Genomic DNA, 101,642 nt, shown 5'->3' on the forward strand with positions numbered 1-101,642 from the left:
ACCAGCACCCGGCAGCCCGAGGCGCCGATCGGGTGGCCGAGGGCGATGGCGCCGCCGTTGACGTTGACCTTGCTCGCGTCCCACCCCAGTTCCTTGCCCACCGACAGCGACTGGGCGGCGAAGGCTTCGTTGGCTTCGATCAGGTCCAGCTGCTCCAGGGACCAGCCGGCCTTGTCCAGGCAGCGGCGGGTGGCCGATACCGGGCCGATGCCCATGAACGCCGGGTCGACCCCGGCGTTGGCGTAGGCGGCGATCTTCGCCAGCACCGGCAGGCCCAGGGCCTTGGCTTTGGCGGCGCTCATCAGAATCACCGCGGCGGCGCCGTCGTTCAGCGACGAGGCGTTGCCGGCGGTGACCGTGCCGTCTTTCTTGAAGGCCGGCTTGAGCTTGCTCAGGGATTCGGCGGTGGTGCCGGCGCGCGGCTGCTCGTCGGTGGCGAAGGCCACTGGCTCGCCCTTGCGCTGGGGAATCAGGATCGGGGTGATCTCATCGACAAAACGCCCGCCCTCGATGGCGGCCATTGCCTTCTGCTGCGAAGCGGCGGCAAAGGCGTCCTGGGCTTCGCGGCTGATGCCGTATTTGTCCACCAGGTTCTCGGCGGTGATGCCCATGTGGTAGTCGTTGAAGGCGTCCCACAGGCCATCGCTGATCATGCTGTCGATCATCTGGCTATGGCCCATGCGCAGGCCGGTGCGGGCGCCGGGCAGCACGTAGTTGGCCAGGCTCATGTTCTCCTGGCCGCCGGCGATGATCACCTCGGCGTCGCCGCAGCGGATCGCCTGGGCGCCCAGGTGGAGGGCCTTGAGGCCGGAGCCGCAGACCTTGTTCAGGGTCAGCGCCGGCACGGCGTGGGGCAGGCCGGCCTTGATCGCGGCCTGGCGCGCCGGGTTCTGCCCGGCGCCGGCGGTGAGCACCTGGCCCATGATCACTTCATCGACCTGGGCGCCCTCCAGGCCAGTCTGGGCCAGCAGCTGGCGGATCACCGCGGCGCCGAGATCGACCGCGGAAATGTTCGCCAGCGAACCCTGGAAACTGCCGACCGCGGTGCGGGTGGCAGCAACGATTACGACGTCTTGCATGGTCTGGTTGCTCCTCAGGCGAACTGCATTTCAGGCACGTGGGCCGGCACGATCAGCTTGCCGGCGGTCTTGCTGACGATTTCCTCGACGCTCACGCCCGGGGCGCGCTCCTTGAGGATGAACGCGCCGTTCTCGATCTCCAGGTAAGCCAGGTCGGTCAGCACGCGCTTGATGCAATTGGCGCCGGTCAGCGGCAGGCTACAGCGCGACAGCAGTTTCGACTCGCCGTCCTTCGAGGCGTGGGTCATGGTGACGATGATGTTGTCCGCGCCGGCCACCAGGTCCATGGCGCCGCCCATGCCCTTGACCAGCTTGCCGGGGATCATCCACGAGGCGATGTTGCCTTGCACGTCGACCTCGAAGGCGCCGAGCACGGTGAGGTCGATATGGCCGCCACGGATCATCGCGAAGGATTCGGCGGAAGAGAAAATCGACGCGCCGATGCGCGCGGTGACGGTCTGCTTGCCGGCGTTGATCATGTCCGCATCGACTTCGTCGTCGGTGGGGAAGGCGCCCATGCCGAGCAGGCCGTTTTCCGATTGCAGCATCACTTCCATGCCGTCGGGGATGTAGTTGGCCACCAGGGTCGGGATGCCGATGCCGAGGTTCACGTAGAAGCCGTCTTGCAGTTCGCGGGCGACGCGTTGAGCCATTTGTTCGCGGGTAAGAGCCATTTTTTATTCTCCGTCAGTCGTTGGGCGGGCGATTACTTGCGCACGGTGCGCTGTTCGATGCGTTTTTCGAACGTGCCGCAAATGATCCGGTCGACGTAGATGCCCGGGGTGTGGATCTGCGTCGGGTCCAGCTCGCCCGGTTCGACGATCTCTTCGACCTCGACCACGGTGATCTTGCCGGCGGTGGCCGCCAGCGGGTTGAAGTTCTGCGCGGTGTGGCGGTAGACCACGTTGCCGAAGTGGTCGGCCTTCCAGCCTTTGACGATGGCGAAGTCGCCGGTGATGGACTCTTCCATCAGGTAGGCGCGGCCGTTGAATTCACGGGTTTCCTTGCCGTCGGCGACCGGGGTGCCGACGCCGGTGGCGGTGAAGAAGGCCGGGATACCGGCGCCGCCGGCGCGCATTTTTTCGGCCAGGGTGCCTTGGGGGGTCAGCACCACTTCGATTTCGCCGCTCAGCAGTTGCTTCTCGAACAGGGCGTTTTCACCGACGTAGGAGGCGACTACCTTGCTGATCTGCCGGTCCTCCAGCAGCACGCCGAGGCCGAAGCCGTCGACGCCGCAGTTGTTGGAGACCACGGTCAGGTCGCGGGTGCCGCGACGCTTGATCTCGGCGATCAGGTTTTCCGGAATGCCGCACAGGCCGAAGCCGCCGGAGATCACCGTCATGCCGTCCTTGAGGCCTTCGAGGGCTTCCTCGTAGGACGCCACGCGCTTGTCGAAACCTGCCATCTGCACATCCTCTTGTTATTGGTATTTGCGTTGCCAGCCGGCTGGCTGGCCGTATGAAGAGAGTGAGCCGCAGTGTTGCGCCAGGGGATTGATTTGTTAAGTTGATTTTTAAGGTTGATTAATTTAGAAAACATAATAATTGGCCGCAAGCCGCAAGCCGCAAGCCGCAAGCCGCAAGCCGCAAGCCGCAAGCCGCAAGCCGCAAGCCGCATCTGGCTTGCAGCTTGTAGCTGCCTCTCTCTTGGAGCTTCCAATGACCGTCAAACAGATCCGCGCCTTCCTGGCCGTGGCCCAGAGCCTGAGTTTCGCCGTGGCCTGCGAGCGCCTGCACCTGTCGCAGTCGGCCCTGAGCCTGACCATCAAGGCCCTGGAGGACGGCCTGGGTGGGCGGCTGTTCAGCCGCAACACGCGCAACGTCGCCCTGACCCCGGAAGGCGAGGCCCTGGTGCCCCTGGCGCGGCGCCTGATCGCCGACTGGGACAACGCCGAGGACGAACTGCGCCAGCGCTTCACCCTGCAACGCGGGCGGGTGACCCTGGCGGCCATGCCGTCCTTTGCCGGCAACCTGCTGCCGCCGATTCTCAAGACCTTTCGCGCGCGGTACCCGCAGGTCAATGTCACGGTCAACGACGTGATCAACGAGCAGGTGCTGGAGATGGTCCGCGACCGCCAGGTGGAACTGGGGGTGGCTTTCGAGCCGCAGCAAAGCGCGTCGCTGCAATTCACCCCGCTGTACATCGACCGCTTCGTCGCCGTGGTGCCCAGCGATTCACCCCTGGCCGACCTGAAGGACATCGACTGGCAGTCGCTGCTGGAACAGCCCTTCATCACCCTGCAACGACCGTCCACGGTGCGGGTGATGCTCGAAGAGCACCTGCGGGCGCGGGACATGAAGCTGCCGGTGGAGTTCGAGAGCCATCAACTGGCGACGGTGGGGCGCATGGTTGCCAGCGGCCTCGGCGTGAGCGCGGTGCCGGCCCTGTGCGCCGGACAGATGCGCGAGCTGGGCGCCCGCTGCATCACCCTGCGCGACCCGGTGGTGGAACGCGCCATCGGCGTGCTGACCAACCCCGGGCATGAACTGTCGAGTGCCGCCCAGGCGCTGTTCGACATTCTGCGCGGGGCCGGTCTGGCCGAGCGCCTGTCGGTGGCCTCCNAGGAGCTCAGGCGCTCGGCCAGCAGCGGCAACAGCTGCTCGCAGGAGGCGGCGATCTTCAGGTCCAGCAGCTCGTCGGCGCGGGTCTTGCCGAAGTTGATGGCGATCAGCGGCTTGCCCTGGTCGGCCATGACCTTGCACAGGCGAAAGGCCGAATAAGCCATCAGGGACGAACCCACCACCAGCAGGCCGGCGGCCTGTTCGACGCTGTGCAGGGCCTTGGCCGCGGTGGCCTGGGCCATGTTCTCGCCGAAGAACACCACATCCGGTTTCAGCCGCTCGCCATCGCAATGGGGGCAGCGGGGCACCTGGAAGCGTTCTTCGAAGGACGGATCGAGCAGGGTATCGCCGTCGGGCGCCTGCACCGCGTCGACGCCAGCCAGGTAGGGGTTGTGCAGTTCCAGCAACTGCTGGATCGCCTGCCGATCGCTGCGTTGCGTGCAGTCCAGGCAGACCACCCGGTGCAGGTTGCCGTGCAGCTCGATCACGTCGCGGCTGCCGGCCTGGTCGTGCAGGGTATCGACGTTCTGGGTGATCACCCCGGCGATTTTCTGCCGCGCCTGCAAATGCGCCAGGGCCTCGTGGGCCGCGTTCGGCCGGGCCTGTCGGATCCGCGGCCAGCCGAGCATGGCCCGCGCCCAATAGCGGCGCCGGGCCTTGGGCTCGGCCAGGAATTCCTGGTACATCATCGGTTGGCTGCCGCGACGCACGCCGTCGTTGTCGCGGTAGTCGGGAATGCCCGAAGGGGTGCTGATGCCGGCGCCGGTGAGGACCAGGAAGGGGCGCTCGGCCATCAGTTGCTGCAACTGCTCCAGAGGGGTGTCCAGGCTGTCGGTCATCTGCGCTCTCCTGCTCTGGCGGTGGCGCTGCGTAATGCAGCGAGGCCATACCTTGTGCCTGACCAGGAGTTTAGACAAGGGCGCGGGAGCTGGACGGTGGTGCCGCCGTCCAGCTTCCTGGGGAGGTGATTCAGGAGGACTGCGCGCTGTCGTCCTGGGGTTCTTCGCTGGTTTCTTCTTGCCCCGGCAGTTCGGTGATCACGCTGAAGTCACTGACTTCCACCGCGCCCAGGCCGTAGCCCAGCAGGTGGAAGGAGAAGGCCTTGCGCGATTCCGGGTTGGCGAAGCTGAAGTCCATTTCCAGCGGCTGGTCGGGGGTGACCAGCATCTCTTCCGGCAGGCCCAGGGCCACGTCCTGTTCGCGCTCCTTGCCCTTGAGCAGGATGTAGGCGTTCTGCTGAGGGTCGGCCGAGCGCACGGTGAAGCGCACACGGGTCAGCGAGCCCTTGGGCATTTCCAGGTACTGCGCGCCGATCAGGTTGTCGGCCCAGTCGTCCTTGATCTGCGCTTGCAGCGGGATGATCGCCGGGCTGCCGAACTGGTAGTGCAGGTTCAGCGGCGATTGCAGCAGGGTGCGGTCCAGGCCCTCGGCGCGGGCGCTGATCTGGCGCGCCCGCAGGCCGCCGTACTGGCCCTTGAAGGTGGCGCTGTCGGCGATGAAGCCGGCGCTGGCGTAGTAGCGGCAGCGCTGCTGGAAATCGCATTCGGTCAGGGTGCCCTGGCCATCGTGATAACGCAGCTTGCCGTTGGTGTAGGACATGATTTCCCGGCCCAGAGCGTAGTCGCGGAACAGTGAGCGACCGCTGAGGCTGTCCGGCACCTGGAAGCCGAAGTAGTCGAGCACCGAGGCGCTCAGATCGACATGGCCGTAGGTCCCGGACTTGAGTTTGGGAAGCTGCGCCTGCTCTGGGGCGAGCATCAGGTTGAAGCCCCAGGACGACGCCAGGCGCACGCCATCGATGCCGTGGGACTCGTCCGAGGTGATCACCACCAGGGTGTCCTTCAGCACGCCCTGGCGCTCCAGCTGGTCCATGAACTGGCCGATGGCATCGTCCAGGTAGGCCACGGCGGCCTGCTTGGGCGTGTCGAAGCGGTTGAGGTATTCCTCCGGCGCGGAGTAGGGCTGGTGGGTGCCGACGGTCAGCAGGGTGAGCATCCACGGCTGCTTTTGCTTTTTCAGCTGGCCGACATAGTCCAGCGCGCCTTCGAAGAAGGCCTTGTCGTCCTTGCCCCAGGGGAAGTCCAGGTAGTTGGCGTTGCTGAACCACTCCAGGCCGTGGGTCGAGTCGAAGCCGATGTGCGGCATGATCTTGTCTTTGGCCATGAAGCGCAGGCCGGCGCCTTGCAGGTAATGGGTATTGAAACCCTGCTTGCGCAACTGAGCCGGCAGGCAGGCCTGGTTGCGCTGGCTCTGGGTCAGCAGCTCGATGCCCTTGGGCGTACCGTTGTCGAGCTTGTCGTAGTCGCCGCAGAGCATGGCGTACAGGCCGCGGATGGTCTGGTGGCTGTGCAGCACATAGTCCGGGGTGTTCATGCCGCGTTCGGCCCAGGCGCTGAGCCTGGGCATCAGGTTGTCCTGGTAGCGGCTGTGCAGGGCCTCGCGGTTGGTCTTGATATAGGCCCCGGGAATGCCTTCCAGGGCGATCACCAGCACGTTGCGCGCCTGGCCCGGGGCGGCCAGCAGCGGCTCGCCGTCGAGGTCGAGCTGGGTCAGGCCGGCCATCTGCACCGGCAGTTCGGGCACGTCGCCTTCCAGCCATTGTTCCAGCTGCACCTGGCCCTGGCCGGCCGCGGCCGCGAGCAACTGGTGCGGCAGGTTGAACAGGCGCCATTGATCGGCTTCGCTGGGGTTCAGGTATTGCACGCCGCCATGGGCCAGCCACAGCAGCGCCGGGGCGGTCCAGGCATGGCGCGGCAAGCGCGGGGCGTGGGTGCCACGGTTGGCCCATTGCACGCCCAGCCACAACGCCAACCCGGACAGCAGCGCCGCCGCCAGCCAGGGATGGGTCAGGCCGCCGCCGGTGGAGTTGCCGACGAACTGCGGGTCGAACAGGTAATGCAGGTCAGAGGCATTGGGCAGGCGGCCCACGGCGCTGACCAGCTCGGCGCTGGCGATGCTCAGCAGGCTCCACACCAACAGCACTGGCAAGGCCAGCCACCAGGGGCGGCGGTACAGCAGCAGGGTCAACAGACCCGCGGTGCCCAGGTCCGAGAGATAGCCCAGGGGATCGGACCAGCCGAGCAGCGCACGCGCCACCAGGGGCACGAGCAGCACCAGGCTCAGCAGTGCGCCGAGGGGGGCCAGGGGATGATGGAAAACACGCCGGATGAAATTCACAAAAAACCTGCCAGTCATTAAATCGTCACGCAAATGTGCGCCATGGTAACAACAGCTAGCGGCAAGACGTTTCTTATTCGAGAAGGAAATAAGCTCCCGGGTCGCTGGCGAAACGGCCCGGGGCGCTGTAGGGAGGTGGCTTGAAGCCCGTATTCAGGCACTTGGCAGCGAGGCCTGGGAAGGAGGGGATGGCGCTCGGATTTACTATTTCAGAGTGTTTAAAGACGCGCGACTCCAGGGTTCAGCTGGCCCACTTGATGATCAGCCGGGCGAAAAAAGCCCCGCTGACGATCACCGCGAACAGCCGCAGGGTCTGCATGGCCAGCACCAGGCCGACGTCGGCGTGGGTATCCACCGCGATGATCGTCATGGCGTCCAGGCCGCCGGGGCTGGTGGCGAGGTAGACCGAGAGGAAATCCTTGTCCAGCCAGTGCGCCAGCAGCCAGGCCGACAGCGCGCAGAGGGCGATCAGCAGCACCGCGCCGAAGATCATCGCCGGCAGGCGGGTCCAGACGTAACGCAGGGTCGGCCGGTCGAAGCGCAGGCCGATGTAGCAGCCGATGGCGCCGTAGGCCAGGGCCAGCAGCCAGCCGGGCAGGGTGATGTGCAGCAGCCCGGAGATCTGCAGTGCGCCGCCGATCAGCAGCGGCACCAGCAGGGCCCCGGCCGGCACTCGCGAACCGAGCAGCACGCCCAGCACTATGGTGCCCAGGGTCAGGCCGAGGTTGAGCAGGGTGAAGGTCTGCAGGACCACCTCGGTGCTGTGGGCCTGGCTGCCGCCGGCCGGGACGCCGATCCAGTGGCTGGCCAGGGCGCCGATCATCACCACGCACACCACCCGCACATACTGCATGGTGGCCACCACCCGCGAGTCGGCGCCGAAGTCGTCGGCCATCGCCACCATGGCCGAGGCCGCCCCCGGCGCAGTACCCCAGGCCGCGGTGCTGGGTGCCAGGCCGCCGAGACGCACCAGCGCCAGGCCGACCAGGGCGCTGAGGCAGACGGTGAGCAGGGTGGCGAACAGCATCACATGCCAGGACTGGGCCATCGAGGCCAGCACGGCCATGGTCATGGAGTGGGCGGCCAGGACCCCGACCGAACCCTGGCCGAGGCGGAAGGCCTGGCGCGGCACGCGGATGCTGGCGCCGCTGACGCCGAAACCTATGGCCACCAGCATCGGCCCGAGGAACTGTCCGGCGGGAACTTCGAAATGTTTCAGCAACTGCCCGGCGCTGCCGGCGAGGATCAGCAGTGCCAGCCATTGCAGGGCAAGGGGCCAGGCGGACAGGGACAAAGGCGAGGGACGAGGCAAGGGCATTCTCCAGCGCGCTGGCCGTTCCTGTTGCGGGACCGTTGCTACCAGCGCTTCGGAGCAAATTATTGATAGCGCAATTGATCAAGTCCAGTTTCTAATTGTGATCAACCAATAACTCTGGTTTATCGATCATGGACCTGCGCGACCTGACCTATTTCGAAACCATCGCCGAGCTGGGCCACCTCGGGCGCGCGGCGCAGAAACTCAACCGCAGCCAGCCAGCGCTGACCAAAAGCATCCAGCGCCTGGAGGAGTCCTTCGGCACCAAGCTGTTCGAGCGCGACGGGCGGCGGATCAAGCTGACGGCGGTGGGCCTGTTGCTGCAGCAGCGCGCCCGGCAGTTGCAGCAGAACATCGCCGAGACCCATCGCGAGGTGCGCGATTTTGCCAGTGGCGTGCTCGGCAATATCCGCCTGGGCTGCGCCGCCAGCATGGCCGAACACCTGCTGCCGCAGATGACCGCGACCTTGCTGGAGCGCGCCCCGGACATCACCCTGAACCTGGTGATCGGCCAGGACGACGTGCTCCGCGAATCCCTGCGCTCGGGGCGCCTGGACATGGTGATCTGCCCGCTGTTCGAGGGCGACCCGCACCTGAGCCACCACACCCTGTTTGAAGACCAAGCCGTGGTGGTGGCCAGCCGCGACCATCCGGTGTTCGACACGCCGATGCGCCTGCGCGACCTGTGCGACTACCGCTGGGTGCTGCCGGGGACCGGGGTCTCGGCCCGCCGCTGGATCGACAACGTGTTCCAGAGTCACAAGCTGCCGTTGCCTTCGGTGCAGATCGAGACCAACACCATCTCCCTGCTGCCGCGGCTGATCGCCAAGACCGGGCTGCTGAGCTTCCTGGCCCGGGAAACCCTGGACGACTTCAAGGGCATCGCCCACCTGCGGGAAGTGCCGCTGGCGCAAACCCGCATGCATCGCAGCATCGTGGTGCTGGTACGGACCGAAGGCTACCTGTCGCCGGCGGCCCAGCTGCTGCTGGATCTGCTCAAGCGCGATGGCCGGCAGTTCTTCACCGCGGGTTAAACACCGCCTGGTAACTGACTACACACTGTGTGCTTCTGTAGGAGCGAAGCTTGCTCGCGATAGCCGGCAAGCCGGCGCTATGGCAGCCAATGCGCGACATCAGGCAAACCGCATGCATAGGTTTTGCGACCGCTACGCGGTCGATCGCGAGCTGTGTGCTCAGGCAGGGCGGTTTGCTTGCTGGTCGATCAGTGTGCGGGGCTTTCCGTCAGCGAAGCGGGAATGTCCCGCATGGCGTGCAGGACACGCCACACGTCAATGTGGTCGTCGTGCCGAGCGTAGAACACCAGATAGGGATAGCGACTCAGTGGCCAGTAGAGAAGCCCTGGCAAGTCGAGCTCATGGGTATAGCGGGAAAGACCTGAGGCAGGATGCCGGGCGATATGGGCATAGGCGGCTTGCAGGTCGTCGATGAAGCCCAAGGCCGCCAGCTCGGCCTGTTGCGCCAGGTAGTAATCGATAGCGTCCTCTACATCCTGATTGGCCAGAGCCCTTGGAATGACCCGCTGTGCCTTCATTCCTTGCGGACCCTGGCGCGTAGAGCGTCGAAGTAATGACCGTCCACCGGAGTGCCAGGAGCCGACTCAGCCCCTGCCAGTAGCAGGCCGCGCAGGTGCTGTCGATCCTGATCCTTGCGGATCAGCTCCCGCACATACTCGCTGCTGGTGCTGTAGCCCCGCTGGCTGACCTGATCGTCGACGAAGGCCTTGAGGGCCTCTGGCAGGGAAATGTTCATGGTGCTCATGGTTTTGTCCGCGTTTGACAAAATTTGCCAAAGTATACGCCGCTAACCTGGCCTTGCCACAGTCGACAGAGGGGGGATTCTACTGTGCCCGATTGCGGCGAACCGGGGCGGCGGGAGCTTGGGTCAGGAGCTGGCTTGCGGGCTTCTTTGCCGGCAAGCCGGCTCCTGTGGGGTGAGGGCGGGCTTACTCGCCGCGAATGTACTGTTCCAGCTGGCGGATCAGGTCGGCCTGTTCGGCGATGGCTTCCTTGACCAGGTCGCCGATCGACAGCAGGCCCAGCAGCTGGCCGTCTTCCACCACCGGCAGGTGCCGCAGGTGGCTGTCGGTCATGATGCCCATGCAGGTTTCCACGCTCTGGTGCGAGTCCACGGTGATCACCGGCGAACTCATGATCGCGCTGACCGGCGTGCCCACCGAGGAGCGTCCGTGCAGCACCAGTTTGCGCGCGTAGTCGCGTTCGCTGATCACCCCGACCACTTCGCCGTTCTGCATCACGGGCAGGGCGCCGACGTTCTTCTCGGCCATCAGCATCAGTGCCTCGAGCACCATCTGATGGGGCGCGATGGTGTGTACTTGCTGGTTGTGCTTGGCCTTCAACTTCAGTACTTCAGCGACGCTCTTCATGGGGCGCTCCTGTTGTTTTGCCTGGGACGGCCTGGCGCCGCCCTGCGGGGGTCTCTACAGAATCGTAGAGACTGAACGAAGGGGCAAGGTTGAAAGCGGCGCCCACAGAAGGAAAAACGTCACTGAATCGATTCTTCCCGGAAAACGCCCCATCCAGGGGCGTCCAGGCGCCGCTCAATGGCCGAAGCGCGCCAGGGAAAACGCGCTCAAATCGATCTCGCTGCGCCCGTCCACCAGCCGCTGGGCCAGGGCTTCGCCAATCGCCGCCGAGTGCTTGAAACCGTGGCCCGAGCAGGCACTGACCACGGTGACATTGGCCAGGCGCGGATGCTCGTCGATGATGAAATGCGAGTCCGGAGTTACGGTGTAGGCGCAGACGGCAGACTTCACCAGTTGCGGTGTGACCCCGGCGATATTGGCCAACACCAGGTCGCGATACATCGCCTCGCTCTGCACCGCGCTGACCTGGCGGTCCAGGCTGTCCGGCGTCGAGGTCTCGCTGTACTGCTCGGTGGCGATCTTCATGCTGCCTTCGCCGGGTATCGGCGGGAAGCCGTAGCAGGTCTGCTCGTCGCTGGCGCCGTGGACAATAAAGCTCGGCGACCGCTCGGGGAAGATCAGCGGTTCCGCCAACTGGTACCAGTACAAGGTCTGCCGGCAGACCCGCAGCAGCTTGTCGAATGGCGCGCCCAGCAATTGGCTGGACCACATGCCGGCACAGACCACGACTTTGGCCGCGGTGAGGCGTCGATTCTGGCTGGTGATCCGCACCAGATCCTGCTCGCTGTCGATACCCAGCACCGTCTCGCCGGTGATCAGGGTCGCGCCCAACTGGCGGGCCAGGGTCAACTGCGCGTCGATGCAACGTTCCGGCCGCACATAACCGCCGCCGGGTTCGAAGTAACCCAGGGCGCTGTCGTGGATCGGCGCGAACTGCGGGAAGCGCTGGCGGATCTGCGCGGCGTCCAGCGCCTCATGCTCGATGCCGAACTGGCGGGCCAGGGCCAGGGTGTTTTCGGTGAAGTCCGGGGCGCCGTCCTGGCCGGTCGGGGTGGCGCTGGAGGTCATCACCAGCACGCCGCACTGCTCGAACAGTCGCTCATCTTGCTCGGCTTCCAGCTCGCGCCAGATCTGCTGCGCGCGGATCGCCAGCGGCACGTAGGCGACGCCTTCACCCACCGCCTGGCGGGTGATGCGGGTGTCGCCATGGCTCGAACCCTGGTCGTGGGGCGGGGCGAAACGGTCGATGCCGGCCACCTTCAGCCCACGCTTGGCCAACTGGTACAAGGTCGCGGCGCCCATGGCGCCCAGGCCTACTACAACAACGTCGAACTCGGGTGTCTGCATGGCAGTGTCCTTGAAAGTGGCGGCTCAGCGGCGATTGATGTTGGCCAGGGTCATGGGCGCGATGAGTCGGTGGAACGGCGCCACCGGCAGCATGTACAAGCGCCCCAACAGGTTGTGCGGATGGACCAGGGTGGACAGCACCACCGGGCGTTGGCCCTCGGCGGTCAGGCGGGCGATGCTGGATGGGCTGGGCAACGGGTAAGGCTGGGCGGCGGTCGGCATCGATACGGTTCCCTGTAAAAGTGCTGATCCCAGGTACGGCGGCACGGCAAGCGGCAAAAAATAGCACTGTTTGCGGTCGGAGTGCTGAAGCCCGTCCCCGGCCCTGTAGCCGCTGCCGAGCCCGCGAGGCTGCGATAAGGCCCGAAGGGCCTTCAGTGGCCGTGAGATCGCCGCGCCCCTGCGGGTCGATCGCAGCCTGCGGCAGCGGCTACACCAAGCCTGGCGCGACCCCTGTAGCCGCTGCCGAGCCCGCGAGGCTGCGACAAGGCCCGCAGGGCCTTCGGCGGTCTTGAGATTGTTGCGCCCCTTCGGGGCGTACGCAGCCTGCGGCAGCGGCTACAGGGTTTTGTGTGGCCTGAAAGGAAAAAAGGCGCCCGAGGAGGGCGCCAAGGAGTCACCTGAACCGAGGGAGCCAGGCGAGCCCGTTCGCAGGAGTGTCGTGGTGGTAAGGCGCGACTGAACGGAAGAGGGCAGCGGCGCCCGCCGCGCTGGCCGGGCGCGCGCGGGGTGTCATTTGCCGAGCTTGATCCGCGTCCAGCCGCGGTTCATCACGCGCTGGATGGCGATCGGCTGGTCCGGCACCGCGTACAGGGTGGCGAGCACCGCTTGCGGCGGGTACGAGGCCGGATCGTTGCGGATGGCTTCGTCCACCAGCGGCGTGGCGGCGGCGTTGGCGTTGCTGTAGCCGAGGCTGTTGGTGACCTCGGCGATGATGTCCGGGCGCATCAGGAAGTTCATGAACAGGTAGGCGTTGTCGACGTTGGCCGCGTCCTTGGGCATGGCCATCATGTCGTAGAAGCTGCCGGCGCCTTCCTTGGGAATGCTGAAGGCGACCTTTTCCTTGTTGCCGGCCTCTTCGGCGCGCGAACGGGCCTGCAGCACGTCGCCGGAGTAACCCACGGCCACGCAGATGTTGCCGTTGGCCAGGTCGGAGATGTACTTGGAGGAGTGGAAGTAGGTCACCGAAGGACGGATCTTCATGAACAGCGCTTCGGCCTCGAGGATCTGCGCCTTGTCCTTGCTGGTCACCGGGTAGCCCAGGTAGTGCAGGGCGGCAGGGAGCATTTCCGTCGGCGAGTCGAGGAAGCTGATGCCGCAGGCCTTGAGCTTCTCAGCGTTCTCCGGCTTGAACAGCAGGTCCCAGGAGTTGGTCGGCGCGTCCGCACCCAATACCGCCTTGACCTTGTCCGGGTTGTAGCCGATGCCGATCGAGCCCCACATGTAAGGGAAGGCGTGGGCGTTGCCCGGGTCGCTGGCGGCGGCGTTCTGCAGCAGCACCGGGTTGAGGTTCTTCCAGTTCGGCAGCCGCGACTTGTCCAGTTCCTGGTAGACCCCGGCCTTGATCTGCTTGGCCAGGAAGCTGTTGGAAGGCACCACGATGTCATAGCCGGACTTGCCGGTGAGCAGGCGCGCTTCCAGGGTTTCGTTGCTGTCGAAGACATCGTAGGTGACGTGGATGCCGGTCTCGGCCTCGAACTTTTTCAGGGTGTCCGGGGCGATATAGTCCGACCAGTTGTAGACACGCAGCTCCTTGTCGCTGGCCTGAGCGCCGGTCACCATCGCGCCCATCAAGGACAGTGTCAGCATGGTTTTGGCGAACAGTATCCTGCCAAGCATTTTCATCGGTACAACTCCATTTCTTATTGTGCAGATTGCTGCATGTGGAACGCGGGGTGTCAGGTTGCACGTCTTCGCGAGCAAGCTTGCTCCNCGATCCAGGCGCCGCTGTATGTCGTGAGCGCGACGGCCTAGGCCGTCGTCGCTTGCATGCGCTGTTGCGCAGCGGGTTGGAACGCTTCGTTGGCGGTGTATTCCATGGCTTCCTGGATCGCCCGCTTGCGGGCCGCTTCGGCGCGACGGCCGAAGTACCAGACCAGGAAAGTCACCAGCGACACCGCCAGCAGGATCAGGCTGGCCACCGCGTTGATCTCCGGTTTCACCCCGAGGCGCACCGCCGAGAACACTTCCATCGGCAGGGTGGTGGAGCCCGGGCCGGACACGAAGCTCGCCAGCACCAGGTCGTCCAGGGACAGGGCGAAGGACATCATGCCGCCGGCCGCCAGCGAGGGCGCGATCATCGGGATGGTGATCAGGAAGAACACCTTCCACGGCCGCGCCCCCAGGTCCATGGCCGCCTCTTCGATGGACAGGTCCAGTTCCCGCAAGCGCGCGGAGACTACCACGGCCACATAGGCGGCGCAGAAGGTGGTGTGGGCAATCCAGATGGTGACGATGCCACGCTCCTGGGGCCAGCCGATCATCTGCGCCATGGCCACGAACAGCAGCAACAGCGACAGGCCGGTGATCACTTCCGGCATCACCAGTGGCGCGGTGACCAGGCCACCGAACAGGGTGCGACCCTTGAAGCGGGTGACCCGGGTCAGCACGAAGGCCGCCAGGGTGCCCAGGGCCACCGCGGCGATCGCGGTGTAGCAGGCGATCTCCAGGGAGCGCACCACCGAGCCCATCAACTGCTGGTTATCCAGCAGGCCGACATACCACTTCACCGACCAGCCGCCCCAGACCGTCACCAGCTTGGAAGCGTTGAACGAGTAGATCACCAGAATCAGCATCGGCAGGTAAATGAACCCCAGGCCGAGTACCAGCATCAGGCTGGAAAATCCGAAACGTTTCATGCCCGTCCCTCCATCTCTTTGGCCTGGCTGCGGTTGAACAGCAGGATCGGAATAATCAGGATCGCCAGCATCACCACCGCCAGGGCGGAGGCCACCGGCCAGTCACGGTTGTTGAAGAACTCCTGCCACAGCACCCGGCCGATCATCAGGGTCTCGGGGCCGCCCAGCAGCTCGGGAATCACGAACTCGCCGACCACCGGAATGAACACCAGCATGCAACCGGCGATGATGCCGTTCTTGGCCAGGGGCACGGTGATTTTCCAGAAGTTGTTGAAGTTGCTCGAACCCAGGTCAGACGCGGCTTCCAGCAGGCTCTGGTCGTGCTTGACCAGGTTGGCGTACAGCGGCAGCACCATGAACGGCAGGTAGGCGTACACCACGCCGATATAGACCGCGGTGTTGGTGTTGAGGATTTCGATCGGCGCCGAAGTCAGGCCGCTCCACATCAGGAAGCCGTTGAGCAAACCGTTGTTGCTGAGGATGCCCATCCAGGCGTAGACGCGGATCAGGATCGCGGTCCAGGTCGGCATCATGATCAGCAGCAACAAGACGTTCTGCGCTTCCTTGCTGGCCTTGGTGATCGCGTAGGCCATGGGGAAGCCGATCACCAGACACATCAGGGTGCTGAGCAGGGCGACTTTCAGCGAGCCGAGGTAGGCCGAGATATACAGCTCGTCACCCACCAGCAACGCGTAGTTGCCGACGTTGAGCAGCAGCTGGAATTTCTGTTCGGCGAAGCTGTAGATCTCCGAGTAGGGGGGGATGGCCAGGGCCGCTTCCGAGAAGCTGATCTTCATCACCAGGAAAAACGGCAGCATGAAGAACAGGAACAGCCAGAGGAAGGGAATGCCGATCACCAGCTTGCGACCGCTGGGCAGCACACGGAGCAGTTTCTGATTGAGGGTCATGGCTGAGGTACTCATGTGCGCAGTACCACGCCGCTGTCGTCTTCCCACCACACGTACACCTGGTCGTCCCAGGTCGGACGCGCGCCACGGCGTTCGGCGTTGGCCATGAACGACTGGACGATCTTGCCGCCAGGCAGTTCGACGTAAAACACCGAATGCCCGCCGAGGTAGGCGATGTCATGCACCTTGCCCTGGGACCAGTTGTAGCGGTGCTCGGGCCGGGTGGTGCTGACCAGCATCTTTTCCGGGCGGATGGCGTAGGTCACCGACTTGTCCTGCACCGAGGTGCTGACGCCGTGGCCGACGTAGATCTTCTGTTCCAGCTCCGGGCAGTGGATCACCGCGTGGCCTTCCAGGTCTTCGATGACGGTGCCGTCGAAGGCGTTCACGTTGCCGATGAACTCGCAGACCATGCGGCTGACCGGAGCTTCGTAGATGTCCACCGGGCTGCCGATCTGGGCGATCCAGCCCAGGTGCATGATGGCGATGCGCTGGGCCATGGTCATGGCCTCTTCCTGGTCGTGGGTCACCATCACGCAGGTCACGCCGACGCGCTCGATGATCTCCACCAGCTCCAGCTGCATCTGCGAGCGCAGCTTTTTATCCAGGGCGCCCATGGGTTCGTCGAGCAGCAGCAGCTTCGGCCGCTTGGCCAGGGAGCGGGCCAGGGCCACGCGCTGGCGCTGGCCGCCGGACAGCTGGTGCGGCTTGCGCTTGGCGTACTGGGTCATGTGCACCAGCTTGAGCATCTCGGCCACGCGGGCATCGATCTCGGCCTTGGGGATTTTGTCCTGCTGCAGGCCGAAGGCAATGTTCTGGGCCACGGTCATATGCGGGAACAGTGCGTAGGACTGGAACATCATGTTGATCGGCCGCTCATAGGGCGGCATGTCGGTGATGTCCACGCCGTCCAGGTAGATACGCCCTTCCGTCGGCCGCTCGAAGCCCGCCAGCATGCGCAGCAGGGTGGACTTGCCGGAACCCGAGCCACCGAGCAGGGCGAAGATCTCGCCCTGGTGAATGTCCAGGGACACATCGTCCACGGCCAGGGTTTCATCGAACTTCTTGGTCACGCGGTCGACTCTCACCAGCACCTTCTGCGGTTGCGGGTGACCTTCCAGAGCCTTTCTGTACGTGCTGGAGGCGTTTGCCATGTGGAACTCCCAACAGATGTCAGTCGTCGGGCCAAAACGGCCCGGCTTAATAGATGGATGACAAACCCGCGGTGGCGGGTTTATTCGGCGCTGCCGTCCTGGCGGCCTGACGCTGGTTCTTGTTTTTCATGTTGCTGGGTGTGGCTTGAACCGCCCCAGAGGCCAAGGCGGGCGCGCAAGGGCGCACCGCCGCCGGCCGGGGGCGTGGCAGTCAATTTCGCGGGTGAAGCTTTTAGTCAGTGGCCGTTGCGCTGCGCCGCCCGTTGCCGGCAGGCATCGCCGAAGGCCTGGAAGATCCGCAGGTAGACCGGGTTCGACAGCACCTGCCATTCCGGATGCCACTGCACGCCCAGGGCAAAGGCCGTGCTGTGTTCCACCGACACCGCTTCGATCAGGCCGTCCGGCGCCAGGGCCTCGGCGCGCAGGCCGGGGGCCAGGCGGTCGATGCCCTGGCTGTGGATCGAGTTGACCTGGAACTCCTGGGGCAGATCCAAGGCCTGGAACACGCCACCCGGCTGCAGCCTGACGGCATGGGCGGGGGCGTATTGCACGGCCAGGTCCGGGTGGTCGGCTTCGCGGTGGTCGAGATAGCCCGGCAACTCATGCACCTTCTGGTGCAGGCTGCCGCCGAAGGCCACGTTCATTTCCTGGAAGCCACGGCAGATGCCCAGCACCGGCACACCGGCGGCAATCGCCGCGCGCAGCAGGGGCAGGGTGGTGGCATCGCGCTGGGGATCGTGGGCGGTGCCCGGTTCGCTGGCCGGGCCCTGATAGTGGAAGGGCTCCACATTCGATGGCGAGCCGGTGAACAGCAGGCCGTCCAGGTTCTGCAGCAGAGCCTCGGTATCGATGAGGTCCGCCAGGGAAGGAATGATCAGGGGCAGGCCCTCGGCCGCGCTGCTGACAGCACGCAAGTACTTGTCGCCGCTGACGTGGTAGGGGTGCAGCCCGATCTCTTTGACGCACGCAGTAACGCCGATCAATGGCTTGAATGCCATTTTTATCACCTCGAAATTCACGCTGGAACGAGTTTTTCGAGAGCTTAGCCTCGTTGATTTTAATTAACAACTTCCGTGTAAAAAATTCTAAACGTTTTTCGTCTGGAACCTACGAGTGGCACGGGTTACAGGGTTGGAAAAGATCTTAAGGCGCAAAATAATTGACGATTGGCGGCCATTTCTGGCGCTTGACTTCACTTTTCCTTTCGGATTGACTGCTGCCACGAAACCGCTTTGAACATAATAATTAACACATAGGTGCATCATGTCGGTCCCACTGCGTGCCGTTCAGCTCAACGAAGCCAACGCCTTCCTGAAGAACCATCCCGAGATCCTCTACGTCGACCTGCTGATTGCGGACATGAACGGCGTGGTGCGCGGCAAGCGCATCGAGCGCACCGCCCTGCACAAGGTGTACGAGAAGGGCATCAACCTGCCGGCCTCGCTGTTCGCCCTGGACATCAACGGCTCCACCGTGGAAAGCACCGGCCTGGGCCTGGACATCGGCGACGCCGACCGCATCTGCTACCCGATCCCCGGCACCCTGAGCGTCGAGCCTTGGCAGAAGCGCCCGACCGCGCAACTGCTGATGACCATGCACGAGATCGAAGGCGAGCCGTTCTTCGCCGACCCACGGGAAGTGCTGCGGCAAGTCGTTGCCAAGTTTGATGAATTGGGCCTGACCATCTGCGCGGCCTTCGAGCTGGAGTTCTACCTGATCGACCAGGACAACGTGAACGGTCGTCCGCAGTCGCCGCGTTCGCCGATTTCCGGCAAGCGTCCGCAGTCGACCCAGGTCTACCTGATCGACGACCTGGACGAATACGTCGACTGCCTGCAAGACATCCTCGAAGGCGCGAAAGAGCAGGGCATCCCCGCCGACGCCATCGTCAAGGAAAGCGCCCCGGCGCAGTTCGAGGTCAACCTGCACCACGTCTCCGACCCGATCAAGGCCTGCGACTACGCGGTACTGCTCAAGCGCCTGGTGAAGAACATCGCCTACGACCATGAGATGGACACCACCTTCATGGCCAAGCCGTACCCGGGCCAGGCCGGTAATGGCCTGCATGTGCATATCTCGATTCTCGACAAGCAAGGCAACAACATCTTCGCCAGCGACGACCCGGAAACCAACGACGCCCTGCGCCACGCCATCGGTGGCGTGCTGGAAACCCTGCCGGCGCAGATGGCCTTCCTTTGCCCGAACGTCAACTCCTACCGCCGCTTCGGCGCGCAGTTCTACGTGCCGAACTCGCCGAGCTGGGGCATCGACAACCGCACCGTGGCCGTGCGCGTGCCGACCGGTTCGGCGGATGCGGTGCGCATCGAACACCGCGTGGCCGGCGCCGACGCCAACCCTTACTTGCTGATGGCTTCGGTACTGGCCGGTATTCACCACGGCCTGACCAACAAGATCGAGCCCGGCGCGCCGGTGGAAGGCAACTCCTACGAGCAGAACGAACAGAGCCTGCCGAGCAACCTGCGCGACGCCCTGCGGGTGCTGGACGACAGCGAGGTGATGGCCAAGTACATCGACCCGATGTACATCGACGTGTTCGTCGCCTGTAAGGAGAGCGAGCTGGCCGAGTTCGAAAACTCGATCTCCGACCTTGAATACAACTGGTACCTGCACACGGTCTGACGGCCGTGCCTCTTCCTGCGTTGAGTATTTGCCATGACTAAATCCCGCAGCGACTGGGAGCAGCGCTTCCAGTCCTTGACCCTCGAAGGTCGCGCCTTTATCGACGGCCAGTATTGCCATGCCGCCAGCGCGGCCACCTTCGAATGCATCAGCCCGGTGGACGGACGCTTTCTGGCTAACGTCGCCAGCACCGATGAGGCCGACGCCAACCTGGCGGTCCAGGTGGCGCACCAGGCGTTCGAGTCCGGTGTCTGGTCGCGCAAGGCCCCGGCCGAGCGCAAGCGCGTGCTGATCCGCTTCGCCGATTTGATCCTCGAGCACCAGGAAGAACTGGCGCTCCTGGAAACCCTGGACATGGGCAAGCCCATCAGCGACTCCCTGAGCATCGACGTGCCGGCCACCGCCAACGCGATCCGCTGGAGCGCCGAGGCCATCGACAAAATCTACGACGAAGTGGCGGCCACGCCCCACGACCAGCTGGGCCTGGTGACTCGCGAGGCTTCCGGCGTGGTGGCCGCCATCGTGCCGTGGAACTTCCCGCTGATCATGGCCAGCTGGAAATTCGCCCCGGCCCTGGCGGCGGGTAACTCCTTCATCCTCAAGCCGTCGGAAAAGTCGCCGCTGACCGCGATCCGCATCGCCCAGCTGGCGCTGGATGCCGGCATCCCCAAAGGCGTGTTCAACGTGCTGCCGGGCTACGGCCACACCGTGGGCAAGGCCCTGGCCCTGCATATGGACGTGGACGTGCTGGCCTTCACCGGCTCCACCGCGGTGGGCAAGCAACTGCTGGTGTATTCCGGGCAGAGCAACATGAAGCGCGTCTGGCTGGAGGCGGGCGGCAAGAGCCCCAACGTGGTGTTCGCCGATGCGCCGGACCTGCGCGCGGCGGCGGAGGCGGCGGCCAGCGCCATCGCCTTCAACCAGGGCGAAGTCTGCACCGCCGGCTCGCGCCTGCTGGTGGAACGCTCGATCCGCGAGCAGTTCATTCCGCTGCTGGTGGAAGCCATCAAGGCCTGGAAGCCCGGGCATGCCCTCGACCCACAGACTCGGGTTGGCGCGCTGGTGGATCAGCGTCAGCTGGACAACGTGCTGCGCTACATCGACATCGGCAAGGAGCAGGGCGGCCAGCTGCTGGCCGGCGGCGCGCGGACCCTGGAAAGCACCGGCGGCCTGTATGTCGAGCCGACCATTTTTGATGGCGTGACCAATGCCATGACCATCGCCCGCGAAGAGATCTTCGGCCCGGTGCTGTCGGTGATCAGCTTCGACACCGAGGAAGAAGCGCTGACGATCGCCAACGACAGCATCTTCGGCCTCGCCGCCGGGGTCTGGACCAGCAACCTCAGCCGCGCCCACCGCTTCGCCCGTGGCCTGCGCGCCGGCAGCGTGTGGGTCAACCAGTACGACGGCGGCGACATGACCGCGCCGTTCGGCGGCTTCAAACAGTCGGGCAATGGTCGCGACAAGTCGCTGCATGCCTTCGACAAGTACACCGAGCTGAAAGCGACCTGGATCAAGCTCTAATACCTATAACAACAGCGGGGCGGGCTACGACCCGCACCTGCTGGGGAACTTCATGATGCAAACCTACGTAAACAGCTACTACGCCGCGACCCGCAACCAGACCGCCGACTTTCCGGTGCTTGAGGAGCTGGTGGAATGCGACGTCTGCGTGATCGGCGCCGGCTACACCGGCCTGTCCTCGGCACTGTTCCTCGCCGAGGCGGGCTACAGCGTCACCGTGCTCGAAGCGGCCAAGGTCGGCTTCGGCGCCAGCGGGCGCAACGGCGGGCAACTGGTCAACTCCTACAGCCGTGATGTCGATGTGATCGAGTCGCGCTACGGCGAGAAAAGCGCCGAAGTGTTGGGCAGCATGATCTTCGAAGGCGCCGACATCATTCGCCAGCGCATCCAGCACTACGACATCCAGTGCGACTACCGCCCGGGCGGCATCTTCGCCGCCATGAACAAGAAGCAGCTCAAGGGCCTGGCCGAACAGAAGGCCAGCTGGGAGCGCTACGGCAACCACAACCTGAAGCTGCTGGACCAGGCGCAGATCGCCCAGGAAGTCGGCTCCGACGCCTACGTCGGCGGCCTGTTGGACATGCAGGGCGGGCACATCCACCCGCTGAACTTGGCCCTGGGCGAAGCCAGCGCCATCATCGGCCTGGGCGGCAAGATCTTCGAGCAGTCGGCGGCGGTGGAAATCACCTACGGCGAACCGAACATCGTGCGCACCGCCAAGGGCGTGGTCCGCGCCAAGTACCTGCTGATCGCCGGCAACGCCTACCTGCAGCAGGACCTCGACCCCCGGGTGACGCGCAAGAGCATGCCGTGCGGCTCGCAGATCGTGGTCACCGAACCGCTGTCGGAAAAACTGGCCCGCAGCCTGATCCGCAACAACTACTGCGTCGAAGACTGCAACTACCTGCTGGACTACTACCGCCTCACCGCCGACAACCGCCTGCTCTACGGTGGCGGTGTGGTCTACGGCGCCCGTGAGCCGAACGACATCGAGCAACTGATCCGGCCGAAGATCCTCAAGACCTTCCCCCAGCTCAAGGACGTGAAGATCGACTACCGCTGGACCGGCAACTTCCTGCTGACCATGTCGCGCATGCCGCAATTCGGCCGCATCGAAAAGAACGCCTACTACATGCAGGGCTACAGTGGCCACGGCGTCACCTGCTCGCACCTGGCCGGCAAACTGATCGCCGAAATGATCCGCGGCGACGCCGAACGCTTCGACGCCTTCGCCTCGCTACCGCACATGCCGATGTTCGGCGGCCGCACCTTCCAGGCCCCGCTGACCGCCATGGGCGCGGCGTACTACGCACTGCGCGACCGCTTCGGTATCTGAGTCAATGGCGCCCTCCACAGCAAAGAAGAGGGCGCCCGTCTTGAAAGAGCTACACCCGCCTCTGTAGGAGCGCAGCTTGCGCGCGATGAACGATAACGCGGTATGCCTGCCACCCTGCGTAGCCAGGCCTGGCGCCCGCTTCGCGGTCGATCGCAGCCTCGCCAAAGCTCGACAGCGGCTACACCGAGCAACACATCATCCCTGTAGCCGCTGCCGAGCCCCAGCGAGGCTGCGAAGAGGTCCGCAGGACCTCCAGGGGCCCCCACCAACACCCCCCAAAATCCCCCGCCAACCCCTCATCGCCAGTCTTTACAGCACAACCGTCAAACATGTTTAAATAGCCGCCTTTCAGGCTCCAGAGGCACCCAAATCGCGACAATCGCGACCCAAGCGCCGAAATACCCTCAAGTACACCTCACACAAGGCTGCTATGGACACGGGCACTCGACTCAAACTCGTTCGCGAAAGCTACAAACTGTCCCAGCGCGAGCTGGCCCGACGCAGCGGCGTGACCAACGCCACCATCTCCCTGATCGAACAGAACCGCGTCAGCCCCTCGGTCAGCTCCCTGAAAAAACTCCTCGAAGGCATCCCCATGTCCCTGGCGGACTTCTTCACCTTCGACCAGCCCCCGCGCGAACACCAATACGTCTTCCGCGCCAACGAACAACCCGACCTCGGCCGCGACGGCGCCCGCCTGCTGCTGATCGGCGCTGCGCTGCCAACCCGCCAGATGCGCTTTCTGCGCGAACAATACGCCCCCGGCGCCAGCTCCGGCGACGAACCGATCGTGCATGCGGAAGGGGAGGAGTGCGGCCTCGTCACCCGTGGCACCGTGGAATTGACGGTGGACGGGCAGGTGAGCGTGCTGAATCCGGGGGATGGGTATTATTTTCCGACTACGTTGCCGCATAAGTTTCGCAATATTGGGCAGGATGAGGCGGAGATTATTAGTGCCAACACGCCGGCGAACTTCTGAGTCGGGCAACTCCTGAAACGCTCTCTTGATCCAGAGCGGCTATCGATAGCCGCTTAGCGCTTATCACGGCTGTGATTTTATGGGGCGCTTCTGAGTTGTCTCTCGGTTCTTGAATTCTTACGAGTAATGCAGACACCTGCTTGGTTGAGGAGCGTCTGCTTTCGGCTGTGGATTCAACCGGTCGACATCAGTGCAGATAGCGCCTGCTTCTGAGTATTAACAGAGACGCAGCCACACCCCGCTATACCGGATGGAAGCATCTCGATCTCGGCAGCTCCCATTTCGGTGGGATGACGATCATGTGGGAGCTGGATAAAACGCTTGAACCACCGATAATAGACACGTTCCGTTCGAATCGATTAGTGTTTCAGTCGAAGTAGCAATAGTCGCCTACTGCGTTCGCTGGACAGTCAAACGCTGTGCTTTTGCTTGCCCGTAACTCAATCGTAACGTGAATAGAATCATGAACGAGCCAGACATCAATGAAGTAGTCGCTGAGGCAGAACAATTTAGGCTCAAACTGGAGCTTGCCAAAAAAGCAAATATTCTATTAGTCACAGAAGATTTTCCAGTCATGAACTGCAAACTATCTTCCTTGCTATTCGCTTACCATGCACTTCAAAAGTGGCCATCCATAGTGATCTATGGTGTTAGTGGAAGCGCCGAAAACCATGACGGGGATGATGGAATCTCCCATTACTGGCTTGAGTATCAAGAAACAGCTATAGACTTGACAGCGGATCAATACAACATAATTGAAGAAAATCAGCTTAATAGAGAAATACTTGAAAGCAGACCATTCAAGCCAGTATCTACGGGACGCATTAATAGCATGCAAAATTACAAGCTATTCAACATTTCCTACCGAGACACCTATATCGTGGGCCTACCCGAATTGGCTGAGGATTTTCTTCATGACCTTCATGCTAGCTATGAAGCCCTCGGTGATTTGACACCATACACATAACAACTGGTTCAAATCGTACTCTTCGCTTACTGGGACAAGCTAAGACTCCGGCTTGGCAGACACTCAATACTCACTTCTGGCTCGTTCTTGGCCTTTGGTGACTGACAGCCGTAAGCAGTCCTTCACAAGCTGCTCACGGCATATTTTTGAAACGAAAAACCGAACAACCTTCCACCTAAAAGTTGTCCTCAAGCGAATACCGATTCTATAGTTCAGCTTGTCATTGCTGGCTGATGACTGGTCATCGCGGGCCAAAAACTATGTGCATAGAGCCTCATTCATCAACCGATTCTCTATTCGGTTGGATGACGGAGGTAGGGCTTGAATACTCATGGAGCTTCACCAATGACCCGCACAGAAGTTTGCAACCTCGTTCCACTTACCCGCAACGACACCGACCACCCCGTCCTCTACCTGGACGCCAACGCCTCGCTATCCGATCTCTACACCTGCGCTCAACAACGCATCGGCGCTGCCCGCAATCTGTTGGAAATCCTCGACTGTGCTTGCGGCGTTCAAGATGTTGCTCAAATCCGTTTTGCCATCGGCCTGCTGCTCAGCGATGGCTGTGATCTGCTGCGTACCCTGGGCGATAGAACCCTGGCGCTGAACGCTCGACACTGATCGTCAACCACGACCGGGCGGTGCCAGCCTGGTCGTTTATCCAGGCGGCGAAAACCAGCAGAGCCCGGCCGGCGCGCAGGGCTCTTTCTCGGCTTATCGGCAGGCGATGCGCACTGTCCGGTTCAGGCAATCAACTCGACTTTACCGGTGGCAAGGCGGTAGATGCCGCCCACGATTTTCAACCTGCCTTTGTCGAGCGCATCGGTGAGCAGTGGTGTGGCCTGTTTAAGGCTGGCGACCGAGTCCTTGACGTTCTGCACCGTGGCATTTTCCATAAGAGCCCCGGGTTGCTTGAGCACTTTCTCGATAGAGGGCTTGAGTGCATCGGTCAGTTTCTGGATATGCCCAGGAAAAACGGCGTGGTCTTTTACTGCTTTGATGCCGGCCTCGATGGCGCCGCAGCTCTCATGCCCCAGTACCAGAATAAGCGGGGCACCGAGTACCGCGACGGCGTATTCGAGGCTGGCCAGGCCTTCGCCGGTGACGAAGTTGCCCGCAACGCGTATGGCGAAAAGATCGCCTCGGGCTGTGTCGAAAGCGTATTCGGGAGCGATCCGCGAGTCGGAGCAACTGAGCACCGCCACGAACGGGTTCTGCCCGGAAACCAGGGCTTCGCGCTCGTCCTTGAAGTCGTGGGTCTTTGAGTTTCCGCTGACATAACGCTCATTACCTTCGATCAGCCTTTGCAGTGCCTGGTCGGGGCTGATGGCGTTCTGTGGTTTGGGCGGCGCGGCGGTTTTTTCGGCGGCATGGACCAGCCTGTCTGGCAGTACGCCGGCTATCAGCAGGGCGCCTGCCCCCAGTCCGGCGAAGCGAAGAAAACGACGACGATCGTGGGTGTTTGCGGCGGAGTTTGCATCACATGATTCACACATGATTTTGTGTACTCGGGTCGACTCGGTGGGAATGACTGCCGTTGGGGGCCAGGAACCTTCGGCCCTGGAATACTGGAGTCTAGACGGTCTGTAACACGATGTTTTCCGCGGCCTCGAAGGGTTGCAAAGAGTGACCTTCGGACGCTGCGTGACTCACTGAACGCTTTTGCAAGCACCCATGAAGCGGAGGAGAGAAGAGCGGAATTGTTTTGAGGGCAACGGGTTCAGTCATCAGCCTCTGGCGTCGCCGGGGCGTCTTGAGGCTGGGCCCGGTAGGTTTTGTAGATCTGCTGGACTTGCGGGTTATCCAGGCTCTCGTAGGTGATGTTTTCTTTGTCGAGTCCATCAAGGCCGCGAATGCCACCAATCATCTGCGGCCACTCGTCACGGCTTGTTATGGCCGTCACAAAAGGTTTCAGGTAGTGGTCGAGGTGCCCCCGGAAAGGCTCCCGAATTTCGTCGCTCAGTGCTTGCAGGTAGTCATCTTTGTTCGTTCTGGACCAATTGATGGCGAATCCGGCCCGGTAGCAGAGTTCCATGAAAACCAGTAGGAGGGTGCGTCCGTTGCCGTCGAGGAAGGGGTGTGCGAATGCCAGCTGGCCCATGACTTCCCCAGGTTTTTCCCGGAACTTGTTCTTGTCTGCCGCCAGCTCAAGCGCATAGTCGATGGACCTTTTGATGAAGTCAGGGCGTTCGAAGGCGGTACTGCGTGGATCGTCGAATGGGCCTTTGAATACGGCGAGATGCGGGACTAGCTCATTTCGATCTTTGCCAGCCCAAGGATAAAACCCGCCAAACAGGATCTTGTGAACCTTAAGGATGGCTTTGTAGTCAGGTCGCCGCTTTCGGGCCAAGTGTGAAAGCGCCTCTTCGATACTCAGTTCGAAGACAAAGTGCTCAGATTCTTTGACTTCGACAGGGTCTTTGAGGCGTTGATGATTTCGAAGATAGCCGGCCGTTTCGAAATCACCGAAAGGGTCGAAGCTCATGCGCTAAGTTTCTTTTTGGCCTGTCTCTTTTCCTGGAGATAGCGTTCCTGAAATGCAAGGGTTTGCGTCTTGCTCAGCACACCTTTCTTTTTCAGATTGACCAGTAATCGCTCAATGCTATCCAACTCGACCGAGTCGCCTGCCAGGCGGGTGATGGTGACAGCCATGCAACTCATGCTGTCTGGCTCAGTGGTGACCTTGTGAGCCTTGGCAAGCTTGCGAACTTCACTGGCAACGCCAGCAGCGGCGGTTTTGCTCATCGAATAACCCTCCATTAGCCGTCAAATCATAGCATCAACGCCTGCTTGTTTACGCCTGCGCCGAGCTTCCGGCCGCCTCGATTTGTTACGCGGTTAAGAGGCGTTAGGGAGGGGGAGCCGAGCGGGCTTACCTCGAAGTCCTGGCGGCGTGGCCGGTGGGGTTGTCGCTGAGTAGTCGGACCTGAGATCAGGCTATATGACCCCCGGCAATCTACCGACCGATCAAAACAAAAGCCCCGACAAGTCGGGGCCTTTTGCTTTAAGCCGCTTCCGCCAGCTCAGTTCGTGCAAGTAAGCCGTGAATATTTCGGCGGATCGAGCAGAATCCCCGGGGTCATGAAGGTCGAGCAGTTGAAGACGCGGCCCTTGGCGGTGGTGGCTTTGAAGGTCAGTTCCGAGCCGCCGAGAAAGTCTTCCTTGCCTTTGGTGACAGGCCCCATGGTGAGCTCGTCGGTGGAGGCCAGGCCGATCGTTTCCGCGGTGACCTTGTGTATTTGCAAGACATTGGGATTGGTCGAGCAACCGGCCAAGGTACCCGCCAGCAGCAGTAACACGGGGGCAAAGATGTAGTTTTTGTTCATGGCATATTTTCCTTAATAGTGTTTCGCCCTTGGTTATCAGCGATCCTCGACAGGGGGCAGGTCGGAAGACGTAAATCAGGGGATTTTGGCCAATCGCCCCCTTTTGAATCTGACTCAACGGAGTGATTCATTTCAGCATGGTGCTTGGGGGGCGCCTATAGGGCATGTGTGCTATGCGGTGCTCACCTCAGGACCCTTCCCAAACCCACGTCACTCCCCAGCGCTGTACAACTCCCATCTGCAAACAATAAAATGAGAAGCATTATCATTAATGCGGATCTGACATGCACGACGACAGCTTTGCCTCGCCCGTCGCCCGGTTGTATGCGAACCATCACGGCTGGCTTCGGGGCTGGTTGCATCGGCGGTTGGGGCACAGTGCCGATGCCGAGGACCTGGCTCACGACACCTTTGTCCGGGTGATGCGCTCACAGGAGGATGTGCGCGAGTTGCGCCAGCCCATGGCGTTTCTCGCGACCATTGCCAATGGCTTGCTGATCAATCGCTGGCGGCGCCAGGCGATCGAGCGGGCTTATCTGGAGGCTCTGGCGGCGCGGCCGGTGGCCGAGGAGCCTTCGCCGGAAGAGCGGCATTTGATGATCGAAACCCTGTTGCAGCTGGATTCGCTGCTGGTGGGGTTGTCTGCGCGGGTGCGGCAGATTTTCTTTTTGTCCCAGCTCGACGGTTTGACCTACCCGCAGATCGCCGCGCGGTTGAGCCTGAGCGTGGCCCAGGTGCAGCGGGCCATGGGCAAGGCGTTCAGTGTCTGTTACGCGAGCCGTTTTGAATGAGTGGCGTGGCTGTCGATCCGCGGGTGCGGGATAGCGCCATCGACTGGATGGTCCGGGCGCAGTCCGGGCTGATGAGTGCCGACGAGCAGCAGGCCTTGCAGCAGTGGCGGCAGGCGAGCGCCGAGCATGAGTACGCCTGGCAGCGGGTCAGCAGTTTGCCGCTGATGTTGCAGCCTGGAGCCAATCTGTTGGCCGATGCCACGGCGCGTCGGGCACTGGAGTCGGCGGGGGCCGATCCACGGCAGCGTCGGCAAGTGCTCAAGTGCCTGCTCGCCCTGGGGCTGCTCGGCGGGATTTCCTGGCAGGGCGCGGATTCCACTCTGGTGCGTTCGGCCCTGGCGACTTACCGCACCAGTATCGGCGAGCGTCGGCGCTGGGCCCTGGCGGGCGGCGGCTCGCTGTGGCTGAACACCGCCAGCGCGGCGAACCTGGAGCTGACCCAACAACAGGGCAGGGTGCAGTTGATCGAGGGCGAAATGGCGCTGGATGCGCGGGCCGAATCGCCGGCCATGCAACTGCTGACCCCGGACGCGGTGCTATACAGCCGTGGCGCCAATCTGCTGGTACGCCATGATCGGCAGGGCACCCAGGTGACGGTGCTGCGCGGCCTGGTGCAGGTCAGTGCGCGGCGCCATTTAGTGCCGGTACCACTGGAGGCCGGTTGGCAAACCCGGGTCGACAGCCAGGGCGTAGGGGCGCCGAGCCGCGTCGATCCGTTTATGGCCCAGGCCTGGCTGCGGGGCATCTTGCCGGCCGAACGCATGCGCCTGGACAAGTTGTTGGCTGAACTCTCGCGCTATCGCTCGGGCTTTTTGCGTTGCAGCGAAGAGGTGGCGGCGTTGCGCGTCACCGGCAGTTTCCAGCTGGACGACACCGATGCTGCGTTGGCGCTGGTGGCCAATACGCTGCCGGTGCGCATCGAGCGACGAACCCGTTATTGGGTGACTGTGGTGCCGGCCTGAAACTTTTTTTTCCCCGAGGCGATAGTTTTTTCGATCTGGCTTGGCCTTTAGGTATGACCCACCGGGACAGGTGGGTGCCAACCCCTAGGAGCCTTGCATGATTTCCCCCGCCCGAGCCTTGTGCGCCCGCACCTTTGGCCTGCTTTTCCTCAGCTTGCAGCCGCTTTGCGGCGCGGCCGTGTTCGCGGCTGACGAGCGCCAGCACTACAGCATCGACGCCGGCCCGCTGGACCAGGCGCTGTCCCGCTTCGGCGTGCAGGCGGGCATCAATATGGCGGGCAGCGCCACGCTGACGGAAGGCAAGCGCAGCCAGGGCCTGCAAGGCGATTTCAGCACCGAGGCGGGCCTGGCGCGGTTGCTGGCGGGAACCGGTTTGAGCTATCAGCGCCAGGTGGACGGCAGCTTCGAGTTGTATCGGGCGGGTGGGGACATGGTGTTGCCGTCGCAGAAAGTCGTTGGCGAAGACCTCGAGCTGAAAGAGGTGTACTCGGCGCCACGATCGTCGGTGCATATCTCCGGCGAGGACATGCAGCGTTTTGGCGTGATCTCGGTCGGCGATGTGCTCAAGGGCCAGCCTGGGGTGCAGGTCGGCGACAGCCGCAACGGCGGCGGCCTGGATGTGAATATCCGCGGCATCCAGGGCCAGAGCCGGGTGGCGGTGATTGTCGACGGCTCGCAACAGGCGCTGGATGTCTATCGCGGTTATGCCGGCACCCAGCAACGCAGCTACATCGACCCGGACCTGATCAGCGACATCGCCATCGACAAGGGCCCGAGCCTGACCTCCAGCGCCATCGGCGGCACGGTGAAGATGCGCACCCTCGGCGTCGAGGACATCCTGCGGGACGGCGAGAATGTCGGCCTGCGCTTGAAGGGCGACCTGTGGAACAACGGCGTCGCTCCCGCCTCGCGCGACGGCCACTCCTTGACCGAGGAACTGTACTCGGAACCGCACCAGAGCCGTGGCGGTTTGTTTGGTTCGAAGGCCGAGTCCGGCAGTGCCGCGTTCGCCTATAGCCATGAATTCTTTGATGTGGTGGCGGCCTATGCCCACCGTAACCAGGGCAACTATTTCGCCGGCAAGAAGGGCCAGGACCGCTATCGCACCTACGACCGTTATGGTCGTGAAGAGATGACGGTGGCCACCACCTATAACGCCGGCGAGGAAGTACTGAACTCCTCTTCGGAGACCGAATCCTTCCTGCTCAAGACCACCCTGCGCCCGGCGGACGGCCACAGCTTCGACCTGGGCTACCGCCGCTACGACGGGAGCATCGGCGAAATCATGCCGTCGGACATTTTCCGTTTCGGCACCGGCGGCATCTACCAGTATCCCCTGGGCCATACCAAGATCGACACCTACACCGCGCGCTACCACTACCTGCCCGACGGCAATCCGCTGGTGGACCTGACGGCCAGCCTGTGGATGACCGACGCGCAGACCAGCCAGCTGACTTCGGTGGCGGCGCCGGCTTCGCAAGCCTATCGCTCGGACCGCAAATGGAGCCGCCAGGCCGACCGCCGGATTGGCGGCGACCTGGCCAATACCTCGCACATGCAGAGCGACTATGGCGATTTCAAGCTGGACCTGGGCGGCTCGTTCCAGGTCGAGGACCTGCGCCCGCAAAAAAGCGTGGTCACCACCCAGCACGACATCAATGCCAACCGCATGCTGCGCGAAGGGGAGCGGCAGGAGTTCAGCCTGAACGGCAAGCTGGAGTACAAACCGATCGACAGCCTGACCCTGTGGGGAGGCGGGCGTTACACCTACTACCGCACCCAGGATAAGGTCGCCCATGCGACGGCGCGTCGGGAGGAGCGCGACTTGCGTTACCTGAGCGTTTCCAACGAGCAAAGCTACGGCAACATGATGTGGTTCCCGGACTCGAACGGGCAGTACACCGACGCCACCGACCCGCGGTTGAACAACGGGATAGTGTTCAAGAACACCAACTATCCCTTCGAGGGCATCCGCTACAACGACTTCGGCGCGACCGACTCGAGGGTCTATCCGTCCGAGGTCGGCGAGGTGGTCAGCGGTTATGACTATTCCGGCAAGCAGAGCGACAGCGGCGGCGCCTTCGCCCCGGCCTTCGGCATCAATCTCGAAGTGGCGCCGGACACCTTCGTCTATGCCTCCTACACCCAGGGCCTGCGCATGCCCTCGCTGTTCGAAACCAGCCAGGGCGTGTTGCAGACCATGCCGGGCAAAGGCCTGAAACCCGAGCGCTCCAGCAGCTGGGAAATCGGCGCCAGCACGATGCACAAAGGCCTGCTGCTGGACAACGACTCGGCCGCGATCAAGCTTGCCTACTTCAACAACAGCATCAAGAACTACATCACCCGCTACTACGACCCGAGCCCGGGCCTGATGGGCCTGATGCGCTTCAGCAACACCGACAGCTTCAAGACCAGCGGCCTGGAGCTGCAGTCGCACTACGACGCGGGCCGGGTGTTCGCCGACTTTTCGTCCACCTACTACCTGAAGACCGAAACCTGCGACTCGGCCTTCGCCGCGCGGCTGCGGGCCAGCAGCAATCGCTATCGGGACTTGAGCAACACGCCGGACTGTACGCCAGGCAGCTTCATGGGCTCCTACTCCAACACCCAGAACCCGCCACGCTTCTCGGCGAACCTGACCTCGGGCCTGCGCTTTTTTGACCAGTCCCTGACCCTTGGCGGGCGCGCCACCTACAGCTCCGGCCCGACCGTCAGGGCCGACGAGAACTGGCAGACCGGCGCCACCACGCCGCAGCTGGTCTACCGCGAGGTGGCGCTGTTCGATCTGTTCCTCAACTACAAGTTGAAGGAACACACCCAGCTGAATGTGTCGCTGCAAAACCTGACCGACCGCTACTACCTGGACCCGCTGGCCCAGAGCTTCATGCCGGCGCCGGGCCGGACGTTGCGGGTGGGGGTGTTGACGAAGTTCTAAGGGCAGGGGCTATCGGTCAGCGGCAGGTGCTGACCGATAGCCGTTTGTCACGGGGGAGGAGGAGCGCTCATCGGTCGCCATCATCCATCGGCATCAGCCCCGCGACCAGTGCCTCCAGCAGGACCCTGACCTTGGGCAGCGCTTCACGGCTTTTGACCCAGGCCAGGTTGATCGGCATCCCTTCGGTTGCCCGCTGGGCAAGCACCTCCACCAAGGTGCCTTCGTCCAGTTGCTGCTGGACGAGCCATGATGGCAACTGCGCGATTCCGCAGCCCGCCATCACCGCCATCAGGATGCCTTCGCCATTGCCCACGACGAGCTGGGCGGCGACTTGTCGGCGCGTCGTTGTGCCCTGGTTGTCGGCGAAGTTCCAGGGATTGACTCTTCCATCCACCCAGCCATAGGCGATGCACTGGTGCTGCTGCAGATCGTGCTCGGTCAGGGGGATGCCTTGCCTGGCCAGATAGGCGGGGGAGGCACAAAAGAGGTGTCGCTCACGGGCCAGGCAACGCTGTCCCACCGTATCGGGCCAGGCGTCCGCGCTGCCGATACGCACAACGATGTCCGCGCCTTCCTTGAACGGGTCGACGAAACCGTCGGAGAAGGAAATGTGCGGAGTCAGGGCCGGATGATCCTGAGCAAGGCGCAGCAGAATCGGCAGTATCTGGGCACGACCAAAGGCCCCTGGCAGGTCTATGCGAACGCTGCCCCGGACCTCGCTGGCTTCGGCCTTGAGGGAAAGCTCGGCCTCTTCCAGGTTGGCCAGCACGCCGGTGCAGGTGCGATAGAAGGTCATACCCGCGTCGGTCAGCGACAGCCGTCGCGTCGTCCGCTGGAACAGACGGGTACCCAGCCGGCCCTCCAGGCGCGCGATACTTTTACTGATGGCAGAGCCTGTCAGGTGCATTTTCTCGGCGGCGGCGGTGAAGCTGCCGGACTCGGCCACGCAGACAAATACATCGATGCCCTTCAAGCGTTCGGAGGAGAACATAAACATCCTTTATTCATGAATCTGGCTCCATGCTCCCGGTAAAAACCATCGGCAATGAGAACTGGGTTCAGCAGTATGCTTGATCCGCGCCGGCTATCGAGCGATTGCCAAAGCGCGAACCCGACAAAAAATGATGGCTATAACGATGAGGCAAGGATGCTCGCCACGCTAAGAAACTATCCGACGACGGTAAACCTGCTGCTTTCAGCTTCCCTGGTCCTGACTCTCGCCCGCGCGATCACCCTGCCTTATCTGGTCATCTATTTATCGGGCAACTTCCATTTGAGCATCGCCGATATCGGCCTGGTCATCGGCAGCACGCTGATCATCGGGTCGTTGTTGAGCCTGTATGGCGGTTTCCTGGTGGACCGGATGTCCAGCTACCGGCTGATCCTGGTCTGCACTGGCGTGTTCACCGCGGGTTTCCTTGGGACCTTTGCCGCGCGCGATCTCTGGCTGTTCTACCTGTGCCTGGTGTTGATCAACCTGGCCTACGCGGTCATCGATATCGCCGTGAAATCAGGCTTTGGCAGCCTGCTCCCCGTGGCTGGGCGCGGCGAAGTGTTTTCGATCAAATACACCCTGACCAATATCGGCTATGCCGTCGGCCCCTTTCTCGGCGCGGGACTGGCCGGGCTGGATATCAGCTTGCCCTTTCTGTTGTCCGCGGGGCTGGGCGCAGGGTTCTTTTTTATCTATTTCGTGTGGGGCGACAGGGGCTTGGCTGGAGGGGAGGCAAGCCAGCCCTCCGCGCCGTTCCTGGCCGTGGGCAGACTGTTGCTGCGCGATCGCCGGCTGGTGTGCTTTACCCTGGGCGGGCTGCTCAGCGCCGTGGTCTTCGGCCAGTTCACCGCCTATCTGTCGCAGTACCTGGTGGTGACCACCACCGCCGAAACCACCTACCGGATTATCAGCAGCATCGTGGCGACCAATGCCCTGACGGTGATCAGCCTGCAATACCTCATCGGCAGAAGAATCTCCCAGCAACACTTGAACCTGTGGCTCGCCGGTGGGCTGGCGATGTTTGTCCTGGGGCTGGCGGGCTTCGCCCTGTCGACCACCCTGGTGTTCTGGGTGATCGCCATGGCCATTTTCACGCTCGGCGAGATTGTCGTGTTCCCCGCCGAATACATGTTCATCGACAACATCGCCCCCAGCCATCTGCGGGGCATGTACTACGGGGCGCAGAACCTGAACAACCTGGGGGCGGCATTGGGGCCGGTGCTGTGCGGGGCGGTATTGGCGGCGCAGCCTGCCCACTACATCTTCTACATGCTGATGCTGTTCATCATTGCGGGCGGGATGCTGTACTTCCTGGGGGCTGCTCTTCCGGGCACTGCAGCGGCAGGGAAGGGGGACTGAAGGTGTCGCTGGCGGTCAGCGGGCTCAGGCCAGCAGCTCGCTGATCCAGCGGATCTGCCGGGTGATGTCCTGGATCTTTTCCTCGGGCAGGGCCTGCGGCGCCCGGGCGAAGTGGTTCAGGATCTTTTGCTTCTGGCGCAGCCTGCGCTGCCATTTGCCCAGGAAGGCCGGGCTGCGAGCCTGCATCTGCAACGGGCCGAAGTACAGTTCCTTGGCGCTGTAGCTCACGGGCTCGGCGCGCTCGGCGACGATGATTTCGTAGTCGAAGCGGTTTTCCCGCAGCAGTTCCTCACAGAGGATGCGGTAGCCGTTGTCCATCAGCCATTGGCGCAGGGGCTGTTCGCCGCCGTTGGGTTGCAGGATCAGGCGTTCCAGGCCATTCAGGCGCGCCTTGCCGCTGTGGAGTATGTCGCGGATCGTCTCGCCGCCCATGCCGCAGATACTGATCGCGGTGATCCCGTCTTCCGGCTCGATCGCCGCCAGGCCATTGGCCAGGCGCACGGTGATGCCCGAGTCCAGAGCGTTTTCGCGCACGCTGCGTTGGGCCGCGTGGAACGGCGTCAACGCCACCTCACCGGCCACCGCCGCGGTGATGACACCGCGGCGCAGCAACGCCACCGGCAGGTAGCCGTGATCCGAGCCGATGTCGGCCAGGCGCGCGCCCGCTGGCACATGCGCCGCCACGCGCTCCAGGCGCAGGGACAGTGTCTGTTGGTTCAACGGCAGGCCCTTTTCCTTGGCTCGGTCATCAGCTGGAAACAGCCGTCACCTTGGCCCGCGCCGCGTGCAGCTTCTTGTAGCTGTCGATCAGGCGCAGGTGGCGGTCGATCCCTTCCAGCTTCATGCTGGTCGGTGTCAAGCCATAGAAGCGCACATCGCCATTCACCGAGCCAATCACTGCATCCATCCGCTCGTTGCCAAACATGCGACGGAAATTGGCTTCGTAATCCGCCAGGTCCAGATCTTCGTCGAGTTCCATCTCCAGCACCGCATTCATCGCCTGGTAAAACAGGCCACGCTCGGCGGTGTTGTCGTTGTACTGCAGGAACATCTCCACGCACTCCTTGGCCTCTTCATATTGCTGCAAGGCCAGGAAGATCAGCAGCTTCAACTCCAGGATGGTCAGTTGGCCCCAGGCGGTGTTGTCGTCGAACTCGATGCCGATCAGGGTGGTGATATCGGTGTAGTCGTCCAGCTCGCTTTCTATCAGGCGCTCGAGCAACGCCTGCAACTCATCCTCGTCGAGGCTGTGCAGGTTGAGGATATCCGCGCGGAAAAACAGCGCCTTGTTGGTGTTGTCCCAGATCAGGTCTTCCACCGGGTAGATTTCCGAGTAGTCCGGCACCAGGATGCGGCAGGCGGTTGCACCCAGGTGCTCGTACACGGCCATGTAGGACTCTTTGCCCATGCCTTCGAGAATGCCGAACAAGGTCGCGGCTTCCTGGGCGTTGGAGTCTTCGCCCTGGCCGGAGAAGTCCCACTCGACGAACTCGTAATCCGACTGGGCGCTGAAGAAGCGCCACGACACCACGCCGCTGGAGTCGATGAAGTGCTCGACGAAGTTGTTCGGCTCGGTGACCGCCTGGCCTTCGAACGTCGGCGGCGGCAAATCGTTCAAGCCCTCGAAGCTGCGGCCTTGCAGCAATTCGGTGAGGCTGCGCTCCAGCGCCACTTCCAGGCTTGGGTGAGCGCCGAACGAGGCAAATACGCCACCGGTACGCGGGTTCATCAAGGTCACGCACATCACCGGGAACTCACCGCCCAGGGATGCGTCCTTGACCAGCACCGGGAAGCCTTGTTCCTCCAGGCCCTGGATGCCGGCGAGGATGCTGGGGTACTTCGCCAGGACTTCCTGGGGCACGTCCGGCAGGGCGAATTCGCCTTCGATGATTTCGCGTTTGACGGCGCGCTCGAAGATCTCCGACAGGCACTGCACCTGGGCTTCGGCCAGGGTGTTGCCGGCGCTCATGCCGTTGCTGAGGTAGAGGTTTTCGATCAGGTTGGACGGGAAGTACACCACTTCGCCGTCCGACTGGCGCACGAACGGCAGCGAAACAATGCCGCGCTCTTCATTGCCGGAGTTGGTGTCGAACAGGTGCGAGCCGCGCAGTTCGCCGTCGCGGTTGTAGATTTTCAGGCAGTAGGGATCGAGGATTTCGCTGGGCAGCTCATCATTGCGGCCCGGCTTGAACCAGCGCTCGTCCGGGTAATGCACGAACGGCGCGTTGGCGATCTCCTCGCCCCAGAACTGATCGTTGTAGAAGAAGTTGCAGTTCAGGCGCTCGATGAATTCGCCCAGGGCCGAGGCCAGCGCGCCTTCCTTGGTCGCGCCCTTGCCGTTGGTGAAGCACATCGGCGACTGCGCGTCGCGGATATGCAGCGACCAGACGTTGGGCACGATATTGCGCCACGAAGCGATCTCGATCTTCATGCCCAGGCCGGCCAGGATGCCGGACATGTTGGCGATGGTCTGTTCCAGCGGCAGGTCCTTGCCGACGATATAGGTGCTGTGCGAGCCCGAGCTCGGCATCAACAGGGCCTGGGCATCGGCGTCGAGGTTTTCCACCTCTTCAATCACAAACTCAGGCCCGGCCTGTACCACTTTCTTGACGGTGCAACGGTCGATGGAACGCAGGATGCCCTGGCGGTCCTTGTCGGAGATATCCGCCGGCAACTCGACCTGGATCTTGAAGATCTGGTTGTAGCGGTTTTCCGGATCGACAATGTTGTTCTGCGACAGGCGAATGTTATCGGTGGGGATATTGCGGGTGTCGCAGTACAACTTCACGAAATACGCCGCACACAACGCCGATGACGCCAGGAAATAGTCGAACGGACCCGGTGCCGAGCCATCGCCCTTGTAGCGGATGGGCTGGTCGGCCACCACCGTGAAGTCATCGAACTTGGCTTCAAGTCGGAGGTTGTCGAGAAAGTTGACCTTGATTTCCATGGGGAACACCGAATAACGAGCAAAACGAAATGGCGGCCATTATCCGGTTTTTCAGCGCGAAGTCTTGCGCTTTTCGGCAAGCGGGCGGTCACGCTTCTTTGAGTACAAACTCAAGGCCAATACCCACTTCTTTCAATACCTGCGCGGCGTGGTCTACAAAGCGCTCGCCTTGCTCAGGCAACTCATACAGGCCGGTGATACGGATGATGGGAGATTTGCCTTTAGCTGCCGGGTAGCTCTTCAGAATCTCACCGCTTTCTATGAAGGCGATGTAAGTGTTGATTTTTTCTTGAAGCAACAGCAGATGCTTACCTTGTTCAGCCTTGTTGCCCCATTCCAGGTGATCGGTAATGACCAGCACCACCTTGTCTGGCTCCCAATCGGGTACGGCACAGATGTCGATGACTCGGGTATCCAGAATGGACATGGTTTTTCCTTCATGGAGGGCGTGCCAGGCCGGCCATGTAGCATCGGTTAGCAGTGGCAGCTGATATACAGTTCCAGATCTTTGGGGAGTGGGATGGCTGTAAGGCGTTCTATGGCGCTGACTTGCTCTCGGGTGAGGAGGTAGCTATGTACGGCGTCTGCTTCGCTCTGCCAACCCATGATCGACATCAGCATTTCTGTAGTGAGAATCGGTAGTTTTGTCTCGAATACAGCGTCGTCACTGTTTGCAGGTGCGCCGTGTATTTCGAATTTCAGTGGGGCTTTCCCAGTGCGAAATACCGTCACGATTTGAATCCTGGTAGTCCGTTGGCCCTGCGCCAGTTTTTTACGGTCTTGGTTATGCCCTCGGCTGAGCTGTCGGCGCCGTTCTCAGGGTAATAGATCAGGTCGGAGCCGGCGGGGTGCTCGGTGATTCGTTCGAACTCATCGAGTAACGGGTCGAGGACTTCATCAGGAGCCCCTTTGTTTGCAGCGAACAGTTCCTGCATGAAGTCTATGAATTCAGCTTCGGTGTATTCATCCAGACGACTTTTGACGGCCATTGCTTTTATGGCTCCTTGAACCCAGGCAAGCCGTTTGCCTTGCGCCACTCTTTGACGATTCGGGTAACGTCCTCGGGTGAGCCGCTTGAGCCGTTTTCGGGGTAGTAAATCAAATCTGAGCCCGCTGGGTGTTGGCTGACTTTTTCAAAGTGCAATAGAAGCGCATCGGCACGAACATCTGTTTCGGCTTCCATATCTTCCTTACGAAGCTCCTCTAACAATTCGACGAATTCGGCCTCGGTGTAGTCCGAGAAATTGTTTTTCATCAGTGTGTCTGTCATGGCTGGCCTACTCGTTCCGGTGAATATCAATATGATTTTTGGGTGTGTTTACTCGTAGATTATCAATGTCATACAAACCACCACCTTCTGACACTTTGTTCAGATGGTGGAGCTCGTAAGACAACCTGCCTCCGGCTCTATCGGCTTTTTGTGTCCTTGGTGCCCGACCTGTATGCATGCGACCGATGTTCTGTTGGGTGAACTGATCCACTATTTCTGTTCTTGTTACGGCCCTCCAAAACGCCTCCCGAAAAGCATCAAAGCTTCTGAACTCCCTCCCGCGCAACTGATCAGCAACCCCTGCGGGTATCGGAGAGCCCAACCCTGAGCCCGCCCCAGCAAGCCAGATTCCACCTATATCCTGCCCCTGACCCGTAACCGTACCGGGCGTCTTGCGCACGCTCAGCACGATATAGAGCGGCTGAACCCCGGACCCCGGCGGGAACACCAGAATGAAGTCCTTGTACTCCGGCGGGTAGATCGGGTTGACGATGATGGTGTCCGCCTGTTTGGTGGGCGGAAAGATCCAGATGTGGGGGGCCTGGGGCGCAGCCTCCAGTGGGGGGATGCCGGTTGTGCTGGACGGGTCGACCGCAGGGGTCCAGATCAGGGTGACGCCGTCGCCGAAGTCGGCTACTTGCTGCTGGCCTTTGGCAACGAAGCGCACCACCGGGACCATTTCCCAGCCACGCTGCTTTTGCGTGTTGTAGCCGTAGCCCTTGAGCGTGCCGTCGGGCCGTTGTTCGATATGCAAGCGCACGCGGGTACGGCCTTCTTTCAGGGTGTCGAGTTGCTCAGGCGTGTACAAGGCGCTGTCGCCCAGGCTCGACGGCCAGAGCAGGGCCACCACTCCAGCCAGGGCACCCGCGACGACTCCGCCGGTTGCCGCGCCAACTCCGGCAGACGTCAATCCCTCGCCACCCAGCGCAAGGCTGCCCAGCGTGGCGGGAAGGGCGCCACCGCTGATTTTCTTGAGCGGGATATTGCCCGCCGCATCCGCGCCACGGCCCCCCAGCAAGACAAGCTCGCCATAGTCCCTGATGGCGTCGGTGGGGATTGCCCCGGATGGGCTGAGGTAGTCGATCACCCCATTGGGCAGCTTGCAGGGTTTGGTAAAGGTGCAGCCGGCAATCGCCTGTGGCTTGCGGGGTGGGCTGGTGAGGCTTTCTGCGTAGGCTTGTTGGCGAACCAGCATCTGTTCATAGGCGTGTTGCCTGGCCTCTTGCTCAGCCCGTTCGCTGGGGGGGCATGTCTCGGTAGGTGACGTGGTGCCCATCGCCGGAAGGGGGATTCTTGATCGGGGGGAGTCTGTTGCGGGCCATCGAGTGTTCTGCCTGTCCATCCGTTGCGGTTTTCCAGCCGGAGGCGGGATGGCATCAACCCTATTGGCTAGGACGGGGCATTACTGTGGGAGGAATCTGAAAGGTTTGAAGGGCGAGTCTTTACTTTTGTGGGCTGACGGTCAGCAGTGCTCGCCATCTTGCTCAGCCCATCTATGCTGCCGCACCGGGTTCCTGCTTAAATGCCAGCGCCTATCCACTTAGCGCGCCTGACACCATGAATACCTTCAAGGACGAACTCGCTCTTACCGAGCCGCCAGCCGACGAGGCCTCGATCCGTCGTCGATCGTTGTTTGCCGGCTGTGGGGCCCATGCCATCCATGATGGCTTGACCGACCTGATCTATGTCTTGCTGCCCATCTGGCAAAGCCAGTTCGGCCTGAGTTTTGCCCAGGTCGGGCTGTTGCGTGGGGCCTATTCGGGGATGATGGCCGGCTTTCAGCTGTTGGCCAGCCGCGCGGCCAGGCGCTGGGGGCGGGAGCGTCTGCTGGTGGGCGGTACGGCGCTGGCGGGGATGGCCTATCTGCTGGCGGGGCAGGCCGGGGGCCTGACGGTGTTGCTGTTGGCCCTGTTGCTGGGTGGGCTGGGGGCGAGTACCCAGCATCCGTTGGCGTCGTCGATGATCACCGATACCCATGAGGCCGGTGGCGGCGTCAAGCAGGCGTTGGCGCAGTACAACTTTGCCGGCGATATCGGCAAGACCCTGATTCCGGGGCTGGTGGGCCTGTTGCTGACGCTGCTCAGCTGGCGTGCCAGCGTCACCCTGATGGGGCTGCTCGGGCTGGCGGCCGCCGGGTTGCTGTGGTGGTTGATTCCGGCCCAGGCGGCGGAGTCGTCCAGGCCTGAGAGGGCTGCCAAGGCGGTCAGCGGAACAGGTTCGGCCAGCGGGCTGCGGGCGCTGATTGTCACCGGCACCCTGGACAGTGCGGTGCGCATGGGTTTCCTGACCTTCCTGCCGTTTCTGCTGAAAGCCAAGGGCGCCGGCACGGCGGGCATCGGCCTGGCCTTGACGATGCTGTTTGTCGGCGGGGCCTTCGGCAAGTTGCTGTGCGGTTACCTGGGCGCGCGCATCGGCATGATGAAGACCGTGTGGCTCACGGAGTTCACCACGGCGCTGTTGATCGTACTGGCGGTGTACTTGCCCTATCTGGGCCTGATGGCGGTCTTGCCGCTGCTGGGGCTGGCGTTGAACGGCACCTCGTCGGTGCTTTATGGCGCGGTGCCGGACCTGGCGGGGGCGGGCAAGCGCGAGCAGGCGTTCGCGGTCTTCTATACCGGCACCATCGGCGGCGGGGCGCTGGCGCCGGTGCTGTTCGGCGGCCTGGGGGACGTTACTGGCGTGCCCGTCGCGGTGATGGTGCTGGCGGCTACCTTGCTGCTGACGTTGCCGCTGTCCTGGTCCGTGCAGCGCGGCCTGGATGCGGATGCCCGGCTGGCCTGAGCCGGCTCAGGCTTCCCGGCCATGGGCCGCCGCGGCCAGCTGTTCGGTATCGACCCGCACGAAGATCGAGTCGCCGACCGCCGTCAGCACATCGCCGGCATAGACCTCGCAGATCACCCGGCTCTTGCGGCCGAGTTCGCCTTCGACCTTGGCGCGCAAGGTCAGGGGCACGCCCATCGGCGTCGGCTTGATGAATTTGATGCCGAGGTTGCCGGTCACGCAGTTGATCCGCGGCTGGCTGTCCAGGGCGCGATTTTCGGCGCGGTAGTGGTAGGCCATGGCGGTCCAGTTCGAGTGGCAGTCCACCAGCATGGCGATCAGGCCGCCGTACACCAGTTCGGGCCAGCCGCAGTACTGGCTGTCCGGCAGGTGCTCGGCCATCACATGCACCCCATCCTCATGCCAGTGGCTCTTGATGTGCAGGCCATGGGGGTTGCTGCTGCCGCAGCCAAAACAAACGCCGTCCGGCGCGGTGCTGTCTTGCAGGGAGAGTGGGTGCATGTGTCTTACCTTTTTTATTGTTGGAGAAGGAAAGCCTCAGGCCGCCTGTGCCTGTATCTGCAGCTCGCCCTCGACGTCCTTGACCAGCCCGCTGGCCAGCAGCAAGGGTAGCAGGCGCTTGTGCAGCTGCGGCTCGACGAACTCCTTGACGGTGTCCAGCGCCAGGTTGCCGCTGGTTTCCAGCTCGGCCTTGGTGTAGGACAACCAGGCCTTCTTCAGCACCAGCAGGACGTCGCTGCCCGCGGTGGTGGCGAAGCGGCGATGAGTCGCCCGACCGTCGAAGTCGAAGCTGTGCTGGTAGGCATAACCGCTCTCGTCGCCCGCGCTGGCGACACAACGACCGCAGGTGCATTTACCGTCGCCGAAGGCCGTGCGCAGATAGGTGTTGAAGTCCACCACGGGCTTGAGCCCCAGGCGCTTGTCGACTTCGAACAGATCCCCGGTCAGTTTTTCTTCAGTGCTCAACGTCCATTTCCTCAAGTCATGCGGCGTGTTCTTACAGGGCCGCACGATACCAGCCGGACGCTTGCAGGGGGTACTTTTCTGCCCGGAGGGAGAGCGAGAGTGCATGCGCCAGGAGCTTTAGGACAAGGCTCCTGGCGGGGCGAGAGGGCTAGATATCCTTGCCGAGAAAGCTGTCCGCATCTTCGGGTCGTGGCTTGAGCAGCCTGTTCAGCAGGCGGCCGTCGATGGCCGCCAGGCCCAGGGCGATCAGGGTCATGCCCAGGAAATGCTTGGCCTGCAGGTGCTCGTCCAGCAGCAGGCCGCTGAGGACGATGGCGCTGATGGGGATCAGGAAGGTCACCAGCATCAGGTTGGTGGCGCCGGCGCTGGAGAGAATCCGGAAGAACAGCACATAGGCCAGGGCCGTGGACAGCAGGGCGATGCCCAGCAGCGCGCCCCAGGTGGCCAGGCTCGGCACCGCCAGGGTCCAGGGGCGGTCCACCAGCAGCGCCAGGGGCAGCAACAGCAGGCTGGAGGCGCTGATCTGGCCGGTGGCGCTGATCAGCGGGGCCACGCCCATGGCCTTGAAGCGCCGGCCGAACACGCCGGCAAAGGCGTAGGACAGCGCCGCCCCCAGCACCGCCAGCTGCGCGCCGAGGTTGTCTCCCAGGCCGGCCAGGGCGTCCATGCCGATCATCAGCGCCACGCCGATAAAACCGACAATGACCCCGGCCAGCTTGTTGCCGGTGAGCTTTTCATCGGCGGTCAGCAGGTGCGCCACCAGCACCGCGAACAGAGGAGTGGTGGCATTGAGGATGGCGGCCAGGCTACTGGCGATGTGGGTCTGGCCCCAGACGATCAGGCAGAAGGGGATCAGGTTGTTCAGCAGGCCCATGGCGAAAAAGGTCAGCCAGATGCGCCTGTCCCCGGGCAGCGACAGGCCCAGGATGCGAATCAGCGCCAACAGGGCGAGGGCGGCCAGGCACACCCGAAACATGACGATGGTCAACGGCGGCAGTTCCTTCACCGCGATGCCGACGAAAATGAACGACCCGCCCCAGAGGATGGACAGCGCGATCAACTGGCCCCATTCCACCACTCCCATGACTTTTTGCGTGGCCATGTCCGTCTCTCCTGCGTGACTGTCGATGATTGAGTTGTGCTCGTTGGCTTGCGTCAGCTTGAAACCTGGTTGTGGCGAATTATTCTGAGAGTCGGAGGGCACTGACAAACGAGCATTTTTCGCTGGATGGTTGAGGAGGGCTAAACCTTGAATATGAACTTGCCGTCGCTGGGGGCGTTACGGGCGTTCGAAGCCACTGCGCGTCATCTGAGCGTGACCCTGGCCGCCGGGGAACTGAACGTCACTCCCGGCGCGGTCAGCCTGCAGATCAAGGAACTGGAGGCGGCCCTGGGCATTCAGCTGTTTGTGCGCCGGCCGCGGCAGCTGATCCTGACCGCGCCCGGCGAGCAGTACTTCGCCACCTTGCGCACGGCCTTTCGCCTGATGCGCGAGGCCACGGTGGAGCTGCTGGGGCGGGCGCGCCTGGATGTGCTGGTGCTCAGTTGCACGCCGAGTTTCGCCATGCAGTGGCTGGTGCCGCGCCTGGGCGGGCTGGAGGCGCGGTTGCCCGGGGTGGACGTGCGCATCAGCGCCTCGAACCGCAAGGTCGACCTGGCCCGAGATGGCGTGGACCTAGCGGTGCGCCACGGCTTCGGCCGCTACGACGGGCTGGTCAGCGAGCGTTTGCTGGATGATGAACTGATCCCGGTGTGCAGCCCGCAACTGCTGGGTGAACGCATCCGCCTCAGCGTCGATGACCTGGCGGACCTGCGCCTGCTGCACGATGAACATCGGCATGACTGGCAGCTTTGGCTGGAGGCCGCCGGGGCCTCCCGGGTCGATGGCCGGCAGGGCACGGTGTTCGTCGACAGCAACGGCGCCATAGAGGCCGCCAAGGCCGGCCTGGGGGTGGCTCTGGTGCGCCTGTCGCTGGTCCAGCGTGAGCTGGCCGAGGGCCTGTTGCTGGCTCCAATTGCCCGGAGCGTGGCCAGTGACCTGGCCTATTACCTGGTGTATCCGGCCACGGCCCTGGAGCGGCCGAATGTCGCGGCGCTGCGGCAGTGGTTGCTGTCGGAGGCCGGCCGCGGCGCGAGCAGTGAAGTAAGTGGCCATTAAAAGAGCGGCATATTGCCTTCTCCGACAAGTCGGCGTGCTGGCCCCGCAAGCGCTAAATCATCGCCAAAATCACTTTAATTTCAGGTGGTTAGGTAGATCGAAAAATGCGCAATGTGTGGATGACGCTGACCTCGTTCGCCTTGGTCAGCGTGGCTGTCGCGGCCGAGGGCAAGGAGTTGCCGGCCAGTGACCGGTACGTGTGCAGTTGGGGCGCGGGGACGGCGGCGCGGGCGCAGGAGCTGAAACTGTCGGGGGTTTCCCTGTATGCCGCGCGGCAGAAGCTGCAGACCTACAAGTTCACCAAGGGCTGGATGCGCATGCTGGCCATGGGCATTACCGAGCAGACCTACGACAGCCCCTCGCGGGCCAAGCCGGCCACGGTGCGGCAGAGCTTTTACGACGATTGCGTGCGCTACAAGCTGGCGCGCAAATAACCCAGGGAGGCACGCGCAATTGCCGGTTGCCCGGGCTGCCATGCTGGCGTGGGCGTCGGCGATCCTGGGGCGGGGCATCTCGGCTTTGCCTCCTGTCCCCGGACCTTTGGCCCATGAGCCGACAGAGCCTGTCATCATCTGATCCGTATTTTTCTTCGTCACCTGCATCTGTATCGGGATCAGATCCGGCCTGACAATGGCGCACCCCTCAGGCGCACCGGCCTGCCGGCTGGAGCCTGAGGCGGCGTTCTGCTTTTCGCGTTGGCGAAAACCTATTGTTCAGGAGGCCTTTATGGCGAAGATGGCGATTTTCTTGTTTGGATTCTTGGCGCTGACCATCGCGATTGGTCTGCTGGCGACCATCTCCCCGGTCTGAGGGGATACCTCAGGCCCACCCAATCTTTTAAGGGCAGGCCGGACCGCTATTTCGAAAACTTCCTCGCCCCGGCCACGCACAAGATCACTGCCAGGGTCACTCCCAGCATGCCCAGGCTCACCTGTTCATGCAGCAGGGTGGCGGCCAGGGCCAGGCCAAAGAAGGGTTGCAGCAATTGCAACTGGCCGACGGCGGCGATCCCTCCCTGGGCCAGCCCGCGATACCAGAAGACAAAGCCGATCAGCATGCTGAACAGCGCGACATACGCCAGGCTCAGCCAGGCGGGCAGTGTGATTCCGCTAAACGAAGGCGGGGCGCGGAACAGGCTCAGCACCATCATCACCGGCAGCGCCAATACCAAAGCCCAGGAGATCACCTGCCAGCCGCCCAGCGTCCGGGAGAGCTTGGCGCCTTCCGCGTAGCCCAAGCCGCACACCAGAATCGCCAGCAGCATCAGGATATCTCCGGTCGGTGACGCGCTCAGCCCCTGGGACAGGGCAAACCCCACCACCAGCAGACTGCCCAGCACCGAGAACAGCCAGAACACCGGCCGCGGCCGCTCGCCGCCGCGCAGCACGCCGAACACCGCGGTGGCCAGGGGCAGCAGGCCGAGGAAGACGATGGAGTGGGCCGAGGTCACATACTGCAAGGCCAGGGCGGTCAGCAGGGGGAAGCCCAGCACCACGCCCAGGGCCACTATCGCCAGGGGCCACAGCTGGCTTCTGCTCGGACGTTTTTCCTTGAACAGCAGCAACAGGCACAAGGCCAGGACGCCGGCGATGCTGGCGCGGGCCACGGTCAGGAACAGCGGGTCGAACTCCAGCACGGCCACCCGGGTGGCCGGCAGCGAGCCGCTGAAAATCAGCACGCCGATAAAGCCGTTGAGCCAGCCGCTCGCGGCTTTTTGGGTGATGGGGTGTGGCAGGGATGATGTCCGTTCCATTCAGGGGCTCAGCTCTGTTCAAGGGTAAGCGCCGCGCTTCAGGGCGAGATTGCGCCTGGGCTGCTCAGGCCTCATCCTATGAGCGATAATCAATACAATCAAAATATTGTCATGGATACATCCCGCTATGGCCCGTGCCCGCTACAAACAACTGGTCGATGGTTTTGCCGCCGATATCCGTGGCGGTGCATTGCCGCCCGGCACCCGCCTGCCGACCCACCGCGAGCTGGCCGCCAGGGAAGGGCTGGCCCTGGTAACGGCATCGCGGGTGTATGCCGAGCTGGAGGCCATGGGCCTGATCAGTGGCGAAACCGGGCGCGGCACCTTTGTCCGCGAGACCGCGTTGCCGCCGGGGCAGGGCATCGACCAGCAGGCGACCGCGGCGGGCACCCTCGATCTCAATTTCAATTATCCGGCGTTGCCCGGGCAGGCCGAAGTGCTGCGCGGCGGCCTGCGCCAGCTGGCGGCCTCCGGTGACCTGGAGGCGCTGCTGCGCTACCAGCCCCACAGTGGCCGTAGCCACGAGCGAGCCACGGTGGCGCGGCATCTGGCGTGTCGCGGGTTGCAGGTGGAAGCGGACCAGGTGTCGATCGTCAGCGGCGCCCAGCACGGCCTGGCGACCACGGTGATGGCGTTGCTCAAGCCCGGCGATGTGGTGGCCACCGATGCCCTGACCTACCCGGGGTTCAAGGTGGTGGCCGATGCCCACGGCGTGGAGCTGGTGTCGATTGCCCTGACCGAGCACGGCCCCGATCTGCAGGCCTTAGAGCAGCTGTGCTGCAGTCGGCGGGTGCGGGCGGTGTATGCCATGCCGACCCTGCACAACCCCATGGGCTGGGTGCTCGACCTGGCGTGGCGTGAGCGTCTGGTGCACATAGCCCGGCAGCATCGGCTGCTGATTATCGAGGACGCCGCCTATGCCTTCCTCGCCGAGGATCCGCCCGCGCCCCTGGCGGCCCTGGCGCCAGAGCTGACGGTGTACGTGTCGGGGTTCTCCAAGAATGTCGCCACCGGGCTGCGGGTCGGTTTTGTCGTCGCGCCGCCGGCCTGGGTACCGCTGATCGAACGGGTGATCCGCGCGACCACCTGGAACACCCCGGGGGTGATGACGGCGCTGGTCTGCAACTGGATCGACGACGGCACGGTGCAGCGCCTGGAAGCCGAGAAGCGCCAGGATGCGACAACCCGTCAGGCCCTGGCCAGGGAAGTGCTGGTCGACCTGGAATACATCGGGCATCCGGCGTCCTATTTCCTCTGGCTGCCGCTGCCCGAGGAGGTGCGCGCCGATCAGGTGGCGATGGCCCTGTTGCGGGAGAACGTCTCGGTATCCACCGCCGAGCCCTTTGTCAGCGCCGCGCCGGTGCCCCACGCCATCCGTTTGGCCCTGGGCTCGGTCGAACTGGATCAATTGCGCGTGGCGCTGGAACGGGTGCGTCGGGTGATTGGCCAATACGCTTATTGAAGGCTCCCGCTCAGTAAGAAGCGGGAGCCCTCGGCCGTCAGACCTTGAACTGAGTCACCAGGCCGTTGAGTTCCACCGCCAGGCGTGACAGGTCCTGGCTGGCGGCGTTGCTCTGGTTGGCCCCGGCCGAGGTCTGGGTCGCCAGGTCGCGGATATTCACCAGGTTGCGATCGACCTCGCGGGCCACCTGGGCCTGCTCTTCGCTGGCGCTGGCGATCACCATGTTGCGTTCGTTGATCGAGGTGATGGCCTGGGTGATCTGGTCCAGGGCCAGGCCCGAGGCGCGGGCGGCTTCCAGGGTCAGGTGGGCGCGCTCGTTGCTGTGGCGCATGGCGCTGACCGCGCCTTCGGTGCCTTCTTCGATGGTGTTGATCATGCTTTCGATTTCCTGGGTCGACTGCTGGGTGCGATGGGCCAGGGCCCGCACCTCATCGGCGACCACGGCGAAACCGCGTCCGGCGTCGCCGGCCCGGGCGGCCTCGATGGCCGCGTTGAGGGCCAGCAGGTTGGTCTGCTCGGCGATCGAGCGGATCACCTCCAGGACCTGACCGATATTGCGCACATCCACCGCCAGGTGTTCGACCTGCTCGCAGGTGCGGGTCACCTCGTCGGCCAGGTCGCCGATGGAGTCGACGGTGTGTTGCACCTGCTGCCGGCCATGGTGGGCGGTGGTGTCGGTTTCCCGCGACGCTTCGGAGGTGCTGACGGCGTTGCGCGCCACTTCTTCCACGGCTGCGGTCATTTCGTTGACCGCGGTGGCGGCCTGTTCCAGCTCGTTGCTCTGCTGGTGCAGGGTCTTGCTGGAGTCCTCGGTCACCGCATGCAATTCCTCGGCGGCCGAAGCCAACTGGCTGGAGGAATCGGCGATCTTCTGCAGGGTGCTGCGCAGGCTGTTCTGCATGCGTTGCAGGGCGTGCAGCAGGCGCGCCGGCTCATCGTTGCCGGTCACGTTGATGGCATGGCACAGGTCACCGCTGGCGATGGTCTCGGCGACTTCCACGGCCTGGCTCAGTGGCCGCACGATGCTGCGGGTCAGTACGATGGCCAGGCCGACGGTCAGCACCAGCACTATGACCAGGATCGTCAGCACCAGGCCGACTGCGCTCTGGAACACTTCATTGCTGCGCGCGGCCGCCGTTTCGCCGCCGTGGGTATTCACCTCGACCACGGTCAGCAATTCCTTGAGCATGGCGTCGGCATTGGCCAGGAAGGGGCCGCCGTCGACGATCGCGATCGCCTCGTCCTTGCGCCCCTGGCGCGCCAGGTCGAGGACGCGCTGCTGGTCCTTGAGGTACAGCGCCTTGACGCCAAGGAAGCGCGCGTACGCGGCCTTTTCCTCGGGGGCGATACTGAGTTTTTCGTAGATCAGCTGCTGGGCCGACAACTGCTCCTCGAGCTGATTGATCCGGTCCAGCAAGGCCTCGACGGCGCTTCTGTCGCGTACCACCAGCTGGCGCAGGGTCAGGGTGCGGATCTGGGTGCTGGTCAGGGCCATGGCGTTGGCCGCGACGATCGAGGGCAGCCAGTTCCTGTCGACCTCGAGCGACTGCTCGTTCATGCGCCGCATTTCCAGCAGGGAGAAGGTCCCGAGCGCAACCGCCAGCAGCGCGATCAGGGCAAAACTGAGGCCTGCACGGCGGGAAATGTTCATCGATCGTAAAAGCATGACTGTGTTCCTTGTGGCGGCAAAAGGCACAACCTGCGCGGCATCCGGCAGGTTCGCAGCAGAGCGGCGCGCGCTCGGAAAGGCTCCGGGGCGTCGTCGGTTCTTGCAGGCAAGGCAGGCGGGAGGCGCATCGTGGCGCCTTCTTTTATGGGGTCTTCCGGTGTGGGCGGGGTTGCCCGGGCCCCGGCCGGAGAGGGGGCGATGATATCACAGTGATATCGATGGCGTCGGCGAGGTGGAGCGCGCGGCTCCACCTCGAGGGGTTCAACTGTGCTGGATGCCCGCACGCTTGAGCAATTGCTTGCAGCGCTCGGACAGGTGGGTCACCCGCAGGTGTTTGCCGGCCTTGCTGTAGCGTTCGCGCAGGGTTTTCAGGGCGGCGATGGCCGAGTAGTCGACGAAGCTCAGGTGGCGGCAGTCGAGGGTCACCTGGGCCGGGTCGCCCGCCGGGTCGAAGTGGTTGAGGAAGGGTGTGGTCGAGGCGAAGAACAGGGTGCCGTGGACCCGGTACAGCTTGCTGCCGTCGGCTTCCTCGTGGCTGTCGGCGTACAGCTCGCGCGAATGCTGCCAGGCGAAGTTGAGGGCGGCGATGACGATGCCGCACAGCACCGCGATAGCGAGGTCGGTGAATACCGTAATGATGGTCACCGCGACTATCACCAGCATGTCGTTCAGCGGCACTTTGTGCAGCACCCGCAGCGAGCCCCAGGCGAAGGTCTGCTGGGCCACCACGAACATCACCCCGACCAGCGCCGCCAGCGGAATGCGCTCGATCAGGGGCGAGAGGAACAGCACGAACAGCAGGATCATCACCCCGGCGACCACCCCGGACAGCCGGCCACGGCCGCCGGAGCTGAGGTTGATCACGGTCTGGCCGATCATCGCGCAACCGCCCATACCGCCGAACAGGCCGGAGGCGATATTGGCCGCGCCCAGGGCCACGCATTCGCGGTCCGGGAAGCTGCGGCTCTCGGTGATTTCGTCGGTGAGGTTGAGGGTCAGCAGGGTTTCCAGCAAACCGACCATGGCCATCAGGAAGGCGTAGGGAGCGATGATGCCCAGGGTTTCCAGATTCCATGGAATATCCGGCAACACCAGGCTTGGCAGGCCGCCGGCGATATGGGCCATGTCGCCCAGGGTGCGGGTCGGCAGGTCCAGCAGCTGGACCAGCAGGCCGACCCCGAGGATCGCCACCAATGCTGGCGGCACCGCGCGGCTCAGGCGCGGCAGCCAGTGGACGATCGCTATGGTCAGCGCCACCAGCCCGAGCATCAGCCACAGGGGTGTGCCGCCGAGCCAGCGTTCATCGGCCTTGAAGTGCTCCAGCTGGGCCAGGGCAATGATGATCGCCAGGCCGTTGACGAAGCCGAGCATCACCGGATACGGCACGATCCGCACCAGCTTGCCCAGGCGCAGCAGGCCGAAGGCGATCATGACCAGCCCGCCCAGCAGCACTGTGGCCAGCAGGTACTGCACGCCGTGCTGCACCACCAGTGCGACGATCACCACCGCCATCGACCCGGCGGCGCCGGAAATCATCCCCGGGCGGCCGCCGAACAGGGCGGTCAGGGTGCAGATGATAAAGGCGCCATACAGGCCCATCAGCGGGTTGAGATGGGCGACCAGGGCGAAGGCGATGCACTCGGGCACCAGGGCGAAAGAGGTGGTGAGTCCGGCCAGGACGTCGGCGCGAAGGCGAGCGGGTTTCATGGTGTACCTGAGAGGGCGGCCAGCAGCGGCCGGGGTTGCAGGGGGATTGCCGAAAAGGCGGCGAATGTTACGGAATAACAGGCGTGCCAGCCACCCATGGGGCTTGTATTGAGCGGCCCTGGCGGCAAGACTGCGCAGCCGCACAACCCCGGCAATCGATGCCGGGCCGCCAAGGAGCCTTCATGCCATCCAGCAAACGCGAGCAGGCACGTCTCGAACGCCGCCTGGTCGCCAGCCTTACCGACGCCTGCGAAACCGCCAAGGCGCAAATCGTCGGTTTTTCCTGGTTGACCCATGTGCTCGATTACGCGGCGTTTCCTGCCAGCTTGAGGGTGGTGTGGGTCTTCGATACCCAGGCCAGCAAGACCCAGGCCCTGGCCAGCGGGCAGGGCGAACGCATGCTCGAACTGACGGCCATGGCCCTGGATGAAGCCGGCGTGGAGTTGCAGGCGCTGGCGGCCCATGTGCGGTACGACAGCGAAGAACAGTGCCAGCGCATCAATGGCGGCAACTGGCAAAAACGCCTGGCGCGGCTGGGCTGAGAGCTGCCGGAAAGCGCGGCTAAACGCCGCACCCGACCATGGTCGCACACAACCTGTCATCCATTTGGCAGGAAGGGGGCCGCTGCGTTTTGCTACCATGCGTGGCTTTTACGGATGAGCCGCCCGGCGGGTCATCTGGATTTTCGGCTCCTCGAAAGGGCGGTAACGAATGAGTGTTTTGTTGAGTCGCCGCGAGGTGATTGCAGGTATGGGGGTGTTGGGTCTCGGTCTTCTGGCCGGCTGCGATACCCGGGGCCAGCTGTCGTACAAGTACGGCAAGGACCTGAGCGACAAGATCATGGGCCGTACCTTCAAGCTGAAGGACACCGAGGGCAACGTCAGGACGCTCTCGAGCTTTAGCGGCCTGATGCCGATGGTGTTCTTCGGTTTCACCCAGTGCCCGGCCATCTGCCCCACGACGCTGGCGCGCGCGGCCCAGGCCAAGAAACTCATGGGCCGGGACGGCGACCGCCTGCAGGTGATCTTCATCACCCTGGACCCCGAGCGGGATACCCCGGAGGTCCTCGACGCCTACGTCAAGGCCTTCGACCCGTCGTTCGTCGCGCTGTACGGCACGCTGGAGCAGACCGCGGCCACGGCCAAGGAATTCGACGTGTTCTACGAGAAGATCCCCAGCGGTTCGACCTACACCCTGTCCCACACCGCCACCAGTTTTGTCTACGACTCCCGGGGCACGTTGCGCCTTGGCTTGTCCCAATCGCTTACCGCGCAAGAGTGCGCGGAAGATCTACTGACCGTCATGGAGGTCTGCTGATGTACCTGGCCCTGAACCCATCCACAATCGCCCAACGTGCCAAACACCTGCTGCTGGGCCTGTCCCTCCTGGGCCTGGCTGGCCAGGCCGCGGCCCAGACCCAGGTCGACGACGCCTGGGTACGCGCCACCGTCGCCGGGCAACAGGCGACCGGCGCCTTCATGACCCTGACCGCCAGCGACGACAGCAAGCTGCTCAGCGTCGAGTCGCCGGTGGCCAAGATCGTGCAGATCCATCAGTCGAGCATGCACAACGATGTGATGAGCATGCGCCCGGCGGACTTCGTCGCCTTGCCGGCCGGCAAGGCCGTGGCCCTGGACCCCCATGGTTATCACGTGATGCTGATCGATCTGGTGGCCCAGGTGAAGGAAGGCGACAAGGTGCCGCTGACCCTGGTGGTGGAAAATGCCAAGGGCGAGAAAGAGTCGATCAAGGTCGAGGCCCAGGCCCGCGCGCTGAACATGCCCGACCACAGCAAGATGCAGCATTGATGGTTCGTGGCATCTTTGATGACCGGCAGCCAGGCTGAAGCATGGCCAAGGAAATCGACAACCCCTGCATCGCCGTTTGCCAGTTGAGCGGCGACCTGTGCCTGAGTTGCGGGCGCAGCAAGGACGACATCCGCCAATGGAAGCGCATGAAGCGCCCGGAAAAGATGGCGGCGGTGCAGCGGGCGAGCCAGCGCTTGAAGGCGTTGCGCAAGAAGAGCGGCGGCGCCAGCCGCTGATTTTCCCCAGCCGGCCATTGCGTGCCGGCCTTCAGACTCCCGGCGTTTGCGCCGCGCACTCCTGCAGCCAGGCGATACAGGCCGAGACCCGTCGTGGCATGGCCTCCAGTGTCGGATGGACGATGTAGTAGTCGTAGGCGCCGCTGCGGGTAAACCCGGTGAATGGCAGCACCAGCTTGCCTTGCCCGATTGCCTCGCTGACCAGATGCTCGCGCCCGATCGCCACGCCGGCATGGTGGATGGCGGCGGTGACGCAGAGGTCCGAGCGATCGAAAGTCACCCCGCGTTTCGGCATGGGCAGGCCACCGCCATGCTGGCGGATCCACAGCGCCCATTCGGAGTCGAAGGTGGCGTGGTCCCAGGCCAGCGAGTCATGCAGCAGGGTGCACTGCTGCAGTTGCTCGACCGCTCCGGTCAATCCATGGCGTTCGGCGTATTGCGGGCTGCACACCGGGGCGACCTGCTCCTGCATCAGCTTGTGCGCCACCAGCCCATGGAACTCGCCATTGCCGTAGTACAGCGCCAGGTCGATCTGCCGGGTGCGGAAGTCGATGCGGTCGTTGCCCACCCGCAGGTCCAGCTTGACCCCGGGGAAGCGCAGGCCGAACTCGGCCAGGCGCGGCACCAGCCAGGAATGGGCGATGGACGGGTGGGCGTACAGGGTCAGCGGCCCGGACAGGTCGGCGTCGACCGGCTGGGCCAGGACTTCGGACAGGTCGCCCAGGGTCTGCTGGAGAATCGCGAAAATACGCTCGCCAGCCTCGGTCAGTTCAACCCGCCGGGTCAGCCGGCGGAACAGCTGGATCGACAGCTCCGCCTCCAGCCGGGCGATGCGATGGCTGACCGCGCTGGCGGTCAGGCACAACTCATCGGCGGCCTTGCTGAAGCTCAGGTGGCGGGCCGCGACCTGGAAGGTGAACAGGTTCGAGAACTGGCTGCTGTTGAGCTTGGCATCCAGTCGGGGCGGTAGGTTGTACAAGCCGGCGCTTCTCCTGTCGGTCTGTTATGAGCCTTGCAGCACCCGGGCGCCTTGCGCCAGATAGGCCTGCATCTCGGTGTCCGGGACCATGCTGCCGCCCGTGGCCCAGACCAGGTGAGTGGCCCGGGCGTAAGCCTCGGCGCTCATGCCGCTGCGCCGCAGGTACTGGTCACGCTGCGCGTGCACGCGGGCGATGCCCGGGACACCGGCCACCGCCGAGGGCTCCAGGTGCAGCTGTTGGTGCTTGGCCATCAGCCAGACCAGGGCATGCAGTTCGTCATCGCTGACCGTGTAGTAACCCTCGATCAGCCGCTGCATGGCGCGGCCGACAAAACCCGAGGCCCGGCCCACGGCCAGGCCGTCGGCGGCGGTGAGGTTGTCGATGCCGAAGTCCTGCACCGACACCTCGTCATGCAGCCCGGTGTGCACCCCGAGCAGCATGCACGGCGAATGGGTGGGCTCGGCAAATATACAGTGAACGGCGTCGCCGAACGCCAGCTTCAAGCCGAACGCCACGCCGCCAGGACCGCCGCCGACGCCGCAGGGCAGGTAGACGAACAGCGGGTGCTGGGCATCGACCCGGACCCCGGCCTGTGCCAGTTGCCGGCTCAGGCGCTCGGCGGCCACGGCGTAGCCGAGGAACAGGTCGGTGGAGTTCTCGTCATCGACGAAATGGCAGGCCGGATCGGCGCTGGCCTGCTGGCGCCCCTGGGCCACGGCGATGCTGTAGTCGCTCGCGTATTCCATGACATTCACCCCATGGGCGCGCAGCTTGTCCTTCTTCCATCCGCGGGCGTCGGCGGACATGTGCACCGTGACCTGGAACCCCAGCCGGGCGCCCATCAGGCCGATGGACAGGCCCAGGTTGCCGGTGGAGCCCACGGCGATCCGGTAGCGGCTGAAGAGCGCCCGGGCCTCGGGCGAGTCGAGCACGCTGTAGTCCTGGTCCAGGCGCAGCAGGCCGGCCTCCAGGGCCAGGCGTTCGGCGTGCTTGAGCACCTCGTAGATACCGCCGCGGGCCTTGATCGACCCGGAGATCGGCAGGTGGCTGTCCTGCTTGATCCACAGCGCGCCGGGCAGGGCTTGACCGTAGCGAGCAGCCAGTGCCGTCTGCAAGGCTGGCAGCGGCTGGATCGGCGATTCGAGAATGCCGTTGTTGGCCAAGGTCTCGGGAAAAGCCAGGCGAAAATACGCGGCGAAACGCTCGAGGCGCGCGCTGGCGTCGGCCACGTCGGCGGCTGTCAGCGCCAGGTCGCTCAGGCCATCGGCCAGGGGCGCGCGGGTGGGGGTGAACCAGGTGGTTTCGCGCAACGCCATCAGCTCTTCGAGCAGCGGGTAGCGGCGGGTCCAGGTAGCGAGTGGCTGGCCTGCGATCATGGGGATGACTCCTGTGACAAAGGTTTTAAATGAAATGGGCGAGGCCCAGGGTCAGCAGCAGGGCCACCACCGAAGCCAGGACAGTGGCGCTGGTGAAGGTCTTGAGCGCGTCGGCCAGCGACACCCCGAGGTATTCCTTGACCACCCAGAAGGCCGAGTCGGTGACGTGGGTCCAGCCGATGGCCCCGGCGCCGATGGCGACCACGATGATCTCCTTGCTGTAGCCGGAGTCGATGCCCAGGGTCGGCAGCACGATGGCGGCGGCGCTCATCATGGCCACGGTCGCCGAGCCCACCGCGAAGTGCATCAGGCCCGCCACCAGCCAGGCCAGCACCACCGGGTTGATGTCCAGCCGGGTCAGGGAGTCGGCCAGGACCTTGCCCACGCCGCTGTCGATCAGGATGCCGTTGAAGGCGCCGCCGGCACCGATGATCAGCAAGATGCTGGCCAGCGGCGGCAGGCTTTTCTGGGTATGCCCCAGCAGGTCCAGCATGGATAAGCCACGGCGCAGGCCCAGGGACCAGTAGGCGAAGACCACGGCGATCAGCAGCGCCACCAGCGGGTTGCCGAAGAACGACAGCAGCACGGACAGGGTCGAGCCGGTGGGCAGGGCGCTGGCGAAGGTCTTGCCGATCATCAGCAGCAGCGGCAGCAGGATGGTCAGCAGGGTCATCCAGAAGCCCGGCAGCACGCGTTCGCCACGGGCCTCGCAACGTTCTTCGAGGAAGGCCGCCTGCCAGGGTTCGGCCCGGCTGCGCGCCACCAGGCGGATCCACAGCGGCCCGGCGACTATGGCGGTGGGCAGGCCGACGATCAGGCCATAGAGAATCACCTTGCCAACATCGGCCCCCAGCAAGTGGGTAATGGCCATGGCCGCGGGGTGGGGCGGCAGCATGCAGTGCACGCACATCAGCGACACCGCCAGGGGCACGCCGAGGTACAGCAGGTTGAGCCGGGTTTCCTTGGCCACCACGTACACCAGGGGAATCAGCAGGATGTAGCCGACCTCGAAGAACACCGGGATGCCGGCGATGAACCCCACCAGCATCATCACCCAGGACGCACGCCGCTCGCCCAGGGTGTCGAGCAAGGTCTGGGCGATACGTTCGGCGCCCCCCGATTCCTCGAGCATCTTGCCCAGGATGCTGCCCAGCCCGATGATCGCAGCGAGAAACCCCAGGGTATCGCCCAGGCCCTTCTGGAAGGATTCGAGCATGGTATTCAAGGGCATCCCCGAGCCCATCCCGACCAGGCCGCAGGCGGCGATCAGCGCCAGAAACGCATGCACCCGGAACCTGACAATCAACACCACGATCATCACGATCGCGGCCAACAACACCCACAGCAACGCGCCACTGCTTTGCATCGGCCAACCCTCTTATTGATTTTGTGACGGGGTCCGTCAAAGGACTTCGCGGGGCGAGAGTTAACTATCGGGCGCGCGGGGCTGACAAAAGATCATTGGTCAGCAGATGGGTGATGCTGGGTCAGGCGTGGGGATGGGTTGTCCGCCGGGGAATCCCGGGGCACGGAGGTGACCCGGGCGAGGGGGGGGCGAATCAGCCGGCGGTGCTTTCCGGCAGCTTGGCGATGACCTTGATCTCGAAGTCGAAGCCATACAGCCAGGTCACGCCCACGGCGGTCAGCGTCGGGTGCGGCGCCTGGCCCCAGAATTCCGGCACCACCTTCCAGATGGTTTCGAAGCGGCTTTCGGGATCGACGATGAATACCGTGACGTCGATCACCTCGTCGAAGGAGCTGCCGGCGGCCGCCAGGATCGCGTTGAGGTTGGTGAACGCGAGGCGCACCTGGGCCTCCAGGTCCGGCTCGGGCGAGCCATCGCTGGTGCTGCCGACCTGCCCTGAAACGAACAGGAAACCATTGGCGCGGATCGCCGGCGAGTAGCGGTTGCGCTGGTAAAGCGCCTGGCGTCCGGGCGGAAAAACCACGTCGCGCTGAGTCATGTGTTGCCTCCATCGATAAGGGTCGAAACCGACCTGGAATGAACGATGAAGCCGACTCTAGGCACTTGCGCCTGGCCGATAAACGAGCAACCGTAGCCATCACTGTTTGTGGAATCCAAACAATCCGATGGTTAGCCGGGGTGGAAATGGACCGATTTGATGCGATGCAGGCCTTTGCCCGGGTGGTGGAGGCGGGCAGCTTCACCAAGGCCGCCGACACGCTGCACATGAGCAAGACCAGCGTGACGCAACTGGTGCAGCAACTGGAGGCGCGCTTGCGGGTCAAGTTGCTTAACCGCACCACGCGCCGGGTCCACCTGACGGCCGACGGCGCGGTGTATTACGAACGCGTGGTGCGCCTGCTGGCCGACCTCGACGATGCCGAGACCAGCCTGTCCAGCGCCTCGACCCTACCCAGGGGACGCTTGCGGGTGGATGTGCCCAGCCCGCTGGCCAGCATGATCCTGGTGCCGGCGCTGCCCGGGTTTCACGCCCGCTACCCGGACATCCAGATTGACCTGGGTGTCAGCGACCGCATCGTCGATGTGCTCGGCGAGAATGTGGATTGCGTGGTGCGCGGCGGCGAGCTGACGGACCAGTCGCTGATGGCGCGGCGGATCGGCGATCTCCAGCTGGGGGTGTATGCGGCGCCCAGCTACCTGGAGCGCCTCGGCACCCCCGCGCATCCGCGCGAGCTGGAAGATTCCTTGCATCGCATCGTCGGTTTTCTCTGGGCGCGCACCGGCAAGGCCTTGCCTTATGCCATGCGCGGCCACGGCGAGAGCCTGCAGATCAAGGGCCGCTACGTGCTGGCGGTCGACGATGGCAATGCCTACCTCGCCGCCGGCCTGGCGGGCCTGGGCGTGCTCTGGCTGCCGGACTACATGGCCAGGGCGCACCAGGAACGGGGCGAACTGGTGCGTCTGTTCGAGGACTGGCAGCTCGATCCGATGCCGATCTACGTGGCGTTCCCACCCAACCGGCACATCAGCACCAAGCTACGGGTGTTCATCGACTGGGTTGCCGAACTGATGGCCCGGCATGCGCCGGTCGCCAGCCGAGCGGGGGCGTGAGGCGGTCGGCTGGATGAATTTTTTTGCCGGCCCCCCGAAACCCGCCAGAGCAGCTTTACTTGTGCAGGCAAGTCACGCCTGTAGATGGCCGTTCGGCCGCCGCATTCTGCCCGGGACCGGCATCGCGAGAAGGACATGGAACGTCGTTCAGCCCCTGTGTGAACCCTTGTCGCCCCCTGGCATGAACGCTGGCCGCAGCTGTCGTTTGCAGGTTTCCACCTCAGCGCAGTCTGGGCGCGCCTGGGCAATCAAGACCCGGGGTGCCCTCTTTAAAGGAGTAAAGAAATGACTCAATACGACAGCCGTAACACCCACTCCAAACGCCCCTCGCGGGAGGCGCGCCTGGAACGCACCGGCACCGAGTTGCTCACACTGGACAACGCCGGGCCGATCCAGATGGGCTTCTGGGTGCCCAACCGGGTATGGGCCACGGCCAAGTTCCTGGTGCCGCTGCGCGACCTGATCGCCGAGAAGAAAAAGGCCGGCACCCTGACGCCGATGCGCCAGGAAATCATCGAGTTCAAGACCTGGGTCACCCACAACAGCGTGTACCGCATGTGGATCAACTCGATGATCGAACAGTCGAACGCCTACGTGGCGACCCTGGACGAAGCGACCCAGGAGCAGATCAAGGACTCGGACGGCGATGTGCTGTGGATCGCCGGCTATGACAGCTTTTTCGAGATCCTCAACGAGATCATCAGCACCTCTCCGTCGTTCAACGCCACGGCCCAGGTCGGCACGCCGATGAACGCCTTCCTGGCGGTGTCGATGGGCACCGAGGCGGGTGTGGCAGTGTTCCATGACACGACCTTCAACCAGCAGTTCAAGAAGGTGCTCAACGCCTGGAATACTTTCCTCAAGAGCAGCGCCTCCCTCGACAAACTGGATATCAACGACCCGGAAAAAGCAGGCTCGTGGATCTCCAAGGCGGCCCACGAGGCCGGGGTCTGGACGCAGATGGAGTATGACCCGAACCTGCCCGGCTACGGCTTCGATTCCTGGAATTCGTTCTTCATCCGCAAGTTTGTGCCCAACGCGCGGCCGTTCAAGGGCAACGCGGCCACCCAGGTCGATATCGGCTGCGAGACCACGCCCTGGCAGTACGAAAACGATCTGGCGTTCGAGACCGAGTTCTGGATCAAGGACGTCAATTACTCGCTGCTCGACCTGTTTGCCGGCCAGAATAAGTGGGCCAGCCTGTTCCAGGGCGGGCAGGCCTACCAGGGCTTTTTGTCGGCGACCCACTACCACCGCTGGAACGCTCCGCTCGATGGCAAGCTGGTGCGTTCCTGGGTGCAGCCGGGCACCTATTTCGCCCAGCGTCCGGCCCAGGGTGAAGGCGAGGGCACCTGGGAGGGCACCGAGTCGCAGCCGTACCTGGGGCATGTCGCCGCCCGGGCGATCTTTGTCTTCGAGCACCCGGCCTGCGGTTATGTCGCGCTGATCTGCATCGGCATGGTCGAGGTCTCGACCTGCGTGATCGAGCCGCCGTTCATCGTCGACGAAGGCGCCGCCCCGGTGAACATCACCCGCGGCACCGAGATCGGCCATTTCGAGTTCGGTGGTTCGACCCACATGATGATCTTCCAGAAGGACCGGGTGCAGTTGGAGGCCTGGGCGGTGAATGCGGTGGCGCATCAGAACGACCCGATACCGACGCCACTGGGCAGCGTCATCGCCACGGCGTTGTTGAAGAAGTGAGCCACTGAGTACAAGCGACGGCGCGCTCGCGCCGTCGCCTTCAAACCGCTGTCAGCCGCTGGCCTGGACCAGGTACTTGCGAAACCACGCCAGTGTCCGGTCCCAGGCCAGGTTGGCGGTGGCCTCGTCGTAGCGCGGGGTCGAGTCGTTGTGAAAACCGTGGTTCACCCCGGGGTAGATATAGGCCTCGTAGGTCTTGCCCGCGGCTTTCAGTGCCTGCTCGTAGGCTGGCCAGCCTTCGTTGATGCGCGTATCCAGTTCGGCGTAGTGCAGCAGCAGCGGCGCCTGGATCCGTTCGACTTCCGCGCTGTCCGGCTGGCGCCCGTAGAAGGGCACGGCCGCCGCCAGTTCCGGAAAGGCCACGGCCGCGGCATTGGCCACCCCACCGCCATAACAGAAGCCGATGATGCCCACCTTGCCGGTGCTGGCGTCGTGCTCGAGCAGCCATTGGATGGCGGCGAAAAAGTCGTTCATCAGCTTTTCCGGATTGACCTTCTGTTGCAGCTCGCGGCCCTTGTCGTCGTTGCCCGGGTAGCCGCCGACCGACGTCAGGCCGTCGGGGGCGAGGGCGATGAAGCCGGCCTTGGCCAGGCGCCGCGCGACGTCCTCGATATAGGGGTTGAGCCCGCGGTTTTCATGGGCCACCACCACCGCCGGCAGCTTGCCTTCGGCTTTCGCCGGGCGCACCAGGTAACCCCGCACCTGCTCGTGACCCTTGGGCGAGGGGTAGGTGATGTATTCAGCGACGATTTCCGGGTCGGTGAACGACACCTGTTCGGCCAGGGCGTAGTTCGGCGTCAGGGCGGCGAGGGTGGCGCTGGCGGTCAGCCCGACCAGGGTGAAGGCCGCCGCCCGGTCGAGGAACTCGCGGCGGCTGATCTTGCCGTGGGCGTAGTAGTCGTAGAGTTCGAGCAACTCGGGGGAGAAGTCTTTGGCACTGAGACGTTCCATCGCACGCTACCTCTTCAATCATGGGGGGCGTCCTGGTGCCGCACGGCCTGTGGGCGGGACAGGTTCGACCTGGGATTGAATCAGTAAAGCAAGCCTGGGCCCAGGCGCCAATGCACAGGGCGAGCGTTGTGTTTGGCCGGGGTCTTGGCTAATCTCGCATAAACACGCAAGAACAGGCATAACCATGCAAAACCAGCATTCAGTCGCCGAGCTGCCCCATGTGCGCCGGCAGAAGATCCTGTTGCTGCTCGAACGCGACGGCAAGGTCATGGCGTCCGAGCTTGGCCAGCATTTCGCGGTTTCGGAGGACACCATCCGCCGCGACCTGGCGGAGCTGGCCGATGCCGGGCTGCTGCAGCGGGTCCACGGCGGCGCGCTGCCACGGCCCAAGGACACCGGCAAGGATGTGTTCACCCGCCTGGGCGAAAGCAGCGAGGTCAAGCGCCACCTGGCCAGGCTCGGCGCGCAGCGGGTGCAGGAAGGGCAGATCGTGATGTTCGACTCGGGCTCGACCACGCTGCTGATCGCCCAGTCGCTACCTGCCGATATCGGCATCACCGCGGTCACCGCTTCGCCGCTGATCGCCATCGCCATGGCCGAATACCCGCGCAGCCAGGTGATCCTCGCCGGCGGCCGGCTCAACCCGGCGACCCTGTCTGCCGGCGGCCACGAGGCGGTGCGCCTGATCCAGGGCATCCGCGCCGATCTGCTGTTCACCGGGGTGTGCGCGATTCACCCTGAAGTCGGCATCACCTCGCAGCACTTCGACGAGGTGCCGGTGAAGCAGGCCTTGCTCGACAGCGCTTCCCAGGTGGTCGCGGTCACCACCGCCGACAAGCTCGGCGCGGTGGAGCCCTTTGCCGTGGCACCGTGCAATCGCCTGCATACGCTGATCACCGAGCAGCACCTGGCCTCGGGCAGTATCGAGGACTATCGGCGCCTGGGCATCGAGGTGGTGCAGGCGCCGGTGTGACGGCAGTGCCGTTTCAGCGTACTTTCCCTGGCCATGAGCCTCGCCAACAGGACAGCCTGTCGCCATGAAACCGAGCTTCGAGCAGATCCCCACCACGGCCACCGCTTCCTGGTCGATGCTCGATCGGCGTTTGCCTGAGGCAATTCCCTTCGAATGGCACCATCACCCGGAATACGAACTGACCCTGACCCTCAACAGTCGCGGGCAGCGTTATATCAGCGGCGATGTGCGTGCCTATGACGACTGCGATCTGGTTCTGCTGGGACCGAACGTGCCCCACAGCTGGAGTTCGCAGCAGCGGATCGATCCGCGCCAGCCCCATGTCGCCCTGGTGATCTGGTTTTCCGAAGCCTGGGCGACGTCCCTGGTCGAGCTGTTTCCAGAAATGGCCGGCCTGCGCCCCATGCTGGCCGCGGCCCGGGGTGCCGTGCAGTTCAGCGGCGAGGCTGCGCGGGAGTCGCGCCCGCTGATCGAGGCCATGGTCGCCCAGGACGAGCCGACGCGGCTGGTGTCGTTGCTGGCGTTGCTGACCCGCCTGAGTCGTGACCCTGGCGCCGAGAAGATCCTGCCGGCCGCCGCCGGGCCGGCGGTGATCGAAGACGGGCGCCTGCAGCGGGTGCTGGAGCATATTCACGCGCATTACTGCGAAGCGCTGACCATCGCCGAGCTGGCGCGGCTGGCCTGTGTCAGCGTCTCGGCGTTTCACCGGATGTTCCGTCGCCATGCCCGGGCCACACCCCTGGAGTACATCGCCCGCCTGCGTATCGGCCGCGCCTGCGAGTTGCTGGTGCAAGGGCCGCAGACCCCGGTGACCCAGGTCGCCGAGGCGGTGGGCTATGGCTCGCTGGCCCTGTTCAATCGCCAGTTCAAGGCCCGGCAGGGCATGACGCCTTCGGCCTTCCGTCAGCGCCACCGTGCGCACTTTCGCTGACAGCATTCTGCTGTCAGGGGTGATAGAAACGCCACAATAGTACCGGTCGACGCGCCAAACCCTACTGCCCGCGGCCAGGGCCCTGGGGTTTCATGGCGGCAGTGCGGCGCCATGCCCGCGCAGTGCTTCTCCCGACCAGAACGACACAGGCCATGACGATGAATCCTTCCGCTGCCTTCCACTGCAAAACCCTGCCCGACAATTACCCTGAGCACATAGTGCGGATGAAGCGCGCCTTGCGCGCGCGGATCGGCGACGTGCAGTCGCTGTTCGCCGAGGTCAGCGCCTTTATCGAGCAGGAGATCGCCTCGATCGATGCCCACGGCGGCCATGCCTGGCCGGAGCTGGACTATGAACAGATCGCCGCCGGCCGGGTCAGCGCCGAACAGCGCGCGGCGATCCACCGGCGCGGCTGCGTGGTGGTGCGCGGGCATTTTGCCCGGGACACCGTCAGCACTTGGGATCAGGACCTGCTGGGCTATCTTGCACAGAATGACTTCGAGCGGATCTACCGTGGCCCGGTCGACCGTTTTTTCGGCAACCTGGAAGCCTCGCGGCCGCAGATTTTCCCGATCTACTGGTCGCGGGCGCAGATGCAGTTGCGCCAGCACGAGCGCATGGCTCGGGTGCAGGTTTTCCTCAATCGGCTGTGGAAGAGCGAGTCCCAGGACCGGCAATGGTTCGACCCGCAGGTGAATGCGCTGTACCCCGACCGGGTCCGGCGCCGGCCGCCGGGTACCCGTTCCTCGGGCCTGGGCCCGCACACCGATTCCGGCGCCCTGGAGCGCTGGCTGCACCCGGCCTACCTGAAGGTCTTCGACAGCCTTTACCGCAATGACTTCGCGGCCTACGACCCCTGGGACGCTGCGCATCGCACCGAGGTCGACGAGTACGCCTACCGCGACACGGTGACCTGCTCGGTGTTCAGGACCTTCCAGGGCTGGACCGCGCTGTCGGACATGCGCGCCGACCAGGGCGTGCTGCACTGCGTGCCGATTCCCAAGGCCATGGCCTATCTGCTGTTGCGCCCGTTGCTCGACGACGTGCCGGAAGACCAGCTGTGCGGCGTGGCGCCGGGCCAGGTGTTGCCGGTCTCGACGCAATGGCATCCGCTGTTGATGCGGGCCCTGAGGCCGATCCCCGAGGTTCGCGCCGGTGACTCGGTGTGGTGGCATTGCGACCTGATCCACAGCGTGGCCGCGGTGGAGAATCAGCAGGGCTGGGGCAATGTGATGTACGTGCCGGCGGCGCCGATGTGCGCGAAAAACCAGCGTTACGCCAAGGCGGTGTATGGCGCTTTCGAGCGGGGCCTGTCGCCGCCGGACTTTCCCCGGGAGGACTATGAAAGCACCTGGCGGGGCAGGTTCAGTCCGCAGGAGCTGAACGCCATCGGCCGCCGTGGGTTGGGGCTGGAGTGAGCCCTGGGCTGGCGGTGCTCAGGCCGAGGGCGGCGGTGGCTGCTGAACGGCCCGATAACGCTCTTCAAAGTCCTCGGCCAGCTGCGCCAGGGTGATCTTGCCCAGGCGCTCGACGAGCAAGGCCTGGGCGGCGTCGAAGACTTCGCTGAGGGCGCTATTGACGGCCTGTTCCACCAGGCATTGCGGGTGGTCGGTGGACAGGCCGATGGCGAAGATCGAACTGCTTCCCAGGGCCTGGTGAATGTCCAGCAGGGTCATGTCCGACAACGCCCGGGCCAGGCTCCAGCCGCCGCGATGACCCTTTTCCGAACGCACGTAGCCCTGCTCCTTGAGCAGCGCCATGGTGCGTCGCACCACCACCGGGTTGGTGCACAGCATCTGGGCGATGGTCTCCGAGGTGGCGGGGCTGTCATGCCGGTCCATATGGATCAGCACATGCAGCATGCGCGATAGCCGGGTGTCGTTTCTCATCGGGCGTTCAGGGTTCCTGGAGGGAAGGCGAGGGCGGAGTATCGCTTGTAATGATAAAAGTTACGAGATCGTTGACCTTGCTCTTTCAAGCAACTTACGATGTGACGAGATATTTTTCTTCGTCCCCTACCTTGCCTGGGAGTGCCCACCATGGACTATCACGTGATCATCGTCGGCGGCAGCTACGCCGGTCTTTCCGCGGGGCTGCAACTGGCCCGGGCGCGCCGCCGGGTGCTGGTGATCGATGCAGCCGAACGGCGCAATCGCTTTGCCGACACCTCCCATGGTTTTCTCGGGCAGGACGGTCGTTCTCCCGCGCATATTGCCGACGAGGCCCGGGAACAGCTGCTGGCTTACCCGACAGTGGAGTGGCTGGCGGACACCGCGGTCGACGCCGGCCAGGACGCCGAGGGTTTCTGGCTGAGTACCCGTGCTGGCCAGCGCCACAGGGCCCAGCGGCTGATCCTGGCCACCGGGGTGGTCGATGAGCTGCCGGAGGTCGAAGGCCTGGCCGCGCGCTGGGGCAAAAGCGTGTTCCATTGCCCGTACTGCCACGGTTATGAGTTGGCCGGTGGGCCCATCGGCGTGCTGGCGACTTCGGAACTCTCGATGCACCAGGCGCTGATGCTGCCGGACTGGGGCCCGACCACCTTGTTCATCAATGACGCCTTTGCGCCGGACGCCGAGCAACTGGCCAGCCTTGAACGACGTGGCGTGCGGGTGGAGCGCGAGCCTGTGCGGCGCATCGCCGGCGACAGGGCCGAGGTGATCCTGGCCGATGGCCGGGCGATCGCGGTCGAGGGTTTGTTTGTCGTGCCACGTACCCGCATGGCCAGCCCGCTGGCCGGGTTGCTGGGCTGTGAGTTCGAGGAGGGGCCGCTTGGTGCCTTTATCAAGACGGACCCGACCCGTGAGACCAGCGTGCCCGGGGTATTCGCCTGTGGCGACGCGGCGGCGGCATTCAGCTCGGTGGCCATCGCCGTGGGCGACGGGGCCAAGACCGGTGCGGGCACGCATCGCTCGCTGATATTCGGCCTGGCCCCGGTGTAAAGGGCCGGGCCAGGGGCGCCGGGTTTACTCGACCCGGCGGAACACCAGGGCCTTCAAGCCGCTTTCGATATCGGTATCGGGAAACTCCGGCGGGTTGTCCAGGCGTTGCTCGAAGCGCAGCCCCGGGGCCTCGCGGGTGACCCCGTCGATCAGGAAGTCCGAGGCAACGGCTGGGTCGTTCATGCAGGCCAGCACGCAGCCGTCGGCGGTGAGCAGTTCCGGCAGGCGGCGCAGCACCCGGGCGTAGTCCTTGGTCAGCAGGAAGCTGCCTTTCTGGAAGGACGGCGGGTCGATGATCACCAGGTCGTAGGGGCCGGCGTTCTTCACCTTGCTCCAGGACTTGAACAGGTCGTGGCCGAGAAAGCTCACCTGGCTCAGGTCATGGCCGTTGAGCCGGTGATTGTCGCGGCCACGGCTCAGGGCCGGGCGCGACATGTCGAGGTTGACCACATGGGTCGCACCGCCCTCGATGGCCGCCACCGAGAAGCCGCAGGTGTAGGCGAACAGGTTCAGCACGCGCTTGCCCCGGGCATTGGCGCGCACCCAGTTGCGGCCGTAGCGCATGTCGAGAAACAGGCCGTTGTTCTGCTTCTTGCCCAGGTCCACCCGATAACGCAGGCCTTCCTCGACCAGGGTCCATTCATCGATAGGTTCGCCCACCAGCCAGTCCACCGGGCTTTGCAGCTGATAGCGGTGTTGCAGCAGCAGGGTATGGGCGCCACAGGCCTGCCACTCGGGCGAGGTGCTGATTGCCAGCAACAGTTGCTTGAGCGCATCCAGCTGTTCCGGCTCCGGCTCCTTGAACAGCGCCACCAGCACCACGCCCTGCAGCCAGTCGACGGTCAGTTGCTCCAGCCCCGGCCAGCAACGCCCGCGGCCATGGAACAGACGCCGGGTTTCCGCGGGAGCGCAGGCCAGGGCTGTCAGCAGGTGGTGGTGGAGGATGGAGAGGGCGTCGGGGTTCATCGAAGGAGGGCCGGCAGTAAAAGGGCGGGCATTTTAAACAAAACTGACCCTGAGGACTTACAAAACCAAGGTCTAGCCGATTTTAAAGAGGTGCTACGGCTCAAAAGGTCATGGCAGGTGCTTCAGCCAAGTGCTTGTATCCACCTGGATGAGCATGCGGGGGCAGGCCTCTAAAAGTCTGGGTATGGGGGGCTTGAGGTTCAGTCAGTGGCGCGATGTTTTTCGTCAGTTCACGAAAGCCTACTTCAACAAACCAAGGTTTGGTGTCTTGTTGTTACTCTGGTTGGCACTGTTTGTTCAATAAGCCAGGAAACAGTTTTGGCGCGATTTTATTGTCAACAGCGATTGTTAAGTTACCGGTGTTTAATTCGTTGCGGATAGTCGTGGTGCTGATTTTTATATTGTTTATGTAGGTGGCTACCGTCTTGCCCAGGTACTTTCGTGAGACCTGCAATAGTTGTTCGGTTGCGTCTGGCTGCAGTTTTACTTCCAGTTTGATGAGGCCAGGGTTGATATTAGCCTCGTCTTTAACTGCTATTTTCAGCTCTTTGAAGTCGCAGGAAGAGTTGAACCTGATTTCGGCTTCCGATGTCGAGGCCATGCTTTGTGAAGCCAGGGAGAGGGTAAGCAGTAATGTCGAGATGCGAACTGTCGAGAACATGAATACCTCTTTTCAGTCGGAGTGATGGCACTCGGGATTGTCGTCTGCGCAGCAGCTTACTCTAAGTCATGAGTGGGTTGTCAGCCTCTGGAATAAGCAGCCGAATAAAAAAGGTGTGAGCTTATTTCGCCCAGGGTTGAGGCTTGGGAGGGAGAGTGGTTAGAGGATCGACAAAGAGCCCGCATGATGCTCCTTGAAATCCCTTCAACCAATGCCGCGTGGGGAACGCGGCAAGTCAGTGGCCTGCATCCGTGCCGATGGCCGGGTGCTATGTCGAGCGGGGCTGCCGATCAGGTGTGGAGCAGGGCGATGGCAAAGGAAACCACGATCATGCAGGCGACCGCAAAATTGATATTCATGACGTACTTGTCCGAGGGTTTAAAAGTGGCGCCATTTTGCCGGCATCGGGCGCAAATGAAAAATTCGCTTTCATGATTTGTATGATCGACAGGAGTGATGACTGAGGGCGTCGTGCCACCGGGGATATCTACTACGGGCTCTGGTAGCCGATCGTCATCGCGGTGATGACGGCGATCCTGGGCACCTTGTTCCTGCCGGAAACCAAGGATCGGGACATTCATCACGCCTGAAGGCGCTTACCCGTCCTCTCCCGGGGGGAGAGGACGTATTGCCAACGTCATGCCTGACTCGGTCATTTCTTCCGAGCGTTGATCTACGTGGGTTAAGTGCCAGCGTTATCCGCCGTGGAGGGGCCAGCGTATTACCTGTTCCGGGTTATGCGCCCTGCGGTACTAGCGACGGTTGCGATAGCGTTCGGTCAAGGACTGCACGAGGCTGACGTAGGATTGCGTCTCGGCGTAGGGAGGCACCCCGTTGTACTCGACCACGGACGCTTCGCCGGCGTTGTAGCCTGCCAACGCCAGCATCTGGTTGCCGTTGAAGCGTTTGAGCAGCCAGGCCAGGTAGCGCACGCCGCCACGAATGTTCTGTCGTGCGTCGAACGGATCGTCCACAGCGAAGCGCTCGGCGGTGGCGGGCATCAACTGCATCAGCCCCTGGGCGCCTGCTTCGGAAATAGCGTTGGGGCGAAACGCCGATTCGGCATGTATCACTGCGCGGACCAGTGCCCTGTCGACACCATAATGATCCGAAGCGGCTTCGATCTCCCGTCGATAGGAATGAGTGTCCAGGCGCAGTGAGGCGACCTTGAAGTCCTTTGGCGCCATGCACAGATAGCAGCCCTTGATGTAATAGAGCTCAAGGACATCGACCCGCGCGGAAATCCCGACGGGGCGCCGGCTCACATATTGACGAATACCCCTGTGAATGAAGGTGTACACCAGAATCCGCACCGCGCCTGAGTCGTCCTTTCGCACAAGTCGTGGCCGGGCCAATGCCTTGGCGCCGACACCGGCGTGCGCCATGCCATTCAGGCGAGTGCAGCGGGCGCTGGGGATGGCTTGGCTGGTGTAGCTGACGGCTCCGTCCCTGGCTTGGCACTTGAACATGGCGCTGGCGCACAGTGGAGCGACCAGCAAGGCCAGCCCGATGCCGCCAAGAAGGCTCTTGCGAGCCCATCGCCATGCTCTGGAACTCATCACATCGCTCCGCGCTGCAGGCGCCGATTAGGCCTGGGGAAGCCTGGCCCGGGAGCTGTCTTTGGAGGGCCTGCTCTGGGTGACCCGCCTTTTGTTCTGATAGTTATACCCCTTGCAACCGGCCTTGGAACTTGCGTTGACGTACGGGCTGCCGGCGTTCCCAGGCGAGGTGCAGACCTGATTGCTCGCTCGACGCGTCGTCCCAGCTTGCCAGGGCCGGGCGCAAGTCCGATCCGCGGTTGCTTGTGAGTGGCAGCAATAGACCCAGGGCCGTCGCTCGCTGCTAGCGCAAGCCAACCCTATCTGATGATTGCGCACGCTCAGCTCTGCGCGAAGCAAACCTACAAAGCTTGCAACAGCGAGAGTGGCGGGGGGCAAACGGAGGGTGCGCTACTTGATCTGCACAATGACCGGTCCTTCCGTCACGATCGGCGGGTCGGCGTGGATATTCGAGGCATTTTTCTGAATCCAGTCGCGCGCGACTTTCAAGCTCGCATCGGTACCGGTCTTGTCCGTGCAAACCGTCACGGACGTACCGCCATCACCCGTATTCAGCAGTGTGTAGCTGATGAGGCCAGGCACCGTCCGCAGTGCCGCTTCGACGTCGGTGCTGCGCTCTTCCAGAAGCTTGAAAAGCTGCTTTGCTCCAGTACCCAGGTAGGTTCGTATAACCGCATACATGATCGTCTCCTTGGGGAGTACGTCTTGATGTCAATCCAGATCCGCTGATAGTCGTTATCACTCAGGTTTCAGTCCGTCCTGATTTATTAAGCTTAGCCACGCGTCGGCGCCAGGCGAAAGGCAACGACCACTGGCCACTTTTGGCCGTTTGCGGCCCATTGGAAAAGACCAATCATCGACCTGCCCCAGTCGTTCGCAGGGCGCGTTAACCGTTCGATGACGCGCCTGCCATGGCGCGTTTACCGGGTGTCTGGCGGTCGAGGAGGCGGACCTTTTTACACAGTGGGCACAGGTGGTTTTCCCGCCGATTCGCCCACGTCCGGCGCCGGGCCTGTAGACTGGCGCGCGCAGGCTGGTGCCGCCACGGCTCCAGCGACCCTTTCCTTATCCCCCCCGAACAAGAGCGCCCCCATGGCCAACCACGATATCGACTTCATCCCCGATCCTGACGCGGACTCCATCTCCTCCGATGTCGCCGGCTTTGCTGGCATCCTGGTTTCCACCCAGATCCCCACCCGCGCCGACGGCAGCCTGGAACTGGGCGGCATCACCGAGCAGAGCGAGTGCACCCTGCAGGCGCTCAAGGTGGCGCTGGAAAAGGCCGGCAGCTCCATGGACCGGGTCCTGCACCTGACCATCTACCTCACCGACATGGCCGACCGCGCCGCGTTCAACCAGGTCTACCAGCGCTTCTTCGCCAAGCCCTGGCCGGTGCGCGCCGCCGTTGGCGTGGCGTCCCTGGCGGTCGAAGGCATGCGCGTGGAAGTCACCGCGATGGCGGCCAAGGCCTGAGTTCTGGTCTTTAGCCGGTGGCGCCGCTCGGCGAGTGGGCGCCACCGGGCAGTACACGGGTGCCGGTCAGGCGTTTCGCCGCTACAATGCGCGCCTCGACCGTGACAAGCCTGACTAAAAAAATATGTCCTTGCCCAAGCATCACCTGGAATTGCTCAGCCCTGCCCGCGATGTAGCCATCGCCCGCGAGGCCATCCTGCATGGCGCCGACGCCGTGTACATCGGCGGCCCGAGCTTCGGCGCGCGCCACAACGCCTGCAACGAGGTGAGTGAAATCGCCGAGCTGGTGGAGTTCGCCCGGCGCTACCACGCGCGGATTTTCACCACCATCAACACCATCCTCCACGACAACGAGCTGGAGCCGGCGCGCAAGCTGATCCACCAGCTGTACGACGCGGGCGTCGACGCGCTGATCGTCCAGGACCTGGGCGTGATGGAACTGGACATTCCGCCGATCGAGCTGCACGCCAGCACCCAGACCGACATCCGCACCCTGGCGCGAGCCAAGTTCCTCGACCAGGCCGGTTTCTCGCAACTGGTCCTGGCCCGTGAGCTGAACTTGCAGGAAATCCGCGCCATCGCCGACGAAACCGACGCGGCGATCGAGTTCTTCATCCATGGCGCGCTGTGCGTGGCCTTCTCCGGGCAGTGCAACATCTCCCATGCGCAGACCGGCCGCAGCGCCAACCGTGGCGACTGCTCCCAGGCCTGCCGCCTGCCGTACACCCTCAAGGACGAAAAGGGCGGCGTGATCGCCTACGAGAAACACCTGCTGTCGATGAAGGACAACAACCAGAGCGCCAACATCCGCGCCCTGGTGGAAGCCGGCGTGCGCTCGTTCAAGATCGAAGGGCGCTACAAGGACATGGGCTATGTGAAGAACATCACCGCCTACTACCGCCAGCGCCTGGACGACGTGCTCGAAGACCGTATCGACCTGGCTCGCGCTTCCAGCGGCCGCACCGCGCACTTCTTCCTGCCCGACCCGGAAAAGACCTTCCACCGCGGCAGCACCGATTATTTCGTCACCGATCGCAAGATCGACATCGGCGCCTTCGACTCGCCGACCTTCACCGGCCTGCCGGTGGGCGTGGTGGAGAAAGTCGCCAAGCGCGACCTGCAAGTGGTGACTCACGAGCCGCTGTCCAACGGTGACGGCCTCAATGTGCTGGTCAAGCGTGAAGTGGTGGGTTTCCGCGCCAACATCGCCGAGCCCAAGGGCGAGTTCGAAGAGGACGGCGAGAAACGCTATCGCTATCGCGTCGAACCCAACGAGATGCCGGAAGGCCTTTACAAGCTGCGGCCGAACCACCCGCTGAACCGCAACCTCGATCACAACTGGCAACAGGCGCTGCAGAAGACTTCCGCCGAACGTCGCGTGGCCCTGAGCTGGGTCGCGTGCCTGCGTGAAGAGCAGTTGGAAGTGACCGCGACCAGTGAAGAGGGGATCAGCGCCAGCGTGACCCTGAACGGTCCGTTCGGCGTCGCCAACAAGCCGGAGCAGGCGCTGGAGCAACTGCAGGATCTGCTCGGCCAGCTCGGCACCACGCAGTACCACGCCATCGACATCAAACTCGATGCGCCGCAGGCTTACTTCATCCCCAACTCGCAGCTCAAGGCGTTGCGCCGTGAGGTGATCGAAGCCTTGACCGCCGCGCGGATCGCCGCCCACCCGCGGGGCAGCCGCAAGTCCGAGACCACGCCACCGCCGGTGTACCCGGAATCGCACCTGTCGTTCCTGGCCAACGTCTACAACCAGAAGGCCCGCGACTTCTATCACCGCCATGGCGTGAAGCTGATCGATGCGGCCTACGAGGCCCACGAAGAGGCCGGCGAAGTGCCGGTGATGATCACCAAGCACTGCCTGCGTTTCTCCTTCAACCTGTGCCCGAAACAGGCCAAGGGCGTGACTGGCGTGCGCACCAAGGTGGCACCGATGCAGCTGATTCACGGTGACGAAGTGCTGACCCTGAAGTTCGACTGCAAGCCGTGCGAGATGCACATCATCGGCAAGATGAAAGGCCACATCCTCAACATGCCGCAACCGGGCAGCGTGGTCGGCCATATCAGCCCCGAAGACCTGCTCAAGACCATCCCCCGCGCTCCGCACTGAGTGAGTGGGCGGGCGCGTCGCCATGGCGTCGCGCTTGCCCGCTCGGTCACACGCTGGCTGTCGCGCATCAACGCCATTGTCGACCCGGGTCGGCAATGGCGTTCTTGTCTCAGGTTATGTTCCGGCTTGTTTCAACGCGCCGCAGCTTCCTCGGCACGCAACTGAACGCTCATGTCATCGCAGCTTTGCGACCAGTCCTTCAGCCACTGTGGCAGCTCGGGCGATTGCTCCAGGCCCAGCTCATGGACGAACTCACCCGGGGCGATGGTGCCTTTGGCCGAACGGAACAGCCCGCGCATCACCACCACCCCGGTCACCCGGCCTTTGCTCACGAAGCGGTGTTCCATAAAGCTCCATTTCTCGTCCCAGCCGAGGATCCGGCTGTGGACCTCGAAGGCTTCGAACAGCTTCAGTTCCCGGCGGAACTTGCCCCACACGTCGCCGACGATCGGCACAGCCCTGTGGCGCAGGGCCACGCGGTAGGCGCCGCTGCGCAGGACGAAGTCCATGCGCCCGAGGTCGGCCAGGGTGAAATAGCGACCGTTGGTGACGTGGCGGTTGAGGTCGAGATCGAGCGGCCAGACGCGCATGCGCACGACGGTGGTGGCCAGACCTTCGACCGGCTTGCGCCACGGACGACGAAACAGCATGAGCAGCATGCGGAACCAGAGATTCATGAGTACACCGATGATTGAAAAGATGGCCGCACTTTAGGGGAGGGGAATCGGCTAAGGTAGGTGCGCAAATGACATTTTTCATGCGAAAAGCGCAACGGAATCCACTATGCACGTCACCTTGCTCCTGGCCGATCACTGTTCCGCCGCCAGCGCCACCCTGGCCCTGGAAGTGTTGAGCGCCGCCAACCTGTTCGCCGACACCGCCAGCGCACCGTTCGAGGTGGTGGTCGCCTCGCTGGATGGCGCCGATGTCAGCGCCTGGGGCGGGCAAGCGCTGCGGGTGCAACGCTCCTTGGCCGAGATCGCCCGGACCGACCTGGTGCTGATCCCCGGTTTCCTCTTCACCTTGAAGGAGGCCTTGCCGGCATTTGCCGGCCATGGGCCCTGGTTGCGGCAACAGCATGCCCGGGGCGCGGTGCTGGCATCGATGTGCACGGCCACCTTCCTGCTGGCCGAAGCCGGCTTGCTGAAGGGCGCCCGCGTCACCACCCATTGGGCCTTCGCCGAACTGTTCCGGCGGCGTTACGCCGGGGTCGAGCTGGACGAAGGGCAACTCCTCTGCGAGGACCAGGGCCTGATCACCAGCGGTGGCGCCAGCGCGGCCATGGATTTGCTGCTGCACCTGGTGCGGCGCTTCGCTTCCCTGGAGCTGGCGCAGAAGTGCGGCAAGTACCTGTTGATCGACAAGGTGCGCAGCGAGCAGTCGGTGTATGTCATGTGGTCATTGCCGAAGAGCCATGGCGATGGCGAGATCCTGCGGGTGCAGGACTGGCTGGAGCAGCATTTCGACCAGCCGCTGCTGATCGACGACACGGCCCGGCGCTTCGGCTTCGGCGTCAGGAATTTCAAGCGCCGCTTCAAGGACGCCACCGGCTACACGCCCCTGGCCTATCTGCAGACCCTGCGCCTGGAGAAGGCCAAGGAACTGCTGGAGTCCACGCGCATGACCCTGGACAGCATCACCTACAAGGTGGGCTACGAAGACAGCAACTCGTTTCGCCGGCTGTTCCAGCAACGGGTCGGCCTGCTGCCGGCGGCTTACCGCAAGAAGTTCCAGGCCGCCGGCTGAGTGCCGATGACCAGCGCCGGCCGGCGCAAAAAAAAAACGGGCAGGGCAGTGGGCTTGCCTGCCCGCTGTCCTGCCCGGATTTACCGCACAAGCCTAGAGTGGCTGTTTGTCCCAGCCACCGCCCATGGCCCGGAACAGGTCCACCAGGGCGATCTGCCGCTGGGTGCTGATGCGGATCAGCGTGGACTGGTCGTTGAAGGCGCTGCGCTGGGCATCCAGGTAACGCAGGTGATCGTCCAGGCCGCTGTCGTAGCGGGCCTTGGCCAGCGCCAGGGTGGCCTGGCTGGTGCGGGTCAGGCCCTGGCGCGCGGCCTCCTCGCGACGCAGGGTGTCACTGGCGGCGAGGGCGTCGGCCACTTCGCGGAACGCCTGTTGCAGCGTGCCTTCGTAGGCGGCCACGGCGCTGTCCTTGCGCACCTCGGCCAGGTCCAGGCTGGCCCGGTTGCGCCCGCCGGCGAAGATCGGGATCGACAGCGAAGGCAGGAACGACCAGGACCGCGAACCGCCGTCGAACAGCCCGGACATCTCGCTGCTGGAAGTGCCCAGGCTGCCGCTCAGGGTGATCCGCGGAAAGAACGCCGCCCGCGCCGCGCCGATATCGGCGTGGCGGGCCTTGAGCCGATGCTCGCTGGCCAGCACGTCCGGACGCCGGGCGAGCAGCTCGGACGGCGCCCCGGGCAGCATGTCCTGCACCAGCAGCAGTTCGCTGCCTGGCTGGGCGGGCAGGGCGTGCAGCGCGTTCGGCGTGCCCACCAGCAGGGTCAGGGCATTGCGCGCCAGGCGCAGCTGGCGGTCGGTGTTTTCCAGATCGGCCCGGGATTGCTCCACCAGGCCCTGGGCTTCCTGATAATCCAGGGCCGTGGCGGTGCCGATGGTGCGCCGCTGGCCGATCAGTTCCAGGGACTGTTCGCGGCTGCGCAGGGTGTCCCGGGTCAGGGCCAGCTGGCGCTGGGCGCCGTCCCAGGTCAGGTAGGCCTGGATCACCTCGGAGATCAGCGCCAGCTGGCTGGCGCGGGTGGCTTCCTCGGTGGCCAGGTATTGCTCCAGGGCGGCGTCCGACAGGTTGCGCACGCGGCCGAACAAGTCGATCTCGTACTCCGGCAGGCTCAGCCCCACCTGGTAGGTGCTGGACACCCCGGCCGTCTGGCTGGACGACAGGTCGGCCGGCAGGCGCTGGCGGTTGCCCGAGCCGCTGGCGTTCAGCCCCGGCAAGCGGTCGGCGCGCTGGATGCGGTATTGCGCCCGGGCCGCCTCGATGTCCAGCAGCGACTGGCGCAGCGAGCGGTTGTTGGCCAGGGCGCTGTCCACCAGCGCCCGCAGGTCGGGATCGAGGACGAAGGCTTGCCACTGCGGCAGCTCCTTCGGCGTCGCGGCCTGGCCTTCCCAGGTTGCGGCGATCGGCGCCGGCGGACGCTCGTAGCGCGGTGCCAGGGAGCAGCCGGCCAGCAACAGGGCCAGGGGCAGGGCGGCGTAGATCAGGGGGGTGGATTTCATGCCGGTCATTCCTCGGTCCGCGCAGGTTGCAGGTCATCGTTGCTCGTCGTGGGTTCGCGGCGCAGCAGCGACAGCACCCAGACAAAGAAGATCGGGACGAAGATCACCCCCAGCAGGGTGGCGCTGAGCATGCCGCCGATCACCCCGGTGCCGATGGCGCGCTGGCTGGCCGCGCCGGCGCCGGTGGCCAGGGCCAGCGGTACCACGCCGAGGATGAACGCCAGGGAGGTCATGACGATCGGCCTGAAGCGCAGGCGCGCCGCCTTGAGGGCCGCGTCCCGCAGGCTATAGCCTTCGGCCCAGAGGTCCTTGGCGAACTCGACGATCAGGATCGCGTTCTTCGCCGCCAGGCCGATGATGGTGATCAGGCCGACCTTGAAGTACACGTCGTTGGGCATGCCGACGGCGGTCACCGCCAGCACCGAGCCGAGGGCGCCCACCGGCACGATCAGCATCACCACCAGGGGAATGCTCCAACTCTCGTACAGCGCCACCAGCAGCAGGAACACCACCACGAAGGCCAGGGCGAAGAGTTGCAGGGCCTGGCCGCTGGCGATCTTTTCCTGGTACGACAGGCCGGTCCATTCGTAGCCGATGCCGGCCGGCAACTTGGCCGCCAGGCGTTCGATCTCGGCCATGGCCTCGCCGGTGCTGACCCCGGGCATGGCATCGCCGGAGATGCGGATCGCCGGGTAGCCGTTGTAGCGGGCGATCTGCACCGGGCCTTCTTCCCAGTGGGTGGAGACAAAGGCGCTCAGGGGCACCAGGGCGCCGCTGCTGTTGGGGATATAGAGCTTGAGCACGCTTTCCGGGGTCATGCGCTGGCTCTGGTCGGCCTGCACCACCACCCGTTGCTGGCGCCCGGCGTTGGCGAAGTCGTTGATCACCGCCGAGCCGAAGGCGGTGGACAGCGCATTGTTGATCGCATCGAACCCCACGCCCAGGGCCTGGGCCTTGTCCCGGTCGATGTCCAGGCGCAGCTGGGGCGCCTCGGCCAGGCCCTCCATCATCGCGTAGAGGATCTTCGGGTTGCCGTAGGTTTCGCCGAGCAACTGGTCGCGGGCCGCCAGCAGGGCCTCGCGCCCCAGACCGCCACGGTCCTGCAGGCGCAGGGAGAAACCGCCGGAGTTGCCCATGCCGTCGATTGGCGGCGGGCTGACGGCCATCACCGTGCCGTCGTCGGGGCTGGCGAAGCGCTGGTTGACCTGGGCGGTTTCCGCCTCGGCCGACTGCTCGGCGCCGCGTTGCGACCAGTCCGTCAGGGTCGGGAAGGCCAGGGCAGCGTTTTCGCCCTGCCCGGAGAAGCTGAACCCCAGCACCAGGAAGGTGTTGGCCACGGCCTCGCGGGAGGCGAGGAACTGCTCCAGCTGCTGGCCGGTGGCCGAGGCGCGCTCGCGGGAGGCGCCCGGTGGCAGCTGCACGTCGACGATCATGTAGCCCTGGTCTTCCACGGGCACGAAGGACTCGGGCAGGCGCAGGTAGACGAAGCCCAGCAGCATCACCACGCCCAGGTAGACCAGCATGTAGCGCCCGGCGCGTCGCACCAGGTGGCTGTTCAAGGCGCTGTAGCGCTCGGTCAGGCGGCCGAACAGGCGGTTGAAGGCACCGAAGAAACCGCGTTTCTCATGGTGCCCCGGGGCCACCGGCTTGAGCAGGGTGGCGCACAGGGCCGGGGTGAAGGTCAGCGCGAGGAACCCGGAGAACAGGATCGACACCGCCAGCGACAGCGAGAACTGCTGGTAGATGACCCCCACCGAGCCGGCCATGAACGCCAGCGGCATGAACACCGCCGACAGCACCAGGGTGATGCCGATGATCGCCCCCGAGACCTGGCCCATGGCCTTGACGGTGGCCGCCGCCGGGGACAGGCCTTCCTCGGCCATGATCCGCTCGACGTTCTCTACCACCACAATGGCGTCGTCCACCAGGATGCCGATGGCCAGCACCATGCCGAACATGGTCATCATGTTCACCGAGAAGCCCAGCAGGTACATCACCGTCAGCGTACCGGCCAGGCACACCGGCACCACGATGCTGGGAATCAGGGTGTAGCGCAGGTTCTGCAGGAACAGGAACATCACCAGGAACACCAGGACCATGGCTTCGATCAGGGTGTGGATGACCTTCTCGATGGCCACGTCGACGAAACGCGAGGTGTCGTAGGGCACGGAGTACTGGACGTTCTCCGGGAAGTTCACCGACAGCTCGTGCAGGCGCTCCTTGACCGCGCTGGCGGTCTTGATCGCGTTGGCCCCCGGCGACAGCTGGATGGCCGCGCCCACCGCCGGCTTGCCGTTGAGGCGGGTGGTGAAGTTGTAGTCCTGGCTGCCGACCTGGATCCGCGCCACATCGCCCAGGGTGACCTTGGAGCCGTCCTGGTTGGCGCGCAGCACGATGCGCGCGAATTCCTCGGGGTTGTCCAGGGTGCCCTTGACCGCCAGGGTGGCGGTCAGCTCCTGGCCGACCGCGCCCGGGGCGCTGCCGAAACTGCCCGCCGGGACCTGCACGTTCTGCGCGCGGATCGCGTTGCCGATGTCCTCGATGGACAGGCCGTAGCCCACCAGGCTCTGCGGGTCGAGCCAGACCCGCATGGCCGCTTCCGAGGCGAAGAACTGCAGCTTGCCCACGCCTTCGACCCGGCGGATCTCGTTGTTGACGTTACGCGCGGCGTAGTCGGCCAGCAGGGTGGTGTCCTGCTCCCGGGCGCCTTCCTTGTAGCTCAGGGCATAGATCATCAGGAAGCCGGCGCTGGTCTGTTCGACCTGGACGCCTTGGCTGAGCACGGCCTGGGGCAGGCGCGCCTCGGCCTTCTTCAGGCGGTTCTGCACCTCCACCTGGGCCATGTCCGGCTGGACGCCCGGCTCGAAGGTGACGACGATTTCGGCGACACCGTTGGAGTTGCTGGTGGAGTCGAAATACAACAGGCCCTTGGCGCCGTTGAGTTCCTCCTCGATCACGCTGGTGACCGAATCCACCAGCACTTTCGCCGAGGCGCCGGGGTAGGTGGCGGTGATGCTGATCTGCGGCGGCGCCACGCTGGGGTACTGGGCCACCGGCAGGGCAGGGATCACCAGCAGGCCGGCCAGGGAAATGAACAAGGCGACGACCCAGGCGAACTTGGGCCGTTTGATAAAGAACAGAGACATGGTGTGTCCTCGAACGCAGGGCCGGGCTTACTGGCGGGCTGCCTGCTGCTGCGCGGGTTGCGGATCGGGCTGTTGAATGGCGACCTTGTCGCCGGGGTTGAGGCCGCTCATGCCACCGACAATGACCTTATCGCCGCTGGCCAGGCCCTGGGTGATCTGCCAGCGCTTGTCCTGCATGACGCCGGTCTGCACCGGGCGCTGGGCGACGCTGTCGCTGGCGTCCACCACCAGCACCCGGGCCTGGCCGTCGCTGCCGCGCTGCACCGCGCGTTGCGGTACCAGCAGGGCCTGGCGATCGGTGCCCTGGGGCACCTTCACCCGCACGTACATGCCCGGCAGCAGGGTGCCTTCGGGGTTGTCGAAGCGCCCGCGCAGGGACACCTGGCCGGTGCCGCGGTCCACCGAGACGTCGGAGAACAGCAGTTCGCCCTGGCTCTGGAACTCAGTGCCCTCGACCTGGATCGACAGCCGCGACTCCTCGCCGGCGGACAGGCTGCCTTGCTTGAGCGCTTCGCGCAGGCGCAGGGCCTCGGCCACCGGCTGGGTGAAGTCGGCGTAGATCGGGTCCAGTTGCTGGATGCGCGCCATCAGGGTCACTTCGCCCTGGCCCACCAGGGCGCCCTCGGTGACCAGGGCCCGGCCGATGCGCCCGGAGATCGGCGCACGGACCGTGGCGTAACCCAGGTTGAGGCGGGCGGTTTCCACATCGGCGCGGGCCGACTGGCGGGCGGCCTGGCTGCTCTGCAGGGCGGAGCGGGCGGTGTCGAGGTCCTGTTGGCTGACCGCTTCGACTTTCGCCAGTTGTTCATAACGCTTGAGCCGGGCCTGGGTCTCGCTTTGTTGCGCCTCGATCCGCGCCAGTTCGCCCTGGGCGCGGGACAGCGCGGCCTTGAGCGGTGCCGGGTCGATCTGGAACAGCAGGTCGCCGGCCTTCACGTCCGCGCCTTCCTCGAAGTGGCGCTGGATCACGATACCGGCCACCCGAGCCCGCACTTCGGCGACCCGCACCGGCTCGATACGGCCGGGCAGTTCGCTGCTCAGGGCCAGGGTTTCGGGGAGGACGGTCAGGGTCTCGACCTGCCTGGGCGCACTCGGTTGCGCTCCGGGCTGCTCGCCATTACCGCAGCCGGCCATGCCCATCAGGGCCACCGCTGCCAAGCTCAATACACGCAATTCGCGCAACGCATTCATGTTTCACCTGAAGGCTGGTTCTGGAAAGGCGCGAATAATATCTTCAAGGATCTTATGAGGCAAATTTGTCTCAAATGATTCTTTTGTGTTAAAAAGTGTCAACTCCCTTGAGCTTGTAGGGATTTTCTGCACAATGCGTGCGTTCTTCCTGCCCAGAATGAGTCTGCCTTTATGTCTTCGCCCGCTTCCGACGAAAAACTCCTCAAGGCGCTGGCCGTGGCCATCGTCGACCATCCGTGGGGGACACTGAAGGAACTGGCCGAGGCGGCGGGGGTGAGCAAGGCCACCCTGCATCGGTTCTGCGGTACCCGGGACAACCTGATCGAGATGCTGATGAGCCACACCTGCGAGGTGATGAAGCAGATCATCGAGACCGCGGACCTGCACCAGGCCGCGCCGGCGGTGGCCCTGCGCAATCTGATCCAGTTGAATCTGGCGCAGCGCGAGTTGCTGCTGTTCATGGTCTTCCAGTACCGCCCGGACACCATGGCGCCGAACGCCGAGGGCAATCGCTGGCAGCCATGCATCGACGCCCTGGACGCCTTCTTCCTACGGGCGCAGCAAGAGGGTTACCTGCGCATCGACGTCAGCGCGCCGGTGTTGAGCGATCTGTTCATGACCCTGATCTGCGGCATTGTGGATTCCGAACGCCTGGGTCGCGCTGCTCCAGCAGGATCGGCTTTGGTCCTGGAACAGATGTTCCTGCATGGCGCGGCAACGCCGTCGTCCTGATTCTCGGCGTGTCGTCGGCGCTGCTTGGCGAAATGCCCTGTGGCCAGCACAATCCCCTGCGTCAGAGGCTCGGGCCGGTCAGTGGCTCGAGTCTCATCCTCCACGGGTTTCGCCATGCCGGTACTGCACGACCAATATCAACCCCAGGACCCGGACCGGATCGACCGGCCGCTGTATGCGCTGCGGATCTCCATGCAGGCCACGCGCTGGGAGCGACCCTGGCACAGCCATCGCAAGGCGCAGCTGCTGTTCCCGCTGGCCGGGGTGATCACCTGCGAGACCGACGAAGGCCTGTGGATGGCGCCGCCGCAGTGCGCGGTGTGGATTCCCGGGGATATGCGGCACAACGTGCGGGGCCTGGAGCGGACCGAGAGTTACTGCCTGTTCGTCGAACCGGAACAGGTCCGCGGCCTGCCCGAGGCCTGCTGCACCCTGGCGGTTTCGCCGCTGTTGCAGGAGCTGCTCAAGCGTTGCGTGGAAGTGCCCGAGCTCTATGACCTCGACGGCCCGCAGGGGCGCTTGATGGCGGTGGCCCTGGATGAACTGGCCGCCGCGCCCCAGGAACAGATCCACCTGCCCATGCCCCGGCACCCGCAGTTGCGCGCCATGGCTGCGTCGATCATCGAGCAGCCCGCCGAGCGCCGCAGCCTGGGTGGCTGGGGCGAGCAGATCGGCATGAGCGAACGCAACCTGAGCCGGCTGATCCTGGCCGAGACCGGCCTGAGTTTCGGCCAGTGGCAACGCCAGTTGCACATCCTGCTGGGGATCAAGCGCCTGGCCCGTGGCGAGTCGGTGGAGAGCGTGGCGCTGGGCCTGGGTTATGAAAGCGCCAGCGCCTTTATCCGCATGTTCAAGAAGGCCGTGGGCCAGCCGCCGGCGCGTTTCCTCGCTGAGCGCGGGATGCTGCTGGGCGACCAGGCGCCGTCTCGGGACGCTGAATCTTCATTTGGCTGAATCGGTCAATAGCTTGTCCAGGTTGACTGATGCAGACAAGGCTTCCTTTGCAGATGATAGACATTCTTGTTTGTCTCTTGTCGAGGAAGCCTTATGAACATCGATCATCGTCAGTTTCCCCTGGTCTGGATGCACTACCGTGGCGCGGCCGGCCAGACCGATCCTTTCAGCCAGCTCGACCAGTTGCTGCAACGCCAGAAACCCTTTGTGCTGGTGACCGCCGACGCGCCTGGGGAACAACCGCAGCAGGGCGAAGACGCCCAGGCCAGCCTCAAGCAGGCCTCCTTGTGGATGAAGCGCAACAAGGAGGCGATCCGCCGCTGGATCCGCGCCAGTATCGTGATCGCCCCCGACGGCGCGACCCAGGCCCGGGTGGAGGCCTTCGCCGACACCTACCGCAAGTTCTGGGGCTACCCCTTGCTGCACTGCGCTTCGAAGGCGGCCGCCGTGGCCATGGTCGACCAGTTGCTGGGGCACAAGCGGATCAATAGCCATAACTGGTAGGTGTTCCCGGCAGACCGCGTCGTGGCCATCGCCCCTACGGGACGTGCACAGATCTGCTTCTATAGGAGCGCAGCTTGCGCGCGATGAAGGACAACGCGGTGTGCCAGACATTCCGCGTCGCGGCTATCGCGGGCAAGCCTCGCTCCTACAGGATCGTGTGTGATCTGCTTCTGTAGGAGCGCAGCTTGCGCGCGATGAAGGACAACGCTGTGTGCCAGACACTCCGCGTCGCGGCCATCGCGGGCAAGTCGGATCGCCGCCCGCTTGCTCCTAGATCTGGGTGGGCGGCGACTCCGGTTCATCGAGGTTGTCGATGTGCTTGAAGCGTTCCACCAGGAAGTCGATCAGGCTGCGCACTCGCGCTGACAAATGCAGCTGTTGCGGATAGACCGCATAGACGTCGGCGCGGGTCGGGGTCTGGTCTTCCAGCACCAGGCGCAGGCGGCCGCTGCGCACATAGCGGGCGATGTCCCATTCGGCCCGCAGCAGGATGCCGTAACCTTCCAGGGCCCAGTTCAGGGCCACCTCGCCGTCGTTGCAGCCCAGGGCGCCGCGGACCTTGACGTTCTGCGTGCGCCCGCCGTTGGTAAAACTCCAGACCCCGTAGGGCGTCTCGTTCTGCCGCAGGAAGATGCAGTTGTGCTGCTGCAGGTCCGCCAGGCGTTGCGGCACCCCATGCTTTTGCAGGTACAGCGGCGAGGCGCATAGCAGGCGGCGGTTGGAGGCGATCTTGCGCGCATGGAAGGCCGCGTCCGGCAGGCTGCCGAAACGGATGCCCAGGTCGAAGCCGTGGGTCGCCAGATCCAGCGGGTGGTCGCTGATTTCCAGTTGGATCTCCACCTCGGGGTAACGCGCGAAGAACGCGGCCAGGGCCGGGCCGATGTAACGCCGGCCGAACCCCAGGGAGGCATTGACCCGGATCAGGCCCTTCGGTGTCGCCCGGCTGCTGCCGAGCAACTGCTCGACCTCGTCGATCTGGGTCAGGATGCGCGCCGCATGGGAGAAATACAGTTCGCCTTCCGCGGTCAGGCTCATGGAGCGGGTGGTGCGGTTGACCAGGCGGATGCCCAGCCGCGCCTCCAGCGCGGACAGGCGCTTGCTCACCGCCGGCGGGGTGACGCCCAGCTCCCGGGCGGTGGCGGCCAAGCTGCCCTTGTTGGCCAGCAGGTAGAAAAACGACAGATCGAGGCTCTGGTTCATTGGTAACTCAAAGTTATGTATGTAGTGATTTTGAGTAACTCATGCGGCTTTTCTCACTACATATACTCCGCCCACACCCTGTCTGGACAGCCCTGTCCGACAGGCACGACAAGAAGGCAACGAGAGTGGAGCGGACCATGAGTGCATACAGAATTGCGGCGATCCCGGGTGATGGCATCGGTGTGGAAGTGATCGCCGCGGGTGTCGAGGTGTTGCAGGCGCTGGCGAAGAAGTCGGCCTTCCAGCTGGACTTCAAACACTTCGACTGGAACTCCGACAACTACCTGAAAAACGGCTACTACATCCCTGAAGGCGGCCTGGCGGAGTTGAAGACCTTCGACGCGATCTTCTTCGGCGCGGTCGGCGCCCTCAACGTGCCGGACCATATTTCCCTGTGGGGCCTGCGCCTGCCGATCTGCCAGGGCTTCGACCAGTACGCCAACGTGCGGCCGGCGCGGGTGCTGCCAGGGGTGAAAAGCCCGCTGCACAACGGCGAGCAGATCGACTGGGTGGTGGTGCGGGAAAACTCCGAGGGCGAATACTCCGGCAACGGCGGCCGGGTGCATCGCGGCCTGCCCGAAGAGGTGGCGACCGAGGTCTCGGTGTTCACCCGGGCCGGGGTCGAGCGCATTCACCGTTTTGCCTTCGAGCTGGCGCAAAGCCGCCCGCGCAAGCACCTGACCCTGGTCACCAAGTCCAACGCCCAGCGCCACGGCATGGTGCTGTGGGATGAGATCTTCTATGAGGTCGCCCGGGATTTCCCGGACGTCAAGGTCGACAAGGAACTGGTGGACGCGGTGACCACGCGCATGGTGCTGAAACCGGCGAGCCTGGACGTGATAGTCGCCACCAACCTGCACGCCGACATCCTCTCCGACCTGGCCGCGGCACTGTCCGGCAGCCTGGGCATCGCCCCGACCGCCAACCTCAACCCGGCGCGGCGTTTTCCCTCGATGTTCGAGCCGATCCACGGCTCGGCCTTCGACATCACCGGCAAGGGCGTGGCCAACCCGGTCGCGACCTTCTGGACGGCGGCGATGATGCTCGAACACCTGGGCGAAGCGGCTGCGGCCAAGCAGCTGATGTCGGCTATCGAGGCGGTGACCGAGAGCGGCCTGCACACGCCTGACCTGGGCGGCACGGCCAGCACCCGGCAGATCACCGACGCGGTGCTCGCCCTGATCAATCGCTGATTCACAGTCGTACTGCGGCACAACGCCAGGGGCCGGGCAACGATCCGGGCCCCTGGCATTTCCTGACAACAATAAGAATCAGGGCCCTGTGATGAAAAGAATACTTGGCAAACTCTACGTGCAAGTCCTTATCGCCGTGATGCTCGGCGCCCTGGTCGGGGTGCTGGTGCCGGAAACCGGCGCCGCGTTGAAACCCTTGGGCGACGCCTTTATCAAGTTGATCAAGATGCTCCTGGCGCCGGTGATCTTCCTCACCGTGGTCACCGGCATCGCCCGCATGGAAAGCATGAAGGAGCTGGGCCGGGTCGGCTTTCGCGCGCTGATCTATTTCGAGGTGGTCTCCACCCTGGCGCTGGTGGTGGGGCTGGTGGTGGTGGATGTGTTCAAGCCCGGCGCCGGCATGAACATCGATGTCGCCAGCCTCGATACCGCCAGCCTGGGCACCTACACCAGCGCCGCCAAGCACGCCTCGTTCATGGACTTCGTGCTCAACATCATTCCCGACACCATCGTCGATGCGTTCGCCAAGGGCAATGTCCTGCAGATCCTGCTGTTTTCCATCCTGCTGGGCATTGCCCTGGCCCAGGTCGGGCCTCGCGGGAAATTCTTCGTCGATGCCCTGGACAGCCTGATGCAGGGCATGTTCCGCATCGTCAACATGGTCATGCACCTGGCCCCCATCGGCGCGTTCGGCGCCATTGCCTTCACCATCGGCAAATACGGTTTCGGCTCGCTGTTTTCCCTCGGCAAGCTGATGGCCTGCGTCTACCTGACCTGCGTGGTGTTCGTGATCTTCGTGCTGGGGCCGATCTGCCGCTACAGCGGTTTCAGCCTGTGGAAGTTCCTGCGCTTCATCAAGGAGGAGCTGTTCACTGTCCTGGGCACCAGTTCGTCGGAGTCGGTGCTGCCGCAGATGATTTCCAAGATGGAAAAGGCCGGCGTGTCCAAGCCGGTGGCCGGGATGATCATTCCCTCGGGCCTGACCTTCAACCCGGACGGGCAGGCAATCTACTACAGCATCGCCGCCATCTTCATCGCCCAGGCGACCAATACGCCGCTGACCCTGACCGACCAGTTGATCGTGCTGGCGGTGCTGATGTTCACCTCCAAGGGCTCGGCGGGGGTCACAGGTTCGGGCTTCATCATTCTGGCGGCGACCCTGGCGTCACTGGGTACCATTCCGGTGGCGGGCATGGTGCTGCTGTTAGGCGTCGACCGCTTCATGTCGGAGGCCCGGGCGATCACCAATACCATCGGCAACGGGGTCGGCACCCTGGCCATCGCCAAATGGGTGGGGGCGCTGGATACGGCGAAGATGCACAAGGCGTTCAATGGCGAAGTGGAGGAGGCGCAGCCAGCGCCTGACAGCACGCCGTCAACGAAAGGGACGGGCTCTTTGCTGCCCGGCCTGGAGAAAGCCTCCCGGGCCTAGCCTTCGGGTCGCCTACAAGGCCTTGCTCATGAACACCCGGCTGCTGCCTTCGGGGTCACAGGCGACCTCGCCGAAGCGTTGCCAGCCGTGTTTCTCGTAGAAGGACGGCGCCTGGAAGCTCAGGGTGTAGAGCACGGCCGAGCGACAGCCGCGGCGCCGGCCTTCGTCTTCGCATGCCTGCAGCAGTTGGGCGCCGAGGCCCGAGCCGCGCAGGCTGTCGGGCAGGTAGAACAGGTCGATGAACAGCAGGCCCAGGGAGGTGCGCCCGCTGATGCCGCCCAGGACCTGGCCGGTCTCCGGGTCCTTGAGTTCCACGGCCAGGGGCTGCCGATCGTTGTAGCCGGTCATCTGCTCATTGAAGGTGGCGAGGCCGATGTCGAGCAGGGTTTCGAAGCTGCTGTCGAGCGTGTCGCTGATAAGGATCAAGGGGTTGGTGGTGACGGTGGGTTTCATAGGGGATTCCAGTTCAGGCGTCGCGCAACAGGTCGTGGGCGTCGAGCAGGCGGTAGGCGATTTCCGGGTTCTTTTCCAGGCCACGGCGGATGGCGGCAGGGATCGATTGGCGGGTCTTGCGGCACAGGCCCGGCAGTTGGTCGAGCTGGATGGCGATGCCGCGCATGCTGCGCACTTCGTTGAAGCTGGGGGCGATCTGCACGCGGATGCCCAGCAGTTCGTACATCCGCCGCTGCATGTGTTCGAGGTCGCTCAGGCTTTGCAGGTTTTCCAGCCGGTCGAGCAGGCGCTTCTCTTCCTGGCGGGTCAGGCCGAGGATGCGCAGGTCGGTGCCAGGGGTTTGCAGCAGGCGCTCGCGATCGCAGTCGCAGGCACCGGGCGGGCAAGGCTGGCGGATCTGGAAATCGGGCATCTATGGACTCCACTCGAAGCGATCGCGGATCGCCGTTGCCCACGGGGTTGCCTGGAAATATACACAGACGGGGCAGGCTGTGGCGCGGCAATCGACGACCATGCCGGCGATTTTTTCAAGGCTGCCGGCGCCGCCACAGCAGGCGCCCGTAGACCAGGGCGTTGATCAGCAGCACCAGCGCGCCGAGGCCCAACTGGATCTGCGGCGTCAGCCCGGCCGGGTAGATCAGCGGGATCAGGTAGTGCTCGATGAAACCGTCGCCATAACCCTGCTGGCCGGCGCCGTGGCGCATGCGGTTTTCCCAGTCGGTCAGGGGGCAGGGCAGGTGGAAGACTTCGACCGCCACGCCCCAGATCGCGGCGGGCAGGTGCAGCCAGGCCAGGCGCGGCCACTTGAGCACCAGCAGGCCGCCGAAGAGTACGAACAGAATGAAGGTCAGGTGCAGTGATACCAGGCTGTCAGCGGCGAAGCGGTAGAGCATGTCGAGTCTCGTTGCGGTCAGGGGTACGGCAGTGGTTCAGGTTCGCGCGCGGTCGAACCAGCCCAGCGCGGTGCGCCAGATGCAGATGCCCAGGAAGTACGCCGACATCGCCAGCCACAAGCCCATCACCCAGGGGCCATTGTAGGGATGGTTGATCACCAGCGACAGGCTGCACAGCAGCCAGATGGCGGTCACCGCGATGTTCACCGGCATGAAGCGGCGCACGCGGAAGGGGTGGAGGAATTTCATCCGGGTCAGGGTCAGCAGCGCCAGGACCACGATGCTCGAAAGGCTCAGCCAGGGTGTCGGGGCAAGGATGTACAGCGCCAGCGCCACCACGTTCCAGGCCGCGGGAAAGCCGACGAAATAGTTGTCCTTGCTCTTCATGTTGACGTTGCAGAAGCAGAACAGCGACGACACCAGGATCACCGAGGTCGCCAGCAGCGCGCTGTAGTCCGGCAGCGGGATATAGCGATAGATGAACAACGCCGGGATGAACACATAGGTCAGGTAGTCGATCACCAGGTCCAGCACCGAGCCGTCGAAATGCGGCAACACCGACTGCACATTGACCTTGCGCGCCAGCGAGCCGTCGACCCCATCGACGATCAGCGCCACGCCCAGCCACAGCAGGCAGGCCTTGGGCTGGTTGTCGAACAGCGCCAGGGTGGCGAGAAAGGCCGTGACCACCCCGGTAGCGGTGAAACCATGGGCGCCCCAGGCTTTGAGACTGGCGATGTGTCGGGTCGTTATCACGGGCGTTCTCCAGGAAATGAAACCAGCCGTACGACGCCCTATTGGAAGAAACGGGGGCTTATCGCCAAACCTGGCCAGACTGCATCTATCGACCGGGCAGGCGGCGATAAGGTTCACCGCTACCCCCTGTCTTTGTCAGGCCGCCCATAGGCTTGTCGGCATGCAGCATGGCGCCCAAGCCCGTGGCGGCTCCTAAGACTGTAGCCACAGTTTGGCGAGGACGGGCGTCGGTGAAAGCGAATTTCTTCACGGCGTTGGGGAGGCCGAGGCCGTTCACTTCCGGTGTCGCGGTGCTACATCCCGTTGGCGAAGGGGACGTCCCGGATATCGATGCACGAGCGCAGGTGCTTCATCGCACCGGCGTACCTGGCCAGGACCTCCAGGGTCCAGTCGGCGCGAGCGCGCAGGTGGCGTTCTTCAGGCGTGGGTTCGGCATGAGCATTGAATACGCCTTCCACCTGGCGAACGATCAGTTGTTCCGGCAAGTAGCAGATCCGGCAGTTCTTGTAGCTGGAGACGCGCAGCTCGGCGAGCGGGTAGGCGCCGCCCACGCCGGCCGAGACCCCGACCAGCAACGCCGGCTTGTGCCCCAGCTCGGTGTGGCCGGCATACACGAAGAAATTCTTGATGGCCGGGCAGGCCATGCCGTTCCACTCCGGCGTCACCACCACCAGCGCGTCGGCCTGGAGCAAGCTGGCCGAGTACTGGCTCCAGATGGCGTTCGAGTCCGGGCTTGGCCAGAGCGGCAAGGGCGAGCGCCCGAGGTCGAGCAGCGTGACCTGCTCGCAGAGTTTCAGCTGGCGCAGGCGTTGGCCCAGGTAATGGGCGACCTTGGCCGACTGGCTGTCGGGCTGGCTGGAGCCGGCGATCAGCACGATATGCAGGCTCATTGCGCCACCTCCTGCTTGGCTTCGGGACGCGCCGCCGGTTTGGGCGAACGCACCAGCGGCCAGAACAGTTCCTGCTGCCAGCTGATGGGGCGCAGGTCCTCGATGCCATAGGTGCTGGGTCGGCGGCGGGTGATTTTCGCGGTGCCGAACAGCACATCCCAGAAGAACAGCAGATTGCCGAAATTGCCCTTGTAGTGGGTCACCCCGTCATGGGCATTCAAACCGTGGTGGGCGGAGTGGGTGGAGGGGGTCGAGATGGTTCGCTCCAGCAGCCACATCAGCGGGCGCAGGGCCGGGATGCGATAGAGCCTGTCGTCCCAGGCGACGCTGCTGTGGGCGGCGAAGATCACCGTCATCTTGACGATCAGGTAGCCGTAGTAGACCGGCGCCAGGCCCATGTAGATAAGCATGCCGGAGAGCCAGATGCCCGGCATCAGCAGGTAATAGAAGCTGTTGTTGCGGTAGACGATGCGGATGCTCATGTAGGGCGCCGAATGGTGCGCGCGGTGCAGCGCATAGAGGAACGGCAGGCGGTGGGTCAGGCGATGCCACCAGTACTGGGTCATGTCATCGAGCACCAGGAACAGCGCCGCGCCCGCCACCCAGTGCAGCTCGCCCAGGCTGTTCTTCAAGGACGGCGCGAAGGTGTCCAGCAGCAGGGTGCTGAGGAACATCACCAGGGGGAAGGTGAGGCCCAGCAACAGCGAGGAACCGATGATCTCGATCAGCACATCGCGGCGCTGGCCCTTGGGTTGGCGAAAGCAGGTACAGGCGATTTCCAGGAGGATGAAACCGAGGAAAATCCCGGCCACGACCAGGATTGGATTGTTGGCGAGCATTGTTGTATTCATGGCAATCTCGAGTCAGGCCCGACATGGGCATTGCCCGAACAATAAGAAACCAAGAGCCGCCCGGACCCTATGCGCGAACTGGACAAAAACACTGGCGAAGAGGCCAATCAACCGGTCCGCCGTTTTCACCGGGGCCAGCTCGGCCGGGTGCTGGAGCGGGTGCTGCAACGCCAGACCCGCGGCGACCGCCAGGATTACAACCTGCTCGAGCTGGAGCAGTTGTGGCGCCTGGCGGCGGAGCGCGACCCGGCCATCGGCCTGCACCTGTTCGGCGAATTCACCCCCCAGGACCTGCACGTACTGGCCTACATCTGCCTGTACTGCCCGGACGTGCGCGGCGCCATGCAATGCTGGGCCGACTACGCCGCGCTGGCCTCGGACATGGACAACCTGAGGCTGGTCAGCGACGGCGATCTGCTCGGCGTCGAACTGCGTATCGACGCACCCGCCGGGCTGACCCGCTACGTGGTGGAGCATTACTGCGTCATGGCCCTGACCCAGATGCGTCACGGCACCGGGCAACCCGTGCGGCCGGTGCGCGCCTGCTTCAGCCATCCGCGACCGGCTTACCACGAGGAATATCGCCAGTGGTTCGGCGACCATCTCGAGTTCGATTGCCCGCACAACTGCCTGTACTACGACCAGGCCACCCTGCGCCTGCCGCTGCTGACGCGCCACGCCGGCATGCAGGAGTTGCTGCGCAGCGAACTGGACCGCCGCCTGGCCCAGCGCCTGCAACTGGGCGGCTGGACCGGCAAGGTCGCGGCCAGCATGCGCGACAGCCTGGCCCGGGGCGTGGTGCCGAGCCTGGAGAACCAGGCCGAGGCGCTCTACCAGAGCCCGCGCACCCTGCGCCGACGCCTGGAAGAGCAGGGCATGACCTTTCGCCAACTGCTCGATCAGGTCCGCGCCGAGCTGGAACAGCAACTGGAGTTTCTCGGCGAGAACCGCGCCCAGGTGGCGGCCCAGCTGGGCTACGGCGACCTGGCGGCGTACCTGCATGCCCGCAAGCGCTGGAAGCGCGACTGAATCCATCACGCTCGCGACATCACAGCAGGCGTCGTTCAGATTCCTTGGAGGAATCCACTCCATAAAAAACATGAATTTTATTTATCGAATTCGAGCCTGTAGCGTGGCCCCGTCCTTGACCGATGGAGCGCCCCGATGTCCACCCCGCAGTCGCTGTCTCCCGCCGAACGCTACTGGCAGCGCAACCTCGCGGTGTGCGCCCTGGGGGCGTTCACCACCATTGTCGCGATGACCCTGCTGTTGCCGTTCCTGCCGTTGTACGTCGAGCAACTGGGCGTCAGCGACCCGGCGGCCATCGTCCAGTGGTCCGGCGTGGCCTTTGGCGCGACCTTTCTGTCGGCGGCGATCACCGCGCCCTTGTGGGGCCGCCTGGGCGACCGCTACGGGCGCAAGCTGATGCTGATCCGCGCCAGCCTCGGCATGGCGGTGGCGATGTCGCTGATCGGCCTGGCGGAGAACGTCTGGCAACTGGTGCTGCTGCGCCTGCTGGCGGGTTTGCTGGGCGGTTATGCCTCGGGGGCGACCATCCTGGTCGCCACCCAAACCCCCAAGGCGCGCTCCGGCTGGGCCCTGGGCGTGCTGTCTTCGGGGATCATGGCCGGCAGCCTGGCCGGGCCCCTGATAGGCGGTCTGCTGCCGCCGCTGATCGGCATCCGCAACACCTTCTTCATCGCCGGGGCGGTGATCTTCGTGACCTTCCTGGCCACCACTTTTTTGTTGAAAGAGGCGCCGCGCGAGCCGCGCCAGGCAACGCAAAAGGGCCAGGCGCCGGAGCATTCCTGGGCGTCGGTGACAGACAAGAAACCGCTGCTGAGCATGTTCGCGGTGGCCTGCCTGCTGATGTTCGCGACCATGTCCATCGAGCCGATCATCACCGTGTATCTGCAGGAACTGCGGGCGGATAACCTCACCCTGATGGCGGGCCTGGTGATGTCCGCCGCGGCCCTGGGCAGCATCATTTCCGCTTCGCAGCTGGGCAAGCTGGCCGACCGTATCGGCCACTGGCGGGTGCTGACTGTGTGCCTGGCCGCGGCGGCGCTGCTGCTGATTCCCCAGGCGTTGGTCAGTGCGCCCTGGCAACTGGTGCTGCTGCGCTTTCTCATGGGCCTGGCCCTGGGCGGGCTGTTGCCTTGCATCTCCAGCATCATTCGCCATTCGGTGCCGGAACACATCGCCGGGCGGATGCTCGGCTACTCGACCTCCAGCCAGTACGTCGGGCAGGTGCTCGGCCCCCTGGCCGGGGGCTTTCTCGGCGGGCACTTCGGCATGCGCACGGTGTTTGTCGGCACTTGCGGCGTCATGGCCTTGTGCGCCCTTGTCACCTGGTGGGTCGGCTCGATGAAGCCTGCCGTGCCGGTGGCAGGCGAAGCGGGCTAGACCGGGCCGGAACCGCGCCGCGCACTGCGCTCAACCATGGCGATGATGGTGTCGAACAGCTCGTCGCGGGCCTGCTCGCGGCTGATTTCTCCGGTGGCCGCCGCATGGGACAGGGCCTCGGCAGCCCCGAGCATCGCCCGCAGGCCAGCCGTTGCTATGGTCCCGGGCGCCGCGAAGGGGGCGAGGGCGGTGCGGCATTTTTCCAGGAAGATCAGTTCGTACTCCTCCTTGATCCGCGCCAGTTCCGGCGTACTGGCCAGCGCAGCGATCACCCCGGGGATCTCCCGTCCCTGGGTCAGCACACAGTCGACATAAGACCCGGCGATGACCGCCGCGCGGCTGTCCAGGGTTGCTTCGCTGCGGTCCAGGGCGGCGTCCATCAATAGCGTCTGGCGTGCATCGAAGTCCTGGTACAGCGCCGCCAGCAGCCCGGCGCGGGTGACGAAATGGTCATAGACCACCGGCTTGGTCACCCCGGCCTGCTCGGCGAGCCGGCCCAGGGTCAGGGCCTCGGTGCCTTCCGCGCCGATCAATTGCCAGGCCACTTCCAGCAACTGTTGCAGGCGCTCTTCCCGGGACAGGCGGCGACGGGGTGGTGAAGCCTCGGAGGGGGTGCTTGACATGCTTATATACCAAAAGTAACTTACTGTTCGTAACTTACCAAAAGTATATAGGGCTCGGTTGCTGCCCTCAATCCAATTTGCCCCCCCATTTGCAGGAGCCTTCGCCATGCATGCGCTTATCGTTGTCGCCCACCATGATCCCCGCTCGCTCAGCCACAGCCTGGCGGCCCAGGTCGCCGAGGGGCTTGGGCCGTCCCATACGTTCGAGATCGCCGACCTGTTCGCCGAGGCGTTCGACCCACGCTTCAATGCCGCCGACCACGCAGTCCATCGCCGGCAGGCACAACCCCCGGCCGACGTGCTGGCCGAGCAGGCGCGCATCGACCGCGCCGATGCGCTGGTGCTGGTCTATCCGGTGTACTGGTGGTCGATGCCGGCGCTGCTCAAGGGCTGGATCGACCGGGTGTTCGCCAATGGCTGGGCCTTCGACTTCAGCCTCGAGGAAAACCGCACGGAGAAAAAGCTCGGACACCTGCGGGTGCACCTGCTCGGTGTCGGTGGGGCCGACGCCGGCACTTACGGGCGCCACGGCTACGAGGCGGCGATGAAGACCCAGATCGACCACGGGATCTTCGACTACTGCGGCGCCCGGGTGCTGACCTCGGAGCTGCTGCTGGAATCGGAAAGCCAGGATCCGGCGCTGCACCTGCGCACGGCCCGGAGCATAGGTCGCGATCTGTTCAGCCGCGCCGGGGCCACTGCGGCGGTTCAGGCGGGGTGAGGGGAGGATGCCCCGTGCGGCTGCGCGACGTCCCGGTCGCGCAGCGCAGGACGGCACAGGCCGTTAGTGCCCGGCTGGCTGCGCCTGTTGAGTGAGGATGGCCCTGGCCAGTTCTTCATCGCTGGCGTTGAGGCCTGGGTTTTCCTGGCGGATTTTCTGCAGCACCGACTCCAGGTAGACACCACGGATGGCGCCACCGCTGGCGACGAAACTGGAGGCGTCGTCACGGGCGGGAATCACCATCTTGTCGTCCTTGAAGGTCGAGTACAGCGAGGCGGAAACCCCTGCCGAGGTGGCGACATCACCCGCATCGACACGGGCCATGGCTGAACCTGCGGGCAGACAGAGCAACAACGAAGAAACGAGTAATAGGCGGCGCATAAGGGCGTCCTCCGACAGCGTGAAGCGAAAAGGAAGTGCTACACAATCTAGGATGCGCGGCACTGCCCGGGAGTTCCCTGAGCGCTCGCTGTGCCCGCCGGCCGGGCGTTGTGCGTGGGGCAGCAAGCAGCCCCCGGCATTGCACCGGAGGCTGTGGTCAACGGGCTGTCAGCTCACGACCCGGTAGCACGGCACATAGGCCGCGCCGCCCGGCAGTTTCATCCGGTGCTGCTGGACGAAGGATTTGAGCAGGTGATCCAGCGGCTGCATGATCGCGGTGTCGCCGTGGATTTCGTAGGGGCCATGCTTCTCGATCAGGCGGATGCCCTTGTCCTTGACGTTGCCGGCGACGATGCCGGAGAACGCGCGACGCAGGTTGGCCGCCAGCTCGTGGGACGGCAGCCCGGGGTCCAGCTGCAGGCTGGCCATGTTGGCGTGGGTCGGGTCGAACGGACGCTGGAAGCCTTCGTCGATTTTCAGCAGCCAGTTGAAGTGGAAGGCGTCGTTGCGCTCGCGGCGGAACTGCTTGACCTCCTTGAGCCCCTCGGTCATCTGCCGGGCGACCTCGGCCGGGTCGTCGATGATGATCTGGTACAGGCTGTGGGCCGCTTCGCCCAGGGTCGCGCCGACGAAGGCGTGCAACTGCTCCAGGTAGGGCGCGGCGCTTTTCGGCCCGGTGAGGATCACCGGGAACGGCAGCTCGCGGTTGTCCGGGTGCATGAGGATGCCCAGCAGGTAGAGGAACTCCTCGGCGGTGCCGGCGCCGCCGGGGAAGATGATGATGCCGTGGCCGACGCGGACGAAGGCTTCCAGGCGCTTCTCGATGTCCGGCAGGATCACCAGCTCGTTGACGATCGGGTTCGGCGCCTCGGCGGCGATGATGCCCGGCTCGGTGAGGCCCAGGTAACGGCTGCCGCTCATGCGCTGCTTGGCATGGGCAATGGTCGCGCCCTTCATCGGGCCCTTCATCACGCCCGGGCCGCAGCCGGTGCAGACGTCCAGTTTGCGCAGGCCCAGCTCATGGCCGACCTTCTTGGTGTACTGGTATTCCTCGGTGCTGATGGAGTGGCCGCCCCAGCACACCACCATCTTTGGCTCCACGCCCGGGCGCAGGGTGCGGGCGTTGCGCAGCAGGTGGAAGACGTAGTCGGTGATGCCCTGGGAGCTTTCCAGGTCGATGCGCTGGCTGGCCAGCTCGCTTTCGGTGTAGACGATGTCGCGCAGGGCGCTGAACAGCATTTCCCGGGTGCTGGCGATCATCTCGCCGTCGACGAAGGCATCGGCCGGGGCGTTCAGCAGTTCCAGGCGCACGCCGCGGTCCTGCTGGTGGATGCGAACTTCGAAATCCTTGTAGGCGTCGAGGATGGTCTTGGCGTTATCGACATGGGCGCCGGTGTTGAGGATGGCCAGGGCGCACTGGCGGAACAGGGCATAGATGCTGCCGGAACCGGCTTCGCTGAGTTGTTGCACTTCACGTTGGGACAAAGTCTCCAGGCTGCCTTTGGGGCTGACCGAAGCGTTGATGACGTGTCTTGGCTGCATTCTGGATTCCTTGAAAGCGAGACCACCGGCCCATGCGGGCCCATGGCTCAAGAATAGTGAGCGGCGGGCGGGACGCCGGGAAAACATTCTCCCGGGCTTCACGATGCGAAGGCAAAGGGGGCCACCGGAGCGTGCGGCGCGTCCGCCACGCTACTTTCTCACAGCTGGTGGTCCGAAGCGAAAGCAGCGTGCATTGCCCTTGGCTATGCTCAGCCCAGTCACCCATAGGGCTGGGGAGCGCCACCAGGCGCCAGCAGTGCCAGTCTCGTCACGACATCGGGAGCGCGTGAACATGGCATCTGCATCCGACCGGTCCTCGGTCAAACAGGGCAAGGCTGCGACTACCGCAAAAAAAGCCGAGAAAAAAACCACGATAAAAACCGCTGCTGCAACGGCCGCGAAGGCTGGCAAGAAGGTCGCCGTCCGCACGACCGCCAAGGCCCCTGTGCGGGTGTTGAACGTGCGACCGGACGGCCTGGATTTTCGCGACACCATGTATATCCCGACCCTGGTGGAAGTGCCGGTACGCCGGGAACTCAGCGACTACCGCCAGACCAGGGTGCCGGTGCTCGACCAGGGCCAGGAGAACGCCTGCACCGGTTATGGCCTGGCGACGGTGGCGCATTACCTGCTGCGCACCCGCCGCTATCAGTCCGACGCCACGCTCGTCAGCCCGCACATGCTGTACGACCTGGCCCGTCGCTATGACGAATGGGCCGGCGAGGCGGACGAAGGTTCCAGTTGTCGCGGGGCGATGAAGGGCTGGTACAAGCACGGGGTGTGCCCGGCGCCGCAGTGGCAGGCCGGCAACCAGGCCACGACCCTGACCCAGGTACTGGCCGAGGAGGCGGCGCTGCGTCCGCTGGGGGCATACTTCCGGGTCAACCACACCGACATTGTCGCCATGCACGCGGCGATTGCCGAGGTCGGTGTGCTGTACGCCAGCGCCACTGTGCACGAGGGCTGGCATGTGGTCGGTGGGGATGGCCATATCCAGCCCTCGGCGAACATGCTCGGCGGCCACGCCTTCGCGATCGTCGCCTATGACCAGGACGGTTTCTGGATTCAGAACTCCTGGGGCGTGACCTGGGGGTACGAGGGTTTTGCCCATTTGCGCTATGACGACTGGCTGGCCAACGGCGCGGATGCCTGGGTCGCGCGGCTCGGCGCGCCGATCACCCTGCGCGTGCCGCTGCAGGCGAGCTCGCAGGCCAAGACGGTGGCAGCGGCTTCGTCCAGCGAGACCCTGCGGGAGATCCGCCCGCATGTCATCAGCCTGGGCAACGACGGCACCTTCGACCCGCGTGGCGACCTGGCGACCACCGCGGCCAGCGTCCAGGAAATATTCGCCGTGGACTTCCCGCGCATCACCGCCGGTTGGGCAAAAAAACGCATCGTGGTGTATGCCCACGGCGGCCTGGTGGCGCAGGCCGGGGCCATCGAAACCGTGGCCGGCTACCGCGCGGCCATGTTGCAGGCCGAGTGTTATCCGCTGGCGTTCATCTGGAAGACCGATTACTGGAGCACCCTGGGCAACATGCTGGCCGACGCCGCCCGGCGCCGGCGCTCCGAAGGGGTGCTGGATGCGACCAAGGACTTCATGCTCGACCGCCTGGACGACGCGCTGGAACCCATTGCCCGGCTGCTGACCGGCAAGGCCCAGTGGGATGAAATGAAGGAAAACGGCCTGCGTGCCACGGTCAATGCCAACGGCGGGGCGCGGGTGGTGGCCCAGGCCCTGGCGCGCCTGGCTGCCCAGGGGGTGGAGATCCATATCGTCGGGCACAGCGCGGGCAGCATCCTGCTGGCGCCTATGGTGCAGTACCTGGTGTCCAAGGGCACGATGAACAGTGGGCCGATGGCGCGCAGCCAGCTGAAGGGGCTGGAGGTGAAGATCGCCAGTTGCCACCTGTGGGCGCCGGCCTGCACCCTCAAGCTGTTTCGCGAGACTTACTTGGCGCCGATTCGCGACAAGCGCATCGAGAAGTTTGGCCTGTTCACCCTGACCGACCAGGCCGAGCGTGATGACCACTGTGCGCATATCTACAACAAGTCCTTGCTGTACCTGGTCTCCGATGCCTTCGAGGACAAGGTGCGCATCCCGCTGATCCGGCCCGATGGTGAGCCGATCCTTGGCATGGAGCGCTTCGTCACCAGCGAAAGCGATCTGGCGCAGCTGTTCGCCAGCGCCTCGAACGCCGGCTGGGTGCGCGCGCCCAACGACTTGCCGATGGGCCATCAGAATGCCTCCGGGGCCCGTCACCATGGCGATTTCGACAACGATGAAACCACGGTCCGCGCGACCCTGGCGCGGATCCTCGGGCAAGGCGGAGCGCGGCAAGCCCTGGTGCTGGCGCAACCCATCGCCGAGCGGGCGCAACGGCGGCGCCAGGTGGACCTGGCCAGCAGCGTCGGTCGGAGGCAACCATGAATATTCCTTTGCAGAACCCTCCCATCGAGGTGCCGGCCGACCAGTCCTGTGTCACCAGTGAGTTCGAAATCGAAGCCGGGCATCGCTACCGTTTCCTGGTGGAAGGCCTGTGGGCCGATGCCAGCGATAAGCCGACCCAGCCCGATGGCGTGGCGCACCCCGGCGGAATCCGCGAGCGCCTGGGCAGGGCCAAGCGCTTGCCCGAGGCGGCCTGGATGGCGCTGCTGGTGCGGACCAAGGGCCCGAAGGGCAAGTCGCCCTGGCGCCTGCTCGGGCACGGCGAGGGCGTCTGGTCGGACCTGCCGCCGGGGCGCTTGCAGTTCTGCGCCAACGACGTGCTCGGCTTCTACTGGAACAACTCGGGGAAGATGGACGTCAGGGTGATCGATGTCACTCAGGGTGGCTGACAGAGCGCTCGGCGCGGGGGCGGGAGCTGTTTGGGGGCTGGTCGCTCCTGGGGCAATCCCACTCCGACGGGCGTAAGCGACGGTGCGTGCGCTGTCTTGTGTGACACCTCGGCAGGCCGAGTGAATTTATCGGCCAGGCACTGCTCATAACTCTAAATGGCGCATTCGCGCCAGGGTCATGTACGCAGTCAGGGAGCGGCATTCACATGAGTCCAGTTTCATCCGTCAATCCAGGCCAGCCTTGTCGCCTGCTGTTGGTGGTCGAGGACGAGCCGACGATTCTGGAGTTTCTCTGCGAGATCCTGCAGGACGAAGGTTTCGCGACCCAGGCCATGCCCAGCGCGGATGAGGCGCTGCGGTTCCTGGAAAACCATCCGGAGCAGGTGCGCCTGCTGCTGACCGATATCAACATGCCGGGCACCTTGAACGGCGCGGGCCTGGCCAACCGGGTGCGCGAGCGCTGGCCGGGCATGCCGGTGCTGGTGATGTCCGGTTATGAGACGCCGCAGAGTTCCGGGATCCGCTACCCGGTGGCGTTCATACGCAAACCCTGGACCATCGGGCAGATCCTCGACAGTGTCGACGACGCGTTGAACAGGGCGGGGAAGTAGGTAGCGGAATAGGGCGGGGGTGAGGCGCGAAGCGGCTTTCGACCACCCAGGACCTCAGGTCCTCGGTGATCGCAAGGGCGGGTGAGCTAGCGGCTCACTCTTTGACGCTCATGAACTCTTTGGCCCAGACGATGTAGTCCTCGGGCTGGGTGTAGGTGTGGGCCAGCTCGGTGGCGCTGAGGTCCGAGGCCTGGGTGAAGATCTGCCGCTGTTCGCGCAGGCAGTCATAGGTGGCCTTGATCGCCGCGAAGTACGCCGCGTGGCCGTCGACGATGATCTTCGCGCCCAGTTGCGCCAGGCGCGCATCGTCGCGCAGCGCCGGGTTGCCGTAGGTCACCAGCATCAGTGGCACCGACAGGTGCTCGGAGATCTGCTCCAGTTGCTCGAAATCCTTGACCCCGACCATGCAGATACCGTCGGCGCCGGCGCGCTCGTACTGCTGGGTGCGGCTGATGATTTCCTGGATCGGCAGGATCGCCGCGTTGGTCCGGGCGATGATCGCCAGTTCCGGGTCGACCCGGGCTTCCAGCGCCGCGCGGATCTTGCCCACGCCTTCGGCGACCGAGATCAGGTCGGTGGACTTGCGCCCGAACTGGGCCGGCAGCAGGGTGTCTTCGATGGTCAGGGCGGCGACGCCGGCGCGCTCCAGTTCGACCACGGTGCGCATCACGTTGAGGGCGTTGCCGTAGCCGTGGTCGGCGTCGGCGATCACCGGCAACTGGGCGACGCGGCCGATGCGGGTGGCCTGCTCGGCGAATTCGCTCAGGGTGATCAAGGCGAAGTCAGGCGCGGCCAGCACCTGCAGCGAGGCGACGGAGCCGCCGAGAATGCCCACTTCGAACCCCAGGTCGGCGGCGATCCGCGCCGACATCGGGTCGAATACGGAGGCGGTGTGAAAGCAGGAGTCTGAAGCGATCAGCTCGCGAAAACTACGGCGTAAATCTTGGTGAGACAGCCTGGACATACGAACTCCCGGAAGGAGGTAAAAGAGATGCCGACGATAGCGTCGAGTCAAAAATGCAATCAGTCGTCCAGCGAGCCTGTGTGGAAGGTTCGCTGCGAAGACCTGGGCAGATGAAGACGGAGCAAGCAGGTATGAAACGGCGGGTGACGCCGCACCGGATGGAAAAAGCCAGGCGGGCGCTCTTGTTATGGCCGGAATGAAGGCTATCACGCCGCCGCGGCGAAAATGATGACGAATTCGTATGGGCCCATGCCAGAACGGCATAGGCTATGCCGGTTGTCATGGGCGCCAAGGCGGGTCGATCATGCCGAACAAGAGGGTTCGCTCATCACTGGCGTTTATGGGCGCGTCGATCGGTTGCGGCGAAAACGAGCGTGCGCAGCGCTGGTTGCAGCGCCACGAACCAGGGGAAAGGCTCAATAAAATGTCAGAATTTGAGTCCAGGTCTGGACCTTTTCCCCTGATGCGCAATCATTAGAGCGTGGATACCCAAAGGAGAGACGCATGTTCATTCGGTCATTGACCCTCGCAACGCTGCTCGCTGTCGTCGGCCCCGCAATGGCGGCCGACAACGAAGGCCCTCTGGCCCAGGATCAGGGCAAGGCGCGCCCCCTGATCGTCATCGCCCCCAGCACCGTGGACCCGACCCTGGTGGCGTTGAAGAAGTCCCTCGACGAGCCGGCCAACCGCCAGGCCTTCAGCGAACGCAACATGGTGCTCTACACGGTGATCAACACCATCGGCCAACGCGACGGCAAGGACCTGGACCCACAATCGACCATGGCCCTGATCCGCAGCCTGAAGCTCGGCGCCGGGGCGCAGACCAAGGTGATCCTGGTGGGCAAGGACGGCGAGAAGAAGCTTGAGCATTCCGGGGCCATCGAACTCAAGGAAGTCTTCAGCACCATCGACCAGCTGCCGGCCGCGGAGAAGGAAGCCATTGCGCCGACGTTAGCGCCGGTCTCGGAAGTCAAGGCAGCCCATGCCGGCAAAGCCGCCAAATCGGGCAAGCCTGCGGCGCCCCCCAAACCGCTGGACGACTGAGCCTGGCCATCACCCTTTCCTGATACAGCGCATCG

General features: G+C 64.1%; 98 protein-coding genes and 5 pseudogenes. 41 read left to right on the plus strand and 62 right to left on the minus strand.

Annotated features, from left to right (window positions below; genetic code table 11):
* The 3 genes from ACTJKT_RS17850 to ACTJKT_RS17860 all read right to left on the minus strand — a co-directional run.
* Window positions 1-1,079: acetyl-CoA C-acetyltransferase (locus ACTJKT_RS17850; RefSeq protein ID WP_440787992.1), on the minus strand; the 1,079-nt coding region annotated here is incomplete at its 3' end.
* Window positions 1,080-1,093: 14 nt separating this feature from the next.
* Window positions 1,094-1,753, minus strand: a complete 660-nt coding sequence (locus ACTJKT_RS17855) for a CoA transferase subunit B (protein WP_007920581.1) — start codon at window positions 1,751-1,753, stop codon at window positions 1,094-1,096.
* Between the two features lie 32 nt (window positions 1,754-1,785).
* A complete protein-coding gene (locus ACTJKT_RS17860) occupies window positions 1,786-2,484 on the minus strand; it encodes a CoA transferase subunit A (RefSeq protein WP_007920583.1) in 699 nt (232 codons plus the stop codon).
* 253 nt (window positions 2,485-2,737) lie between these two features.
* Here ACTJKT_RS17860 and ACTJKT_RS17865 point away from each other — a divergent pair.
* Window positions 2,738-3,634, plus strand: a pseudogene (locus ACTJKT_RS17865) (LysR substrate-binding domain-containing protein); the annotation flags it as partial.
* A gap of 8 nt (window positions 3,635-3,642) precedes the next feature.
* On the opposite strand, the pseudogene ACTJKT_RS17870 reads toward ACTJKT_RS17865, so the two are convergent.
* From ACTJKT_RS17870 to ACTJKT_RS17880, 3 genes and pseudogenes are all read right to left on the minus strand, one after another.
* Window positions 3,643-4,479 (minus strand): annotated as a pseudogene (locus tag ACTJKT_RS17870) (NAD-dependent protein deacetylase); the annotation flags it as partial.
* A 130-nt stretch (window positions 4,480-4,609) separates the two neighbouring features.
* On the minus strand, window positions 4,610-6,817 hold the full coding sequence (locus tag ACTJKT_RS17875) for an LTA synthase family protein (protein ID WP_440787993.1): 2,208 nt from the start codon (window positions 6,815-6,817) through the stop codon (window positions 4,610-4,612).
* A 241-nt stretch (window positions 6,818-7,058) separates the two neighbouring features.
* Window positions 7,059-8,135, minus strand: coding sequence for an AbrB family transcriptional regulator (locus ACTJKT_RS17880; protein ID WP_440787994.1), 1,077 nt, complete (start codon window positions 8,133-8,135; stop codon window positions 7,059-7,061).
* 128 nt (window positions 8,136-8,263) lie between these two features.
* Between ACTJKT_RS17880 and ACTJKT_RS17885 the strand changes: the two genes are divergently transcribed.
* Window positions 8,264-9,166 carry a LysR family transcriptional regulator gene (locus ACTJKT_RS17885; protein WP_180925112.1) on the plus strand — a complete coding sequence of 301 codons (903 nt, stop codon included), beginning with the start codon at window positions 8,264-8,266 and terminating at the stop codon, window positions 9,164-9,166.
* Window positions 9,167-9,354: 188 nt separating this feature from the next.
* Here the strand turns inward: ACTJKT_RS17885 and ACTJKT_RS17890 are convergent, their stop codons facing one another.
* The 10 genes and pseudogenes from ACTJKT_RS17890 to ACTJKT_RS17935 form a co-directional block, all read right to left on the minus strand.
* Complete coding sequence (locus ACTJKT_RS17890) at window positions 9,355-9,684, minus strand: type II toxin-antitoxin system RelE/ParE family toxin (protein ID WP_440787995.1); 330 nt, start codon at window positions 9,682-9,684, stop codon at window positions 9,355-9,357.
* The gene (locus tag ACTJKT_RS17895; protein WP_053278445.1) at window positions 9,681-9,911 is read right to left on the minus strand and encodes a type II toxin-antitoxin system ParD family antitoxin; all 231 of its coding nucleotides are present in this window, start codon (window positions 9,909-9,911) and stop codon (window positions 9,681-9,683) included. Before ACTJKT_RS17895 ends, ACTJKT_RS17890 begins: the two co-directional genes overlap by 4 nt.
* 184 nt (window positions 9,912-10,095) lie before the next feature.
* Window positions 10,096-10,536, minus strand: coding sequence for a CBS domain-containing protein (locus ACTJKT_RS17900; protein ID WP_007930897.1), 441 nt, complete (start codon window positions 10,534-10,536; stop codon window positions 10,096-10,098).
* Window positions 10,537-10,710: 174 nt separating this feature from the next.
* Window positions 10,711-11,883, minus strand: coding sequence for an N-methyl-L-tryptophan oxidase (gene solA / locus ACTJKT_RS17905; protein WP_440787996.1), 1,173 nt, complete (start codon window positions 11,881-11,883; stop codon window positions 10,711-10,713).
* A gap of 24 nt (window positions 11,884-11,907) precedes the next feature.
* Window positions 11,908-12,051: pseudogene (locus ACTJKT_RS17910) on the minus strand (DUF2867 domain-containing protein); the annotation flags it as partial.
* A 564-nt stretch (window positions 12,052-12,615) separates the two neighbouring features.
* Window positions 12,616-13,728: a polyamine ABC transporter substrate-binding protein gene (locus ACTJKT_RS17915; protein ID WP_440787997.1), complete on the minus strand. Its 1,113-nt coding sequence runs from the start codon at window positions 13,726-13,728 to the stop codon at window positions 12,616-12,618.
* A gap of 125 nt (window positions 13,729-13,853) precedes the next feature.
* Window positions 13,854-14,741: an ABC transporter permease subunit gene (locus ACTJKT_RS17920; protein WP_097302862.1), complete on the minus strand. Its 888-nt coding sequence runs from the start codon at window positions 14,739-14,741 to the stop codon at window positions 13,854-13,856.
* A complete protein-coding gene (locus ACTJKT_RS17925) occupies window positions 14,738-15,619 on the minus strand; it encodes an ABC transporter permease subunit (RefSeq protein ID WP_440788143.1) in 882 nt (293 codons plus the stop codon). The genes ACTJKT_RS17920 and ACTJKT_RS17925 overlap by 4 nt, the downstream gene beginning before the upstream one ends.
* A gap of 41 nt (window positions 15,620-15,660) precedes the next feature.
* Complete coding sequence (locus tag ACTJKT_RS17930; RefSeq protein WP_063429625.1) at window positions 15,661-16,803, minus strand: ABC transporter ATP-binding protein; 1,143 nt, start codon at window positions 16,801-16,803, stop codon at window positions 15,661-15,663.
* A gap of 236 nt (window positions 16,804-17,039) precedes the next feature.
* Window positions 17,040-17,801: a gamma-glutamyl-gamma-aminobutyrate hydrolase family protein gene (locus tag ACTJKT_RS17935; protein ID WP_097302864.1), complete on the minus strand. Its 762-nt coding sequence runs from the start codon at window positions 17,799-17,801 to the stop codon at window positions 17,040-17,042.
* A gap of 265 nt (window positions 17,802-18,066) precedes the next feature.
* Between ACTJKT_RS17935 and ACTJKT_RS17940 the strand changes: the two genes are divergently transcribed.
* From ACTJKT_RS17940 to ACTJKT_RS17955, 4 genes are all read left to right on the plus strand, one after another.
* Window positions 18,067-19,443, plus strand: a complete 1,377-nt coding sequence (locus ACTJKT_RS17940; protein ID WP_124302706.1) for a glutamine synthetase family protein — start codon at window positions 18,067-18,069, stop codon at window positions 19,441-19,443.
* 33 nt (window positions 19,444-19,476) lie between these two features.
* On the plus strand, window positions 19,477-20,967 hold the full coding sequence (locus ACTJKT_RS17945) for an aldehyde dehydrogenase (RefSeq protein WP_440787998.1): 1,491 nt from the start codon (window positions 19,477-19,479) through the stop codon (window positions 20,965-20,967).
* Window positions 20,968-21,019: 52 nt separating this feature from the next.
* Entirely contained in the window at window positions 21,020-22,303 is a 1,284-nt protein-coding gene (locus ACTJKT_RS17950; protein WP_440787999.1) for an NAD(P)/FAD-dependent oxidoreductase, read from the plus strand.
* A 430-nt stretch (window positions 22,304-22,733) separates the two neighbouring features.
* On the plus strand, window positions 22,734-23,282 hold the full coding sequence (locus ACTJKT_RS17955) for a cupin domain-containing protein (protein ID WP_007922919.1): 549 nt from the start codon (window positions 22,734-22,736) through the stop codon (window positions 23,280-23,282).
* Window positions 23,283-23,455: 173 nt separating this feature from the next.
* Here ACTJKT_RS17955 and ACTJKT_RS17960 read toward each other — a convergent pair whose 3' ends face one another.
* The gene (locus ACTJKT_RS17960; RefSeq protein WP_440788144.1) at window positions 23,456-23,638 is read right to left on the minus strand and encodes a phage integrase N-terminal SAM-like domain-containing protein; all 183 of its coding nucleotides are present in this window, start codon (window positions 23,636-23,638) and stop codon (window positions 23,456-23,458) included.
* A gap of 107 nt (window positions 23,639-23,745) precedes the next feature.
* Here ACTJKT_RS17960 and ACTJKT_RS17965 point away from each other — a divergent pair, with 107 nt between their 5' ends.
* Together ACTJKT_RS17965 and ACTJKT_RS17970 are read left to right on the plus strand one after the other, a co-directional pair.
* Window positions 23,746-24,249: a hypothetical protein gene (locus ACTJKT_RS17965; protein ID WP_440788000.1), complete on the plus strand. Its 504-nt coding sequence runs from the start codon at window positions 23,746-23,748 to the stop codon at window positions 24,247-24,249.
* A 345-nt stretch (window positions 24,250-24,594) separates the two neighbouring features.
* Window positions 24,595-24,873 (plus strand): hypothetical protein, encoded by a 279-nt coding sequence (locus tag ACTJKT_RS17970; protein ID WP_440788001.1) that lies wholly within the window; start codon window positions 24,595-24,597, stop codon window positions 24,871-24,873.
* A 122-nt stretch (window positions 24,874-24,995) separates the two neighbouring features.
* On the opposite strand, the gene ACTJKT_RS17975 is transcribed toward ACTJKT_RS17970, so the two are convergent.
* The 4 genes from ACTJKT_RS17975 to ACTJKT_RS17990 form a co-directional block, all read right to left on the minus strand.
* On the minus strand, window positions 24,996-25,748 hold the full coding sequence (locus tag ACTJKT_RS17975) for a carbonic anhydrase (protein WP_440788002.1): 753 nt from the start codon (window positions 25,746-25,748) through the stop codon (window positions 24,996-24,998).
* Between the two features lie 224 nt (window positions 25,749-25,972).
* Window positions 25,973-26,737: a Fic/DOC family protein gene (locus ACTJKT_RS17980; RefSeq protein ID WP_440788003.1), complete on the minus strand. Its 765-nt coding sequence runs from the start codon at window positions 26,735-26,737 to the stop codon at window positions 25,973-25,975.
* Window positions 26,734-26,997 carry a hypothetical protein gene (locus ACTJKT_RS17985; protein WP_202339733.1) on the minus strand — a complete coding sequence of 88 codons (264 nt, stop codon included), beginning with the start codon at window positions 26,995-26,997 and terminating at the stop codon, window positions 26,734-26,736. Before ACTJKT_RS17985 ends, ACTJKT_RS17980 begins: the two co-directional genes overlap by 4 nt.
* A gap of 278 nt (window positions 26,998-27,275) precedes the next feature.
* Complete coding sequence (locus ACTJKT_RS17990) at window positions 27,276-27,578, minus strand: hypothetical protein (RefSeq protein WP_025809734.1); 303 nt, start codon at window positions 27,576-27,578, stop codon at window positions 27,276-27,278.
* Between the two features lie 284 nt (window positions 27,579-27,862).
* Between ACTJKT_RS17990 and ACTJKT_RS17995 the strand changes: the two genes are divergently transcribed.
* The 3 genes from ACTJKT_RS17995 to ACTJKT_RS18005 all read left to right on the plus strand — a co-directional run bounded on the left by ACTJKT_RS17995 (window position 27,863) and on the right by ACTJKT_RS18005 (window position 32,266).
* Window positions 27,863-28,369, plus strand: coding sequence for a sigma-70 family RNA polymerase sigma factor (locus ACTJKT_RS17995; RefSeq protein WP_440788004.1), 507 nt, complete (start codon window positions 27,863-27,865; stop codon window positions 28,367-28,369).
* A complete protein-coding gene (locus tag ACTJKT_RS18000) occupies window positions 28,366-29,331 on the plus strand; it encodes a FecR domain-containing protein (protein ID WP_440788005.1) in 966 nt (321 codons plus the stop codon). The genes ACTJKT_RS17995 and ACTJKT_RS18000 overlap by 4 nt, the downstream gene beginning before the upstream one ends.
* Before the next feature lie 97 nt (window positions 29,332-29,428).
* Window positions 29,429-32,266 (plus strand): TonB-dependent receptor domain-containing protein, encoded by a 2,838-nt coding sequence (locus ACTJKT_RS18005; RefSeq protein ID WP_440788006.1) that lies wholly within the window; start codon window positions 29,429-29,431, stop codon window positions 32,264-32,266.
* A gap of 67 nt (window positions 32,267-32,333) precedes the next feature.
* Here the strand turns inward: ACTJKT_RS18005 and ACTJKT_RS18010 are convergent, their stop codons facing one another.
* Window positions 32,334-33,257, minus strand: coding sequence for a LysR family transcriptional regulator (locus tag ACTJKT_RS18010; protein WP_440788007.1), 924 nt, complete (start codon window positions 33,255-33,257; stop codon window positions 32,334-32,336).
* Between the two features lie 156 nt (window positions 33,258-33,413).
* Between ACTJKT_RS18010 and ACTJKT_RS18015 the strand changes: the two genes are divergently transcribed.
* Window positions 33,414-34,619, plus strand: a complete 1,206-nt coding sequence (locus ACTJKT_RS18015; RefSeq protein ID WP_440788145.1) for an MFS transporter — start codon at window positions 33,414-33,416, stop codon at window positions 34,617-34,619.
* Window positions 34,620-34,643: 24 nt separating this feature from the next.
* Here ACTJKT_RS18015 and ACTJKT_RS18020 read toward each other — a convergent pair whose 3' ends face one another.
* The 7 genes and pseudogenes from ACTJKT_RS18020 to ACTJKT_RS18050 all read right to left on the minus strand — a co-directional run bounded on the left by ACTJKT_RS18020 (window position 34,644) and on the right by ACTJKT_RS18050 (window position 40,161).
* The gene (locus ACTJKT_RS18020; protein WP_440788008.1) at window positions 34,644-35,339 is read right to left on the minus strand and encodes a tRNA (adenine(22)-N(1))-methyltransferase; all 696 of its coding nucleotides are present in this window, start codon (window positions 35,337-35,339) and stop codon (window positions 34,644-34,646) included.
* Between the two features lie 28 nt (window positions 35,340-35,367).
* Window positions 35,368-37,569, minus strand: coding sequence for an OsmC domain/YcaO domain-containing protein (locus ACTJKT_RS18025; protein WP_440788009.1), 2,202 nt, complete (start codon window positions 37,567-37,569; stop codon window positions 35,368-35,370).
* An 88-nt stretch (window positions 37,570-37,657) separates the two neighbouring features.
* Window positions 37,658-37,996 carry a DUF6572 domain-containing protein gene (locus ACTJKT_RS18030; protein WP_440788010.1) on the minus strand — a complete coding sequence of 113 codons (339 nt, stop codon included), beginning with the start codon at window positions 37,994-37,996 and terminating at the stop codon, window positions 37,658-37,660.
* Between the two features lie 47 nt (window positions 37,997-38,043).
* The gene (locus ACTJKT_RS18035) at window positions 38,044-38,301 is read right to left on the minus strand and encodes a pyocin S6 family toxin immunity protein (protein ID WP_440788011.1); all 258 of its coding nucleotides are present in this window, start codon (window positions 38,299-38,301) and stop codon (window positions 38,044-38,046) included.
* A complete protein-coding gene (locus tag ACTJKT_RS18040; RefSeq protein WP_440788012.1) occupies window positions 38,298-38,558 on the minus strand; it encodes a bacteriocin immunity protein in 261 nt (86 codons plus the stop codon). The genes ACTJKT_RS18035 and ACTJKT_RS18040 overlap by 4 nt, the downstream gene beginning before the upstream one ends.
* A gap of 5 nt (window positions 38,559-38,563) precedes the next feature.
* Window positions 38,564-38,839: a bacteriocin immunity protein gene (locus tag ACTJKT_RS18045; RefSeq protein ID WP_440788013.1), complete on the minus strand. Its 276-nt coding sequence runs from the start codon at window positions 38,837-38,839 to the stop codon at window positions 38,564-38,566.
* A 7-nt stretch (window positions 38,840-38,846) separates the two neighbouring features.
* A pseudogene (locus ACTJKT_RS18050) lies at window positions 38,847-40,161 on the minus strand (S-type pyocin domain-containing protein).
* A gap of 235 nt (window positions 40,162-40,396) precedes the next feature.
* Here ACTJKT_RS18050 and ACTJKT_RS18055 point away from each other — a divergent pair.
* The gene (locus ACTJKT_RS18055) at window positions 40,397-41,620 is read left to right on the plus strand and encodes an MFS transporter (protein ID WP_440788014.1); all 1,224 of its coding nucleotides are present in this window, start codon (window positions 40,397-40,399) and stop codon (window positions 41,618-41,620) included.
* A gap of 6 nt (window positions 41,621-41,626) precedes the next feature.
* Here ACTJKT_RS18055 and ACTJKT_RS18060 read toward each other — a convergent pair whose 3' ends face one another.
* The 3 genes from ACTJKT_RS18060 to ACTJKT_RS18070 all read right to left on the minus strand — a co-directional run bounded on the left by ACTJKT_RS18060 (window position 41,627) and on the right by ACTJKT_RS18070 (window position 43,688).
* Window positions 41,627-42,121, minus strand: coding sequence for a PaaI family thioesterase (locus ACTJKT_RS18060; RefSeq protein ID WP_097302887.1), 495 nt, complete (start codon window positions 42,119-42,121; stop codon window positions 41,627-41,629).
* Window positions 42,122-42,157: 36 nt separating this feature from the next.
* Window positions 42,158-42,586 (minus strand): hypothetical protein, encoded by a 429-nt coding sequence (locus tag ACTJKT_RS18065; RefSeq protein ID WP_440788015.1) that lies wholly within the window; start codon window positions 42,584-42,586, stop codon window positions 42,158-42,160.
* Between the two features lie 148 nt (window positions 42,587-42,734).
* Window positions 42,735-43,688, minus strand: a complete 954-nt coding sequence (locus ACTJKT_RS18070; protein ID WP_440788016.1) for a DMT family transporter — start codon at window positions 43,686-43,688, stop codon at window positions 42,735-42,737.
* A gap of 153 nt (window positions 43,689-43,841) precedes the next feature.
* Between ACTJKT_RS18070 and gcvA the strand changes: the two genes are divergently transcribed.
* Window positions 43,842-44,744 (plus strand): transcriptional regulator GcvA, encoded by a 903-nt coding sequence (gcvA, locus tag ACTJKT_RS18075; protein ID WP_197723031.1) that lies wholly within the window; start codon window positions 43,842-43,844, stop codon window positions 44,742-44,744.
* A 104-nt stretch (window positions 44,745-44,848) separates the two neighbouring features.
* The gene (locus tag ACTJKT_RS18080) at window positions 44,849-45,178 is read left to right on the plus strand and encodes a hypothetical protein (protein ID WP_440788017.1); all 330 of its coding nucleotides are present in this window, start codon (window positions 44,849-44,851) and stop codon (window positions 45,176-45,178) included.
* Between the two features lie 422 nt (window positions 45,179-45,600).
* Here the strand turns inward: ACTJKT_RS18080 and ACTJKT_RS18085 are convergent, their stop codons facing one another.
* Window positions 45,601-46,497: a DMT family transporter gene (locus ACTJKT_RS18085; RefSeq protein WP_440788018.1), complete on the minus strand. Its 897-nt coding sequence runs from the start codon at window positions 46,495-46,497 to the stop codon at window positions 45,601-45,603.
* 127 nt (window positions 46,498-46,624) lie between these two features.
* Between ACTJKT_RS18085 and ACTJKT_RS18090 the strand changes: the two genes are divergently transcribed.
* Window positions 46,625-47,959, plus strand: a complete 1,335-nt coding sequence (locus ACTJKT_RS18090) for a PLP-dependent aminotransferase family protein (RefSeq protein WP_440788019.1) — start codon at window positions 46,625-46,627, stop codon at window positions 47,957-47,959.
* Between the two features lie 37 nt (window positions 47,960-47,996).
* Here ACTJKT_RS18090 and ACTJKT_RS18095 read toward each other — a convergent pair whose 3' ends face one another.
* From ACTJKT_RS18095 to ACTJKT_RS18105, 3 genes and pseudogenes are all read right to left on the minus strand, one after another.
* Window positions 47,997-48,860: a methyl-accepting chemotaxis protein gene (locus ACTJKT_RS18095; RefSeq protein WP_394327671.1), complete on the minus strand. Its 864-nt coding sequence runs from the start codon at window positions 48,858-48,860 to the stop codon at window positions 47,997-47,999.
* A pseudogene (locus ACTJKT_RS18100) lies at window positions 48,855-49,625 on the minus strand (MCP four helix bundle domain-containing protein); the annotation flags it as partial. The gene ACTJKT_RS18095 and the pseudogene ACTJKT_RS18100, both read right to left, overlap by 6 nt.
* A 264-nt stretch (window positions 49,626-49,889) precedes the next feature.
* The gene (locus tag ACTJKT_RS18105) at window positions 49,890-51,335 is read right to left on the minus strand and encodes a SulP family inorganic anion transporter (RefSeq protein ID WP_440788020.1); all 1,446 of its coding nucleotides are present in this window, start codon (window positions 51,333-51,335) and stop codon (window positions 49,890-49,892) included.
* Window positions 51,336-51,517: 182 nt separating this feature from the next.
* Here ACTJKT_RS18105 and ACTJKT_RS18110 point away from each other — a divergent pair, with 182 nt between their 5' ends.
* From ACTJKT_RS18110 to ACTJKT_RS18125, 4 genes are all read left to right on the plus strand, one after another.
* Window positions 51,518-51,877, plus strand: coding sequence for a hypothetical protein (locus ACTJKT_RS18110; RefSeq protein ID WP_440788021.1), 360 nt, complete (start codon window positions 51,518-51,520; stop codon window positions 51,875-51,877).
* 169 nt (window positions 51,878-52,046) lie between these two features.
* Window positions 52,047-52,652, plus strand: coding sequence for an SCO family protein (locus tag ACTJKT_RS18115; RefSeq protein ID WP_440788022.1), 606 nt, complete (start codon window positions 52,047-52,049; stop codon window positions 52,650-52,652).
* Window positions 52,652-53,143 (plus strand): copper chaperone PCu(A)C, encoded by a 492-nt coding sequence (locus ACTJKT_RS18120; RefSeq protein ID WP_440788023.1) that lies wholly within the window; start codon window positions 52,652-52,654, stop codon window positions 53,141-53,143. The genes ACTJKT_RS18115 and ACTJKT_RS18120 overlap by 1 nt, the downstream gene beginning before the upstream one ends.
* 41 nt (window positions 53,144-53,184) lie before the next feature.
* Complete coding sequence (locus ACTJKT_RS18125; RefSeq protein ID WP_226304801.1) at window positions 53,185-53,379, plus strand: DUF1289 domain-containing protein; 195 nt, start codon at window positions 53,185-53,187, stop codon at window positions 53,377-53,379.
* Between the two features lie 31 nt (window positions 53,380-53,410).
* On the opposite strand, the gene dsdC is transcribed toward ACTJKT_RS18125, so the two are convergent.
* From dsdC to ACTJKT_RS18145, 4 genes are all read right to left on the minus strand, one after another.
* The gene (gene dsdC / locus ACTJKT_RS18130) at window positions 53,411-54,358 is read right to left on the minus strand and encodes a DNA-binding transcriptional regulator DsdC (protein ID WP_440788024.1); all 948 of its coding nucleotides are present in this window, start codon (window positions 54,356-54,358) and stop codon (window positions 53,411-53,413) included.
* A 24-nt stretch (window positions 54,359-54,382) separates the two neighbouring features.
* The gene (locus ACTJKT_RS18135; protein ID WP_440788025.1) at window positions 54,383-55,735 is read right to left on the minus strand and encodes a D-serine ammonia-lyase; all 1,353 of its coding nucleotides are present in this window, start codon (window positions 55,733-55,735) and stop codon (window positions 54,383-54,385) included.
* A gap of 25 nt (window positions 55,736-55,760) precedes the next feature.
* Window positions 55,761-57,101, minus strand: coding sequence for a GntT/GntP/DsdX family permease (locus ACTJKT_RS18140; RefSeq protein WP_440788026.1), 1,341 nt, complete (start codon window positions 57,099-57,101; stop codon window positions 55,761-55,763).
* Window positions 57,102-57,294: 193 nt separating this feature from the next.
* Window positions 57,295-57,699, minus strand: coding sequence for a RidA family protein (locus tag ACTJKT_RS18145; protein ID WP_097302901.1), 405 nt, complete (start codon window positions 57,697-57,699; stop codon window positions 57,295-57,297).
* 146 nt (window positions 57,700-57,845) lie between these two features.
* Between ACTJKT_RS18145 and ACTJKT_RS18150 the strand changes: the two genes are divergently transcribed.
* The gene (locus tag ACTJKT_RS18150; RefSeq protein ID WP_440788027.1) at window positions 57,846-58,772 is read left to right on the plus strand and encodes a LysR substrate-binding domain-containing protein; all 927 of its coding nucleotides are present in this window, start codon (window positions 57,846-57,848) and stop codon (window positions 58,770-58,772) included.
* Window positions 58,773-59,057: 285 nt separating this feature from the next.
* Window positions 59,058-60,476 (plus strand): phophatidylserine decarboxylase associated domain-containing protein, encoded by a 1,419-nt coding sequence (locus ACTJKT_RS18155; RefSeq protein WP_440788028.1) that lies wholly within the window; start codon window positions 59,058-59,060, stop codon window positions 60,474-60,476.
* A 51-nt stretch (window positions 60,477-60,527) separates the two neighbouring features.
* Here ACTJKT_RS18155 and yghX read toward each other — a convergent pair whose 3' ends face one another.
* Complete coding sequence (gene yghX, locus ACTJKT_RS18160) at window positions 60,528-61,427, minus strand: YghX family hydrolase (protein WP_440788029.1); 900 nt, start codon at window positions 61,425-61,427, stop codon at window positions 60,528-60,530.
* Between the two features lie 184 nt (window positions 61,428-61,611).
* On the opposite strand from yghX, the gene ACTJKT_RS18165 reads away from it, so the two are divergent.
* The 3 genes from ACTJKT_RS18165 (at window position 61,612) to ACTJKT_RS18175 (ending at window position 64,749) form a co-directional block, all read left to right on the plus strand.
* Window positions 61,612-62,400 (plus strand): DeoR/GlpR family DNA-binding transcription regulator, encoded by a 789-nt coding sequence (locus ACTJKT_RS18165; protein WP_097302905.1) that lies wholly within the window; start codon window positions 61,612-61,614, stop codon window positions 62,398-62,400.
* Window positions 62,401-62,464: 64 nt separating this feature from the next.
* Window positions 62,465-63,331 carry a helix-turn-helix domain-containing protein gene (locus tag ACTJKT_RS18170; protein ID WP_440788030.1) on the plus strand — a complete coding sequence of 289 codons (867 nt, stop codon included), beginning with the start codon at window positions 62,465-62,467 and terminating at the stop codon, window positions 63,329-63,331.
* 158 nt (window positions 63,332-63,489) lie between these two features.
* Window positions 63,490-64,749, plus strand: coding sequence for a DUF1479 domain-containing protein (locus ACTJKT_RS18175; protein ID WP_440788146.1), 1,260 nt, complete (start codon window positions 63,490-63,492; stop codon window positions 64,747-64,749).
* Window positions 64,750-64,767: 18 nt separating this feature from the next.
* Here the strand turns inward: ACTJKT_RS18175 and ACTJKT_RS18180 are convergent, their stop codons facing one another.
* Entirely contained in the window at window positions 64,768-65,220 is a 453-nt protein-coding gene (locus tag ACTJKT_RS18180) for an Rrf2 family transcriptional regulator (RefSeq protein ID WP_440788031.1), read from the minus strand.
* Window positions 65,221-65,370: 150 nt separating this feature from the next.
* Between ACTJKT_RS18180 and ACTJKT_RS18185 the strand changes: the two genes are divergently transcribed.
* Window positions 65,371-66,270: an NAD(P)/FAD-dependent oxidoreductase gene (locus tag ACTJKT_RS18185; protein WP_440788032.1), complete on the plus strand. Its 900-nt coding sequence runs from the start codon at window positions 65,371-65,373 to the stop codon at window positions 66,268-66,270.
* A 24-nt stretch (window positions 66,271-66,294) separates the two neighbouring features.
* Here ACTJKT_RS18185 and ACTJKT_RS18190 read toward each other — a convergent pair whose 3' ends face one another.
* The 5 genes from ACTJKT_RS18190 to ACTJKT_RS18210 form a co-directional block, all read right to left on the minus strand.
* The gene (locus ACTJKT_RS18190) at window positions 66,295-67,236 is read right to left on the minus strand and encodes a class I SAM-dependent methyltransferase (protein ID WP_097302910.1); all 942 of its coding nucleotides are present in this window, start codon (window positions 67,234-67,236) and stop codon (window positions 66,295-66,297) included.
* 274 nt (window positions 67,237-67,510) lie between these two features.
* Window positions 67,511-67,897 (minus strand): hypothetical protein, encoded by a 387-nt coding sequence (locus tag ACTJKT_RS18195; RefSeq protein WP_440788033.1) that lies wholly within the window; start codon window positions 67,895-67,897, stop codon window positions 67,511-67,513.
* Between the two features lie 290 nt (window positions 67,898-68,187).
* The gene (locus ACTJKT_RS18200; protein ID WP_440788150.1) at window positions 68,188-68,478 is read right to left on the minus strand and encodes a hypothetical protein; all 291 of its coding nucleotides are present in this window, start codon (window positions 68,476-68,478) and stop codon (window positions 68,188-68,190) included.
* Between the two features lie 171 nt (window positions 68,479-68,649).
* Entirely contained in the window at window positions 68,650-69,456 is an 807-nt protein-coding gene (locus ACTJKT_RS18205; RefSeq protein WP_440788034.1) for a lytic transglycosylase domain-containing protein, read from the minus strand.
* 390 nt (window positions 69,457-69,846) lie between these two features.
* Window positions 69,847-70,137, minus strand: coding sequence for a hypothetical protein (locus ACTJKT_RS18210; protein WP_124373069.1), 291 nt, complete (start codon window positions 70,135-70,137; stop codon window positions 69,847-69,849).
* 411 nt (window positions 70,138-70,548) lie between these two features.
* On the opposite strand from ACTJKT_RS18210, the gene ACTJKT_RS18215 reads away from it, so the two are divergent.
* Both ACTJKT_RS18215 and ACTJKT_RS18220 read left to right on the plus strand, forming a co-directional pair.
* Window positions 70,549-70,929, plus strand: coding sequence for a RidA family protein (locus ACTJKT_RS18215; protein WP_053278499.1), 381 nt, complete (start codon window positions 70,549-70,551; stop codon window positions 70,927-70,929).
* Between the two features lie 124 nt (window positions 70,930-71,053).
* Window positions 71,054-73,042, plus strand: a complete 1,989-nt coding sequence (locus ACTJKT_RS18220; protein ID WP_440788035.1) for a peptidase U32 family protein — start codon at window positions 71,054-71,056, stop codon at window positions 73,040-73,042.
* Window positions 73,043-73,173: 131 nt separating this feature from the next.
* On the opposite strand, the gene ACTJKT_RS18225 is transcribed toward ACTJKT_RS18220, so the two are convergent.
* Entirely contained in the window at window positions 73,174-73,719 is a 546-nt protein-coding gene (locus ACTJKT_RS18225; protein WP_440788036.1) for a thioesterase family protein, read from the minus strand.
* A 106-nt stretch (window positions 73,720-73,825) separates the two neighbouring features.
* Between ACTJKT_RS18225 and ACTJKT_RS18230 the strand changes: the two genes are divergently transcribed.
* Window positions 73,826-74,788, plus strand: a complete 963-nt coding sequence (locus ACTJKT_RS18230) for a GlxA family transcriptional regulator (RefSeq protein ID WP_440788037.1) — start codon at window positions 73,826-73,828, stop codon at window positions 74,786-74,788.
* A gap of 93 nt (window positions 74,789-74,881) precedes the next feature.
* On the opposite strand, the gene ACTJKT_RS18235 is transcribed toward ACTJKT_RS18230, so the two are convergent.
* The 3 genes from ACTJKT_RS18235 to ACTJKT_RS18245 are packed head-to-tail and all read right to left on the minus strand — an operon-like array spanning window position 74,882 to window position 80,619.
* Window positions 74,882-76,282 (minus strand): efflux transporter outer membrane subunit, encoded by a 1,401-nt coding sequence (locus ACTJKT_RS18235; protein WP_440788038.1) that lies wholly within the window; start codon window positions 76,280-76,282, stop codon window positions 74,882-74,884.
* A 5-nt stretch (window positions 76,283-76,287) separates the two neighbouring features.
* A complete protein-coding gene (locus ACTJKT_RS18240; RefSeq protein ID WP_440788039.1) occupies window positions 76,288-79,428 on the minus strand; it encodes a multidrug efflux RND transporter permease subunit in 3,141 nt (1,046 codons plus the stop codon).
* Window positions 79,429-79,455: 27 nt separating this feature from the next.
* On the minus strand, window positions 79,456-80,619 hold the full coding sequence (locus ACTJKT_RS18245; RefSeq protein ID WP_053278504.1) for an efflux RND transporter periplasmic adaptor subunit: 1,164 nt from the start codon (window positions 80,617-80,619) through the stop codon (window positions 79,456-79,458).
* 171 nt (window positions 80,620-80,790) lie between these two features.
* On the opposite strand from ACTJKT_RS18245, the gene ACTJKT_RS18250 reads away from it, so the two are divergent.
* The 3 genes from ACTJKT_RS18250 to ACTJKT_RS18260 all read left to right on the plus strand — a co-directional run bounded on the left by ACTJKT_RS18250 (window position 80,791) and on the right by ACTJKT_RS18260 (window position 82,809).
* Window positions 80,791-81,351 carry a TetR/AcrR family transcriptional regulator gene (locus ACTJKT_RS18250; RefSeq protein ID WP_053278505.1) on the plus strand — a complete coding sequence of 187 codons (561 nt, stop codon included), beginning with the start codon at window positions 80,791-80,793 and terminating at the stop codon, window positions 81,349-81,351.
* 114 nt (window positions 81,352-81,465) lie between these two features.
* Window positions 81,466-82,305, plus strand: coding sequence for an AraC family transcriptional regulator (locus ACTJKT_RS18255; protein ID WP_440788040.1), 840 nt, complete (start codon window positions 81,466-81,468; stop codon window positions 82,303-82,305).
* Window positions 82,306-82,398: 93 nt separating this feature from the next.
* Window positions 82,399-82,809: a hypothetical protein gene (locus ACTJKT_RS18260; protein WP_440788041.1), complete on the plus strand. Its 411-nt coding sequence runs from the start codon at window positions 82,399-82,401 to the stop codon at window positions 82,807-82,809.
* Between the two features lie 270 nt (window positions 82,810-83,079).
* On the opposite strand, the gene ACTJKT_RS18265 is transcribed toward ACTJKT_RS18260, so the two are convergent.
* A complete protein-coding gene (locus ACTJKT_RS18265) occupies window positions 83,080-84,009 on the minus strand; it encodes a LysR family transcriptional regulator (protein ID WP_440788042.1) in 930 nt (309 codons plus the stop codon).
* A gap of 137 nt (window positions 84,010-84,146) precedes the next feature.
* Between ACTJKT_RS18265 and ACTJKT_RS18270 the strand changes: the two genes are divergently transcribed.
* Entirely contained in the window at window positions 84,147-85,202 is a 1,056-nt protein-coding gene (locus ACTJKT_RS18270) for a tartrate dehydrogenase (protein WP_440788043.1), read from the plus strand.
* Window positions 85,203-85,293: 91 nt separating this feature from the next.
* The gene (locus ACTJKT_RS18275) at window positions 85,294-86,634 is read left to right on the plus strand and encodes a dicarboxylate/amino acid:cation symporter (protein WP_440788044.1); all 1,341 of its coding nucleotides are present in this window, start codon (window positions 85,294-85,296) and stop codon (window positions 86,632-86,634) included.
* A gap of 12 nt (window positions 86,635-86,646) precedes the next feature.
* On the opposite strand, the gene ACTJKT_RS18280 is transcribed toward ACTJKT_RS18275, so the two are convergent.
* From ACTJKT_RS18280 to ACTJKT_RS18305, 6 genes are all read right to left on the minus strand, one after another.
* Entirely contained in the window at window positions 86,647-87,087 is a 441-nt protein-coding gene (locus ACTJKT_RS18280; protein ID WP_440788045.1) for an N-acetyltransferase family protein, read from the minus strand.
* Window positions 87,088-87,100: 13 nt separating this feature from the next.
* On the minus strand, window positions 87,101-87,499 hold the full coding sequence (locus tag ACTJKT_RS18285) for a hypothetical protein (protein WP_440788046.1): 399 nt from the start codon (window positions 87,497-87,499) through the stop codon (window positions 87,101-87,103).
* A gap of 115 nt (window positions 87,500-87,614) precedes the next feature.
* On the minus strand, window positions 87,615-87,980 hold the full coding sequence (locus ACTJKT_RS18290) for a DUF2784 domain-containing protein (RefSeq protein WP_440788047.1): 366 nt from the start codon (window positions 87,978-87,980) through the stop codon (window positions 87,615-87,617).
* A 36-nt stretch (window positions 87,981-88,016) separates the two neighbouring features.
* Window positions 88,017-88,736, minus strand: coding sequence for a phosphatidylcholine synthase (gene pcsA, locus ACTJKT_RS18295; protein WP_007924962.1), 720 nt, complete (start codon window positions 88,734-88,736; stop codon window positions 88,017-88,019).
* 293 nt (window positions 88,737-89,029) lie between these two features.
* A complete protein-coding gene (locus ACTJKT_RS18300) occupies window positions 89,030-89,626 on the minus strand; it encodes an NADPH-dependent FMN reductase (RefSeq protein ID WP_097302925.1) in 597 nt (198 codons plus the stop codon).
* Complete coding sequence (locus tag ACTJKT_RS18305) at window positions 89,623-90,477, minus strand: sterol desaturase family protein (RefSeq protein ID WP_440788048.1); 855 nt, start codon at window positions 90,475-90,477, stop codon at window positions 89,623-89,625. Before ACTJKT_RS18305 ends, ACTJKT_RS18300 begins: the two co-directional genes overlap by 4 nt.
* Window positions 90,478-90,546: 69 nt before the next feature.
* Here ACTJKT_RS18305 and ACTJKT_RS18310 point away from each other — a divergent pair, with 69 nt between their 5' ends.
* The gene (locus ACTJKT_RS18310; RefSeq protein WP_440788049.1) at window positions 90,547-91,506 is read left to right on the plus strand and encodes an AraC family transcriptional regulator ligand-binding domain-containing protein; all 960 of its coding nucleotides are present in this window, start codon (window positions 90,547-90,549) and stop codon (window positions 91,504-91,506) included.
* Window positions 91,507-91,641: 135 nt separating this feature from the next.
* Window positions 91,642-92,883: an MFS transporter gene (locus ACTJKT_RS18315; protein WP_440788050.1), complete on the plus strand. Its 1,242-nt coding sequence runs from the start codon at window positions 91,642-91,644 to the stop codon at window positions 92,881-92,883.
* On the opposite strand, the gene ACTJKT_RS18320 is transcribed toward ACTJKT_RS18315, so the two are convergent.
* Window positions 92,880-93,506 (minus strand): TetR/AcrR family transcriptional regulator, encoded by a 627-nt coding sequence (locus tag ACTJKT_RS18320; protein WP_440788051.1) that lies wholly within the window; start codon window positions 93,504-93,506, stop codon window positions 92,880-92,882. The two genes, ACTJKT_RS18315 and ACTJKT_RS18320, sit on opposite strands and share 4 nt — an antisense overlap.
* A 106-nt stretch (window positions 93,507-93,612) precedes the next feature.
* Between ACTJKT_RS18320 and ACTJKT_RS18325 the strand changes: the two genes are divergently transcribed.
* Window positions 93,613-94,227, plus strand: coding sequence for an NAD(P)H-dependent oxidoreductase (locus ACTJKT_RS18325; protein ID WP_440788052.1), 615 nt, complete (start codon window positions 93,613-93,615; stop codon window positions 94,225-94,227).
* A gap of 63 nt (window positions 94,228-94,290) precedes the next feature.
* On the opposite strand, the gene ACTJKT_RS18330 is transcribed toward ACTJKT_RS18325, so the two are convergent.
* Window positions 94,291-94,608 carry a DUF2388 domain-containing protein gene (locus ACTJKT_RS18330; RefSeq protein WP_007924983.1) on the minus strand — a complete coding sequence of 106 codons (318 nt, stop codon included), beginning with the start codon at window positions 94,606-94,608 and terminating at the stop codon, window positions 94,291-94,293.
* Between the two features lie 168 nt (window positions 94,609-94,776).
* Entirely contained in the window at window positions 94,777-96,150 is a 1,374-nt protein-coding gene (gene ppnN / locus ACTJKT_RS18335) for a nucleotide 5'-monophosphate nucleosidase PpnN (protein ID WP_440788053.1), read from the minus strand.
* A 292-nt stretch (window positions 96,151-96,442) separates the two neighbouring features.
* Between ppnN and ACTJKT_RS18340 the strand changes: the two genes are divergently transcribed.
* The 3 genes from ACTJKT_RS18340 to ACTJKT_RS18350 all read left to right on the plus strand — a co-directional run bounded on the left by ACTJKT_RS18340 (window position 96,443) and on the right by ACTJKT_RS18350 (window position 99,599).
* Window positions 96,443-98,581 (plus strand): C1 family peptidase, encoded by a 2,139-nt coding sequence (locus tag ACTJKT_RS18340; protein ID WP_440788054.1) that lies wholly within the window; start codon window positions 96,443-96,445, stop codon window positions 98,579-98,581.
* Window positions 98,578-98,988, plus strand: a complete 411-nt coding sequence (locus tag ACTJKT_RS18345) for a hypothetical protein (RefSeq protein ID WP_440788055.1) — start codon at window positions 98,578-98,580, stop codon at window positions 98,986-98,988. Before ACTJKT_RS18340 ends, ACTJKT_RS18345 begins: the two co-directional genes overlap by 4 nt.
* Window positions 98,989-99,194: 206 nt before the next feature.
* Complete coding sequence (locus tag ACTJKT_RS18350; RefSeq protein ID WP_440788056.1) at window positions 99,195-99,599, plus strand: response regulator; 405 nt, start codon at window positions 99,195-99,197, stop codon at window positions 99,597-99,599.
* A gap of 94 nt (window positions 99,600-99,693) precedes the next feature.
* On the opposite strand, the gene ACTJKT_RS18355 is transcribed toward ACTJKT_RS18350, so the two are convergent.
* Window positions 99,694-100,563 carry an isocitrate lyase/PEP mutase family protein gene (locus ACTJKT_RS18355; protein ID WP_009048360.1) on the minus strand — a complete coding sequence of 290 codons (870 nt, stop codon included), beginning with the start codon at window positions 100,561-100,563 and terminating at the stop codon, window positions 99,694-99,696.
* A gap of 504 nt (window positions 100,564-101,067) precedes the next feature.
* On the opposite strand from ACTJKT_RS18355, the gene ACTJKT_RS18360 reads away from it, so the two are divergent.
* A complete protein-coding gene (locus ACTJKT_RS18360; RefSeq protein ID WP_025809620.1) occupies window positions 101,068-101,607 on the plus strand; it encodes a DUF4174 domain-containing protein in 540 nt (179 codons plus the stop codon).
* The last annotated feature ends 35 nt before the right edge of the window (window positions 101,608-101,642 follow it).

The sequence above is a fragment of the Pseudomonas sp. 22526 genome, assembly GCF_052044735.1.
In the GTDB taxonomy this organism is placed as follows: Bacteria; Pseudomonadota; Gammaproteobacteria; order Pseudomonadales; family Pseudomonadaceae; genus Aquipseudomonas; species Aquipseudomonas piscium.

Bases quoted from the DNA above. Each gene is read 5' to 3' on its own strand.
- ACTJKT_RS17965 (WP_440788000.1), top strand. From the start codon at position 23,746: ATGAACGAGCCAGACATCAATGAAGTAGTCGCTGAGGCAGAACAATTT.
- ACTJKT_RS17975 (WP_440788002.1), bottom strand. From the start codon at position 25,748: ATGTGTGAATCATGTGATGCAAACTCCGCCGCAAACACCCACGATCGT.
- ACTJKT_RS18040 (WP_440788012.1), bottom strand. From the start codon at position 38,558: ATGGCCGTCAAAAGTCGTCTGGATGAATACACCGAAGCTGAATTCATA.
- ACTJKT_RS17920 (WP_097302862.1), bottom strand. From the start codon at position 14,741: ATGAAACGTTTCGGATTTTCCAGCCTGATGCTGGTACTCGGCCTGGGG.
- ACTJKT_RS17895 (WP_053278445.1), bottom strand. From the start codon at position 9,911: ATGAGCACCATGAACATTTCCCTGCCAGAGGCCCTCAAGGCCTTCGTC.
- ACTJKT_RS18355 (WP_009048360.1), bottom strand. From the start codon at position 100,563: ATGTCCAGGCTGTCTCACCAAGATTTACGCCGTAGTTTTCGCGAGCTG.
- ACTJKT_RS17995 (WP_440788004.1), top strand. From the start codon at position 27,863: ATGCACGACGACAGCTTTGCCTCGCCCGTCGCCCGGTTGTATGCGAAC.
- ACTJKT_RS18185 (WP_440788032.1), top strand. From the start codon at position 65,371: ATGGACTATCACGTGATCATCGTCGGCGGCAGCTACGCCGGTCTTTCC.
- ACTJKT_RS17890 (WP_440787995.1), bottom strand. From the start codon at position 9,684: ATGAAGGCACAGCGGGTCATTCCAAGGGCTCTGGCCAATCAGGATGTA.
- ACTJKT_RS18005 (WP_440788006.1), top strand. From the start codon at position 29,429: ATGATTTCCCCCGCCCGAGCCTTGTGCGCCCGCACCTTTGGCCTGCTT.
- ACTJKT_RS18015 (WP_440788145.1), top strand. From the start codon at position 33,414: ATGCTCGCCACGCTAAGAAACTATCCGACGACGGTAAACCTGCTGCTT.
- ACTJKT_RS18135 (WP_440788025.1), bottom strand. From the start codon at position 55,735: ATGATCGCAGGCCAGCCACTCGCTACCTGGACCCGCCGCTACCCGCTG.
- ACTJKT_RS18235 (WP_440788038.1), bottom strand. From the start codon at position 76,282: ATGAAATCCACCCCCCTGATCTACGCCGCCCTGCCCCTGGCCCTGTTG.
- ACTJKT_RS18060 (WP_097302887.1), bottom strand. From the start codon at position 42,121: ATGCACCCACTCTCCCTGCAAGACAGCACCGCGCCGGACGGCGTTTGT.
- ACTJKT_RS18220 (WP_440788035.1), top strand. From the start codon at position 71,054: ATGTCCTTGCCCAAGCATCACCTGGAATTGCTCAGCCCTGCCCGCGAT.
- ACTJKT_RS17940 (WP_124302706.1), top strand. From the start codon at position 18,067: ATGTCGGTCCCACTGCGTGCCGTTCAGCTCAACGAAGCCAACGCCTTC.
- ACTJKT_RS18340 (WP_440788054.1), top strand. From the start codon at position 96,443: ATGGCATCTGCATCCGACCGGTCCTCGGTCAAACAGGGCAAGGCTGCG.
- ACTJKT_RS18125 (WP_226304801.1), top strand. From the start codon at position 53,185: ATGGCCAAGGAAATCGACAACCCCTGCATCGCCGTTTGCCAGTTGAGC.
- ACTJKT_RS17950 (WP_440787999.1), top strand. From the start codon at position 21,020: ATGATGCAAACCTACGTAAACAGCTACTACGCCGCGACCCGCAACCAG.
- ppnN (WP_440788053.1), bottom strand. From the start codon at position 96,150: ATGCAGCCAAGACACGTCATCAACGCTTCGGTCAGCCCCAAAGGCAGC.
- ACTJKT_RS18010 (WP_440788007.1), bottom strand. From the start codon at position 33,257: ATGTTCTCCTCCGAACGCTTGAAGGGCATCGATGTATTTGTCTGCGTG.
- ACTJKT_RS18030 (WP_440788010.1), bottom strand. From the start codon at position 37,996: ATGTCCATTCTGGATACCCGAGTCATCGACATCTGTGCCGTACCCGAT.
- ACTJKT_RS18150 (WP_440788027.1), top strand. From the start codon at position 57,846: ATGGACCGATTTGATGCGATGCAGGCCTTTGCCCGGGTGGTGGAGGCG.
- ACTJKT_RS18265 (WP_440788042.1), bottom strand. From the start codon at position 84,009: ATGAACCAGAGCCTCGATCTGTCGTTTTTCTACCTGCTGGCCAACAAG.
- ACTJKT_RS18250 (WP_053278505.1), top strand. From the start codon at position 80,791: ATGTCTTCGCCCGCTTCCGACGAAAAACTCCTCAAGGCGCTGGCCGTG.
- ACTJKT_RS18230 (WP_440788037.1), top strand. From the start codon at position 73,826: ATGCACGTCACCTTGCTCCTGGCCGATCACTGTTCCGCCGCCAGCGCC.
- ACTJKT_RS18180 (WP_440788031.1), bottom strand. From the start codon at position 65,220: ATGAGAAACGACACCCGGCTATCGCGCATGCTGCATGTGCTGATCCAT.
- ACTJKT_RS18320 (WP_440788051.1), bottom strand. From the start codon at position 93,506: ATGTCAAGCACCCCCTCCGAGGCTTCACCACCCCGTCGCCGCCTGTCC.
- ACTJKT_RS18070 (WP_440788016.1), bottom strand. From the start codon at position 43,688: ATGGCCACGCAAAAAGTCATGGGAGTGGTGGAATGGGGCCAGTTGATC.
- ACTJKT_RS18290 (WP_440788047.1), bottom strand. From the start codon at position 87,980: ATGCTCTACCGCTTCGCCGCTGACAGCCTGGTATCACTGCACCTGACC.
- ACTJKT_RS18360 (WP_025809620.1), top strand. From the start codon at position 101,068: ATGTTCATTCGGTCATTGACCCTCGCAACGCTGCTCGCTGTCGTCGGC.
- ACTJKT_RS18315 (WP_440788050.1), top strand. From the start codon at position 91,642: ATGTCCACCCCGCAGTCGCTGTCTCCCGCCGAACGCTACTGGCAGCGC.
- ACTJKT_RS18350 (WP_440788056.1), top strand. From the start codon at position 99,195: ATGAGTCCAGTTTCATCCGTCAATCCAGGCCAGCCTTGTCGCCTGCTG.
- ACTJKT_RS18175 (WP_440788146.1), top strand. From the start codon at position 63,490: ATGAATCCTTCCGCTGCCTTCCACTGCAAAACCCTGCCCGACAATTAC.
- ACTJKT_RS18090 (WP_440788019.1), top strand. From the start codon at position 46,625: ATGGCCCGTGCCCGCTACAAACAACTGGTCGATGGTTTTGCCGCCGAT.
- ACTJKT_RS17955 (WP_007922919.1), top strand. From the start codon at position 22,734: ATGGACACGGGCACTCGACTCAAACTCGTTCGCGAAAGCTACAAACTG.
- ACTJKT_RS18325 (WP_440788052.1), top strand. From the start codon at position 93,613: ATGCATGCGCTTATCGTTGTCGCCCACCATGATCCCCGCTCGCTCAGC.
- yghX (WP_440788029.1), bottom strand. From the start codon at position 61,427: ATGGAACGTCTCAGTGCCAAAGACTTCTCCCCCGAGTTGCTCGAACTC.
- ACTJKT_RS18025 (WP_440788009.1), bottom strand. From the start codon at position 37,569: ATGGAAATCAAGGTCAACTTTCTCGACAACCTCCGACTTGAAGCCAAG.
- ACTJKT_RS18085 (WP_440788018.1), bottom strand. From the start codon at position 46,497: ATGGAACGGACATCATCCCTGCCACACCCCATCACCCAAAAAGCCGCG.
- ACTJKT_RS17860 (WP_007920583.1), bottom strand. From the start codon at position 2,484: ATGGCAGGTTTCGACAAGCGCGTGGCGTCCTACGAGGAAGCCCTCGAA.
- ACTJKT_RS18045 (WP_440788013.1), bottom strand. From the start codon at position 38,839: ATGACAGACACACTGATGAAAAACAATTTCTCGGACTACACCGAGGCC.
- ACTJKT_RS18200 (WP_440788150.1), bottom strand. From the start codon at position 68,478: ATGAATGTCCCGATCCTTGGTTTCCGGCAGGAACAAGGTGCCCAGGAT.
- ACTJKT_RS18190 (WP_097302910.1), bottom strand. From the start codon at position 67,236: ATGAACCCCGACGCCCTCTCCATCCTCCACCACCACCTGCTGACAGCC.
- ACTJKT_RS18240 (WP_440788039.1), bottom strand. From the start codon at position 79,428: ATGTCTCTGTTCTTTATCAAACGGCCCAAGTTCGCCTGGGTCGTCGCC.
- ACTJKT_RS18260 (WP_440788041.1), top strand. From the start codon at position 82,399: ATGAACATCGATCATCGTCAGTTTCCCCTGGTCTGGATGCACTACCGT.
- ACTJKT_RS18145 (WP_097302901.1), bottom strand. From the start codon at position 57,699: ATGACTCAGCGCGACGTGGTTTTTCCGCCCGGACGCCAGGCGCTTTAC.
- ACTJKT_RS17930 (WP_063429625.1), bottom strand. From the start codon at position 16,803: ATGGCAAACGCCTCCAGCACGTACAGAAAGGCTCTGGAAGGTCACCCG.
- ACTJKT_RS18080 (WP_440788017.1), top strand. From the start codon at position 44,849: ATGCGCAATGTGTGGATGACGCTGACCTCGTTCGCCTTGGTCAGCGTG.
- ACTJKT_RS18120 (WP_440788023.1), top strand. From the start codon at position 52,652: ATGTACCTGGCCCTGAACCCATCCACAATCGCCCAACGTGCCAAACAC.
- ACTJKT_RS18270 (WP_440788043.1), top strand. From the start codon at position 84,147: ATGAGTGCATACAGAATTGCGGCGATCCCGGGTGATGGCATCGGTGTG.
- ACTJKT_RS18115 (WP_440788022.1), top strand. From the start codon at position 52,047: ATGAGTGTTTTGTTGAGTCGCCGCGAGGTGATTGCAGGTATGGGGGTG.
- ACTJKT_RS18225 (WP_440788036.1), bottom strand. From the start codon at position 73,719: ATGAATCTCTGGTTCCGCATGCTGCTCATGCTGTTTCGTCGTCCGTGG.
- ACTJKT_RS18330 (WP_007924983.1), bottom strand. From the start codon at position 94,608: ATGCGCCGCCTATTACTCGTTTCTTCGTTGTTGCTCTGTCTGCCCGCA.
- ACTJKT_RS18165 (WP_097302905.1), top strand. From the start codon at position 61,612: ATGCAAAACCAGCATTCAGTCGCCGAGCTGCCCCATGTGCGCCGGCAG.
- ACTJKT_RS17945 (WP_440787998.1), top strand. From the start codon at position 19,477: ATGACTAAATCCCGCAGCGACTGGGAGCAGCGCTTCCAGTCCTTGACC.
- ACTJKT_RS18280 (WP_440788045.1), bottom strand. From the start codon at position 87,087: ATGAAACCCACCGTCACCACCAACCCCTTGATCCTTATCAGCGACACG.
- ACTJKT_RS18205 (WP_440788034.1), bottom strand. From the start codon at position 69,456: ATGAGTTCCAGAGCATGGCGATGGGCTCGCAAGAGCCTTCTTGGCGGC.
- ACTJKT_RS18275 (WP_440788044.1), top strand. From the start codon at position 85,294: ATGAAAAGAATACTTGGCAAACTCTACGTGCAAGTCCTTATCGCCGTG.
- ACTJKT_RS18285 (WP_440788046.1), bottom strand. From the start codon at position 87,499: ATGCCCGATTTCCAGATCCGCCAGCCTTGCCCGCCCGGTGCCTGCGAC.
- ACTJKT_RS18215 (WP_053278499.1), top strand. From the start codon at position 70,549: ATGGCCAACCACGATATCGACTTCATCCCCGATCCTGACGCGGACTCC.
- ACTJKT_RS18255 (WP_440788040.1), top strand. From the start codon at position 81,466: ATGCCGGTACTGCACGACCAATATCAACCCCAGGACCCGGACCGGATC.
- ACTJKT_RS18310 (WP_440788049.1), top strand. From the start codon at position 90,547: ATGCGCGAACTGGACAAAAACACTGGCGAAGAGGCCAATCAACCGGTC.
- ACTJKT_RS17885 (WP_180925112.1), top strand. From the start codon at position 8,264: ATGGACCTGCGCGACCTGACCTATTTCGAAACCATCGCCGAGCTGGGC.
- solA (WP_440787996.1), bottom strand. From the start codon at position 11,883: ATGCAGACACCCGAGTTCGACGTTGTTGTAGTAGGCCTGGGCGCCATG.
- ACTJKT_RS17980 (WP_440788003.1), bottom strand. From the start codon at position 26,737: ATGAGCTTCGACCCTTTCGGTGATTTCGAAACGGCCGGCTATCTTCGA.
- ACTJKT_RS18300 (WP_097302925.1), bottom strand. From the start codon at position 89,626: ATGAGCCTGCATATCGTGCTGATCGCCGGCTCCAGCCAGCCCGACAGC.
- ACTJKT_RS17985 (WP_202339733.1), bottom strand. From the start codon at position 26,997: ATGAGCAAAACCGCCGCTGCTGGCGTTGCCAGTGAAGTTCGCAAGCTT.
- ACTJKT_RS18305 (WP_440788048.1), bottom strand. From the start codon at position 90,477: ATGAATACAACAATGCTCGCCAACAATCCAATCCTGGTCGTGGCCGGG.
- ACTJKT_RS17990 (WP_025809734.1), bottom strand. From the start codon at position 27,578: ATGAACAAAAACTACATCTTTGCCCCCGTGTTACTGCTGCTGGCGGGT.
- ACTJKT_RS17900 (WP_007930897.1), bottom strand. From the start codon at position 10,536: ATGAAGAGCGTCGCTGAAGTACTGAAGTTGAAGGCCAAGCACAACCAG.
- ACTJKT_RS17855 (WP_007920581.1), bottom strand. From the start codon at position 1,753: ATGGCTCTTACCCGCGAACAAATGGCTCAACGCGTCGCCCGCGAACTG.
- ACTJKT_RS18195 (WP_440788033.1), bottom strand. From the start codon at position 67,897: ATGTTCTCGACAGTTCGCATCTCGACATTACTGCTTACCCTCTCCCTG.
- ACTJKT_RS17915 (WP_440787997.1), bottom strand. From the start codon at position 13,728: ATGAAAATGCTTGGCAGGATACTGTTCGCCAAAACCATGCTGACACTG.
- ACTJKT_RS18000 (WP_440788005.1), top strand. From the start codon at position 28,366: ATGAGTGGCGTGGCTGTCGATCCGCGGGTGCGGGATAGCGCCATCGAC.
- ACTJKT_RS18140 (WP_440788026.1), bottom strand. From the start codon at position 57,101: ATGCAAAGCAGTGGCGCGTTGCTGTGGGTGTTGTTGGCCGCGATCGTG.
- ACTJKT_RS18055 (WP_440788014.1), top strand. From the start codon at position 40,397: ATGAATACCTTCAAGGACGAACTCGCTCTTACCGAGCCGCCAGCCGAC.
- ACTJKT_RS18245 (WP_053278504.1), bottom strand. From the start codon at position 80,619: ATGAATGCGTTGCGCGAATTGCGTGTATTGAGCTTGGCAGCGGTGGCC.
- gcvA (WP_197723031.1), top strand. From the start codon at position 43,842: ATGAACTTGCCGTCGCTGGGGGCGTTACGGGCGTTCGAAGCCACTGCG.
- ACTJKT_RS18095 (WP_394327671.1), bottom strand. From the start codon at position 48,860: ATGCAGAACAGCCTGCGCAGCACCCTGCAGAAGATCGCCGATTCCTCC.
- ACTJKT_RS17970 (WP_440788001.1), top strand. From the start codon at position 24,595: ATGACCCGCACAGAAGTTTGCAACCTCGTTCCACTTACCCGCAACGAC.
- ACTJKT_RS18105 (WP_440788020.1), bottom strand. From the start codon at position 51,335: ATGAAACCCGCTCGCCTTCGCGCCGACGTCCTGGCCGGACTCACCACC.
- ACTJKT_RS17935 (WP_097302864.1), bottom strand. From the start codon at position 17,801: ATGGCATTCAAGCCATTGATCGGCGTTACTGCGTGCGTCAAAGAGATC.
- ACTJKT_RS18210 (WP_124373069.1), bottom strand. From the start codon at position 70,137: ATGTATGCGGTTATACGAACCTACCTGGGTACTGGAGCAAAGCAGCTT.
- ACTJKT_RS18155 (WP_440788028.1), top strand. From the start codon at position 59,058: ATGACTCAATACGACAGCCGTAACACCCACTCCAAACGCCCCTCGCGG.
- ACTJKT_RS18170 (WP_440788030.1), top strand. From the start codon at position 62,465: ATGAAACCGAGCTTCGAGCAGATCCCCACCACGGCCACCGCTTCCTGG.
- ACTJKT_RS17880 (WP_440787994.1), bottom strand. From the start codon at position 8,135: ATGCCCTTGCCTCGTCCCTCGCCTTTGTCCCTGTCCGCCTGGCCCCTT.
- ACTJKT_RS18110 (WP_440788021.1), top strand. From the start codon at position 51,518: ATGCCATCCAGCAAACGCGAGCAGGCACGTCTCGAACGCCGCCTGGTC.
- ACTJKT_RS18345 (WP_440788055.1), top strand. From the start codon at position 98,578: ATGAATATTCCTTTGCAGAACCCTCCCATCGAGGTGCCGGCCGACCAG.